The 114325-nt window shown below is 70.9% G+C and carries 103 protein-coding genes, 1 tRNA gene and 1 other RNA gene (1 of these 105 only partly in view); 44 read left to right on the top strand and 61 right to left on the bottom strand.

Features of this window, described 5'->3' with window-relative positions:
- Positions 1-417: the start of a 3' terminal RNA ribose 2'-O-methyltransferase Hen1 gene (locus ABGB12_RS14670; protein ID WP_347678046.1), read on the bottom strand. The gene continues 990 nt to the left of window position 1, outside the view; the window shows 417 of its 1407 coding nt (coding positions 1-417); it begins with the start codon at positions 415-417; its stop codon lies beyond the left edge, outside the window.
- A gap of 91 nt (positions 418-508) precedes the next feature.
- Here ABGB12_RS14670 and ABGB12_RS14665 point away from each other — a divergent pair, with 91 nt between their 5' ends.
- Together ABGB12_RS14665 and ABGB12_RS14660 are read left to right on the top strand one after the other, a co-directional pair.
- The gene (locus tag ABGB12_RS14665) at positions 509-2587 is read left to right on the top strand and encodes a glycoside hydrolase family 3 C-terminal domain-containing protein (protein WP_347678044.1); all 2079 of its coding nucleotides are present in this window, start codon (positions 509-511) and stop codon (positions 2585-2587) included.
- Between the two features lie 179 nt (positions 2588-2766).
- Positions 2767-3222 (top strand): lamin tail domain-containing protein, encoded by a 456-nt coding sequence (locus tag ABGB12_RS14660; protein ID WP_347678042.1) that lies wholly within the window; start codon positions 2767-2769, stop codon positions 3220-3222.
- A 34-nt stretch (positions 3223-3256) separates the two neighbouring features.
- Here the strand turns inward: ABGB12_RS14660 and ABGB12_RS14655 are convergent, their stop codons facing one another.
- Positions 3257-4648: a class I SAM-dependent RNA methyltransferase gene (locus ABGB12_RS14655; RefSeq protein WP_347678040.1), complete on the bottom strand. Its 1392-nt coding sequence runs from the start codon at positions 4646-4648 to the stop codon at positions 3257-3259.
- Between the two features lie 99 nt (positions 4649-4747).
- Positions 4748-6742 (bottom strand): APC family permease, encoded by a 1995-nt coding sequence (locus ABGB12_RS14650; RefSeq protein WP_347678038.1) that lies wholly within the window; start codon positions 6740-6742, stop codon positions 4748-4750.
- 174 nt (positions 6743-6916) lie between these two features.
- Here ABGB12_RS14650 and ABGB12_RS14645 point away from each other — a divergent pair, with 174 nt between their 5' ends.
- Both ABGB12_RS14645 and ABGB12_RS14640 read left to right on the top strand, forming a co-directional pair.
- Complete coding sequence (locus ABGB12_RS14645; protein ID WP_347678036.1) at positions 6917-7582, top strand: TrkA family potassium uptake protein; 666 nt, start codon at positions 6917-6919, stop codon at positions 7580-7582.
- Position 7583: 1 nt separating this feature from the next.
- Positions 7584-8243 carry a TrkA family potassium uptake protein gene (locus ABGB12_RS14640; RefSeq protein ID WP_347678034.1) on the top strand — a complete coding sequence of 220 codons (660 nt, stop codon included), beginning with the start codon at positions 7584-7586 and terminating at the stop codon, positions 8241-8243.
- Between the two features lie 100 nt (positions 8244-8343).
- Here the strand turns inward: ABGB12_RS14640 and ABGB12_RS14635 are convergent, their stop codons facing one another.
- Positions 8344-9126 (bottom strand): hypothetical protein, encoded by a 783-nt coding sequence (locus ABGB12_RS14635; RefSeq protein WP_347678032.1) that lies wholly within the window; start codon positions 9124-9126, stop codon positions 8344-8346.
- Positions 9127-9272: 146 nt separating this feature from the next.
- Between ABGB12_RS14635 and ABGB12_RS14630 the strand changes: the two genes are divergently transcribed.
- The 5 genes from ABGB12_RS14630 (at position 9273) to ABGB12_RS14610 (ending at position 14238) form a co-directional block, all read left to right on the top strand.
- Positions 9273-11561 (top strand): sensor histidine kinase, encoded by a 2289-nt coding sequence (locus ABGB12_RS14630; protein ID WP_347678030.1) that lies wholly within the window; start codon positions 9273-9275, stop codon positions 11559-11561.
- On the top strand, positions 11558-11956 hold the full coding sequence (locus ABGB12_RS14625) for a roadblock/LC7 domain-containing protein (RefSeq protein ID WP_347678028.1): 399 nt from the start codon (positions 11558-11560) through the stop codon (positions 11954-11956). Before ABGB12_RS14630 ends, ABGB12_RS14625 begins: the two co-directional genes overlap by 4 nt.
- Positions 11953-12324 (top strand): DUF742 domain-containing protein, encoded by a 372-nt coding sequence (locus ABGB12_RS14620; protein WP_347678026.1) that lies wholly within the window; start codon positions 11953-11955, stop codon positions 12322-12324. The genes ABGB12_RS14625 and ABGB12_RS14620 overlap by 4 nt, the downstream gene beginning before the upstream one ends.
- On the top strand, positions 12305-12874 hold the full coding sequence (locus ABGB12_RS14615) for an ATP/GTP-binding protein (protein WP_347678024.1): 570 nt from the start codon (positions 12305-12307) through the stop codon (positions 12872-12874). The genes ABGB12_RS14620 and ABGB12_RS14615 overlap by 20 nt, the downstream gene beginning before the upstream one ends.
- A gap of 98 nt (positions 12875-12972) precedes the next feature.
- On the top strand, positions 12973-14238 hold the full coding sequence (locus tag ABGB12_RS14610) for a hypothetical protein (RefSeq protein ID WP_347678022.1): 1266 nt from the start codon (positions 12973-12975) through the stop codon (positions 14236-14238).
- Between the two features lie 5 nt (positions 14239-14243).
- Here the strand turns inward: ABGB12_RS14610 and ABGB12_RS14605 are convergent, their stop codons facing one another.
- From ABGB12_RS14605 to ABGB12_RS14595, 3 genes are all read right to left on the bottom strand, one after another.
- Positions 14244-14948 (bottom strand): DUF3159 domain-containing protein, encoded by a 705-nt coding sequence (locus ABGB12_RS14605; protein WP_347678020.1) that lies wholly within the window; start codon positions 14946-14948, stop codon positions 14244-14246.
- Positions 14945-15325 carry an OB-fold nucleic acid binding domain-containing protein gene (locus ABGB12_RS14600; protein WP_347678018.1) on the bottom strand — a complete coding sequence of 127 codons (381 nt, stop codon included), beginning with the start codon at positions 15323-15325 and terminating at the stop codon, positions 14945-14947. The genes ABGB12_RS14605 and ABGB12_RS14600 overlap by 4 nt, the downstream gene beginning before the upstream one ends.
- A 64-nt stretch (positions 15326-15389) precedes the next feature.
- Positions 15390-16577, bottom strand: a complete 1188-nt coding sequence (locus ABGB12_RS14595; RefSeq protein WP_347678016.1) for an MFS transporter — start codon at positions 16575-16577, stop codon at positions 15390-15392.
- Positions 16578-16731: 154 nt separating this feature from the next.
- Between ABGB12_RS14595 and ABGB12_RS14590 the strand changes: the two genes are divergently transcribed.
- Positions 16732-17736: a LacI family DNA-binding transcriptional regulator gene (locus tag ABGB12_RS14590; RefSeq protein WP_347678014.1), complete on the top strand. Its 1005-nt coding sequence runs from the start codon at positions 16732-16734 to the stop codon at positions 17734-17736.
- A gap of 87 nt (positions 17737-17823) precedes the next feature.
- Here the strand turns inward: ABGB12_RS14590 and ABGB12_RS14585 are convergent, their stop codons facing one another.
- The 3 genes from ABGB12_RS14585 to ABGB12_RS14575 form a co-directional block, all read right to left on the bottom strand.
- Positions 17824-18618 carry a DUF3710 domain-containing protein gene (locus ABGB12_RS14585; RefSeq protein WP_347678012.1) on the bottom strand — a complete coding sequence of 265 codons (795 nt, stop codon included), beginning with the start codon at positions 18616-18618 and terminating at the stop codon, positions 17824-17826.
- Between the two features lie 16 nt (positions 18619-18634).
- Positions 18635-19099 carry a dUTP diphosphatase gene (gene dut, locus ABGB12_RS14580; protein WP_347678010.1) on the bottom strand — a complete coding sequence of 155 codons (465 nt, stop codon included), beginning with the start codon at positions 19097-19099 and terminating at the stop codon, positions 18635-18637.
- A 66-nt stretch (positions 19100-19165) separates the two neighbouring features.
- A complete protein-coding gene (locus ABGB12_RS14575) occupies positions 19166-19882 on the bottom strand; it encodes a PIG-L family deacetylase (RefSeq protein WP_347678008.1) in 717 nt (238 codons plus the stop codon).
- Positions 19883-19906: 24 nt separating this feature from the next.
- Between ABGB12_RS14575 and ABGB12_RS14570 the strand changes: the two genes are divergently transcribed.
- Both ABGB12_RS14570 and ABGB12_RS14565 read left to right on the top strand, forming a co-directional pair.
- The gene (locus ABGB12_RS14570) at positions 19907-20878 is read left to right on the top strand and encodes a hypothetical protein (RefSeq protein ID WP_347678006.1); all 972 of its coding nucleotides are present in this window, start codon (positions 19907-19909) and stop codon (positions 20876-20878) included.
- Between the two features lie 71 nt (positions 20879-20949).
- Complete coding sequence (locus tag ABGB12_RS14565; protein WP_347678004.1) at positions 20950-22224, top strand: cytochrome P450; 1275 nt, start codon at positions 20950-20952, stop codon at positions 22222-22224.
- Here ABGB12_RS14565 and valS read toward each other — a convergent pair.
- Entirely contained in the window at positions 22212-24746 is a 2535-nt protein-coding gene (gene valS / locus ABGB12_RS14560; protein WP_347678002.1) for a valine--tRNA ligase, read from the bottom strand. The two genes, ABGB12_RS14565 and valS, sit on opposite strands and share 13 nt — an antisense overlap.
- Before the next feature lie 128 nt (positions 24747-24874).
- Here valS and ABGB12_RS14555 point away from each other — a divergent pair, with 128 nt between their 5' ends.
- On the top strand, positions 24875-25183 hold the full coding sequence (locus ABGB12_RS14555; protein WP_347678000.1) for a DUF4235 domain-containing protein: 309 nt from the start codon (positions 24875-24877) through the stop codon (positions 25181-25183).
- A 12-nt stretch (positions 25184-25195) separates the two neighbouring features.
- Here the strand turns inward: ABGB12_RS14555 and ABGB12_RS14550 are convergent, their stop codons facing one another.
- Together ABGB12_RS14550 and ABGB12_RS14545 are read right to left on the bottom strand one after the other, a co-directional pair.
- Positions 25196-26023 carry a hypothetical protein gene (locus ABGB12_RS14550; protein WP_347677998.1) on the bottom strand — a complete coding sequence of 276 codons (828 nt, stop codon included), beginning with the start codon at positions 26021-26023 and terminating at the stop codon, positions 25196-25198.
- Between the two features lie 4 nt (positions 26024-26027).
- Positions 26028-26321, bottom strand: a complete 294-nt coding sequence (locus ABGB12_RS14545) for a DUF4193 domain-containing protein (RefSeq protein ID WP_347677996.1) — start codon at positions 26319-26321, stop codon at positions 26028-26030.
- Between the two features lie 534 nt (positions 26322-26855).
- On the opposite strand from ABGB12_RS14545, the gene ABGB12_RS14540 reads away from it, so the two are divergent.
- Both ABGB12_RS14540 and ABGB12_RS14535 read left to right on the top strand, forming a co-directional pair.
- Complete coding sequence (locus ABGB12_RS14540; RefSeq protein WP_347677994.1) at positions 26856-28730, top strand: serine/threonine-protein kinase; 1875 nt, start codon at positions 26856-26858, stop codon at positions 28728-28730.
- 96 nt (positions 28731-28826) lie between these two features.
- Complete coding sequence (locus ABGB12_RS14535; RefSeq protein ID WP_347677992.1) at positions 28827-29489, top strand: hypothetical protein; 663 nt, start codon at positions 28827-28829, stop codon at positions 29487-29489.
- Positions 29490-29569: 80 nt separating this feature from the next.
- Here ABGB12_RS14535 and ABGB12_RS14530 read toward each other — a convergent pair whose 3' ends face one another.
- Both ABGB12_RS14530 and ABGB12_RS14525 read right to left on the bottom strand, forming a co-directional pair.
- Complete coding sequence (locus ABGB12_RS14530; RefSeq protein ID WP_347677990.1) at positions 29570-30739, bottom strand: HAMP domain-containing sensor histidine kinase; 1170 nt, start codon at positions 30737-30739, stop codon at positions 29570-29572.
- On the bottom strand, positions 30736-31389 hold the full coding sequence (locus ABGB12_RS14525) for a response regulator transcription factor (RefSeq protein ID WP_347677988.1): 654 nt from the start codon (positions 31387-31389) through the stop codon (positions 30736-30738). The genes ABGB12_RS14530 and ABGB12_RS14525 overlap by 4 nt, the downstream gene beginning before the upstream one ends.
- A 156-nt stretch (positions 31390-31545) precedes the next feature.
- Between ABGB12_RS14525 and ABGB12_RS14520 the strand changes: the two genes are divergently transcribed.
- Positions 31546-31722, top strand: a complete 177-nt coding sequence (locus ABGB12_RS14520; RefSeq protein ID WP_347677986.1) for a hypothetical protein — start codon at positions 31546-31548, stop codon at positions 31720-31722.
- Here the strand turns inward: ABGB12_RS14520 and ABGB12_RS14515 are convergent.
- The 3 genes from ABGB12_RS14515 to ABGB12_RS14505 are packed head-to-tail and all read right to left on the bottom strand — an operon-like array spanning position 31719 to position 34482.
- Positions 31719-32522: an inositol monophosphatase family protein gene (locus tag ABGB12_RS14515; RefSeq protein WP_347677984.1), complete on the bottom strand. Its 804-nt coding sequence runs from the start codon at positions 32520-32522 to the stop codon at positions 31719-31721. The two genes, ABGB12_RS14520 and ABGB12_RS14515, sit on opposite strands and share 4 nt — an antisense overlap.
- A 1-nt stretch (position 32523) precedes the next feature.
- Entirely contained in the window at positions 32524-33396 is an 873-nt protein-coding gene (gene hemH, locus ABGB12_RS14510) for a ferrochelatase (RefSeq protein ID WP_347677982.1), read from the bottom strand.
- Between the two features lie 9 nt (positions 33397-33405).
- Entirely contained in the window at positions 33406-34482 is a 1077-nt protein-coding gene (locus ABGB12_RS14505) for a lytic transglycosylase domain-containing protein (protein WP_347677980.1), read from the bottom strand.
- A 147-nt stretch (positions 34483-34629) separates the two neighbouring features.
- Here ABGB12_RS14505 and ABGB12_RS14500 point away from each other — a divergent pair, with 147 nt between their 5' ends.
- Together ABGB12_RS14500 and sepH are read left to right on the top strand one after the other, a co-directional pair.
- Positions 34630-35943, top strand: coding sequence for a D-arabinono-1,4-lactone oxidase (locus tag ABGB12_RS14500; RefSeq protein ID WP_347677978.1), 1314 nt, complete (start codon positions 34630-34632; stop codon positions 35941-35943).
- Between the two features lie 462 nt (positions 35944-36405).
- Entirely contained in the window at positions 36406-38103 is a 1698-nt protein-coding gene (sepH, locus tag ABGB12_RS14495; protein WP_347677976.1) for a septation protein SepH, read from the top strand.
- A gap of 189 nt (positions 38104-38292) precedes the next feature.
- Here sepH and ABGB12_RS14490 read toward each other — a convergent pair whose 3' ends face one another.
- Positions 38293-39111 (bottom strand): ABC transporter permease, encoded by an 819-nt coding sequence (locus tag ABGB12_RS14490; RefSeq protein WP_347677974.1) that lies wholly within the window; start codon positions 39109-39111, stop codon positions 38293-38295.
- Complete coding sequence (locus ABGB12_RS14485) at positions 39108-40085, bottom strand: ATP-binding cassette domain-containing protein (RefSeq protein ID WP_347677972.1); 978 nt, start codon at positions 40083-40085, stop codon at positions 39108-39110. The genes ABGB12_RS14490 and ABGB12_RS14485 overlap by 4 nt, the downstream gene beginning before the upstream one ends.
- A 263-nt stretch (positions 40086-40348) precedes the next feature.
- Here ABGB12_RS14485 and ABGB12_RS14480 point away from each other — a divergent pair, with 263 nt between their 5' ends.
- On the top strand, positions 40349-40843 hold the full coding sequence (locus tag ABGB12_RS14480; protein WP_347677970.1) for a PH domain-containing protein: 495 nt from the start codon (positions 40349-40351) through the stop codon (positions 40841-40843).
- Positions 40840-42306 (top strand): PH domain-containing protein, encoded by a 1467-nt coding sequence (locus ABGB12_RS14475; protein ID WP_347677968.1) that lies wholly within the window; start codon positions 40840-40842, stop codon positions 42304-42306. Before ABGB12_RS14480 ends, ABGB12_RS14475 begins: the two co-directional genes overlap by 4 nt.
- A 137-nt stretch (positions 42307-42443) precedes the next feature.
- Here ABGB12_RS14475 and ABGB12_RS14470 read toward each other — a convergent pair whose 3' ends face one another.
- From ABGB12_RS14470 to ABGB12_RS14460, 3 genes are all read right to left on the bottom strand, one after another.
- Complete coding sequence (locus tag ABGB12_RS14470) at positions 42444-44708, bottom strand: SulP family inorganic anion transporter (protein ID WP_347677966.1); 2265 nt, start codon at positions 44706-44708, stop codon at positions 42444-42446.
- Positions 44709-44751: 43 nt separating this feature from the next.
- On the bottom strand, positions 44752-46506 hold the full coding sequence (locus tag ABGB12_RS14465; protein ID WP_347677964.1) for a hypothetical protein: 1755 nt from the start codon (positions 46504-46506) through the stop codon (positions 44752-44754).
- A gap of 219 nt (positions 46507-46725) precedes the next feature.
- On the bottom strand, positions 46726-47295 hold the full coding sequence (locus tag ABGB12_RS14460) for a YbhB/YbcL family Raf kinase inhibitor-like protein (RefSeq protein ID WP_347677962.1): 570 nt from the start codon (positions 47293-47295) through the stop codon (positions 46726-46728).
- Between the two features lie 321 nt (positions 47296-47616).
- On the opposite strand from ABGB12_RS14460, the gene ABGB12_RS14455 reads away from it, so the two are divergent.
- Both ABGB12_RS14455 and rnpB read left to right on the top strand, forming a co-directional pair.
- Positions 47617-48996 carry an NAD(P)/FAD-dependent oxidoreductase gene (locus ABGB12_RS14455; protein WP_347677960.1) on the top strand — a complete coding sequence of 460 codons (1380 nt, stop codon included), beginning with the start codon at positions 47617-47619 and terminating at the stop codon, positions 48994-48996.
- A gap of 98 nt (positions 48997-49094) precedes the next feature.
- An RNA gene (rnpB, locus tag ABGB12_RS14450) (RNase P RNA component class A) lies at positions 49095-49464 on the top strand.
- A gap of 98 nt (positions 49465-49562) precedes the next feature.
- Here rnpB and ABGB12_RS14445 read toward each other — a convergent pair.
- The 4 genes from ABGB12_RS14445 to ABGB12_RS14430 are packed head-to-tail and all read right to left on the bottom strand — an operon-like array spanning position 49563 to position 52750.
- On the bottom strand, positions 49563-50030 hold the full coding sequence (locus ABGB12_RS14445) for a hypothetical protein (RefSeq protein WP_347677958.1): 468 nt from the start codon (positions 50028-50030) through the stop codon (positions 49563-49565).
- Between the two features lie 52 nt (positions 50031-50082).
- Positions 50083-51210: a bifunctional RNase H/acid phosphatase gene (locus ABGB12_RS14440; RefSeq protein ID WP_347677956.1), complete on the bottom strand. Its 1128-nt coding sequence runs from the start codon at positions 51208-51210 to the stop codon at positions 50083-50085.
- Positions 51207-51950 (bottom strand): C4-type zinc ribbon domain-containing protein, encoded by a 744-nt coding sequence (locus ABGB12_RS14435; RefSeq protein WP_347677954.1) that lies wholly within the window; start codon positions 51948-51950, stop codon positions 51207-51209. Before ABGB12_RS14435 ends, ABGB12_RS14440 begins: the two co-directional genes overlap by 4 nt.
- Complete coding sequence (locus ABGB12_RS14430; RefSeq protein ID WP_347677952.1) at positions 51947-52750, bottom strand: Nif3-like dinuclear metal center hexameric protein; 804 nt, start codon at positions 52748-52750, stop codon at positions 51947-51949. Before ABGB12_RS14430 ends, ABGB12_RS14435 begins: the two co-directional genes overlap by 4 nt.
- Before the next feature lie 141 nt (positions 52751-52891).
- On the opposite strand from ABGB12_RS14430, the gene ABGB12_RS14425 reads away from it, so the two are divergent.
- A complete protein-coding gene (locus tag ABGB12_RS14425; protein WP_347677950.1) occupies positions 52892-53296 on the top strand; it encodes a DUF6191 domain-containing protein in 405 nt (134 codons plus the stop codon).
- Between the two features lie 2 nt (positions 53297-53298).
- Here the strand turns inward: ABGB12_RS14425 and ABGB12_RS14420 are convergent, their stop codons facing one another.
- Positions 53299-54324, bottom strand: coding sequence for an alpha/beta fold hydrolase (locus ABGB12_RS14420; protein ID WP_347677948.1), 1026 nt, complete (start codon positions 54322-54324; stop codon positions 53299-53301).
- 359 nt (positions 54325-54683) lie between these two features.
- Between ABGB12_RS14420 and ABGB12_RS14415 the strand changes: the two genes are divergently transcribed.
- A complete protein-coding gene (locus ABGB12_RS14415; RefSeq protein WP_347677946.1) occupies positions 54684-56270 on the top strand; it encodes an HD domain-containing protein in 1587 nt (528 codons plus the stop codon).
- Here the strand turns inward: ABGB12_RS14415 and ABGB12_RS14410 are convergent, their stop codons facing one another.
- From ABGB12_RS14410 to hrpA, 6 genes are all read right to left on the bottom strand, one after another.
- Positions 56271-58598, bottom strand: coding sequence for a GMC family oxidoreductase (locus tag ABGB12_RS14410; protein WP_347679171.1), 2328 nt, complete (start codon positions 58596-58598; stop codon positions 56271-56273).
- Between the two features lie 14 nt (positions 58599-58612).
- The gene (locus tag ABGB12_RS14405) at positions 58613-59527 is read right to left on the bottom strand and encodes an alpha/beta fold hydrolase (RefSeq protein WP_347677944.1); all 915 of its coding nucleotides are present in this window, start codon (positions 59525-59527) and stop codon (positions 58613-58615) included.
- A gap of 110 nt (positions 59528-59637) precedes the next feature.
- Complete coding sequence (locus ABGB12_RS14400; protein ID WP_347677942.1) at positions 59638-60726, bottom strand: alpha/beta hydrolase; 1089 nt, start codon at positions 60724-60726, stop codon at positions 59638-59640.
- A gap of 112 nt (positions 60727-60838) precedes the next feature.
- Positions 60839-63769: an AAA family ATPase gene (locus tag ABGB12_RS14395; RefSeq protein ID WP_347677940.1), complete on the bottom strand. Its 2931-nt coding sequence runs from the start codon at positions 63767-63769 to the stop codon at positions 60839-60841.
- Positions 63770-63896: 127 nt separating this feature from the next.
- Positions 63897-65471, bottom strand: a complete 1575-nt coding sequence (locus ABGB12_RS14390) for an ankyrin repeat domain-containing protein (RefSeq protein ID WP_347677938.1) — start codon at positions 65469-65471, stop codon at positions 63897-63899.
- Between the two features lie 7 nt (positions 65472-65478).
- The gene (gene hrpA / locus ABGB12_RS14385; protein ID WP_347677936.1) at positions 65479-69315 is read right to left on the bottom strand and encodes an ATP-dependent RNA helicase HrpA; all 3837 of its coding nucleotides are present in this window, start codon (positions 69313-69315) and stop codon (positions 65479-65481) included.
- Between the two features lie 127 nt (positions 69316-69442).
- Here hrpA and ABGB12_RS14380 point away from each other — a divergent pair, with 127 nt between their 5' ends.
- Both ABGB12_RS14380 and ABGB12_RS14375 read left to right on the top strand, forming a co-directional pair.
- Positions 69443-69940: a CAP domain-containing protein gene (locus tag ABGB12_RS14380; protein ID WP_347677935.1), complete on the top strand. Its 498-nt coding sequence runs from the start codon at positions 69443-69445 to the stop codon at positions 69938-69940.
- 205 nt (positions 69941-70145) lie between these two features.
- Positions 70146-71756 (top strand): carbohydrate-binding protein, encoded by a 1611-nt coding sequence (locus ABGB12_RS14375; protein WP_347677934.1) that lies wholly within the window; start codon positions 70146-70148, stop codon positions 71754-71756.
- Between the two features lie 125 nt (positions 71757-71881).
- Here ABGB12_RS14375 and ABGB12_RS14370 read toward each other — a convergent pair whose 3' ends face one another.
- The 4 genes from ABGB12_RS14370 to ABGB12_RS14355 all read right to left on the bottom strand — a co-directional run bounded on the left by ABGB12_RS14370 (position 71882) and on the right by ABGB12_RS14355 (position 74864).
- Positions 71882-72871 carry a DUF2637 domain-containing protein gene (locus ABGB12_RS14370; RefSeq protein ID WP_347677933.1) on the bottom strand — a complete coding sequence of 330 codons (990 nt, stop codon included), beginning with the start codon at positions 72869-72871 and terminating at the stop codon, positions 71882-71884.
- A gap of 337 nt (positions 72872-73208) precedes the next feature.
- Positions 73209-73613: a VOC family protein gene (locus ABGB12_RS14365; RefSeq protein ID WP_347677932.1), complete on the bottom strand. Its 405-nt coding sequence runs from the start codon at positions 73611-73613 to the stop codon at positions 73209-73211.
- 4 nt (positions 73614-73617) lie between these two features.
- A complete protein-coding gene (locus ABGB12_RS14360) occupies positions 73618-74409 on the bottom strand; it encodes a helix-turn-helix transcriptional regulator (RefSeq protein ID WP_347677931.1) in 792 nt (263 codons plus the stop codon).
- A gap of 128 nt (positions 74410-74537) precedes the next feature.
- Positions 74538-74864 (bottom strand): hypothetical protein, encoded by a 327-nt coding sequence (locus tag ABGB12_RS14355; RefSeq protein WP_347677929.1) that lies wholly within the window; start codon positions 74862-74864, stop codon positions 74538-74540.
- Between the two features lie 38 nt (positions 74865-74902).
- Here ABGB12_RS14355 and ABGB12_RS14350 point away from each other — a divergent pair, with 38 nt between their 5' ends.
- Complete coding sequence (locus tag ABGB12_RS14350; protein WP_347677927.1) at positions 74903-75652, top strand: SGNH/GDSL hydrolase family protein; 750 nt, start codon at positions 74903-74905, stop codon at positions 75650-75652.
- Positions 75653-75935: 283 nt separating this feature from the next.
- Here ABGB12_RS14350 and ABGB12_RS14345 read toward each other — a convergent pair.
- Together ABGB12_RS14345 and ABGB12_RS14340 are read right to left on the bottom strand one after the other, a co-directional pair.
- Positions 75936-76007 (bottom strand) — tRNA-Val (locus ABGB12_RS14345).
- A gap of 362 nt (positions 76008-76369) precedes the next feature.
- Positions 76370-77107, bottom strand: coding sequence for a hypothetical protein (locus ABGB12_RS14340; RefSeq protein ID WP_347677925.1), 738 nt, complete (start codon positions 77105-77107; stop codon positions 76370-76372).
- A 171-nt stretch (positions 77108-77278) separates the two neighbouring features.
- On the opposite strand from ABGB12_RS14340, the gene ABGB12_RS14335 reads away from it, so the two are divergent.
- Positions 77279-77710: a hypothetical protein gene (locus ABGB12_RS14335; protein WP_347677923.1), complete on the top strand. Its 432-nt coding sequence runs from the start codon at positions 77279-77281 to the stop codon at positions 77708-77710.
- Positions 77711-77782: 72 nt separating this feature from the next.
- Here ABGB12_RS14335 and ABGB12_RS14330 read toward each other — a convergent pair whose 3' ends face one another.
- The 3 genes from ABGB12_RS14330 to ABGB12_RS14320 form a co-directional block, all read right to left on the bottom strand.
- Positions 77783-78604: an alpha/beta hydrolase gene (locus ABGB12_RS14330; protein WP_347677921.1), complete on the bottom strand. Its 822-nt coding sequence runs from the start codon at positions 78602-78604 to the stop codon at positions 77783-77785.
- Between the two features lie 120 nt (positions 78605-78724).
- The gene (locus ABGB12_RS14325; RefSeq protein WP_347679169.1) at positions 78725-79624 is read right to left on the bottom strand and encodes a PAC2 family protein; all 900 of its coding nucleotides are present in this window, start codon (positions 79622-79624) and stop codon (positions 78725-78727) included.
- Between the two features lie 147 nt (positions 79625-79771).
- Entirely contained in the window at positions 79772-80719 is a 948-nt protein-coding gene (locus ABGB12_RS14320) for a phosphoribulokinase (RefSeq protein ID WP_347677919.1), read from the bottom strand.
- Positions 80720-80869: 150 nt separating this feature from the next.
- Here ABGB12_RS14320 and ABGB12_RS14315 point away from each other — a divergent pair, with 150 nt between their 5' ends.
- Together ABGB12_RS14315 and ABGB12_RS14310 are read left to right on the top strand one after the other, a co-directional pair.
- A complete protein-coding gene (locus ABGB12_RS14315; RefSeq protein WP_347677917.1) occupies positions 80870-81526 on the top strand; it encodes a response regulator transcription factor in 657 nt (218 codons plus the stop codon).
- Complete coding sequence (locus ABGB12_RS14310; protein WP_347677915.1) at positions 81523-82662, top strand: sensor histidine kinase; 1140 nt, start codon at positions 81523-81525, stop codon at positions 82660-82662. Before ABGB12_RS14315 ends, ABGB12_RS14310 begins: the two co-directional genes overlap by 4 nt.
- Here the strand turns inward: ABGB12_RS14310 and ABGB12_RS14305 are convergent.
- Positions 82659-83519 (bottom strand): LysR substrate-binding domain-containing protein, encoded by an 861-nt coding sequence (locus ABGB12_RS14305; protein ID WP_347677913.1) that lies wholly within the window; start codon positions 83517-83519, stop codon positions 82659-82661. The two genes, ABGB12_RS14310 and ABGB12_RS14305, sit on opposite strands and share 4 nt — an antisense overlap.
- 95 nt (positions 83520-83614) lie before the next feature.
- Here ABGB12_RS14305 and ABGB12_RS14300 point away from each other — a divergent pair, with 95 nt between their 5' ends.
- The 5 genes from ABGB12_RS14300 to ABGB12_RS14280 all read left to right on the top strand — a co-directional run bounded on the left by ABGB12_RS14300 (position 83615) and on the right by ABGB12_RS14280 (position 88449).
- The gene (locus ABGB12_RS14300) at positions 83615-85042 is read left to right on the top strand and encodes a form I ribulose bisphosphate carboxylase large subunit (protein ID WP_347677911.1); all 1428 of its coding nucleotides are present in this window, start codon (positions 83615-83617) and stop codon (positions 85040-85042) included.
- Entirely contained in the window at positions 85042-85458 is a 417-nt protein-coding gene (locus ABGB12_RS14295) for a ribulose bisphosphate carboxylase small subunit (RefSeq protein ID WP_347677909.1), read from the top strand. Before ABGB12_RS14300 ends, ABGB12_RS14295 begins: the two co-directional genes overlap by 1 nt.
- An 18-nt stretch (positions 85459-85476) precedes the next feature.
- A complete protein-coding gene (gene cbbX / locus ABGB12_RS14290) occupies positions 85477-86409 on the top strand; it encodes a CbbX protein (RefSeq protein WP_347677907.1) in 933 nt (310 codons plus the stop codon).
- 53 nt (positions 86410-86462) lie between these two features.
- Positions 86463-87767, top strand: a complete 1305-nt coding sequence (locus ABGB12_RS14285; protein ID WP_347677905.1) for an HD-GYP domain-containing protein — start codon at positions 86463-86465, stop codon at positions 87765-87767.
- 76 nt (positions 87768-87843) lie between these two features.
- Complete coding sequence (locus ABGB12_RS14280) at positions 87844-88449, top strand: transcriptional regulator (RefSeq protein ID WP_347677903.1); 606 nt, start codon at positions 87844-87846, stop codon at positions 88447-88449.
- Between the two features lie 48 nt (positions 88450-88497).
- Here ABGB12_RS14280 and ABGB12_RS14275 read toward each other — a convergent pair whose 3' ends face one another.
- The 11 genes from ABGB12_RS14275 to ABGB12_RS14225 form a co-directional block, all read right to left on the bottom strand.
- Complete coding sequence (locus ABGB12_RS14275) at positions 88498-89589, bottom strand: AAA family ATPase (protein WP_347677901.1); 1092 nt, start codon at positions 89587-89589, stop codon at positions 88498-88500.
- Positions 89586-90227: a nicotinamide riboside transporter PnuC gene (gene pnuC / locus ABGB12_RS14270; RefSeq protein ID WP_347677899.1), complete on the bottom strand. Its 642-nt coding sequence runs from the start codon at positions 90225-90227 to the stop codon at positions 89586-89588. Before pnuC ends, ABGB12_RS14275 begins: the two co-directional genes overlap by 4 nt.
- Positions 90228-90305: 78 nt before the next feature.
- Entirely contained in the window at positions 90306-90860 is a 555-nt protein-coding gene (locus tag ABGB12_RS14265) for a hypothetical protein (RefSeq protein ID WP_347677897.1), read from the bottom strand.
- Positions 90861-90973: 113 nt separating this feature from the next.
- The gene (locus ABGB12_RS14260) at positions 90974-91306 is read right to left on the bottom strand and encodes a hypothetical protein (protein ID WP_347677895.1); all 333 of its coding nucleotides are present in this window, start codon (positions 91304-91306) and stop codon (positions 90974-90976) included.
- On the bottom strand, positions 91306-91548 hold the full coding sequence (locus tag ABGB12_RS14255) for a hypothetical protein (protein WP_347677893.1): 243 nt from the start codon (positions 91546-91548) through the stop codon (positions 91306-91308). The genes ABGB12_RS14260 and ABGB12_RS14255 overlap by 1 nt, the downstream gene beginning before the upstream one ends.
- Before the next feature lie 170 nt (positions 91549-91718).
- The gene (locus ABGB12_RS14250) at positions 91719-93143 is read right to left on the bottom strand and encodes a carboxyl transferase domain-containing protein (RefSeq protein ID WP_347677891.1); all 1425 of its coding nucleotides are present in this window, start codon (positions 93141-93143) and stop codon (positions 91719-91721) included.
- Between the two features lie 8 nt (positions 93144-93151).
- Positions 93152-94423, bottom strand: coding sequence for a beta-ketoacyl-[acyl-carrier-protein] synthase family protein (locus ABGB12_RS14245; protein WP_347677889.1), 1272 nt, complete (start codon positions 94421-94423; stop codon positions 93152-93154).
- Between the two features lie 105 nt (positions 94424-94528).
- The gene (locus ABGB12_RS14240) at positions 94529-94786 is read right to left on the bottom strand and encodes an acyl carrier protein (protein ID WP_106401968.1); all 258 of its coding nucleotides are present in this window, start codon (positions 94784-94786) and stop codon (positions 94529-94531) included.
- Between the two features lie 43 nt (positions 94787-94829).
- Positions 94830-95795 (bottom strand): beta-ketoacyl-ACP synthase III, encoded by a 966-nt coding sequence (locus ABGB12_RS14235; RefSeq protein ID WP_347677886.1) that lies wholly within the window; start codon positions 95793-95795, stop codon positions 94830-94832.
- On the bottom strand, positions 95792-96685 hold the full coding sequence (locus ABGB12_RS14230) for an ACP S-malonyltransferase (RefSeq protein ID WP_347677883.1): 894 nt from the start codon (positions 96683-96685) through the stop codon (positions 95792-95794). Before ABGB12_RS14230 ends, ABGB12_RS14235 begins: the two co-directional genes overlap by 4 nt.
- A gap of 122 nt (positions 96686-96807) precedes the next feature.
- Positions 96808-97995, bottom strand: coding sequence for a helix-turn-helix domain-containing protein (locus ABGB12_RS14225; protein WP_347677881.1), 1188 nt, complete (start codon positions 97993-97995; stop codon positions 96808-96810).
- A 197-nt stretch (positions 97996-98192) separates the two neighbouring features.
- Between ABGB12_RS14225 and ABGB12_RS14220 the strand changes: the two genes are divergently transcribed.
- The gene (locus ABGB12_RS14220) at positions 98193-99194 is read left to right on the top strand and encodes a sulfotransferase (RefSeq protein WP_347677879.1); all 1002 of its coding nucleotides are present in this window, start codon (positions 98193-98195) and stop codon (positions 99192-99194) included.
- A 73-nt stretch (positions 99195-99267) separates the two neighbouring features.
- Here ABGB12_RS14220 and aceE read toward each other — a convergent pair whose 3' ends face one another.
- Positions 99268-102024 carry a pyruvate dehydrogenase (acetyl-transferring), homodimeric type gene (gene aceE / locus ABGB12_RS14215; RefSeq protein WP_347677877.1) on the bottom strand — a complete coding sequence of 919 codons (2757 nt, stop codon included), beginning with the start codon at positions 102022-102024 and terminating at the stop codon, positions 99268-99270.
- A gap of 239 nt (positions 102025-102263) precedes the next feature.
- Here aceE and ABGB12_RS14210 point away from each other — a divergent pair, with 239 nt between their 5' ends.
- The 4 genes from ABGB12_RS14210 (at position 102264) to ABGB12_RS14195 (ending at position 105488) form a co-directional block, all read left to right on the top strand.
- Positions 102264-102671, top strand: a complete 408-nt coding sequence (locus tag ABGB12_RS14210) for a YjbQ family protein (protein ID WP_347677875.1) — start codon at positions 102264-102266, stop codon at positions 102669-102671.
- 149 nt (positions 102672-102820) lie between these two features.
- The gene (locus ABGB12_RS14205) at positions 102821-103249 is read left to right on the top strand and encodes a DUF3052 domain-containing protein (RefSeq protein WP_347677873.1); all 429 of its coding nucleotides are present in this window, start codon (positions 102821-102823) and stop codon (positions 103247-103249) included.
- Between the two features lie 90 nt (positions 103250-103339).
- Entirely contained in the window at positions 103340-103801 is a 462-nt protein-coding gene (locus ABGB12_RS14200; RefSeq protein ID WP_347677871.1) for a peroxiredoxin, read from the top strand.
- 139 nt (positions 103802-103940) lie between these two features.
- A complete protein-coding gene (locus tag ABGB12_RS14195) occupies positions 103941-105488 on the top strand; it encodes a VWA domain-containing protein (protein ID WP_347677869.1) in 1548 nt (515 codons plus the stop codon).
- Between the two features lie 67 nt (positions 105489-105555).
- Here the strand turns inward: ABGB12_RS14195 and ABGB12_RS14190 are convergent, their stop codons facing one another.
- Together ABGB12_RS14190 and ABGB12_RS14185 are read right to left on the bottom strand one after the other, a co-directional pair.
- Entirely contained in the window at positions 105556-106050 is a 495-nt protein-coding gene (locus tag ABGB12_RS14190) for a DUF3145 domain-containing protein (RefSeq protein WP_347677867.1), read from the bottom strand.
- A 184-nt stretch (positions 106051-106234) separates the two neighbouring features.
- The gene (locus ABGB12_RS14185) at positions 106235-107263 is read right to left on the bottom strand and encodes an adenosine deaminase (RefSeq protein ID WP_347677865.1); all 1029 of its coding nucleotides are present in this window, start codon (positions 107261-107263) and stop codon (positions 106235-106237) included.
- Between the two features lie 86 nt (positions 107264-107349).
- On the opposite strand from ABGB12_RS14185, the gene ABGB12_RS14180 reads away from it, so the two are divergent.
- The 4 genes from ABGB12_RS14180 to ABGB12_RS14165 all read left to right on the top strand — a co-directional run bounded on the left by ABGB12_RS14180 (position 107350) and on the right by ABGB12_RS14165 (position 111710).
- Positions 107350-108438 (top strand): S8/S53 family peptidase, encoded by a 1089-nt coding sequence (locus ABGB12_RS14180; protein ID WP_347677863.1) that lies wholly within the window; start codon positions 107350-107352, stop codon positions 108436-108438.
- Positions 108439-108521: 83 nt separating this feature from the next.
- The gene (locus ABGB12_RS14175) at positions 108522-109061 is read left to right on the top strand and encodes a sigma-70 family RNA polymerase sigma factor (RefSeq protein WP_347677861.1); all 540 of its coding nucleotides are present in this window, start codon (positions 108522-108524) and stop codon (positions 109059-109061) included.
- A gap of 10 nt (positions 109062-109071) precedes the next feature.
- Positions 109072-109500 carry a hypothetical protein gene (locus ABGB12_RS14170; RefSeq protein ID WP_347677859.1) on the top strand — a complete coding sequence of 143 codons (429 nt, stop codon included), beginning with the start codon at positions 109072-109074 and terminating at the stop codon, positions 109498-109500.
- A complete protein-coding gene (locus ABGB12_RS14165; protein ID WP_347677857.1) occupies positions 109497-111710 on the top strand; it encodes a CHAT domain-containing protein in 2214 nt (737 codons plus the stop codon). The genes ABGB12_RS14170 and ABGB12_RS14165 overlap by 4 nt, the downstream gene beginning before the upstream one ends.
- A gap of 35 nt (positions 111711-111745) precedes the next feature.
- Here ABGB12_RS14165 and ABGB12_RS14160 read toward each other — a convergent pair whose 3' ends face one another.
- From ABGB12_RS14160 to ABGB12_RS14150, 3 genes are read right to left on the bottom strand one after another with little or no spacing between them, the layout of a single operon-like run.
- On the bottom strand, positions 111746-112573 hold the full coding sequence (locus tag ABGB12_RS14160; protein ID WP_347677855.1) for a sulfurtransferase: 828 nt from the start codon (positions 112571-112573) through the stop codon (positions 111746-111748).
- Positions 112574-112626: 53 nt separating this feature from the next.
- Positions 112627-113742, bottom strand: a complete 1116-nt coding sequence (locus tag ABGB12_RS14155; RefSeq protein WP_347677853.1) for a nucleotide pyrophosphatase/phosphodiesterase family protein — start codon at positions 113740-113742, stop codon at positions 112627-112629.
- Positions 113739-114323, bottom strand: coding sequence for a DUF5998 family protein (locus ABGB12_RS14150; protein WP_347677851.1), 585 nt, complete (start codon positions 114321-114323; stop codon positions 113739-113741). The genes ABGB12_RS14155 and ABGB12_RS14150 overlap by 4 nt, the downstream gene beginning before the upstream one ends.
- Between the last annotated feature and the right edge of the window lie 2 nt (positions 114324-114325).

The following is a 114325-nucleotide window of genomic DNA, read 5'->3' as shown; positions in this document are numbered from 1 at the left end:
CCGGCGCGCGAACTCCGGGCCGCCTTTGCACGGCAGCGCGGGCAGCGACAGCTCCAGCGGGACGGCCCCGTCCGCGACCTCCTGACGGGCAGGGCAGCGCCCGCGCATCGCGGTGCGGAAGACGGCGTTCATAGCGGAGGACAGCAGGGACGAGGCCGCGTACGGCCGGTCGTTCACGTACTGGCTCAGGGAGAAGTCCGGGCTGTTCTTCCCCCGGCTCCGCTGGAGGCCGATCGGGTCGACTTCCAGCAGCAGCGCGGCGGTGCAGCGCTCGGCGGAGGCCTCGGGATAGAAAACGTGCGCGGTCCCGAAGGCCTGCTCGAACGTCTGCGCCCGGTCAGGGTGTTTGTGGAGCAGGAACCCCAGGTCCGTCGCGGGAGCATCCTGGCCCGAGGTCATCGTGATCGTCAGCAGCACCGCCCCAGTCTCCCCCAGAGCCGAAGAATGCACGATTTGTTATTCGATGGTGGTTACTAGGGAGGAAAGTCGCCCAGAAGAATGAGCGCTTGTGATCTCCCGCAGCACAGCCCTGGCCCTCACCGCCGTCCTCGGCCTCCCCCTGCTCGCCGTCGCGGGCTCCTCGGCCGCCGCCCCCGGCCCCTGCGGAAGCGTGTCGGCCCGCCCGTGGTGCGACCGCGACCTGCCGCCCGACAGGCGGGCCGGGCTGCTGCTGAAGGCGATGACCCTGGACGAGAAGATCGGCCTGATGGCCGGGGACGACGCCCTCGGACCGCTGAACACCGACAAGGACCCCGGCGCGCACGAGGGAACCGTCGACGGGATCCCGCGGCTGGGCGTCCCGACCGTGCTCATGGCCGGAGGCGGGCCCGCCGGGATCCGGCAGGGCCCGGGCACCGCGCTGCCCGCGCCGATCGCCCTCGGCGCCGGATTCTCCGCCGCCGACGCCGCCCGCTACGGCAGGCTCGTCGGCGACGAGGGCAGGCGCAAGGGCAACGACATCGTCCTCGGCCCCGCCCTGGACATCCTGCGCATCCCCAACGCCGGGCGCGGCTACGAGTCCTACGGCGAGGACCCGTACCTGACCGGCCGCCTCGGTGCCTCCTGGATCAAGGCGGCGCAGAAGCAGGGCGTCCTGGCGATGGTCAAGCACTACCCGGCCAACAACCAGGAGACCGACCGCTACCAGGTGAACGCGATCGTCGACCCCCGGACGATGCAGGAGATCTACCTGCCGCCGTTCGAGGCCGCGGTCCGGAACGGCCGGGCCGCCGCCGTCATGTGCGGCTACAACAAGGTGAACGGCAAGCCGTCCTGCGCGAACGGCACGTTCCTCGGCACGGTCCTGCGCGGCTCGTGGGGCTTCCGGGGGTTCGTGGCGTCCGACTGGCTGGCCGGCGCGAAGAACACCGTGGCGTCCGTGCGCGGCGGGCTGGACGTCGAGATGCCCGTCGGCCTCATCTACGGCAAGGACCAGCTGAACCAGGCCCTGCGCGAGAAGAAGATCACGTCCCGGCAGATCGACAAGCGGGTCCGCGCGTACCTGCGGACTCTCTTCGCCCACGGCGTGTTCGACCGCGCCCGGTACCGCGACCGGCCGCAGACCATCAACGTCGCCGCCAACGACCGGACCGCGCAGGCCATCGCCGAGAACGGCATCACCCTGCTGAAGAACAAGGGCGTCCTGCCGCTCAAGCCCGGGGCGAGCGTCGCCGTCATCGGCTCGTCCGCCTCCGACTACATCAGCGGCGCGGGCTCCTCCCGGGTCACCCCGCGCAAGCCCGTGACCGCGCTGCAGGGCATCACCGCCCGCGCCACAGGCCCCGTCTCCTACTCCGACGGCTCCAGCCTCACCGCCGCCGCGGCGGCAGCCCGCCGTGCCGACGTGGCCGTCGTGGTGGTGTCGGACGCGCGGGAGGAGGCCGAGGACCTCAAGTGCATCTCCCTCAGGTGCGGCGCCCCCGACCGCGAGGACCAGGACGCCCTGATCCGCGGGGTCGCCGCCGCCAACCGCAACACCGTCGTGGTCCTGCAGACCGGCGGCCCCGTCCTGACCCCGTGGCGGAGCAGGGTCGCGGGCCTGGTGCAGGCCTGGTACCCCGGTGAGCGCGGCGGCACGGCCATAGCCCGAGTCCTGTACGGCGACGCCGAGCCCGGCGGACGGCTTCCCGTCACGTTCCCCGTCGCCAATGCGAAGGCGGCCAAGAGCGGCACCGTCCGCTACTCCGAGCGGCTCCAGGTCGGCTACCGCCGGTACAACGCCCGCAGGCTTCCGGTCGCCTACCCGTTCGGTCACGGGCTCTCGTACACGACGTTCGGATACAGCCGTCTGAAGGTGTCGGGCAACCGCGTCCAGGTGACCGTGACGAACACCGGACGCCGCGCGGGCTCGGCCGTCCCGCAGCTGTACCTCACCTTCCCCCGCTCGGCGGGGGAGCCGCCGCGCCAGTTGAAGGGCTTCACGAAGGTGATGTTGAAGCCCGGCCGGTCCAAGCGGGTCACCTTCGTGCTCGACAAGCGGTCCTTCTCCATCTGGAAGAACGGCTGGAAGGCCGTCGGGGGCTGCCACACCGTCGAGGTCGGCTCGTCCAGCAGGCATCTTCCCCTGTCGGGGAGGCTGTGCCGCTGATCTTCGTGATCCCGGAGGCCCGGGTGGCCCGTGGTGACGAACCGCCTTCATAAGACAACAGGTACAAAAGCCCAGTAGTCTGCTGAATCCTGTCAGTCCGGAAGGCGACCCCGGGCCCCCCGAGCCGGTGGTCGGCCGATCCTCGCTCGACCCACGGAAAGATCGGAGACGAACCGCTGATGCGCAAGCCCCTGATCGGCGCCCTCGCCCTCGGCGCCGCCCTGCCGCTGATCGCCGCGGCGCCCGCCGAGGCCGCCCCCGCCGTCCGCTTCTCCCTCGTGCAGTACGACGCCAAGGGCAAGGACACCGGCAAGAACGTCAACGGCGAGTACCTGGTCATCACCAACTACGGGAGCAAGGCGGTCAGCCTGGCGGGCTGGACCATCGGCCACACCCGGCAACTGAAGGACTCCAAGTACACCTTCTACTTCCCGGCGCGGAACTTCTCGGTCAAGCCCAAGGGCAAGATCGTCATGCGCATGGGCGAGGGCAGGAAGACCAAGACGACCGTCTACCAGGGCATGCGCCGCCACCTGTGGCCCAACGTCAAGGGTGCGGCCTACCTGTTCGACCGTTCGAACAAGCGCATCGACGCCTGCGCTTGGAACAGCCCCACGGGCTCCACCAGGTGCTGACGGACCGGGCCGGCGCGGAGCCGGCCCGGCCGCGTCACCCCCGCACGAGGGAGGCGACGCACTCGACGTGGCTGGTGTTGGGGAACAGGTCGAACGCCCTGAGCGTCTCCAGCACCCAGCCGCGCGCCGAGAAGTACTTCAGGTCGCGGGCCAGGGTCGCTGGATCGCAGGACACGTAGGCGATCTTCCGGTTGGTGCGGCGGGCGATCTCGTCCACCACCTTCTCCCCCGCGCCCGCCCGGGGCGGGTCCAGCACCGTGATGTCGGCCCCGCGCACCCGGGAGCCGCCCCGGTGCCCGGCCTCCTGCCCGCGCTTGACCTGGGTCCTGGCGGTACTGCGGCCCTGGCTCTGGCCGAACTCCAGCGCGGCCAGCACCTCCTCGACCTTGCCCTGCTCGATGTTCACCTGCGGCAGGTCCTTGAGGTTGAACTTGGCGTCGCGGACCGCCTGCCCGCCGGCCTCGACCCCGACCACCAGGCCGCGCGGGCCCACCCGCTCGCCCAGCACCCCGGCGAACAGGCCGACCCCGCAGTACAGGTCGAGGGCGATGTCCCCCGGCTTGGGCTGCAGCGCCTCCAGCACGGCGTCGGCCAGCTTGTCGGCCGCCCCCGGGTGCACCTGCCAGAAACCGCTGCCGGTGACCTGCCAGAGCCGCCCTGCGGCCTCCTCACGCACGAACGGGACGACCGGGCGGCGGCCCTCCCGCGGCCCCTGCCCGGGTCGCTCGGGCTTCACCAGCCGCACCGGCACGTCCAGCTGCGGCACCTGCGGCGGCCTGCCGCGCCTGCCCTTGGGCTCGGAGACCACCACCAGGCGGTCCCCGGTCGCGGCGGACGTGATGCCCTCCACCGCGGAGGCCCCGGGCCAGCGCTTGCGCTCGATCCCGATCATCTCGACGCCGGGGTGGGCGATCAGGCACTCGTCGACGTACTCCAGGTCGTGCGAGCGGTGCTTGCGCAGCCCCACGGCGCCCTCGGGGTCGACGGCGAACTGCACGCGCGTGCGCCAGCCGAAGCCGGGCGGGGCGGACAGCGGCTCGCCGTCCTCTGTGTAGACGGCCGGGACCGGCACCTCCTCCACATGCACCGGCCGGTCGATCCCGGCCAGCCGCCGCAGCTGCTCGGCCACCACGTCGGCCTTGAGCGCGCGCTGCGCCGCCGGGGTGGCGTGCTGCCAGTCGCAGCCGCCGCAGCGGCCCGGCCCGGCGAACATGCAGGGCGGCTCCACCCGGTCCGGCGACGACCTGAGGATCTCCACCGCGTCCGCGCGCAGATAGGTGCGGGTCTCCTCGGTCACCCTGGCCCGGACGAGTTCGCCCGGGAGGGCGTGCCGCACGAAGACGACCAGCCCCTCGTGCCGGGCCACGCAGAAGCCGCCATGCCCGACGGGGCCGACTTCGAGTTCAAGGAGATCCGAATCAGTCACGTTCCGCGAGTCTAGGGCCTGCTTCGAAGTCGAAGGAACGGTCCGGCGCCCGGCGGCGCCCCTCCGGCGGGATCCCCCGGGAGCACTTCCCGTGCGCTCTCACTGATCGCCCCGCCGGACCGAGCCGGGGGCCGGGCGTTCGGTCCGGCCCTTGAGCCTGGCGGAGGAGGCCAGCTGCCAGGGCACGCTGGTGACCATGACGCCGGGCTGGAAGAGCAGGCGGCCCTTCAGACGCAGGGCGCTCTGGTTGTGCAGGAGGTGCTCCCACCAGCGGCCCACCACGTACTCGGGGATGTAGACCGTCACCACGTCCCGGGGGGACTTGCGCCGGACGTTGCGCACGTAGTCCAGCACCGGGCGGGTGATCTCCCGGTAGGGCGAGTCGAGGACCTTGAGGGGGACCGGCAGGTCCAGCGCGTGCCACTCGTCCTGGAGTTGCGCCGCCTCCTCCGGGTCCACCCCGACCGTGACCGCCTCCAGGATGGAGGGCCGGGTGGCCCTGGCGTAGGCCACGGCGCGCAGCGTCGGCTTGTGGACCTTGGAGACCAGCACGATGGCGTGGTTGCGCGCGGGCAGCGCGTACTCCTCCTCGTCCGGCTCCAGTTCCACCGCGACCCGGTCGTAGTGGGTGCGGATCCCCCGCATCACCAGGAACAGCGCGGGCATCGCGATGCAGACGATCCACGCCCCATGGGTGAACTTCGTGATCAGGACGATCACCAGCACGGTGCCGGTGATCACCAGCCCGATGCTGTTGATCAGCCGGGAGGTCCGCATCTCCCTCCGCCGCTTGGCGTCCGACTCGGTGCGCAGCAGCCGGTTCCAGTGCCGGACCATGCCGGTCTGGCTGATGGTGAAGGACACGAAGACGCCGACGATGTAGAGCTGGATCAGCCTGGTCACGTCGGCCTTGAAGACGTACATCAGCACGATCGCGGCCCCGGCCAGCATGAGGATGCCGTTGCTGAAGGCCAGCCTGTCGCCCCGGGTGTGCAGCTGCCGGGGCAGGTAGCGGTTCTGCGCCAGGACCGAGGCCAGAACGGGGAAGCCGTTGTAGGCGGTGTTGGCGGCCAGGATCAGGATCAGCGCCGTCATGGCGGTCAGGAACACGTACATGGGCGTGAAGTTGCTGAAGACCGTCTCGGCGACCTGGGTGATCACCGTGTTCTGCCCCTTGGAGACGTCCTCGCCGGTCGCCGGGTCGATCAGGCGGCTGCCGTGCGTCGGGTCCGCCGCCTTGGCGTCGGTCAGGTAGGCCAGCGCGCTGACGCCGCCGAACATGGTGACCGCCACCAGGCCCAGCATCGCCAGGGTCTTGGCGGCGTTCTGCCCCTTGGGCTTCTTGAACGCCGGGACGCCGTTGCTGATCGCCTCGACGCCGGTGAGCGCCGCGCACCCGGACGCGAAGGCCCGCAGCAGCAGGAAGATCCCCGCCGCTCCGGCCACGCCGCTCGCGGTGCCCTGGACCTCCAGGCCGGCGGTCGAGGCCTTCAGGTCCGCGCCCGCCGCGAGCCGGATGAAACCCCAGATCATCATGGCGAACACCGCGAACATGAAGAGGTAGGTCGGGATCGCGAAGGCGATGCCCGACTCCTTCAGTCCGCGCAGGTTCAGCAGGGTCAGGAGGACGACGATGAGGATCGCGAAGCCGACCTTGTGCTCGTGGATGAGATCGGAGAAGGCCCCCAGGTTCTCCACCGCCGAGGAGATCGACACCGCGACGGTGAGCACGTAGTCGACCAGCAGGGCGCTGGCCACGACCAGCCCCCAGTTGCCGCCCAGGTTGGTGGTGGCGACCTCGAAGTCGCCGCCCCCGCTCTGGTAGGCCCGGACGTTCTGCCGGTAGGAGGCCACCACGACGAGCAGGATCAGGATGACGGCGGCCGCCACCCAGGGGGTGAAGGCGTACCCGGCCAGCCCCGCGATGCCCAGCGTGATGAGGATCTCCTGCGGAGCGTACGCGACCGACGACAGGGCGTCACTGGCGAACACCGGAAGCGCGATGCGCTTGGGAAGAAGCTGCTCGTGAGCCTGCGCGCTGCGCAGGGCCCGCCCGAGCAGCAGACGCTTGGCGACGTCGGGAACCTTCGACACGTAGAGAGACTCTAATCGTTGCCCTCACGGGCGTTTCTCCTCGGCACCCCCTGATACGAGAACGGACCCGGCCGACCGGTATCCGCGTTCTCCGCAGGGCGGAGCTTTGCCTGTTCGGGGGGATACTGTCGCGTACAGCCACCGACATCTTCACGATCGAGAACGGAACGGTTCGTGCATATCGTCATCATGGGATGCGGCAGGGTCGGCTCGACCCTCGCCCATATCCTGGAGGACAAGGGCCATTCGGTCGCCATCATCGACCAGAGCCCCGAGGCCTTCCGCAGGCTGCGCGGAACCTTCAAGGGCCGCCGGGTGGTGGGCATGGGCTTCGACAGGGACGTGCTGATCGAGGCCCAGATCGAGCGGGCCTCGGCCTTCGTCGCGGTCAGCAGCGGCGACAACTCCAACATCATCTCCGCCCGGGTGGCACGGGAGACCTTCGGGGTGGAGAACGTCGTCGCGCGGATCTACGACTCCCGGCGGGCCGAGGTCTACCAGCGGCTGGGCATCCCGACCGTGGCGACGGTCCGCTGGACCGCCGAGCAGATGCTGCGGCGGCTGCTGCCCGACGGCGCGATGCCGCTGTGGCGCGACCCCACCGGTGAGGTCAAGCTCGCCGAGGTGCAGACCGACACGGCCTGGATCGGCGCCAAGGTCGGCGAGCTGGAGAGCTCGGCGCGCACCCGCGTGGCCTTCCTCAGCCGGCTCGGCGAGGCCGTCATCCCCACCGGGGACACCGTCATCCAGGACGGCGACGTGGTCCATGTGATGGCGCGTTCCTCTGACATCGACCGGATCACCGAGGCGCTGGCCGAGCGCGTCCAGGAGAGTGAGTGACATGCGGGTGGCGATAGCCGGGGCCGGCGCGGTGGGCCGGTCCATCGCCCAGGAGCTGCTGGAGAACGGGCACGAGGTCCTGCTCATCGACAAGGACCCCAAGGCCATCAAGGTGGAGATGGTGCCGCGCGCCGAGTGGCTGCTGGCCGACGCCTGCGAGATCTCCTCGCTGGACGACGCGGCGCTGGAGCGCTGCCAGGTGGTGGTGGCCTCCAGCGGCGACGACAAGGTGAACCTGGTGGTCTCGCTGCTGGCCAAGACCGAGTACGGGGTGCCCCGGGTGGTGGCCCGGATCAACCATCCGAAGAACGAGTGGCTGTTCAACGAGTCCTGGGGCGTGGACGTCGCGGTCTCCACCCCCCGACTGCTCAGCGCGCTGGTGGAGGAGGCGGTCAGCGTCGGCGACCTGGTCCGGCTGATGACCTTCCGCCAGGGGGACGCCAACCTCGTCGAGCTGACCCTGCCCGACGACGCCCCGCTGAACGGCCAGCGGGTCGGCACCGTCCAGTGGCCCAGGGACACCGCCCTGGTGGCGATCCTGCGCGAGGGCAGGGTGCTCGTCCCGTCCAAGGACGACACCCTGGAGGCCGGGGACGAGCTGATGTTCGTGGCCAGCCAGGACGTCGAGGACGAGCTCGGCGAGCTGCTCAGCTCCCGCTGACCGCGGCCCGTCCCGAACGCCCTGAGAACGCGGAAGCCCCCGGAGCCCGTCGGCCCGGGGGCTTTTCCGTGTCTTCACCGCGCGGTTCCGCCCGGGGACGTCACCCTTCTTCGGACTGGTAGTAGGCGGCTTCCAGGGCCTCCACGTACCGCAGGACGGCCAGCTGCGCCACCGAGGGGTGCGCGCCCAGCGCCGCGGCGGGCTCGGCGCCCGCGTCGGCGGCGGCCTTGGCCAGTTCGGTCTCGTCCACCTCCAGCACGCAGGGGGAGAGCGCCGGACGGTGGGAGCCCATGCCGCGCAGCGCCTCGGTGGCGGCGGCGAGTTTCTGCGGGTCGCCGAGCGGCGCCGTCACCACGGGGACGGCCAGCCGTGAGGCCAGCAGCACCGCGGTCACCTCGGCGCTCTCGTCGACGGCGCGGGAGGCCAGGACGACGCCGTCCGCGGCGGTCACCATGCTCATCATGCGGATGCGGTCGGCCCGGGCCAGGCCCGCCTCGGCCAGCCTCAGATGCAGCGCCTCGGCCAGCAGCGGATGCGGGCCGAGCACGTCCGACACCAGGACGGGCAGCTCGGCGAGTCCCTCGCGGAGCGGCGTCTCGATCGCGGGATCGGGAGTCAGCAACAGCGGCACGACCACGGCGGCGGGGTCTCCTGCCAGCAGGCCCAGGTCTGCGTCGGCGCCGGCGTGCACCGGGATGCCGGGGTGGGCGACGGCGATGATCCTGGCCATCTCGCCCATGACCTCGGACGGCCCGCCGACGAGGACCACGGCGGGCGAGTCGGGCGGGAGTGAGAAGGAGCCGCCGCGGTGTCGGCCGCCGCGACGACCGGCACGGCGCCGGGTCGGCAGCGCGTCGGGAGTCACATCGGGGAGTTCGGTCACGGGGTAAAGGGTAGTCCCGTAACGTACTAACTTTGTGCGATATGCCCGGGGAAGCGCATCAGATCACCACCGTAGTAGGCTCCGCTCACGTCCCCGCCGTTTCACTGTGACCACTCGACGGAACCCCCCACGGAGGCCTGCCGGGCATGCGACGTTCGCGCAGCCAGCCGATCAGATCCGCGATCATCTCACTGCTGGCAGTCCCGCTCACCGCGCTCATCGTGCTGTGGGCGTTCACCGCGTCCGGCGCCCTGAACCAGGGGCTCGACCTGGCCCGGGCGCGCACTCTCGACACCGACCTGGTGCAGCCCGTCCAGGATCTGGCCATCGCGCTCCAGCGCGAACGCAAGCTCTCCATGCTCTCGATGAGCGCCCCCGCGGCGGTGCGCGCCGGCGAACTGCAGACCTACCGTGAGATCACCAACTCGGCGCGCGAGGTCTTCGACCGCAACGTCGCCGGCCGCAACCTGCGCGGCTCCGTCGACGAGGGCACCCGCGAACGGATGGACCGGTTCGGCCGCGACCTCGGCGGGCTGGCCCTCCTGCGCTCCCTGGTCGACGGCGGCGGGACCAAGAACCGCACCGAGGTCTACACCACCTTCCGGTCGCTGATCGACGGCGCCTTCGGCATCCGACGAGGCGTGCTCCCCGTGGACCCGAGGCTCGCCCGGGACGCCGCCCTGCTCACCTCGTTGAGCATGGCCAGGGAGCAGATCTCCCGCGCCGACGCGATCGTCGCCGGACGGCTGCCCGCCCCGCTGAACGCCTGGGAGCGCAGGGAGCTGGCCGCGGTGGCCGGAGCCCGCGACCTCCTCTACTCCGACGCCCTCCCGCAACTGCCGCCTGCCGACCGGGGCCGGTACAACGCCTTCTTCAACGGCACCGACTACCAGCGGTTCGGGCAGATGGAGGAGCGGCTCACCCGCAGCCAGGGCGGCGCGCAGACGGTGTCCCAGCAGGACTGGGACACCAGCGCGGGCAACCTGCTCGGCGAGCTGCAGGACCTGGAGGACGGCCCGCGCGAGGAGATCGCCGCGCAGGAGCGTTCGGCCTCCTTCGGGATCCTGCTGCGCATCTCCCTGCTCGGCGGCCTGGGCCTGCTCGCCGTGGTGCTCTCCCTCACCATCGCCTGGCGGGTGGCGCGCAGGCTGATCCGGGAGAGCCGGGCCCTGGCCGACACCGTCGGCGAGTTCACCCGCGACCAGCTGCCCGTGCTCGCCGAGATGGTCCGCGGCGGACACAAGATCACCGACCCGGGCGGCCCCGTCGGCGTGCAGTTCAGCGTCACCGAGATCGAACGCATCTTCCGTTCGTTCGCCGCCGCGCGCTCGGCCGTCCTGGAGGCGGCCCAGCACGAGGCCTCCACCACGAACGCCGTCCGCGACGTCTTCGTCAACCTGGCCTCCCGCAACCAGGCGCTGCTGCACCGGCAGCTGTCGCTGCTGGACCAGATGGAACGCGACGCCGACGACCCCGAAGAGCTGGCCCGCCTGTTCCAGCTCGACCACCTGGCCACCCGGATGCGGCGGCATGCCGAAGGCCTGGTCATCCTGGCGGGCAAGACCCCCGGGCGCGGCTGGCGCTCCCCCGTCCCGCTCATGGACGTGGTGCGCGGCGCGGCCTCGGAGGTGGAGGACTACACCCGGGTCCGGGTGCTTCCGATGCCCCGGGTCTCGGTGGTCGGCCCCGCCGTGGCCGACACCATCCACCTGCTGGCCGACCTCGTCGAGAACGCCGTCCAGTACTCCCCGCCGGACACCCCGATCGAGATCTCCGGCCAGGGCGTCGCCGCCGGCTACGTGCTGGAGATCGAGGACCGCGGCCTCGGCCTGCCCGCCGAGGTCCTGGAGGAGCTCAACGACCGGCTCTCGGCGCCGCCGGACTTCGCCCTCACCGACAGCGCGCGGCTCGGGTTGTTCGTGGTGGCCCGGCTGGCCCGGCGGCACGACATCAAGGTCTCCCTGCGCTCCTCCCCGTACGGGGGGACCACCGCGGTGGTCTTCCTGCCCAAGAAGATCCTCAACACGGATGTGCCCATGCCGGAACCCGACGAGCCCCAGGACCACGCCGTGGAGTCCCCCGTCCTGGCCCGTGCCGCGCTGGAGGCGGCGGAGCCCTCCGCCGAGCCGGCTCCGGCCGCGGCGCCCGCGCTCCGCCCGTCGCCCGTCCTGGTGGAGGATCCCCCCGCCGAGCCGGAGTTCCACCTCGGCCTGCCCCGGCGGCGGCGCAAGAACAGGTCCCTGACGGCCGCGCCCGCCGAGGCCGCGCCCGCCCCCGCGCCGCCGGAACCCCCGCCCGCCGCGGCCGGCGCCGAACGCTCCCCGGACGACCTGCGCCTGCGCATGTCGGCGATGCAGCGGGGCTGGGAGCGCGGCCGTTCCGAATCAGCTTCTCTGGCCGATGAACCTTCCCTTCCCTCCGAGGAGCGCCCATGACCGAACCCGGCGATCTCAACTGGCTGCTCGACAATCTGGTGTCCCGGGTGGCCCAGGTCAGGCAGGCGATCGTCCTGTCGAGCGACGGCCTGGTCATCGGCCAGTCCCAGGGACTGGCCCGAGACGACGCCGAGCACCTGGCCGCGCTGGCCTCCGGTTTCCAGAGCCTGGCCCGCAGCACCGGCGAGCAGTTCCAGGGCGGCGCGGTCCGCCAGACGATCGTGGAGATGGACGAGGCCTTCCTCTTCGTCACCTCCGCGGGGCAGGGCGCCAACCTCGCGGTCCTGGCCGACGCCAAGGCCGACGTCGGCGTCATCGCCTACGAGATGGCCATGCTGGTCACCAGGGTGGGTCTGCACCTGTCGGCGCGGCCCCGGACGGCGAGTCAGGCATGACCGGCCACGAGTGGCTCGACGAGGAGGCCGGGCCGATCGTCCGGCCCTTCACCCTCACCGGGGGCCGGACCTCGTCCGCGCACCCGTCTGATCTCGATCTGATGACACTCGTGGTATGCGTTTCCGAACCGGTGTACGGTTCGCTCCTCCTGACCCCGGAACACGAGGCGATCCTGAACCTCGCCCGCGATCCCCTGACGGTGGCCGAAGTGGCCTCCGAGCTCGATCTCGCGGTGGGCGTGGTGAAGGTCCTGCTCGGCGACCTGCTCGCGGACCGGCGTATCAAGGTACGCCGTCCCGCGCCGGTGGCACAGTTCCCCAATCCCAGAATCATCGAAGAGGTAATTCATGGACTCCAGGCCCTCTGAGGCCGAGCTCGCCGTCAAGATCCTGGTGGCGGGCGGGTTCGGCGCGGGGAAGACCACGCTGGTCGGCTCGGTCAGCGAGATGCGTCCCCTGCGCACCGAGGAACAGCTGACCGAGCGCAGTGTCGGCGTGGACGAGCTCACCGGGGTGGAGCAGAAGCGGACCACCACGGTCGCCATGGACTTCGGCCGGATCACCCTGCGGACCGGGCTGGTGCTCTACCTGTTCGGCACCCCCGGACAGGACCGTTTCTGGTTCATGTGGGACGAGCTGGCCGAGGGCGCGCTCGGCGCGGTCGTGCTCGTCGACACCCGGCGGCTGGCCGACTGCTTCGCCTCGATCGACTACTTCGAACGGCGCGGGCTGCCGTTCATCATCGGGGTGAACACCTTCGAGGGCGCCAAGCCCTACACCCCCGACGACATCAGGGTCGCGCTGGACCTCGACCCCGAGGTCCCCGTGATCAACTGCGACGCGCGCAGCCGCGAGTCCACCCGGCAGGTGCTCATCACCCTGATGGGCCACGTCATGACCGCGATGGCCCGGCGATAGCCTTTGCCCGATCTTGACCTCCGCCGCTCTGGGGGACGTTAGGAGATCGGCACCCTGCGGATTACAACGGTTACACCAATCTTCTCGGGAGACCGTTAATGATCCACAGCTTCAGGCTCAGCGCCCGCGCCATCACCGTCTTCTCGGCCCTGGCGATCACGGGGCTCGCTCCCGGGCTCCCCGCGCCCGCCCACGCGGCCGACGGACAGCCGGTCCCAGTACAGCCCCGGTGGAAGCCGGAGCACCGGCCCAAGGGGCTGGTGGGGCCGGCCAGGCCGGTGAAGGCCGAGAAGGCGCGCAAGAAGCGCAAGGTGAGGAGGCAGCCCGTCGAGGTCCGCCGGCCACGGGTCCGGCTGGACGTCGGCGGGCCCGAGGGGCCCCTGGTCCCCGGGCGCAGCTACGACTGGCCGTACTCCATCACCAACCTGGGCCCGCGGACGGCCGAGGGGGTCTTCTTCAGGACCCCGGTGCCCGGCGGCCTCGAATATGTCTCCGGCCAGGGGAACTGCTCGATGCAGGGCCCGTACGTGGTCTGCGCCGTGGGCTCCCTGCAGCAGCACCAGACCCACACCGGCGTGATCACCACCAGGGTGTCGGAGCACGCCACGCCCGCCTCCACGGTCCAGGGCAGCGTCGAGGTGAAGTGGACGGGCGGGACGACCACGGGTTCCTTCCCCGCCACGTCCATCTCCCAGGCCTCCGACCTGGTGGTGACCGCCAACGGGCCGGGGCAGGTCCAGGCGGGCCATCAGATCACCTACACGTTCACCGTCGAGAACCGCGGTCCCTCCGCGGCGACCGGGGTCACCGTGAACGCGCCCGGCACCTCCACGCAGACCCCGGTGACGGTGGTGGGCGGCCAGAACTGCGCCGCCCAGGGGGACCAGGGCGTCGTCTGCACGCTGGGCACCGTGGGGGCGCACACGAGCAAGACGTTCACCGTCGTCTTCAAGGCGACGCCGAAGGCCACTCCGGGCGCGATCTTCGTCAGGCGGTTCGAGGTGGTCTCCTCGACTCCCGACCTGCACCCGGACGACAACTACGCCACCGTCCGTCCCACGGTCATCAGGTACCTGCCGACACGGGACAGGGACGAGTTCGACGACGAGTTCCCCGACCGGCCCAGGCCCCGCCCGATGCCGCGCGCTCCGCGGGACGAGGCGCCGCGGGAAGAGGCGCCGGCCCCCGCTCCCGAGGCGCCGGCCCCGGCTCCGCGCACGGCCGTCGAGGCACTGCCCGAGACCGGGAGCGACACCCAGTCGCGGGTGGACCTGGCGCTGGCCCTGCTGGGCACGGGCCTCGTGCTGGTGGGGGTGGCCGCGCGCCGCAGGCGGGCCTCCTCAGGACGTACGGGCCGCCTCTGACGCGGTCACTCGCCGGGCGCCGGACGGGCGCCCGGCTCCCCGCCGTCCGCGGGGGCGGCGGACGGCTCGGCCAGCGGCGTCCTGCCCCGCGCCAGCACCCAGACCATGGCCGCGAACGAGGCGAGCTGCAGGGGCCAGCCCAGAGCGATCTTGGCGGTGCCCAGCCAGGCGACCTCGCCGGCCAGGTACAGCGGGTACTGCACCACCACGCGCAGCACGCACGGCAGCACCAGCAGCCAGGTCAGCCTGGAGCACAGACGCACCACCGCCGGGTCGTTCCGCCAGGCGGTCGGATCCCCGGTGACCGAGCCGATGATGAACCCGACCACCGGCCAGCGCACGATGATCGAGAAGATCATCGCCACCGAGTAGCCGGCGTTGTAGAGGATGCCGGGCAGGAACGCGTCCTCGGCCTTGCCGCTGCGCAGCGCGAAGAACGCGGCGATCCCGATGCCGAAGAGGCTGTTGAGCACGAACTGCGTGGTCGAGCGCTGAGCCAGCCGCACCACCAGCAGCAGCACCGCCGAGCCGACGCTCAGGACCACCGCCGTCTTCAGGTCGTGGACGATGAGCCAGGTGAGGGTGAAGGCGACGGTCGGCACCGCGCTCTCCGCCGTCCCCCGCAGCCCGCCGAGGGCCTTGCTCAGCTGAGTGCGGACCGCCGCCTCGACGGTCTGCCTGGCCTGCTCGTCGGCAGCGGCCTCTGTCACGTGGCTCCCCGGAGTTCGTAGCGCGGATTGAAGATGACCTTGCGGCCGTCCTGCAGGCTCACCAGGCCCTCGGCGCGCAGCCGGCGGCCCGGCTCTATTCCGGCGATACGGCGGCGGCCCAGCCACACCAGGCTGACCACGTCCGAACCGTCGTAGAGCTCGGCCTCCAAGGCGGGGGCTCCGCCCCGGGGCCGCAGGGTCACGGTACGTAGCGTACCCGCGACCTGCGCCCTGCGGCGCTCCCCGCACTGGGCGATCGGCGTCGCCCCTTCAGCGCCCGTGTCCTTCTGGAGCTCCTCCGCTTCGAGCTCGGCGTTGCTGGAGGTGAGGCGGCGCAGGAATCTCCGCAGGCCGCCCCTCTCAGGCGCTTCGTCCATGAAGCAGAGGCTACGGCATCAGGTCCCTTACACGGCAGTCCATACCCATCCGTTCCGCTCCGCATCAAACGGCCTCCAAGTCCCGACGCGCCCGCAACCAGGGGCCGCCCAGCACGCAGAGGGCCACCGCCGCCAGTCCGCCGAGCGCAGCGCCGGAGAAGGCCGCACGGTTGCCGACCTCCTCATGGAGCCAGCCGGCCAGTACGGAACCGGCCGAGGTGCCGACCGTCATGAACGCCACGATCCAGGCGAACGCCTCGGTCACGGTGCCGACGGGCGCCAGCCTCTCGACCAGTCCGAAGACGCAGCCCAGCGTGGGGGCGAGGAAGACCCCCGACAGGTAGCTCAGCAGCACCATCACCGGGATCGACGGGGTGAGCATGAGCAGGGCGTAGCCGACCGTGAGACCGGCCAGCAGCGGAGCGACGCGCCGTTCGGGCTCGCCGGGCCACACCCGGGATCCGTAGACCAGCCCGCCGGTGAGCGCTCCCAGCGCGTTGACCGCGACCAGCCAGCCGGCCGCGCCGGGCTCTCCCCGTACCTCGGCGTAGGCGGCCATCGCCACGGTGAACACGCCGAGGCTCAGCCCGATGAAGCCCAGGGAGGAGGCGAGGACGACCAGGCCGCGGGAGCGCAGCGCCCCGGCCCAGTGCGCGGCCCGGACCGCGCCCCGCCAGTCGCGGGACGGCCGGGACGTGATCACCACGAGTGTCCCGGCCAGGCCCAGGAGCGCGGCGGCGTACAGGGGCGCGGTGCCGGAGAGCAGCCCTGAGACGAAGACAAGGACCGGGCCGAGGGTGAAGATCAGTTCCTGTGTCGCCGCGTCCATGGCGTAGGCGGCCTGCACCTGGGCGGGCCGGTCGAGCACCTCGGGCCACAGCGCGCGCAGTCCCGGCTCCAGGGGCGGGGTGAAGAAACCGGCCAGCGCGACGGTGAAGACCGCGAGCGGGGTGGAGGAGATCCCGGTGAGGGCGAAGAGCACGAAGCCGAGACCGGCCAGCAGGGCGCTGGGAAGGAGGATCCGGGGCTGGCCGAGCCGGTCCATCAGCCTTCCCAGGACGGGCTGGCCGGCGCCGGCGGCCAGTGCGTGGACCGCGGACAGGACGCCGCCCAGGACGTAGTCCCCGCCGGCGGCGCGGGTGAACAGGACGATGGCGAGCACCCCCATCCCGTTGGGCAGGCGTCCCAGCAGCGTTCCGCCCAGGAGCCTCGCGGCCCACGGGGCGCGCAGAAGATCCAGATAGACGCGCATGTTTCTCCTCGCAGGTGGGGGGTTTGAGGGGGTGTACGATAGTCATACGTATGACTATCGTCGGCGGACACCCGGTCGGTGTCATTCATCACCCGGCGGTACGTAATACTTCGTGTTCCACTGAAGCTCAGCCTAATCTCAGCTAAGGGGCGTGATGCCTGCAGACACCCCGCCCGCCCCGCCCACGAGCAAGGACGTGGCCGCGGCCGCCGGCGTCTCCCAGTCCACCGTCTCGATGGTGCTCAGCGGCAAATGGCCCGGCCGGGTCTCGGCACGCACCGCCCAGAAGGTCCGGGACACCGCCGAACGCCTGGGCTACCGGCCCAACCCCGCCGCCCGCAACCTGCGGCTGGGCCGGACCCGGACGATCATGCTCGTCGTCCCGACGATCACCGCGCCGTTCTTCGCCTCCGTCTACATCGGCGCGGCCAGGGTCGCCGCCGAGCACGGGTTCAGCCTGGTGGTGTTCACCTGGCCGCTGGACCTCGACGGGCCCTTCGACGGGCCGCAGGAGGCCATCGACGGCATGCTCGCCTCCTCCATGGCCGAGGCGTCCCTGTCCGGGATGCGGCGGCCGGTCCCCCTCGTCATGCTGGACAGCGACCCGGACGGCGGCGCGCCCACGGTCAACTTCGACATCGAAGGCGCGATGCGCGACCTGACCGAGCACCTGTTCGCGCTGGGGCACCGCAGGATCGGGCACCTGGCCGCCGACATCGACGTGTGGACGTTCCAGTGCCGGGCGGCGGCGCTGGAGGCCCGGGTGCCCGACGTGGTCACCGAACGGGCGGCGATCAGCATCACCGACGGCTTCGAGGCGGCCGTGCGGCTGCTGTCCCGGCCCGACCGGCCCACCGCGCTGGTCTGCGACGACGACACCCTGGCCGTCGGCGCCCACAAGGCGGCGCAGGCGCTCGGCCTCGACGTGCCCGGCGACGTGGCCATCACCGGGTTCGACGACGTGATCCTGGCCGAGGCGCTGGAGCTCACCACGGTCCGGCTGCCGGCCGAGCAGCTCGGCGCCCAGGCCATGCTGGGGCTGCTGGACCTGCTGAACGGGCGGACCCCGCCCCGGCCCGTCCTTCCCGCCGAACTGGTCATCCGTCGCTCCACGTCGCCCTCGGCCGCGCTCACCACCGCCGCCGAGCCCGCGGACTGAGCACCGACTCCGAAAGGCGAAGGGTCCCCGCCGGTGTCACCGGCGGGGACCCTTCCTCGTCCTGGATGCTCTCGCGGCCGCCCGCGGTCAGCGGACCTCGCTGATCTCGGGGCCGCGCTCGAACGGGTCGAAACCGTCCTCGTCCTCCTCCTGCTGATCGAAGGCCTGCTGGGCCTCGGCCGGGAGGGTGAGCTCGAGCAGCTCGCGCGGCGGCATAGGCTGGTCGCCGCGGACCACGACCACCTGGCGGAACAGGTCCTCGAGGAACTGCCACTGCTCCTCGTCCTGGACCGCGGCGCCGGTGACGACCGCGCGAAGGAACCAGCGGGGGCCGTCCACGCCCACGAAGCGCAGCGGCTGCCAGGCGTAGCCCTGCTCGATGATCTCCTGCGGGATCTGCTCGCGCATCTCCTCGGGCATCTGCTCGAGGATCTCCGGGGTCAGCGGCGCCGGGATCATGGCGTGCAGCTCGGCACCGAACGGGCCGTCGGCCTCCTGGACCTCGCCCTGGGCGTTCTGGGTGACCTCCTCGGCGAGCTCCTGGCGCAGCTCGTCCCAGATGCCGGAGCGCTTGGGCGCGGCCAGCGCCTGCAGCTGCATGCTGCTCTCCCCGGCGATCACGGTGATCGCCACGATCCTGCCGTTGACCGGGTTGCCCTCGGCGTCGAACTCGCTGGGCTCGAGGTTGACCTGCACCTCGATGCCGGGGCCGATCGGCACCTGCAGGGCGCCGAAGTCCAGCCGCTCCAGCTCGGGCACCGTGTCCTCGGCGGCGTCCCAGGGGCCCCCGCCGGTGGCCTTGCCCGTCTCGGGAGCCTCCGCGGCGGTCTCGGCGGACTTCTCCGCGGGCTTCTCTTCCTGACGACGACGTCCGAAAGCCACTTTGACTACTCCTTCGTTATGAGTGCGCCCGCTGAGCGTATCCCCCTGTGGAACCGAAACCACCGTTTCCACGGGCCGATCCCGGGAGTTCCTCGACCTCGAGGAAGGCCGCCCGCTCCACTTTCTGGATCACCAGCTGCGCGATGCGGTCACCGCGGGCCAGCCGCACCGTCTCACGCGGATCGGTGTTGATCAGGGTGACCTTGATCTCGCCCCGGTACCCCGCGTCCACGGTTCCGGGCGCGTTGACGAGTGTCACTCCCAATCTAGCCGCCAGACCCGACCTCGGATGGACAAAAGCGGCAAAACCATCGGGCAACGCGATCGCCACCCCGGTGGGCACGACCTCCCGCTCCCCCGGCTCCAGCACCACGTCCCGCGCCGCGTGAAGATCGGCCCCCGCGTCCCCCGGATGCGCGTACGCGGGCACCGGCAACTCCGGATCAAGCCGCCTGATGAGCACTTCGACCCTGCTCTGCACGTCGCCCCCGTCTTCCCAGGCCTCCGGCCGCCCCTACCCGGCACGACCCCCGGGAACACTACCGTCTTAGATCACCTCGAAGGGCACGGCGTGCGGGACTCCCGCGGACGCGCCCGTCTCGGCCGTGATCGAACGGAGCATCTGCTCGACGCCGGTGATCGCGTCGGGGCCCTCGGCGTCGGTGCCGAGGGTGTCGAAGTAGACCTTGTGGGCGCGCAGGGCGTGCAGGCCCGTCTCGAGGTGGTCGGTGACCTCCACGTAGTGGGTGGCTTCGGGGGAGTTGGCGAACAGGGAGAAGCGCACGCCGCCCCAGGCGGGTTCGGTCAGGTCGCGGAAGACCCAGGGGTTGGCGGCGTCGCGGACGGCGTCCGCGACCGCCTCGCCGAGGACGCGGTGGTCGGCCATGTTGAACATGCCGCCGGGAAACCTTTCCCGGAAGTTCAGGGAGACGACCACCTCCGGACGGTGCCGGCGGACGGCGCGGGCCAGCTCTCTGCGCAGGGGGAGGCCGTATTCGAGCATGCCGTCGGGGAAGCCGAGGAACTCCACGGTCTCCACGCCCACCCGGCGGGCCGCCTCGATCTGCTCGGCCGCGCGCAGCGGCGCGACCTCCTCGGGGGCCATCGACTGGATGCCGGCCTCGCCGCGGGTCGCCAGGACCTCGACGATCTCCTTGCCCTGCGCGGTCCAGCGGGCTATCGCCATGGCCGCGCCGTACTCCAGGTCATCGGGGTGCGCCACGATCGCCAGGGCGCGCTGCCAGTCTTCGGCCACCGGTTCCATGAACACCACACTAATCTGTGCGGGGTGAACGTACGGATCGGTCGCGGTAGCCCGCGCGCGGCGTCCATCGCACGGCACGTCCCCCTGGCCGTCCTGCTGGCGGGAGCCGTGGCATGCGGGGGTGACGGCGGCGCCGCCGCCGTTCCCGTGACCGGCGAGCGGACGGCTCCGGCCTCCTCCCCGCCCGTCCCCGGGCCTGCCGCCATCGTCCCGGACACGGCCGAGCGCGCGCCCGCGGCGGTCAAGCCGAAGGTCGCGCCCGGGGTGTCGGCCCGCTGGGTCGTCTACGACCGGACCACGAAGAAGATCGTCACCCGGCGGGCGGCGCACAAGACCGTCCGGTCCGCCTCGGTGGTCAAGCTGTTCATAGCGCTGGACTACCTGGAGCGGCGGGGCGGGAAGGTGGCGCCCGCCGACGCCGCCAGGTTCCGGGCGATGCTGCGCTCCAGCGACGACAAGGCCGCCACCCACTTCTGGAACCTCGGCGGCAAGGGCGCGATCGTCAAGCGGATGCGCAAGCGGATCGGCCTGACCGACACCGCTGCGCCGCCCGCCTCCCAGCCGGGGTTCTGGGGGTACACCGCGATCAGCGCGATGGACGTCGCCAAGACCTACCGGTACCTGCTGGAGAAGGCCTCACCGCGCGCCGCCTCGGTGGTCATGGGGCATCTGCGCAAGGCCACCAGATGCGGCGCGGACGGGTTCGACCAGTCCTTCGGCATCCCTAGGGCGGTGAAGAAGGCCAAGGCCGTCAAGCAGGGCTGGTCCGGTTTCGGGACGGTCCCGCCCTATCCGTGCACGAACGGTGCCCGTTTCGTCCCCGCGGTGGCGCCCGACCTGGGGCTGGGCCGTCCGGTGCTGCACACCACCGGGACCGTCGGTGGGAACGACCGCTGGATCGTCGTCGTGCTGACCCTCAATCCCGCGGGGGCGTCCTACCGCACGTCCGTCGACCGGATCACCGCCCTCACGAAGTCCCTCACCCGGGGACTGTAGGCCCGGAGGGCTTGACCGGGGCGGCCGGATGGGGGTTGCATGAACCGAACCTGGTTCTAGTGGAGGTGGCCATGACGGTGCAGACACCCGAACTGACGGGGCTCGGCCTGTCCGACCCGATGTTCTGGACCCGGCCCCTGGCCCGGCGCGAGGCCGCCTTCGCCCATCTGCGCTCGCTGCCGGCCCCGGTGCGCTTCCCGGAGATCGAGGTCCCCTTCATCAAGGGCGGCGACGGCTACTGGGCCCTGGTCCGGCACGCCGACGTGGTGGAGGCCAGCCGCCGGCCCGACGTCTTCAGCAACGAGCCCACCAGCAACAGCATCAGCGACATGCCCGGCTATCTGGCGCGCTTCTTCGGCTCCATGATCAACATGGACGACCCCCGGCACGCCAAGATCCGGCGCATCGTCTCCCGCGCCTTCACCCCGCGCATGCTCTCCCGCCTGGACGAGCAGATCGAGGACACCGCCCGCGGCATCGTCGACGACGTCCTGCGCGGGAAGGGCACCGGCGACTTCGTCGAGGACGTGGCGGCCCGGCTCCCACTCAAGATCATCTGCGACATGATGGGCATCCCCGAGTCCGAGCGGCGGATGGTGCTCGAGCGCTCCAACACCATCCTCGGCATCGGCGACCCCGAGTACGGGGTCGGCTCGCAGATCAGCCGGGTCAGCGTCGGGCTGGCCCTCACCCGGCTGCTCGACGCCGGGATGGAACTGCAGCTGCTCATCCGCAGGCTCGGCCGGGAACGCCGCCGCAGGCCCGGCGACGACCTGGTCACCGCGCTCGTCCACGGCAACGTCGACGGGGAGCACCTCACCGACCAGGAGCTCGGCTCGTTCTTCATCCTGCTCGTCGTGGCGGGCAACGAGACCACCCGCAACGCCATCAGCCACGCCCTCAAGCTGCTGACCGTCAACGAGGACCAGCGCGCCCTCCTGCTGTCGGACCCCGAAACCCACCTGCCCGGCACTGTCGAGGAGGTGGTCCGGTACGCCACGCCCGTCATCCAGTTCCGGCGCACGCTCACCCGGGACACCCTCCTGAACGGGCATCCGCTGCGCGAGGGCGACAAGGTGCTGCTGTTCTACAACTCCGCCAACCGCGACGAGGCGGTCTTCACCGACCCCGACCGGTTCGACATCACCCGCTCGCCCAACCCGCACGTCGGGTTCGGCGGGCCCGGTCCGCACTTCTGCCTGGGCGCGAACCTGGCCCGCCGCGAGATCACCGTGATGCTGAGGGAGCTCTACACCCGGGTCCCCTCGATCCGCTCCACCGCGCCGCCGGACCGGCTGCTGTCCGGCTTCATCAACGGGATCAAGCACCTGCCCTACGCGGTCTGAGCCAGCGCGACGTCCACCTCGAACGGGCCGTCGCCCGGCTCGACGACCAGGTCCGCGACGACGCCCGCCGCGCGCAGGTCCGACTCCGCCACGGCGGCGAAGGGCGCCTCCGCTCCGCGCAGCACCACCCGGGCGACCTCCGCGCGCATCGACGTCCGGGCCGCCGACTTGGCCTTGCGGATCTCGCGCAGCGCGTCCGCCGTACCCGCCAGGATCCTCGGGTCGCCCGTCTCGGGGAGCTCCCCCGGGACCGGCCAGGAGGCCAGGTGCACCGAGCCGTCCCGCCACCAGGACCAGACCTCCTCGGTGGCGTAGGGCAGGAACGGCGCGAACAGCCGGAGCATCACGTCCAGCGCGGCGCGCAGCGCCGACCGGGCCGCGTCCGAACCGGGCCCCTGCCCGTAGGCGCGCTGCTTGACCAGCTCCAGGTAGTCGTCGCAGAACTGCCAGAAGAACCGTTCGACGCGCTCCAGCGCCCGCGTGTAGTCGTAGGCGTCGAACGCGGCGGTGGCCTCGGCGACGACCCCCCTCAGCTCGGCGAGCATCGCCAGGTCCAGCGGCTCCAGCGCCTGCTCCCGGGCCGGCCCGGACGCCCCCTCCAGCCCCAGCACGAACTTCGAGGCGTTGAGGATCTTGAGGGCGAGCCTGCGGCCGACCTTGATCTGGCCGGTGTCGAAGGCGGTGTCCGTGCCCGGCCGGCCGTTGGCGGCCCAGTAGCGGACGGCGTCGGAGCCGTACTCCTGGAGCAGGCCCAGCGGGGTCACGACGTTGCCGACGGACTTGGACATCTTCTTGCGGTCCGGGTCGAGGATCCAGCCCGACAGCGCGGCGTTCGTCCACGGGAGCGAGCCGCACTCCAGCTCCGCGCGGACGACAGTGGAGAACAGCCACGTGCGGATGATGTCGTGCGCCTGGGGTCGAAGGTCGTAGGGGAAGACCCGGCCGAACAGGTCGGGGTCGTGCTCCCAGCCGCCCGCGATCTGCGGGGTGAGCGAGGACGTCGCCCAGGTGTCGAAGACGTCGGGGTCGCCGGTGAACCCGCCCGGCCTGCCCCGCTGCTCCTCGGCGTACCCGGACGGGACGTCCGTGGACGGGTCGACGGGCAGCCTGTCCTCCTCCGGGACGAGTGGCCGGTCGTACCGCGGCAGGCCCTCGTCGTCCAGCGGATACCAGACGGGGATGGGGACGCCGAAGAACCGCTGCCGGGAGATCAGCCAGTCGCCGTTCAGGCCCTCGACCCAGTTCTCGTAGCGCGACCGCATGTACGGCGGATGCCAGGAGATCTCCCTTCCCCGCTCCAGGAAACGCGCCCGCAGCGCCTCGTCGCGCCCTCCGTTGCGCAGGTACCACTGCCGGGTCGTGACGATCTCCAGCGGCTTGTTGCCCTTCTCGTAGAAGGAGACGGGACGGACCACCGGGCGGGGCTCGCCTTCCAGCTCCCCCGACTCGCGCAGCAGCTCGACGATCCGCTCCCGCGCCGAGTGGACGGTCTTGCCGGCCAGCTCGTCGTACGGCCGGGCGGGGACGTCCGCGGGCGGCTCGGCGGCCAGCCGGCCGTCGCGCCCGACGACGGCGCGGATCGGCAGGTCGAGCTCCCGCCACCACACGACGTCGGTGGTGTCGCCGAAAGTGCAGACCATGACGACGCCCGACCCCTTCTCCGGGTCGGCCAGCCGGTGCGCCAGGACGGGGACCTCGACGCCGAAGAGCGGCGTCCGGACGCTCTGGCCGACCAGGCTCCGGTACCGCTCGTCGTCCGGGTGCGCGACGAGCGCGACGCACGCGGGCAGCAGTTCGGGCCGGGTCGTCTCGACGTGGACGGGACCGTCGGGGCCGTGGAAGGCGATCCGGTGGAAGGACCCCGGATGGTCGCGGTTCTCCAGTTCGGCCTGGGCGACGGCGGTGCGGAAGGTGACGTCCCACAGGGTGGGCGCCTCGGACAGGTAGGCCTCCCCCCGGGCCAGGTTGCGCAGGAACGCGCGCTGGGAGGCGGTCCTGGCCCTGGCCCCGATGGTGGAGTACAGGTGGTTCCAGTCGACGGACAGCCCGACGCGGCGCCACATCTCCTCGAACGCCTTCTCGTCGATCTCGGTGAGCAGTTCGCACAGCTCGATGAAGTTCCGGCGGCTGACCGGGATCTGGTTCTTGCCGGGCCTCGTAGGAGGCCGGAAGCCCGGGTCGTAAGGCAGCGACGGGTCGCAGCGGACCCCGTAGTGGTTCTGGACGCGCCGCTCGGTGGGCAGCCCGTTGTCGTCCCAGCCCATCGGGTAGAAGACGGCCTTGCCGCGCATCCGCTGGTAGCGGGCGACGGTGTCGGTGTGCGTGTAGGAGAAGACGTGCCCGACGTGCAGAGAGCCGCTGACCGTCGGCGGAGGGGTGTCGACGGAGTAGACCTCCGGGCGCTCCTTCGTCCGGTCGAAGGAGTAGGTCCCCCGCTCGGCCCACGCCACTACCCACTTGTCCTCCAGGCCGTCGAGGGAGACCTTCTCGGGGACCGCGGGAATGCGTGGTGTCTGCGTCATGCGCCAAGGATAGAGAGGGGTCGCAGCGGCGTCGTGCTTATTTCCCCGGCGCCGCGGGGATCAAGGCTGGACCGCGATAGCGTCTGAACATCGCGGAAAGTAGTGCCGGACGCTGAGGAGGAACGAGGATGCGGACGCGTCAGAAGCCGGACGTCGGTTGGAAGATCTTCGTCGGGGTCGCCGGGCTGGCGGGCGGTTTCGTGGCCCGCAAGGGCCTGGAGTACGTCTGGACGAAGGGCACCGGCAAGAAGCCACCGGTCAGCCCCGAATCGCCGGATGTCACGCTGGGCGAGGCGATCGGCTGGTCGGTGCTGATCGGTGTGGGGATGGAGGTCACCCGGGTGCTCATCAGCCGCGCGGCGGTGAAGCGCTGGGAGGCGAGCACCGGGTCGCTGCCGCTGCATCTCCTCAAGGAGAAGACACCGCTCGCCGACTGAGCGGCGAGCGGTTCAGTCGGCCGGCGGGGGGCCGGGCGGCGGCAGTACCGGGGGTTTCCGGGCACCGCGGTCCAGCCCCTTCACCCCGCCGTACCGGGCGAGATCGTCGCGCACCTTCTCCGCGAGCTTCCTGGTGGCCGTCCGGTTGAGCGCGCCGCCCGCCACGGCGCCGGTGAGGAACGGACCCAGCGTCGTCATGTGGCGGCCCAGCGTCCGCAGCAGCCGTTTGCGCAGCGCCGTCTTGGCCGCGCTGCCGAGCCCGACGCTGAGCGAGCCGGACTCCAGCGGGTTGACGCCCCGCTGCTTGGCCCACGCGGTGATGTGGATCATCGCCCGCTGGGCCGGACCGCCCTGGATCTGCACGCCGTAGACCTCGTGCAGCTCGGCGATCAGCTTGGTCTCGATCGCCGCCACCACCAGGGTCTCGGCGACGATCTGCGCGGGGGCGGTGAGCAGCAGCGGCGGGGCGGCGAACTCCACCGCCGCCAGCGCCCCGCCGGCCGCGCCCACCGCCGTGGTGGCGTTCACGGCGGTCCGCGTCAGCTCGTCGGCGAGGGCCTCGGAGGTGAGGCCCGGATGGTGCCGACGGAGCGTCTCGAGATCCCGCACCGGGATCCTGGGGGCGACTTCGGCGAACACCTCGCTGAGCCAGCGGCCGCCCCCCAGCCCCTTGACCCCGACCCGCTTCGCACTGGAGCTCAGCAGCCGGGCGAGTCTGGCGAGCATCCTGCCGCGGGTCGCCGTGTCCAGGTCCTCCGTACCGGACAGGCGACCGATCAGCTCACCCATCTCCTTCCGCTCGTCGTCCGGAGCGGGAAGGTGTTCGCCTTCGGTCGTCATGGTCTCACGCGCATTCAGTGCAGATCGGCTCGCCGTTCTTCTCCTTGGCGAGCTGGCTGCGGTGGTGCACCAGGAAACACCTGGTGCAGGTGAACTCGTCGGCCTGCTTGGGAACCACCTTGAAGGACAGTTCCTCGTTGGACAGATCCGCGCCCGGCAGCTCGGCTACCTCACCGGCGTCCAGGTCCTCGTCGATGATCCCGGCCGACTTGTCGGTGCGGCGGGCCTGCAGTTCCTGCAGGCTGTCCTCACCCAGGTCGTCGTCGGTCTTGCGTGGGCTGTCGTAATCGGTGGCCATCTCTCTCCATCCCCCTCACACCCTCGGGGCGCCGCCCTGAGGCTCCGTTCCTCTATATGCACCCCGTCGCGCGGATGTAACGCCCGAGAGGTCTAACTTGTGCCCGATCATGGGCGGGAAATCCTGTCACGAAATGTGACTCTCAACACACACGTCGCAATCATGATCTCCGATCACGGGGGTGCCCGAAGACGCCCCGCGGCCGGCCTTCCTGCCCGGAAGCGGGTCACGCGCCGTGGAGTGACCCATGTGGAGCGCTACCGCGGCGGGGATCATACCCCTTACCGGCGGCGGGAGGAGTCATGACATGACCACGTGCGACAAAAAACCACAAGACATTGACGCCTTTGTGGCGAACAACACCGCTTCGGCCACCGTCGCACCAGAGGAGACCGGACGAGAACGGGACACAGGTCCCTGGGTATCGGCCGGGGCAAAGCTCTAGAAAAGCACAGAACCACTGACAGCGCTCGTACGTCTGACCTAACGCGATATCGTCGCCGCCTGATGTTCCACTGACCTGGGAGGGGTCGCATGCCGAAGTACGCTCCGCTGGAGCAGGGTGACCCGACCTCACTCGGCTCCTACGAGGTGATCGGGCGCCTCGGAGCCGGCGGGCAGGGCGCCGTCTACCTGGGCAGGACGGCCAACGGCGAACACGTCGCCATCAAGCTCCTGCACGCGCAGATGAACGCCGACCCCCAGGCCAGGGCCCGGTTCGTCCGCGAGGTCGCCGCGGCCCAGAAGGTCGAGCCCTTCTGCACCGCCCGCATCATCGAGGCCCAGGTCGACGGCGAGCAGCCCTACGTGGTGAGCGAGTACATCGACGGCCCGTCCCTGCACGAACTCGTCGCCACCCAGGGCCCCCGTCCGGCCCAGGAGCTCAACCTCCTGGCCATCGGCATGCTGACCGCGCTGGCGGCCATCCACGAGGTCGGCATCGTCCACCGCGACTTCAAGCCCAACAACGTGCTCATCGCCTCCGACGGCCCGCGCGTCGTCGACTTCGGCATCGCCCGCACCGTCAACTCCCAGGAGAGCGCGGTCACCGCGACCGGCATGGTCGTGGGCACCCCCGGCTACCTGGCGCCCGAGCAGCTCACCGGCGCGCCGCTGCAGCCGGGCGTCGACATCTTCGCCTTCGGCGCCACCATGGTCTTCGCCGCGACCGGCCAGTCGCCGTTCGAGGCCGAGACCCTTCCGGTCATCATCAACCGCATCCTCAACGACAACCCCGACCTGTCGGGACTGCCGCAGGAGCTGCGCCCGCTGATCGGCCGCTGCCTGGCCAAGGACCCCGCCCAGCGCCCGTCGGCGCTGGAGGCGCTGCTGGCGCTGGTGCCGCAGTCCGGCGGGGCCGCGGCCACCCCCGGCCAGCGCGAGAACCTGCTCAACGAGGGCACCCGGATCGCCGCGCAACTGCCCGCGCCGCCTCCTCCTCCGCGCACACCCACCCCGGCGCCGTTCGCCCCGCCCGCCCAGCCCCCGCAGCAGCCCTACACGGCCTCCGCCGGCCCGGTCAGCCCGCAGCCGTTCCAGCAGCCGGGCCCGCCCCAGCCGGGGCAGTACGCCCAGCAGGCCCAGCACGGGCAGCCTCCGCAGCCCAACACCCCGCCGCCGTTCCAGCAGTCGGGGTTCCATCCCGGCCTGCAGCACGGCCAGCCGGGATTCCAGGCACCGCCTTTCCAGCAGACACCCCCGCCGTTCCACGCCGGCGGCCCCGGCGGCCCCGGTCAGGGCTTCCCGCCCGGACCCGGCACCCCCGGACCGTTCGCGCCGCCGCCCTCCGGCCAGCCCGCCCGCCGCTCCAACGGCCCGGCGATCGCCGCGATCGGCTGCGCGGTACTGCTCATCCTGGTCCTGCTGGTGGCGATCGTGGTCGTCTCCTCCGACGGCGAGGACGACGACGTGACCGTCGCTCCCACCAGCACCAGCGTCCCGCCCCAGCAGACGCAGCCCCAGCAGACGCAGCAGCCCCAGAGCCAGGCCGAGGACTGCGACCCGCAGCCTTCCGACACCACCTTCTGCTCGGACTACGCCGGCACCTGGACCGGCGTCATCACCCAGGTCAAGCCGAGCACCGGCCGATACTCGGTCCACCTGGTCATCCAGGAGGGCGCGTCCACGGCGCAGGTCACCTACTCCAACGCCCCCGGCGAGAGCACCACCTGGTCGTGCTCGGGCACCCTGACCTTCCTGCACCACACCCCGGGCGCCGTCTACAAGACGGTGGTCCGCGAGAACATCACCAACAAGAACAACGCCAAGTGCGACGACGTCTCATACAACGAGCTGTTCCCCAAGTCCTCCAAGAAGAACGAGATGTTCTTCACGAACTTCTTCACCCAGGAGGCCGCCGACGCCGGCGGTGACGAGTACGCCGCGATCGGCACTCTCACGAGGCAGTAAGAGCATTCCGGGCTCCGCGCCACCCCGCGGAGCCCGGTGGCACGCCCCCCCTTCCCCCGCCACCTGCACACAAGCTCATCGCAGATGGGATTCCCCGTGTACCAACCCCCCGGCCCTCCCGGCACCCCTCCCCCCTTCGGCGGCACCCCGCCGCCGTTCGCCCCCGCCCCGCCTCCGCGCAGGTCCAAGGGCCCCGCGCTCGCCCTCATCGGATGCGGCGCCCTGGTGGTCGTCATCGCCCTCGTCGTCGTTCTGGTGGCCGTCCTGGACGGCAACAAGAAGACGGTCATCGTCGCCCCGCCGCAAAGCGGAGCGCCGACGCAGAGCGCCCCGGCGAACGACACCCCGGTGACCGGCGGCTTCGGGCCCGGCTACGTCGGAACCTGGCAGGGCACCGTCATCCAGACCAAGCCCAGCACCAACAAGTACACCGTCACGGTCGTCATCCCGCAGAACTCCAGCACCGGGCAGATCACCTACGAGAACGACCCGAGCGACACCACGAACTGGTCGTGCTCCGGCACCGTCGAGTTCCTGCACACCACGCCCGGCGCGGACTACAAGTCCGTCGTCCGCGAGCACATCACCAACAAGAACAACGCCAAGTGCGACACGTACTCCTACAACGTGCTGTTCCCCAAGCCGGACAACACCGGCAATCTCTCCGACGGCATGTTCATCAAGAACTACTTCAGTGAGAGCGTGGCGGACGCCGACAACGACCACAACGCGATCGGCGACCTGCAGCGGCGGAACTGACGGCGGCACCACCGCCTCATGCCGAGGGGCCCCGGGACGACGCCGTCCCGGGGCCCCTTCTCGTGGGATTCCGCCGGCTACTACTGGAGCGGGAGTCGGACGGTGATGACGAGTCCTCCGCCCTGCCGGGGGCTGGCCACGACGGTGCCGCGGTGGGCGGTGACCACCGAGCGGACGATGGACAGTCCCAGGCCCGCCCCCTTGGCCGACTCGATCCGGTCGCTGTTGAGCCGCCGGAACGGTTCGAAGAGCCGGTCCACCTCGTAGGCGGGGATGGTCGGGCCGGTGTTCTCCACCTGGCACGCGGCGAACCCGTCCAGCTCGCCGGTCCGGACGTAGACCTCGCCGTTCTCCACGTTGTGCTTGAAGGCGTTCTCCACGAGGTTGGCCACCAGGTGCTCCAGCAGGACCGGGTCCCCGGTCGTCACCGCGGAGGTGAGCTCGGTGTGCAGGACGACCTCGAGCGGGTTGCCGTCGGCACGTTTGCGCATCGAGTCCAGGACGGTCTCGGTGACCTCCTTGAGGTCGACGACCGTGTGCGTGGTGAGCTCGCGCTCGCTGCGCGCCAGCAGCAGCAGGCCCTCGATGAGCCGCTCGTGCCGTGCGTTGTTGGCCAGCAGGGTCCTGCCCACCGTCAGCAGGTCCGGGGAGACCTCCGGGTCGGTGAGCGCCACCTCCAGCAGCGTCCGGTTGATCGCCAGCGGGGTGCGCAGCTCGTGCGAGGCGTTGCCGACGAACCGGCGCTGGGAGTCGAAGGCCTCGCTGAGCCGCTCCAGCATGGCGTCGAACGTGTCGGCCAGCTCCTTGATCTCGTCCTCGGGGCCTTCCAGCGCGATGCGCTCGTGCAGAGTGCTCTCGGACAGGCGGCGGGCCGCGGAGGTGATGTTCTGCAGCGGTGCCAGGGCCCGGTCGGCGACGACGTAGCCGAGGAACAGGGCCAGCACGCCGACCCCGCCGAGGGCGAAGAGCATACGTTTGACGAGCTGCGCCAGCATGGTCTCGCGGATGGCGTCGACCTTCACCGTCTCCGCGGTGAAGCCGTGCTTGGGGTCGAAGCCGCGATAGGTGAGGTCCTCGCCCGGGGGGAGCACCGCGCTGAAGGACTGGCCGACGAACACGTACGTGACCACCATCAGCAGGACGCCGGCGAAGAAGAAGAGCGAACCGTACAGCAGGGTCAGCCGCATGCGGACGCTGACCCTGCGTGGTAGCTGGCGCAGGTCCGAGATGAGGGTTCCGGGGGTCGTCACAGCCGGTACCCCACACCCGGGACCGTCTCGATGACGGGAGGGTCGCCGAGTTTCTTGCGCAGAGTCATCATGGTCACGCGCACCACGTTGGTGAACGGGTCGATGTGCTCGTCCCAGGCCTTCTCCAGCAGTTGCTCGGAGCTGACGACCACGCCCTCGGCCGCCAGCAGCACCTCCAGGACGGCGAACTCCTTGCGGGTCAGCTCCACCGGCCTGCCGTCCCTGGTGACGGTGAACCTGTTCGGGTCGAGCTCGATGCCCGCCCGGGACAGCACCGGCGGCAGCTGGGCCGCCGCACGGCGGCCCAGCGCCCGCACCCGGGCGATCAGCTCCTTGAAGGCGAACGGCTTGGCCAGGTAGTCGTCGGCCCCCAGGTTGAGGCCCGCCACCCGGTCCTCCAGGTCCCCGGAGGCGGTCAGCATGAGGATGCGCGCTCCGTAGCGTTCGGCGACGAGCCTGCGGCACACCTCGTCTCCGTGCACCTTGGGCAGGTCGCGGTCGAGCACGACCACGTCATAGGCGTTCACGGAGGTGCGTTCCAGCGCACTGGAGCCGTCATAGGCGATGTCGACGGCCATCGCCTCCCGCCGCAGCCCGGTGGCGATCGCGTCCGCCATCACCCGCTCGTCCTCGACGACCAGAACTCGCACTTCTTCTCCCCCTGTTCGTACAGCCGCATCCGTTATGTCACATACCGGGTAAGTGATCGGTAAGGAGCGCATGCGAGAATCTCACTTCACCCCCGGAATCTAAGGTTTAGACCATTCAGCCGGGGGTAAAGAGGGTCTGACCCGGAAGGACCACCCATGCGCGAGCTGAACGAGACCATCCAGCAGCGGCTGGCCGAGGCCTACGAGTCTCTGCACGCCGCCAAGAGAGAGGGGGACGTCTACCTGGTCGATCTTCGCCAGTCCGAGATCGACGAACTGCGGAGGATCGCCGCCAACCACGACCTTCCGCCGCACGCGAGCCAGACCGCCTAGTCCCGGAGCGGATCCAGCGGAGCCAGCAGATCGTGCAGCGGGCCGAACAGGTCGGCACCGGCGGCGATCGTGAACTCCGGACCGGGGGGCGCCCCCTCCAGTCCCCCGATCCTCCCGCCCGCCTCGGTCACGATCAGCCTGCCCGCGGCGATGTCCCAGAGCTGCACCCCCCGCTCGTAGTACCCGTCCACCTGGCCCGACGCCACCAGGCACAGGTCGATCGCACAGGCCCCGTTCCTGCGGATGTCGCGGACGTGCGGCAGCACCCCCGCCAGCACCTGTGCCTGGCTGGCGCGCCGCCGCGCCGCGTAGCCGAACCCCGTCGCGATCAGCGCGCTCTCCAGCGACACCCCGGCGCCGCAGCGCACCGGCTCGCCGTTGCGGAACGCCCCTCCGCCCTTGGTCGCGGTGAACGTCCAGCCCCGGCGCGGCACCTCGATCACCGCGGCGACCGTCTCGCCGTCCCGCTCCGCGGCGATGCTCACCGCCCAGTCCGGCAGGTCGTACAGGTAGTTGACGGTGCCGTCGATCGGGTCGATCACCCAGCGGATCCCGGAGGAGCCCTCGCTGGCCCCGCCCTCCTCGCCGAGGAAGGCGTCCCGCGGCCGGGCGCCGCCGATCCGCTCCCGGATCAGCCGCTCGGCGGCCTCGTCCATCTGGGTCACGACGTCGGTGGCGCTGGACTTGACGGCCACCACCTCCGGACCGGTGGCGGGCCTCTTGTCGATCAGCATCCGGCCCGTCTCGCGGGCGGTCTCCACGGCCAGGTCCAGCAGCGCCGCGTACTCGCTCGGGTTCATCTCAGGCCCTCTCGAACAGGTCGCGGGCGAGCGGCGCCAGCGCCACGCCGGGGGTCGAGGCGCGCACCAGGGCCATGCCCAGCTTGTCGGCGACCTGCCGGGCCTCGACGTCGAGGTCGAACTTGACCTCCATGTGGTCGGACACGAAGCCGATCGGCACCAGGACCACGCTGTCGACGCCCTCCTCGTGCAGCAGCTCCAGGTGGTCGCAGACGTCCGGCTCCAGCCACGGCTGGGACGGCGGCCCGCTGCGGCTCTGGTAGACGAGGTCGTAGGGCCGCTCCGAGCCGGAGGCATCGTGCACCCTGCGGGCCACCTCCTTCAGCTCCCGCACGTAGTCCTCCCAGCCCTGCTGAGACAGCGGCACGCTGTGGGCGGTGAAGACGAGCCGCGCCCCCGGCGCCTGAGCGAGGGCCGCCCTCGTGTTCTCGACGAACGGCTCGATGAACCCGGGCTCCAGGCAGTAGACCGGCAGTTTGGTGATCTCGGGCGCGTCCGGGACGGCGGCACGGGCGCGGGCGATGTCCTCCAGGTACTGCCCGCTGGAGGAGTACCCGCTGTAGGCGGAGGTGACGAACGCCGCGGCCGAGCGGACACCGTCCGCCTTCATCCGGGCGACGGTGTCCTCCAGGTAGGGGGGCCAGTTGCGGTTCCCCCAGTACACCGGGACGTCGACCAGCTTCTCGACGGCCTCCTTCAGCTCGCGGCAGAGCTCGTTGATCGGGCTGACGCCGCCGAAGAGGTAGTAGTGCTCGGCCACCTCCTCCAGCCTCTCCCTCGGCACGTTCCGGCCCCTGGTGACGTTCTCCAGGAAGGGCATGACGTCCTCGGGACCTTCCGGCCCCCCGAACGAGATCAGCAGCAGAGCGTCCATGCCCTCAGCCTATGAGAACCGCCGGGCGTAGGCGTCCGCCAGGGACAGCACCTTCTGGACGTACCAGTCGGCGTGGTTGTAGGCGTAGACGGCCTTGTAGAGGTCGCGCTGGGCACCTGCGGCGCACAGGTAGCGGGCTGCCGCCGGGATGGCGTCGAAGGGGTTCATGATGTCGGCCCGGCCGTCGCCGTCGCCGTCCACGCCGTAGGACTTCCAGGTGGCCGGCATGAACTGCATCGGGCCCAGGGCCCCGGCGCTGGACGGGCCGACGTCGCGCCCGTGGCCGCTCTCCACCTGACCGATCGCGGCGAGGACCGTCCAGGACAGGCCGGGGCAGGTCGTGGCCGCCTTCTTGTAGAGGTCGAAGTAGCTGCCGCCGGTCTGGGAGCCCGCGGCGTCCAGGTCCACCACCGTGGCCTTCTTCCCCAGGATGGCGCGGACCTTCCTCGCGACGTCCGCCGACTTCGCCCCCGGGGCGTTGACCATCAGCGCGACCGCCGGGATCAGCCCCAGCGCCGTCCCGGTGCGCCTGCTGACCAGCAGGTCCACCTGGGGGAGGCCCAGGGGCGCGATACCGCCCAGGACGACCTCGGGAGCGGAGCGGGCGACGATCCGGTACGTCCGGCCCGGCGTCAGCTTCCGTTCCCGGGCGGTGCCGGCGCTGGCCACGAACCTGTCCGCGGCCAGCGCCGCCCACAGATCCTGGTTCCTGGCGGTCGCCGGGGACGTCCAGGAGCGGAAGCGCGAGGGGTCGACGGCCAGGACGTTGACCCTGCCGCCTTCCAGAGCCACCGCGCCGCCGTCGACCACGATCACGTCCCGGACCTTCCCGATCCGGCGGATCCGCTCGACCTGGGCATCGCCCACCCCGGTGGGGACCACCGCCAGGACGTGCGGGGGGACGATCCGCTCCAGCGGCGCCACCTGCTCGGCGACCACCATGTCCGCCGTCACCCGGTTCTGCGGTGCCGAGGCCGCCGGCGGCCCGGCCTGCTCCCCCAGCCGGACGGCCAGCCAGCCCGCGGCGACCGTCAACGCCAGTACCAGTGGCACGGACAGGAGGGTGAGCAGCCGGTTTCTTCTCACCGCAGCAGGCTATCGGGCCGCGGGGGAGGCGGTCCCGGGCACCCTGGCGCAGTGATCTTGAGGGATCCGCGACCAGCACGGGTCACGATTCGATAACCATCAAGAACATGAATCTTCTTCATGAACACTGTCCACTACTCTCCTCCCATGCCTCCTGAAACACCCCCCGGAGTCTGGCGCAACTGGGCCGGAAACCAGCAGTCGGCCCCGGCACGGGTGGCCTTCCCCCGGACCGCCGAAGAGGTCGCGGCGGAGGTCCGTCGCGCGGCCGAGGACGGGCTGACCGTCCGCATGCCCGGAACCGGCCACTCCTTCACCGGAGCCGCGCTCACCGAGGGAGTCCAGCTCAGCCCCCGCGAGCTGACCGCCGTCCGCTCCGTCGACACCGCCACCGGACTGGTCACCGCCGAGGCCGGGCTGCCGCTGTGGCGGCTCAACCGGCTGCTGGACGAGCACGGCCTGGCCCTGGCCAACATGGGCGACATCCAGGAGCAGACGATCGCCGGCGCCTCGCAGACCGGCACCCACGGCACCGGGCGCGACCACGCCGGGCTCGCCTCCCAGATCGCCGGTCTGGAGCTGGTGCTGGCCGACGGCGAGACGGTCACCTGCTCGCGCACCGAACGACCCGAACTGTTCGACGCCGCCCGGGTCGGGCTGGGCGCGCTGGGCATCGTCACCGCCATCACCTGGCAGACCGTCCCCGCCTTCCTCCTGCGCGCGCAGGAGGAGCCGATGGCCTGGGACGAGGTGCTCTCCCGGCTGGACGAGCTGGAGGCGGAGAACGAGCACTTCGAGTTCTACTGGTTCCCGCACAGCGAGGGCTGCCTCACCAAGCGCAACAACCGGGTGGACGGGCCGCGCGAGCCGCTGCCGGGCTTCAGGGCGTGGATGGACGACGAATTCCTGTCCAACCAGGTGTTCGGCGTCGCCCAGCGGGTGACGAGGCGTTTCCCCGGGGCCATCCAGACCATCAACGGCGTCTCGGCCAAGCTGCTCGGCGCGCGGGCCTACACCGACACCTCCTACAAGGTGTTCACCAGCTCCCGCGACGTGCGCTTCAAGGAGCAGGAGTACGCCATCCCGCGCGAGCACCTGGTGCCCGCGCTGCGCGAGATCCGCGCCGCGTTCGACCGGCACGGGTGGAAGATCAGCTTCCCGATCGAGGTCCGGGTGCTCCCCGCCGAGGACGCCTGGCTGTCCATGGCCCACGGCCGCCGGACCGCGTTCATCGCGATCCACGTCTACCACCGGAACGAGCACGCCGCCTACTTCGAGAGCGTCGAGGAGATCCTCACCGCGCTCGGCGGGCGCCCGCACTGGGGCAAGATGCACACCCGGGACGCGTCGTACCTGGAGACCGTCTACCCGCGCTTCGGCGATTTCACCAAACTCCGGGACGAACTCGACCCCGATCGCCGGTTCCGCAACGACTATCTCCACCAGGTCTTCGGGGACTGACCGGACAGGACGCGAGCCGCCACAATGAAATTTCCGGCGTGCCCTAACAAGGTGAGCGTTTCGGCTCAACCATAATGAGGTAGAGAAACCTCAACCAACCACACGTTTTCCCTGTTCCAGTTCGGACGGGACGGCGGTCCCCGGGAAAAGGATGCATAAGAAAACGGCAGCCTGACCCCCGGAAGTGCCTCCGACCCGGCAAGCTGACCCAGGGAGAAGAACAGCTTTGTTCCTTACACCGGGTGACCGCACTCACATCGCACTAGCACACCGAACGAATCCAAGCGACGATGTTCGGACATGCCGGGTACGGTGCTGGCAGTGGGTGCGTCCTTGACGAGAGACTCCAAGGGCCCCTGCCCGAGGTTCGGGCCGGGGATCCGGGGGAAGGGACGCATGCGCCCGCTGTCACAAGGACGGTGCTTGGGATGAGGGCCGGGGACAAGGCTGGGAAGGACACGCATGCAGGAGCTGCGCCTCGTGGCGGTGAGCGAGGACGGTTCGTACCTCGTGCTGGCCACCGCCGGCCGGGGCACCCGGTTCACCCTGCCCGTGGACGACCGGCTGCGCGCCGCGATCCGCGGGCACTTCTCCCGTCTCGGTCAGTTCGAGATCGAAGTGGAGAGTCCGTTGCGCCCCAAGGAGATCCAGGCCCGCATCCGCGCTGGAGAGACGGCCGAGGAGATCGCCGACTCGGCCGGCATCCCGGTTGAACGCGTCCGCTGGTTCGAGGGGCCGGTCCTCCAGGAACGCGAGTACATGGCCCAGCAGGCCCAGCGCTGCGTCATGCGCACCCCCGGCGAGTCCACGCCCGGACCCCCGCTGGGCGAACTGGTCGAGGAACGCCTCGGCCACCGCGGCGCCGACCTCGAAGAGGTCACCTGGGACGCCTGGAAGTGCGAGGACAACAGCTGGCAGGTCCGGCTGTCCTTCTACGACGGCGGCCGTCCCCACGCCGCCGAGTGGAAGTTCGACCCGCGCCGCCGTGTCGTGCGCGCCCTCGACGACGAGGCCGTCCGGCTCAGCTCGCTGACCGCGGAGGAACCGCCGCCCCTCGCCGACACGGTCACCCCGCTGCGCCGCCCCGCCATGAAGATCGTCTCAGACCAGCGGCGCGACTACCCCGCGGGCCGCCCCTTCGCGCCGCTGTCCCAGCCCGTCCCGCCCGCCGCCACCCCGCTCAACCCCGAGCCGTTCACCCCCGAACGCTTCCAGCGCGAGGCCCGCGCCGCCGACTTTCCCGACCTGGAGGCGTTGAGCGCCCTGCTCGACGGCGAGCCCACCGTCCTGCCCCCGCCTCCCGGCCGCGACCCCGGCGAGGCCCCCTCCGCCCACCCCTCCGCCGTCTCCCTGACTCCGCCCGCCCCGCAGGAGCCCGCCCGGGCCCCTTCCGCCGAGAGGCCCGCCGACACGGGCGCCGCCGGCTCCGCGCCGCAGCACACGCCCGCGGCGGACGCCTCCGCCTCCGAGCGGCCCGCCGAGGACGAGCGGGAAACGCTCGATCCGCGGCCCGCCGTGTCTCCGGTGTCCGCTCCTTCGCCCGCCGCCGAGGCGGCGACCGCCGACTCCCGGCCGTCCGCCCCCGCCGCGCAGGCTCCCGCTGAGCCCTCCGGCGAGCCCGTTCCCGCGGCCTCCGCCGCTCCGAATGCCACCGCCGCCGAGACGGACCCTGCCCTCTCCGAGGACGCGCCCGCTCCCGCCACCTCCGTCGGCGAGTCCGCCGGGCCCGCCGCGGAGGCCGCCGCCGCGACCTCGGACCCCGTGTCCGAGCAACAGCCCGCCCGGTCCGCTCCCGAGAGGCCCGCCGACCGGCAGGAGAGCGCACCCGCCGCTCCCGAGCAGCCCGCCCGGGCCGCCGAGCCGCCGGCCGCGGCCCATCCCGTGCACCCCGACGTGGCTCCCAAGCCCGCCGCTCCCGTGGACCGGCCCGCGCCGCCTCCGGCAGAGCAGCCCGCCGTGGCCCAGCAGCCCACCGTCCCCGAGCCGCGCCGCGAACCGCCCAAGCCCAAGCCCGCCCCCAAGCCGGCCCCGGTCCCCGCCGCCGCGGCGGCCGCCCCGGCCAAGGCCGAGCCCCGGCCCCGCAAGCGCCCGGCCCGCAACCGCCGCGCCAGCGTCCCCTCCTGGGACGAGATCATGTTCGGCGCCCGTCGCCCCGACTGACCCCGACCCGTCGAAAGCCCCGGCCCTGGCCGGGGCTTTCCTCGTGTCCGGCGGGGTCGTGTCTCCCGCACCGGTTTCCGGCGGAACCGTCGTCTTCGCCGAACGCAACGAAGCCCCGGCGGATGCCGGGGCTTCGCCGGGGCGGCCTCCCGGAAGTCCGGAGGGCCGTGCGCCTTCGGGGCTCGAGGATCAGACCCTGCGGCGGAACGCGCGGAGACAGAGCGGGATGAAGACCGCGGCTATGGCGCCGCCCCAGGTCAGGGCGACCACGGCGTGCTCGAGGACGGGGCCGCCCACCAGGAGGCCGCGGAGGGCGCTGGTGAGCTGGGAGACGGGATTGATGTCGGTCATGAAGGTCTTCAGCCAGCCGGGGCTGCCCTCGGCGGGGAGCACGAAGGCGTTGCTGAGGAAGGTCAGCGGGAAGATCGCGGTGAAGCCGAAGACCTGGACCTTCTCCGGATCACTGGCGGTGAGGCCGACCAGCACCGTGATCCAGGCGAACATCAGGGTGAAGGCCAGGAGCAGGAGGAAGGCGCCGAGCACGCCCACCACTCCCGTCTCGACCCGGAAGCCGATGGCGATGCCGACCACCAGGACGATCAGCATCGACCAGGCCTGCTTCACCACGTCCGCGAGGATGCGGCCGAGCAGCGGTGCCGTCCGGGCGATCGGCAGGCTGCGGAACCTGTCGAAGACGCCCTTGGTCACATCGACGTTGAGCCCGAAACCCGTGCTCATCGAGGCGAACAACGCGTTCTGCGCAATGATGCCGGGGATGACGATCGGCAGGTAGGCGGCGACGCTGCCGGAGATCGACGGGCCGAACACGTAGGCGAACAGCAGCACGAACATGATGGGCTGGATGCTGAGGTCCACCAGTTCCATCGGATTGTGCTTGATCTGCACCAGCCCGCGCCAGGCCAGGGTCAGCACGTTGCGCAGGGCGGTGAGCGGCGTGACCTTCCTGGGGAGGAGGGCCGCCTGCGGGGCTGAGGTCACTGCGGTCATACGGCCGCTTCTTCCTTTCCTGAGTCGGAGGAGGCCTGGTCGTCCTCGGCCCGGTGGCCGGTGAGAGCGAAGAAGACCTCGTCGAGGCTGGCCTTGCGCAGCGACAGCTCGCCCACCAGCACCCCGGCGTCGTCCAGGGCTCGCACCACCGCGGGCATCGCCGCGGGATCCGCCAGCGGCACGGACAGCAGTCCCTGGTTCACCTCGGGGACGGCGCCGAGCAGCTCGGCGACGACCAGCGCGGCCTTGTCGACCTCCTGCCCGCGCACCGGCCGCAACTCCAGCACCTGCCCGCTCGTCTGTGCCTTGAGCTGGTCGGAGGTCCCCTCCGCGATCACCCTGCCGTGGTCGATGACCACGATCTCGTCGGCGAGCTGGTCGGCCTCCTCCAGGTACTGGGTGGTGAGCAGGACGGTGACGCCGTCGTCGGCGAGCCCGCGGACCATCTCCCACAGGCCGTTGCGGCTGCGCGGGTCCAGGCCGGTGGTCGGCTCGTCCAGGTAGAGGATGGAGGGGTGGCCCACCAGTGAGGCCGCGAGGTCCAGCCGCCGCCGCATCCCCCCGGAGAACGTCTTGGCGGCCCTGTCCCGGGAATCCCACAGCTCGAACCGCCGCAGCAGCTCCGCCGCGCGGGCCTTGGCCCCGGCCCGGCTCAGCCCGAGCAGCCGCCCGATGAGCACGAGGTTCTCGGTGCCGGTGAGCATCTCGTCGACGCCGGCGTACTGCCCGGTGAGCCCGATGAGCCGGCGGACCTGATGGCCCTCTTTGACCACGTCGTGGCCGCCCACCGTCGCGCGGCCCTCGTCCGGTCTGATCAGGGTGGCGAGCACCCTGACGGTCGTCGTCTTGCCCGCCCCGTTCGGCCCCAGCACCCCCAGGACCCGGCCCTGCGGTACCGCGAGGCTCACCCCGTCCAGGGCACGGGTCTCACCGAAGCGCTTCACCAGGCCCTCGGCCTGGATGGCGTAGGTCATCGAATGATCTCCTCGATCTGTGGTCTCGTGCGGCGGCGCACCGACCGGGTCACGGTAGGCGGACGCCTCCTCAGGGCGCCAACGGTTTTCCGGAAGGCGCCACCCGCACGCCGGCGGCGTGCTTCCAGCCGGCCGGCGGGCACCGGTACGGCCTCGTACTCGCGGATCCGCATGGCCGAAGAGATCCCGACCACAACACGAACGGTACGCAGAGGGTCTGACATTCCGGAGGACCGCGGCCCCGGCCGCATAGGGTGATCTGTGTGAACTCGCGGTTGAGGCCTCCCGCGCACCGGGTGTCGGCTCGCGCGATGGCCAAGTGGGCGGTGGAACTGCTGCTCGGCGGCGCGGTGCTGACCGGCTGCTCCTTCGCGCTGAGCGGCTGGGCCGCCAGGGCCGACTGGACCTGGCGGTTCGCCTGGCTGCCCTGGTTCGCCCTCGCCGCGACGGCCCTGTGCGTCCTGACCATCCCCTACTGGCGTTACCGGGTCCACCGGTGGGAGATCAGCTCAGACGTGGTCTACCTCCGGATCGGGGCGCTGCAGCGGCAGTGGCTGCTGGTGCCGGTCAGCCGCATCCAGACGGTCGACGCCCAGCAGAGCTGGCTGGAGCGCCTGCTCCGGCTGGCCACCCTGCGGATCAGCACCGCCTCGCACGAAGGCTCCTCTGAGCTCTCCGGCCTGCCACTGCCGACCGCCACCTCCCTCGCCGCCGAGCTCGCGCACCGCGCCCACGCCCTGCGCGACGACGCCACATGAGCGGCGGCTCCCGGCGGCGCCTCCCCGCGGACGCGCCGCGCCGGCTCAGCCCGCTCACCTGGATCGTCGGGGCGGTCCGCGAGACGCTCGCGCTGCTCGCGGTGGCGGTCACGGCCCTGCTCGTCAGCGAGGGCGGGGTGGGACTCTACTTCGCGGTGGCGGCCCTGGGCTTCGGCCTGATCCATCAGATCGTCCGCTGGTGGACGTTCACCTACACGGTCGCCGACGACCGCATCGAGCTGCGCCACCAGCTCATCGGAAGGTCGGTGAAGACGATCCCCATCGAGCGCGTCCGGGGCGTCGACATCACCGCCGGCTTCCTCCACCGGGTGCTGGGCCTGGCGGTCGTCCGCATCGACGCGGCGGCGGGCGGCGACGAGGGAGTCCTGAACGCGGTGTCCCGCCGGGAGGCGGCACGGCTGCGGGAACTGCTGCTGGGCCGGGGGGCGGAACCGTCACAGGAGCAGATCATCTCCCGCGCCGACCCCACCTGGTACCGGTACGCCCCGCTCAGCGGCGCCTACCTGCTGACGCCCTTCGCCCTGCTCGGAAGCCTCCTGGGCACCCTCTACAACCTCAACACCGAGCTCGGCATCGTCTCCCAGGGCACGCTCTCCCATCTGGGAGACAGGGTCGTGGGGCTGCCCCCGGTCCTGGGGATCGTCGCCCTTCTGCTGCTGGCACTGGCGATGCCCGTCGCGTCCATCCTGGTCTTCACCTGGTTCAACTGGGACTTCACGCTGCGCGCCGTGCCCGGAGAGGACGAGAAGGGCTCACTCGTCGCCGAACGCGGCCTGGTGACAAGGCGAAGCGTGACGCTCGAACGCCGCCGGATACGCGGTGTCGAACTACGCGACAACCCCTTGGAACGCCGTAAGAAGGTGGTCCGCCTGACGGCTCTCGTCACCGGTCTCGGCGACGCGGAACACCGTGGCCGGCTGCTGCCCACCGCCCCGCGGGAGGCCGCCTTGCATGTGACGGAAGAGGTCGTCGGCAGATTCAAGGAGCCGCTGACCCGCCATCCGAAGTCGGCTCTCAACCGCAGGCTCACCCGCGCGGTCCTGCCTCCCCTGGCGGTCTCCGTCCTGTCGGTCACCACCGGACCGCCGTGGCTCGCCGTCGCGGCGGCCGTCGCCGCCGTCGCCGCGGTCCCGCTGGCCCTGGACCGTTACGCCCAGCTCGGCCACGCCTCGGACGGCGGCCTCCTCTCGATGCGTTCGGGCTCCCTGGTCCGCAACCAGCAGATCATCGAGCACCGGGCCGTCGTCGGATGGCGTTTCCGCCAGTCCCTCTTCCAGCGCCGCAGCGGTCTGGCCACTCTGACCGTCGCGGTCGGCGCGGGCGAGGGCGCCTATGACGCGCTGGACCTCGCGGAGGAAGACGCGTTGCGCCTGGCCTCCTCCGTCAATCCCGCCTGGATCGCACCGTTCCTGCTGGACCCGCCCGAGCCTTCGCAGAACTGAGCTCGGTACGGTGCCACGCCTTCCGAGGCCGGGGCCGTCGGCGGCGCACACGGCCGGGGGCCGCCCGGCGTCGCCGGACGGCCCCCGCCGTCGTCTCCAGTGGCCCGCCCGCGGTACGGACGGGGGCCGTCCCGTCGTCAGGCGGGAGAGGCCGTCGTTCCCTGTGAGGTGCCCCTGGACCGGGCCGACCTGTCCGAGACCGAGTCGGGAACGGTGAGGAACTTGCCCTGCTCGGGGTCGAGGATGTGCACCTTGGCGGTCGCCAGGTCCAGGTACATGCCGACCAGCTCCAGCTCGCCCAGCTCCACCCTGCGCTTCAGCCACGGGTAGGTGAGCAGGTTGTCGAGCTGCTGCATGACGTTGACCTGGCAGAGCCGTGCCAGCGGCGTCTCCGTGCCCTCGGGGCCCGGCTGGTGCAGGAACCTGTCGAGGCTGTGGTTGGCGTGCTTGAGCCAGTTCGACAGCTGGGGCAGATGCTCGATCTCACTGCCCCCCGCCAGCACACCGGCCATGGCACCGCACATGGAATGGCCGCAGACAGTGATCGTCTTAACATTCAAGACGGATGTCGCGTATTCCACGGAGGCCATCACCGAGTCGTCGGGGACGCGGGCCCCGTAACGGGGAACGAGATTCCCGACGTTTCGTGTGATGAAAAGATCACCAGGCCCGCTGGCCGTGATGAGATTGGGCACTACACGTGAATCGACGCAAGTGATGAAAAGGTGGTCAGGAGTCTGGGCCATGGAGAGCTCGGCCATGATCGGCCGGACCAACCGGGCTGTACTCCCGTGGTACTCACGTACCCCTGCCAGCAGGATCTCTCGGGGAGAGGCCTCTTCGAGTGGCTCGATCTGGCCTCGATTACGGTTCGCCCACGGCGCCCACCAGCGGGAGGAACCCGCAGATTTACGCGGCGGGGAGGATTCTCCGGTCATCGCGCTCTCATACCAAGATTCATGGATCTCATCGATGTCGACTCTACCTCCAAGGCGTTCGTGTGAAACGCGCCAGGTATGGATAGCGTCAAAAGCCGCGTTGTCCATGAAGTCAACATCGAGGTCGAGATCCACGGGAACCCCCGGCGGAACCTCGGCGAGCGCGGCGGTGAGCCTCGGCACGCCCAGGAACGTCAACGAGCCCTCGACCACCACATGCCACCGGCCGTCCCGCTGCTCGGTGCGCACCGCGACCCGGGTGAGCCGCCTCAGCGCCAGGCACGCGGCCAGCCCGACCCCCACCAGCACCCCCTCGCCCAGGCCCAGGACGACCACGCCGCCCATCGTCACCCAGTAGATCAGGGTCTCCCGGTGCGGGCGCAGGCCGCGCAGATGCGAACGGTCGATCATCCGAAGGCCCAGCGCCACCAGCAGGGCCGCCAGCGCCGCCAGCGGGATCTGCTCCAGCACCGCCCCGCAGGACAGGGCCAGCACCAGCACCCAGACCCCGTGCAGCACCGTCGAGCCCCGGGTCAGCGCGCCGGCCCTCACGTTCGTGGTGCTGCGGACCACCACCCCGGCGACCGGCAGGCCGCCGAGGAGACCCGAGACGAAGTTGCCCGCGCCCTGGCCGACCAGTTCCCGGTCCAGGTCGCTGCGCGGCACCCCCACCGGGCGCATCCTGTCCACCGCGACGCTGCACAGCAGGGACTCCACCCCGGCGACCAGGGCCACCGCGACGACCGCGCCCACCAGGTCATGCAGCGGCGCCTGCGGGAGCGAGGGCGGCCCCCAGTGCACGAGCAGGCTCCCCGGCAGATCGACGCGCGGGACGTCGAACCCGCCGAACCAGGACACCGCCGTCGCCACGGCCACCGCCACCAGCGGCGCCGGCACCCGGCGCCACGGACCGCGCTCCCACAGCAGCAGCACCGCGATGGTCAGCACACCCAGGATCACCGCCAGCGAGTGCTGGGTCAGGATCTGCCGGGGCAGCTCCACCAGGTTGGCCAGGGCCGAGTGCTGCGGGCTGCCGCCCAGCACGATGTGCAGCTGCGACAGGACCAGCACCACGCCGACGCCCGCCAGCATGCCGTGCACCACCGCGGGGGACACCGCCAGCGCCGTCCGCGCCACCCGGCACGCGCCCAGCGCGATCTGCAGGAGGCCGGCGCACATGGTGATGACGCAGGTCGCCCGCCAGCCGTAGGTCTCGATCATCGAGGCGACGATCACGGTGAGGCCTGCGGCGGGGCCGCTGACCTGTAGCGGCGAGCCACCGAGCACGCCCACGACGACGCCGCCGACGATCGCGGCGATCAGTCCGGCCTCCACGGGGGCTCCCGAGGCGACCGCGATACCGAGCGACAAGGGCATCGCGACCAGGAACACCACGAACGAGGCGGGTATGTCCTGGCCGGGCGAGAGGAAACGTTTCACTGCGGCCTGTGCTTCGAAAGTCACACTCCGTATCGAACCACAAGCCGAGAGTCACTGAGGGTCAAACTCAGTGACGGTAATCGCGATAACTGTCCCATTCCTCGGTAGAGCGCGGGGCGGGCTGGTCGCCGTACTGGCCGCCGTAGGGCGGCTGCTCGGCCGGAGGGGCGCTGTAGGGAGTGTTCTGGTCCCCGGCGGAGCCCGGGAAGCTGGGGCCGCTGAAGTCGCTGTAGCGGCCGGCGTCGCCGGAGTCCTGACCCTGCTGGTACGCGCCGTAGGACGAGGAGGTCGGCTGGCTGCCGTATCCGCCCAGCGGATCGTCGTAGCGGGGAGCGGCCTCGCCGCCGTAGGCGGGTGCCGTCGGGTAGCCCTGCTCTGCGCCGTAGGGCGAGCCGCCGAGCGAGTCGTCGTACCGCGGCGGCGAGGACGACTGCCAGCTGGAGCCGTACTCCCCGTCCGACGGGTTCAACGGGTCGTTGAGCGGGTCGTTCAACGGGGCCGAGCCGCCGTAGGACGCGGACGAGTCGGGCTTGCGCCTGTCGGCCTGGATGCGCTGGAGCAGTTCGTCGACGGTCGGCAGGCGGTTGCCGTCGGTGTCCGTGGCCGGCTGCGGCTCCTGCTGGCCGCCGTAGGACGAGGGGGCTCCCCCCAGCGGCGGGGTCAGCGGAGACGGGCCGGTGCCCAGCGGCCCCGACGTCAGCGGGGAGGAGGACGAGCCCAGCGGACCACCGCCGAGGGGTCCCGTGTTCAGGGGGTTCGCGTTCTGCGGGCCGGTGCCGAGGGGGCCTCCGGCGAGCGGCCCCGCGTTCTGCGGGCCGGTGCCCAGCGGACCGGCGCTCTGCGGGCCGGTGCCCAGCGGGTTCTGGTTGAAGGGGGCGCCGCCCAGCGGGCCGCCCAGGGACGGGCCGCCGATCGAGTAGGCCTGGGTGGCCTCCGGGTCACGGCTCTCGGCGCGGGCCGCGGCGGGCCGGGCGAACGGGTCCGGCAGGCCCAGCGGATCGGCCTGCGGCGGAACGGGCGGACGCGGCGGGTCGTAGGCGGCGGGCTGGTCATAGACGGCCGGCTGGTCGTACGAAGGCTGCGGGTCGTAGGCGGCGGGCTGGTCATAGACCGCGGGCTGGTCGTACGAAGGCTGCGAGTCGTAAGGAGGATCGAAGTCCCGGACGGCGGGCTGGTCGAACCTGGTCATCGGCTCGTCGACCTGCCAGCCCCGCACGACGGGCTCCGGTTCGTAGCCGCCGGGCGCCTGCGGAGCCCCTTGGCCGGCGTAGTAGTCGTCGCCGTACTGGTCGTTGGCGTACTGGCCGTCGGCGTACTGCTCATTGCCGTACTGGCCGTCGGCGTACTGGCCGTCGGCGTACTGCTCATTGCCGTACTGGTCGTGGGCGTACTGGTCGTTGTAGCCGTCGGCGTATCCGTCCGGCCCTGCGGCGGCCTGCACCGGCTCGGGCTCGGCGGCTTCCAGGGGGTCGGCGACCGAAGGCTGCTCGGCGGCCTTGGCGCCCTCCTGCTGCCAGGGGAACTTGGGCTTGTCGAAGGTGATCGTCGCCCAGTAGTCGTCGTCGCCCATCTGCTCGGACTTCTTCTTGCCGCGGCGGGGCTCGGCGGGAGCTGCGTCGGTGGGCGCGGAGAGAGGACCCCCGGCGACCCTGCGGTCGGCGGCGGCGCCCTCGTCCTGGTCTCCGGAACGACGGCCGCGCGGCTGCGGGTCGTCGTTCATCCAGTCGTCGTCATCGTGTTCGCGACCCGCGCGCATCCCTAGCACGACGAGCACCACGATGAGGCCGACGAGCAGTACCAGACCGCCAACAACAAAGATCATCGATCCACCCCATGCCATGGCCCGGCGAGGAGGTCCGGCCTCGCTCCGAAAAGCCCTGTCCCGATTATCGTCCGGCGCGCGCCGGGTGTCCCGCTCCCCACCAATGTGCTCGACGAAACCCCCGAGGAGGCGAACCGGCCGTTATGGCCCGCGCCACACCCTTCGTGAGCCTCTACCATCACACGATCTCCGTTGTCTTGGCCACAGATACGCCGACTCTCACGAGTCGGCGTTCTGCCCCAGATAGCCGGTTATCCGTCCTCGCGCGACGGTCCGCTCGGCGATGGCGGGCAGGGAGTCCTCGAGCTTCGCCACCTGGTCGGCCGGCACCTTCTCCTTCAACGCGTAGACCGTGTACCGGTACCTGTGCCGCTCCCCCTTGGGGGGACAGGGCGCGGCATAGGACGCCTGGCCCGCTGAGTTGCGCCCCTGGACGGCGTGGTCCGGGAGTGAGGCCTCCACGAGGTCCGCGGTGGTTCCGTCCAGGTTTGCGAGCACCCAGTGAATATAGGTGCCCCTGTGAGCGTCCGGGTCGTCCACGACGATCGCGAAGGCCTTGGCCTCGGGCACGCCCGACCAGTGGAGCGGCAGCGTCTTGCCCTGGCCGCCGTAGGCCGCGCAGGCGTAACGGTCGGGAATGTCCTTGAGGTCGCTGAAGGCCGGGCTGCTGACGGTGAACTCCGCCAGTTCCCCTCCGTCGCCGGATCCGCTGCCGACGACGCCGCAGCCCGACAGCAGGGACATCAGGGTCACACCGAGGACGGTGACCCGTCCCGAGGTCATCTTCATTCGATCAGCACTCCCGGCCGACGATCGTACGCGAGGGCGCGGCAGGCGGCGTCCCCGCCGGACCACCCTACGGCCTCGGGCACGGCCGCGGATCAGCTTCCACAGGGCGTACGCTCCCGTACCGGACATGTGACCTTGGTCATGCGGAGGGGTCAGGTTCTTCGCCGAACAGAAACTTGTGTCGTAGTTCACGCTCCTAGATCGCTCCAAGTTTACGATTCAAGGAATTTCCTTGAATCTTCTGATGTTCTGGCTTGGACCAGGCAAGCTACGTCCGCTACATTGTGAATGTCTTCACAAAGTGACTCTAGGAGCTCTGAGATGGCCAGAAGGCCTGTCGCGAACCCCGATGCCCCGCACGTTCTCATCGTCGGCGGCGGCTACGTGGGCCTCTACACCGCGCTCCGCCTTCAGAAGAAGCTGAAGAGCGAGTTGAAGCGCGGCGAGGTCAAGGTCACGATCGTCGATCCGCAGTCGTACATGACCTACCAGCCGTTCCTTCCCGAGGCCGCGGCCGGCAACCTCTCGCCCCGGCACGTCGTCGTGCCGCTGCGCCGGGTCCTGCCGAAGATCGACATCGTGACCGCCCGGGTGACCGAGCTGTCCCACTCCGAGCGCTGGGCGATCATCCAGCCGGTCGAGGGCCCCCCGCAGCGCCTCACCTACGACTACCTGGTGATGGCCGCGGGCTCGGTCTCGCGCACCCTCCCGATTCCCGGCCTGGCCGAGAACGGCATCGGCTTCAAGACCATCGGCGAGGCCATCCACCTGCGCAACCACGTCCTGGGGCAGCTGGACATCGCCGGCTCCACCGACGACGAGGAACTGCGCAAGAAGGCGCTGACCTTCGTGGTGGTCGGCGGCGGGTTCGCCGGCATCGAGGCCCTGGCCGAGATGGAGGACATGGCCCGCGACGCGATCAAGATGTACCCGAACCTGCGCGCGGACGACATGCGCTGGGTGATGGTCGAGGCGTCCGACCGCATCCTGCCGGAGGTCGGCCCCGAGCTGGGCCGCTGGACCGCCGAGCAGCTGCGCGGCCGCGGCATCGAGGTCAAGCTGAAGACCTTCCTGACCTCGGCGGTCGACAAGCAGATCGAGCTGTCCGACGGCGAGAGCTTCCCGACCAACACCCTGGTGTGGACGGCCGGCGCCAAGGCCAACCCGCTCGCCAAGTCCACCGACCTGCCCGTCGACGAGCGCGGCCGGGTCAAGGGCAACGAGTTCCTCCAGATCGAGGGCACGGTCCGCGCCTTCACCGCCGGTGACAACGCGGCCATCCCCGACCTGACCAAGGAGGGCGAGTTCTGCGCCCCCAACGCCCAGCACGCGGTGCGCCAGGCCAAGGTCCTGGCGGAGAACCTCGTGGCGGCGCTGCGCGGCAAGTCCCTGAAGCCCTACCGCCACGCCTACGTCGGCTCGGTGGCGGGCCTCGGCCTCCACAAGGGCGTCGCCCACGTCTACGGCATCAAGCAGCGCGGCTTCGCCGCCTGGTTCATGCACCGGACCTACCACCTGTCCCGCGTCCCCACCTTCAACCGCAAGGTGCGCGTCGTGGCCGACTGGACCCTCGCCCTCTTCTTCAAGCGCGAGACGGTCTCCCTGGGCAGCATCGAGCAGCCCCGCCAGGAGTTCGTCCTCGCCGCCGCCGCGGACCGCCCCGCGGAGGAGCCCGGCATGGTGAAGAGCGCCTCCAAGTAAAAGACACGCCGCCTTCTCTGAGCTCCACCGGAGACGCACGCCCGAACGGGCGTGCGTCTCCGCTTTTCCCCGCCCACTAAGATGGGGGCTACGGCGGACGAGCCGGCCGGGCGGCCGCGTCGGGGGATTCGTCCCCCGCCGAGGAAAGTCCGGGCTCCACAGAGCAGGGTGGTCGGTAACACCGACCCGGGGCGACCCGCGGGACAGTGCCACAGAGAACAGACCGCCTCCCGCTCACGCGGGCGGTAAGGGTGAAACGGTGAGGTAAGAGCTCACCAGCGCACGGGGTGACCCGCGCGGCTAGGTAAACCCCACCCGGAGCAAGACCAGACAGCGGACGCCCGAGGGCTGCTCGCCCGAGTCCGCGGGTAGGTCGCTGGAGGACGTCGGCAACGACGCCCCGAGATGGATGGCCGCCACTCCCCCAGAGCGGGAGCACAGAACCCGGCTTACAGGCCGACTCGTCCGCCGCCTTCACCACAAAGCCCCAGGTCAGCGGCCCGGGATTTCTTGTTGGTCCGGGCTGCGTCGGATGACATCTTCTTGGCCGTGTGGGAGCGGGAGGGTCAGGGCCGGTGCATTCGGTACCACAGGGCGGTGATCCATCGGGTGATCTTCGCCAGTCGCGGGTGCCGGGGGGCGAAGTGGTCGACGTCGTCGAGGCCGCTGAGGGCGCGGGCGTCGACGTCGTCCCGGTTCTGGCGGTGACGCCCGGCCAATTCCTCGACCAGGGCTCTGGCCTCCTCGCTGACGCGTCCGAAGCGGCGGGTCGAGTGTCCGAGGCACAGCGCCGCCAAGCCCAGCATGTGATGCCCCGGTGGCAGTCCTCGGCCGAGGCGGACGCACCAGCCTTCGATGTACTCGTGGTCTTCGCAGCGCAGGGCGATGCCGATGAGCCACTGCACCGCCTCGCCCTCCAGGTCGCCCTCTTCCCGGGAACGGGGTGTCCGCGGATGCGCCTTCGCTTCGGCCAGGAGTCGGGTGAACGTCTGATCGGCTTCAGCGTGCCACGCCGCTTCCTCTTCGGAGATCACTCGTAATCCCCTGGAACCCGGCGTCATGGACCCTTGCCTTCTCACAGACGGGTCAGGGGAGGTAGTGGGTCTCGTTGAAGGAGCGGACCACTGCGGGGCCGTCGGCGTACCAGTCGACGGTGGAGAGGGACGCCGTGTCGAGGTGGAGGCGGTAGAGGGTGGCGGTGGGGGCCTCCAGGGCGTGCTGGACCATGATCTTGATGGGGGTCACGTGGGAGACGACGAGGACCGTCTTCTGGCGGTGGCGGACCAGGAGCTTGGCACGGGCCGTGGAGACGCGCTGGGCGACGGCGGCGAAGCTCTCGCCGCCGGGAGGGGCGTAGGACGGATCGGCCAGCCAGGCTGAGAGCTCCTCGGGCCAGCGGGACTTGACCTCGGGGAAGGACAGGCCCTCCCAGGCGCCGAAGTCGGTCTCGCGGAAGCCCTCCTCGGTGCGGATCTCGGCGCCGGTGACGTCCGCGACGGCTCGGGCGGTGTCCTGGGCGCGGCGCAGCGGCGAGGTCACGATCACGTCGATCCGGCGTTCGGCGAGGGCCTTGGCGGCGGCCGCGGCCTGGGCGTGGCCGTGGTCGGTCAGGGGGGTGTCCCCGACGCCGGCGAAACGCTTCTCGATCGACAGCGGCGTCTGGCCGTGGCGGAGCAGCAGGGTGCGGGTGGGGGTCGTGGACGGCGGGATCCAGGCCTTGGCGCCGCTCGCCTCCGGGGACGGCGCCTGGGTCTTGGGGGACATCTCCGCGACGTCCCCGGAGGGCGTCCACTCCTCGCCGCGGGCGGCCGCGTCCATGGCCTCGTTGGCCAGGCGGTCGGCGTGGGAGTTGCGGGCGCGCGGGATCCACTTGTAGGTGATCGACGCGAAGCCCGAGGCGATGTTCCGGGCCTCCAGTGCCAGGGGCTTCATGTCGGGGTGCTTGATCTGCCAGCGGCCCGACATCTGCTCCACGACGAGCTTGGAGTCCATCCGGGCCTCGACCCGGGCCTGCGGGTCGAGGTCGCGGGCGGCGCGCAGCGCGGCGATGAGGCCGCGGTACTCGGCGACGTTGTTGGTGGCCCTGCCGATGGCCTCGGCGGTCTCGGCCAGGACTTCGCCGGTGAGGGCGTCGCGGACGACGGCGCCGTAGCCGGCGGGGCCCGGGTTGCCCCGGGAGCCCCCGTCGGCCTCGACGACCAGTTTGCGGCTCACAGACCCGACTCTGGGGTGCGGACGAGGATGCGGCGGCACTCCTCGCAGCGGACGACGTCGTCGGGGGCCGCGGCCCGGATCCGGTTCAGGTCGGAGGTGTTCAGCGCCAGGCGGCAGCCCTGGCACTGGCCCCGGGTCAGGGGGGCCGCGCCCACCCCGCCGAACTGCTCGCGCAGCTTCTCGTACAGCGCCAGGAGGTCGGCGGGGATGTCCGCGGCGACCCCGGCGCGGGCGGAGCGGGTCAGCTCGGTCTGTCCGTCGATCTCCTGCTCGGCCTTGGCCTTGCGGCTCTTGGCCTCTTGGAGGCCGGCGTCGAGCCCGGCCTGTTCGGCGCGGAGTTCGGCGACCCGCCCCCCGGCCTCCTCCCGGCGCTCCATGACCTCCAGGACGACCTCTTCGAGGTCGCTCTGCCTGCGCTGCAGCGAGGCCAGCTCGGACTGCAGGCTCGCCAGGTCCTTGGCGGAGGTGACCATGCCGGAGTCCAGGCGCTTGGAGTCCCGGTCGGCCCGGACGCGGACCTGGTCGACGTCCTGCTCGGCCTTGGCCTGCTCCCGGTCGAGGTCGCTGACGTCGGTCTCGGCGGTGACCAGGCGGTCACGCAGCTCGGCGGCCTTCTCCTGCAGGGCCGCCAGTTCGGCGATCTCCGGCAGGGTGCGCCTGCGGTGGGCCAGACGGTCCAGGCTCGAGTCCAGTTCCTGCAGGTCGAGCAGACGCTGCTGGTCTTGTTGTGCGGCTTTCACTGAACTCCTTCAACGGCATGGGACCACGCGTCGGTGACCAGCGTGGAGATCCGGGTCTTCACATTCGGGCTGAGCAGGGCGGCCAGGTCGGCCAGCCAGGGCCACTCCGTGGCCCAGTGCGCGGCGTCGACCAGCGCCATCGGGCTCTTCTCCAGTGACTCCGAGGCCGGGTGGTGCCGCAGGTCCGCGGTGAGGTAGACGTCGGCGCCCGCGGCGCGGGCCGTCTCGATCAGGGAGTCGCCGGCGCCCCCGCACACCGCGACGGTCCGGACGGGGCGTTCGGGGTCTCCGGCGGCCCGGACGCCCCAGGCCGTCCGGGGCAGCCCGGCGGCGACCCGCGCGGTGAACTCCCTCAGCGGGATCGCGTGCTCGAGTTCGCCGATCCGGCCCAGCCCCCTGCGGGGGTCGTCGGCGGACGGGCCGAGCGGGCGCAGCGGCCCGTCCAGGCCCACGGCGCGGGCCAGCGCGTCCGACACTCCCGGGTCGGCGACGTCTGCGTTGGTGTGCGCGGTGTAGAGCGCGCATCCGCCGGTGATCAGCCGATGGACCGTCCGCCCCTTGGCGGTGGTGGCGGGCACCCCGTGGACCGGCCTCAGCAGCAGCGGATGGTGGGTGACCAGCAGTTGTGCGCCCTCGGCCAGGGCCTCGTCGATCACCGCGGCCACCGGGTCGACGGCGAGCAGCACCGAGGTGACCTCGGCGTCCGGATCACCGCAGACCAGTCCCACCGCATCCCAAGACTCCGCCCAGGAAGGGTCGAATCGGTTCTCGATCACCTGGATGAGTTCGGAGAGACGCACGTCCCGCAGGTTATCGTGGTTTGGCACCGGTCTTCCTGGATCCGGCTCCGGCGAAGGCGGCCCGCGGCTATCGTGCCCGGACCGGCGGAACCCGGCCGGGCCGGCGGGATCAAACACGAGCATGGAATCGTTGGAGAGTTCGTGAAGTCACCGTTCCGCCGCCGCAAGCGGTCGAAGAAGGCCGACGAGCAGGCCCAGAGGGCCAAGCTGGAGGCCAAGATGGCCGTACCCGAGTGGGCCCAGGAGGGCACAGGGGGCGGGGGCCTGATGAGCGCTCTGCGGGGCGACGGCGAGGCCGGGGCCGGCTTCGGCGCCGGGATCTTCGAGGATCTGCACGCCGCGTTCAGCGGCGCGAAGAAGATCCAGTTGCAGGAGCAGGAGGCCGAGAAGCTGCGCAGGGTGGACGACCACCAGCAGGCCGGCACCGGCGGCAACCGTCCCGACCTGGACTCCGGCCGCATCAGGATCCGTGCCGCCAAGCAGCCGGAGCGGCCCGCCGAGGAGCCGACAGGCCCCGGCGACGACGCCGCTCCGGCCGGGAGCTGAGCTCAGGACCGGGAGAGCTGCCTCTCCCGGGGCGCCCGCGCCGCCCGCAGGCCGTGCCTGACCGACCCTTCCGCGAGCCAGGCGTCCAGCCTGGCCCAGGTGGTGGTCCGGGCCTTCCTTCCGGTCAGGACGCCCAGGTGCCCGCCCGGCGCGGTGTGGAACCGCACGTCGGGTGAGCCCGGCAGCAGCCGGGTGAGCGGGTGCACCGACCGCCAGGGGGCCAGTTCGTCGTCACGTCCGGCGATCACCAGTACCGGCGCCCGCACCTGCGACAGGGCCACCCGGCGGTCGCCGACGCGGACGTCCCCGCGGGCGAGTTCGTTTTCCTGGAAGAGGGCGTCGTAAATCCGTGCGGCGGGCCGCCCGGGACGGGCGAGCATTTCTTCGGTGAACGCGTCGACGGCCTCGATCTGGGCGAGGAAGTCGGCGTCGTCGAGGTTGGCCAGCACCGTCATCGGACGCGTCAGATATCTGTCGATTCCCGGGATCAGGTGACCGTGCTCGGCCGACGCCCGCGGAATTCCCGAGAAAACCTCGAGCAGCGCGGTCTCGGCGCCTCCGGCGAGCCGGGTGAGGCCGCGCAGGGGCCCGCCGGGGCGGACGGCGTCGAAGTCGACCGGCGCGGCGATCGAGGTGACGGAGGCGATGGGCAGCCCGGGGTGGGCGGCGGCGGTGAGGACGGAGAAGATCCCGCCCAGGCACCAGCCGACCAGTTGCACCGGTTGGCCGTCCACGTCCTCGGCGACGCGGGCAACGGCTTCCGGCAGAACCTCGTCCACCCAGGTCTCCAGGCCCGGGTCATGGCCTTGGAGGCGGGTCTCCCCGTAGTCCAGGAGGTAGGTCCGGCGGCCGGTGGAGACCAGGTGCTCGGCCAGGCTGCAGCCGCGCCGCAGGTCGAAGGCGGCGGCCGCGGACGCCGCCGGTGGCGGCACCAGCAGCACCGGTGGGCCGGTGGGGATCACCTTTCCCGAGGGCCGGTAGCGGTAGAGCCGGCGTTCGGGCCCCTGGTCGATCAGTTCGGACGGCATGGGCCGCAGATCGGCCAGCCTGCCTCGAAGTATTTTCTGAGTCGCATTCGAAGCGGCGTCGCGGATGTTCCGGGGTGAGAGCAGCATCATCATTTCATTCATGCCCCATCACGAGACGATTGCAAGGGCCGAACCCGGTCATCTTGACATCTGTGATGAACCATACTCACATCCACGATTGTGCTTAATATCACCAAATCATGTCCAAAGCGTTAAATCGCCCCCACCTCACCCTGAGTAACCGATTTTTTCGGCTTCTGGCCCGAGGACCGGAGCATCCGACGCCACTACCGCGGACGCGGGCACTGGCGCATAATGGCGACTACAGAACGTAGCCACATGGATGTCAGGCGGTCACGATGGCGCTCACCGAGCCAGACGTCTCCTCGGGGCGGCCCGCCTCCGGCCGGCGGCCGTCCCGCCTGCGCCTTCCCGTCGGGCCGGTGTTCTCCCGCACGCCCCGTGAGCCCGTCCAGTCCGCCGCGGAACCGCTGATCGCCGCGTTCCGCGCCACCCACCCCCAGGCCGACGGCCCCGACATCGCCGAACTGCGGCGGGCCTACGCGGTGGCCGAGCGCATGCACCGAGGGCAGCTCCGCAAGTCCGGCAACCCCTACATCACCCACCCGCTGGCCGTCGCGCTGATCCTGGCCCAGCTCGGCCTGGACCGCACCTGCCTGGTCGCGGCCCTGCTGCACGACACCGTCGAGGACACCCCCTACACCCTCGAGGAGGTGCGGGCCGACTTCGGAGACGAGGTGGCGCTGCTCGTCGACGGAGTGACCAAGCTCGACGGCGAGCGCTGGAGCAAGGAGCAGGCCGAGGCCGAGACCTTCCGCAAGATCGTGCTGGCCGCCGCGGCCGACCTGCGGGTACTGGTCGTCAAGCTGGCCGACCGGCTGCACAACCTGCGCACCCTCGGCGCCCAGCCACCGCACAAACGCGAACGCATCGCCCGCGCCACCCTGGAACTGTTCGTCCCGTTCACCGAACGCCTCGGCATCCACGCCCTCAAACGCGACATGGACGACCTGGCGTTCGCCACCCTCGACCCCGACGCCCACACCGCCACCCGGCAGGCGGTCCACCGCGAACTGGCCAGAGCGGGCCCGGCCCTGGGCCCGGTCGCCTCGCTGCTGCGCACCGCTCTGGCCGAACACCGGGTCTGCGCCGAGGTCCAGATCCGGCCCCGCCACCTCCACAGCGTGCACAGGAGCCGGGAGGGAAACCTCAGAGGACTGCGCCCCAGCGACGCGACACGGCTGCTGGTCCTGGTCGAGGGCCCGCCCCAGAACTGCTACATCGCCCTGGGCGCGGTGCACTCCGCGCTGCACCCCGTCACCGGGCGGGTCAAGGACCACATCGCGATCCCCCGGTTCAACCTCTACCGTTCCCTGCACACCGTCGTCATCGGCCCGGAAGGCGACTTCCTGGACGTCATCATCCGCACCCGGGAGATGCACGAGGTCGCCGAATACGGGATCGTGGCCCACGTCCGGCAAGCCCGGAACGGCAGGGCCGCCGAGCCCGTCTCCGGGCGGCTGGACCTCGTCTGGCTCGCCCGGCTGCTGGCCTGGCAGTCCGGCGCCCCCTCCGCGGAATTCCTGGAAGGCCTCCGCACCGACCTCGCGGGCGGGAACATCGTCTGCTTCACCCCCCGAGGCGCGATCGTCTCACTGCCCCGGCGGGCCACCGCGCTCGACTACGCCTACGCGCTGGACCCCGAACTCGGAGCGCACAGCATCGGCGCTCTGATCAACGGACGACTCGTGCCCCTGTCGGCCGAAGTCAAGGTCGGCAACGTGGTGGAGATCCTCACCGACCCGGAAGCCGCGCCCAGCCCCGACTGGCTCGCATTCGTCCGCACCCCGCAGGCCCGCGTGCACATCCAGCGCCACCTGCACGGCCCGGCGGACGACGGGCCTCCCCCCGACCAAAACCCTTGATCAGGAGACGGTCCGGCACCCGTCCGGCCCGTACACCTCCCACAGCTCGCCGAGAAAGAACGTCCCGAACCGGTGCAGCGCCTTCAGCCCGCCGGGCCCCTCGGTACGGAAGGTGGTCAGCTGCTCGAGGAAGTCGGCCAGGCGGATGTGCAGGGTGCCCGCCCCCAGCGCCGTCCCGTCGTGCGGGTCGTCCTCATGGAGATGCCCCGCGTGGATCCGGTAGTACAGCGTCGCCGTGTCGGGCCAGACATGGGTGGGCGGCCCCTCGCAGAGATGCTTCCAGCCCGCGAGCGTGCGCGGCTCTCCCCGCACGTCGGTGAAGTGCAGCCGGTAGCGCATCTCCTTGCGGCCCGTGCCGTCGTCGTCCGGCACGAACAGGTGGAACCGGCCCCGTTCGACCCTGCGGCGCCCGCCCCCGCCGGGCCAGTCGATCCAGCCCTCGGTCCCGGCCCACCGACCCGGGTCCGCCAGGAACCGGTCGACGTCGTCGACCGTGATGGTGAGCCGGAACGCCAGCCGCTCCCCGCGCTCGTCCGTGAACGGATCGTGCGCCCCCGCGACGTACCGGCCCTTCATCTCCTCGGTGAACGACAGCGACGTGCTGTCCTGCACACGTCCGCCGCCGTCCACCGCCCCTTTCGTCGGGGCGGATCCTCCGACCGCCCCGGCCCCCGGGCCCAGATCCCCGTGGATCATCTGCCTGCACATCCTCTCGGAGAGCGCCGCGATGGTCAGCGCCGGGTTCGCGCCGACCGGACCGGGCAGCGCCGCGCCGTCGGCGACGTACAGACCGGGCAGCCCGAAGACCTCTCCGAACCCGTCGCAGACGCCCTCCTCCGCGTGCCTTCCCATGGGCGCTCCCCCGAGCGGGTGAACGCTGATGACGCGTTCGCGCAGCCACAGGGGGTTGTCCTCGTAGTCCGCGCCGAGGACGTCGCCGATGCGCTGCATGGTGGTGCGCAGCCGGTCGAAGTAGGCGCGGCTGGTCTCGACCGTCCAGTCCGCGGTGAGCCGGCCCTTCCCGTCCAGGGCAAGCACCCCGTCCGGGATGTCGCGGCCCATGCCCAGCAGCGGCAGCGCGCCGACCGCGCGGGAGCCTCCGGCGAGCTCCGCCAGCTCGGCCGACAGGTTGGTGTCGGGCGAACCGGAGAGGAACTGCATGACCCTCTCCCAGAGGAACTCCGCGGCCCGGGTGATCTGCCCCGGGACGTCCAGGCCCTGGAGCATCCAGTCGACGAACGCCGGATACCCGCCGTCCTCGATGTAGGCGCCGCGGCCCCACCCGCCGTCCAGCTCGTCGGGGAGGCGGATCCCACTGGTGATGACGGGGGCCCCGCCGGGGTCCAGCGGCCGCAGGCTGTCCCGGTCCTTGGTGTTGAACAGGAACGTCAGCAGGTCGCCGTTGCCGGAGAAGCGGGTGCCGAGCGCACGGCTCATGCCCGGCAGCCGTGAGCTCAGCAGGAGCCGGGTCGTCCCGTACGTCCCGGCGGCCATGATCAGCCTGGTGCAGCCGATCGTCCCCTCCTCCCTGCGGCCCGTCTCCCGGTCGTGCCGGACATGGTCGACCAGGTAGCCTCCGCCGTCCCGGAGCCTGATGCCCTTGACCTCCGTCAGCGTCCGCAGGTCCGCCCCCCGGTGGGCCGCGGCCGACAGGTACGTGTGGTCCAGGCTGTTCTTGGCCCCGTCGTTGCAGCCGATGTCGCACTCCCCGCACAGCCTGCACGTGGTGCGCAGCACCCCGTGCAGGTTGGGGTACGGCTGTTCCGCGAGCGGCTCACGCGGCCTCGGCACGGCCCCTGTATGCGTGCCGAAGCTGATGGCGAGCGGCGGACGGAACCATTCGAGCCCCAGCTGGGCCGCCGCGTCCTGCATCGCCTGCGTCTTGCCGGTCCGGGAGTACGGCTCGTGCTCGGTCGGGTAGCACTGGACGCCGATCATCCGCTCGGCGGCCTCGTAGTGCGGTTCGAGGTCCGTCCTGGTCACCGGCCAGTGCTCATATCCCCCCTCCGGCAGGGCCTGCTCGTGGACGAACCACTTCTCGTCCTTACGCAGCAGGACGTTGGCGTAGATGAGGGAGCCGCCCCCGAGCCCTGACGAGACGACCGAGTCGTAGCCCTTGAAACGCCAGACGTCGAACAGCCCGTACAGGTTCTCGGACGGATCCCAGAAGGCCTTCGCCATCTCCGCCGGCGAGCGGGGGAACTGTCCCGGCGCATAGGAACGTCCCCGTTCCAGCACGACCGTGGACAGTCCCGCGTCGGCGAGCCGGTAGGCGGCCACGGCGCCGCCGAACCCGGAACCGACGATCACCGCGTCCACGTTCTCCATGGTCTTCAAGGCCCTCAGACGGCTTTCTCGTTCAGGAAATCGACGATGTGCGGGAACACCTCCGCGTGGGCGTTCCGTCCGATGAACGGATCGGCGTGCCCGTATCCGGGGAGGATCCGCAGCCCGTGGCGTCCGGGCACAGCCTGTTCCAGCTCCCGGTAGGTGACGATGTTGGAGTCGGTGAACACCCTGTTCTCCGAGCCCGCGAGGAAGAGGATCGGCGTCCGCACGGCGGTGAGGCCGGTGAGTCCGTCCGGCAGCCGGGGGTCCTCCTCGTCCCACTTCACGACCCGTTCCGCGGAGGCCATCCGGCGAATGTGCCGCCCGTAGCCGCTCCCGCCCGTACCGCCGGCCCTCGCCGGATTCGGGGAGGACCCGGCCATGCCCATGATCTGCGGGGCGAGTCCGGGACTGAACCGCAGCCGGGCCAGGGCCCTGCGGGACAGCCGGGGATTCAGGGAGACGCTGTTGGACACCACCGTGGCCACCTGGTCCACCAGCCCGGCGAAGAGCGAGGTGAGGAAGGTGACCGAGCCGAGGCAGTGGGCGATCACGTGCACCCTGCGGTCGCCCACCGCCTCGCGCAGGCAGTCCAGCGCCGCCGGATGGTCGTAGGCCGCCACGTCGTCGAGGGTGAAGCGGTGGCCTTCGGTGTTGTAGGGCAGGCGGCTGCTCATCCGGTGGTCCAGCGTCCACACGTCGGTGAACCCGCTGTCCAGCAGATGGGACACCAGGTTGGTGTGGCCCGGCCTCGTGAACATCTCCCGGGAACCGGCGAGCCCGTGGACGAGCAGCACCACGTCGTCGCAGTCCGCCCGGTGGAAGCGGGTCAGGCTGAGGCCCAGGCCGTCGGCGGTGGCGAAGAGACGTTCCGAGACCACCACGTCGGCCACTCCTTCGAAGGCCGCGCGCCGGGTTCCCGTTGCCATGTGATCTCCTCCCCACGTCACTGGAACACTCCCTCATCCGCCCGGGCAGGGCATCGTGGTCAACACTGATTCCGACCCGTAGGTGCCGCGGGAGACCCGTAGAGGACGGGTCAGCTCGCGTTCCTGCGCAGGTGCCGCAGGATGTGCGGGAACACGTCCACGTGCACGTTCTTGCCGATGAACGGGTCCACATGCCCGTAGCCGGGCAGGATGACGAGCTCGTGCAGGCCGGGGGCGGCCTTGTCCAGCTCCCGGTGGCAGACGATGTTGGAGTCCTCGAAGACGCGGTTGTGGTCGCCGGTCAGGAACAGCATCGGCGTCGAGATCTTGGCGGCCGCCTCCAGGTAGTCCCGCGGCAGCTCGGGGTGCTCGTCGTCGTAGGTGACGGCGTGACCGGCCTCGACCATCCGGTGCATGTGCCGGTAGTAGTGCAGGCCGGTGGCTCCGAAGAGGTCGGCGACCCTGCGGTGGGTCTCCGGGTCGAGGTTCTCGTGCCGCCACAGCCCCGGCCTGCCCGAACCCCACATGAAACTGATCATGTGGCAGGCCCGCTCGCCGCACTCGGGGTGGAACAGCGACACCAGCCGGGAGAACGCGCCGCCCCTGGTCAGCGGGGAGGCCTCGCCGTAGCGGGAGTCCAGGACCGAAAGGCCCCAGGCGTACTCGGTGAGCCCCACGCCGAACCGCAGCTTGAACCGGGACCAGGCGGGCACCCTCGTCACCAGGGCGACGCTGTTGGAGGTGAAGCTGGCGATGTCTCCGGTGAGGCCGGCGGCCATGCTCATCGAGAACGACACCGCGCCCAGACATTGCGCCACGACGTGGACGCGCTTGCCCTCTCCCACCCGGCGGCGCAGTTCGGCGAGCCCCGCCGGATGGTCGTACAGCGCGATGTCGTCCAGCGTGTGCCGGTTGGTCTCGGTGCCGTAGGGCAGGCGGTTGCTCATCCGGAAGTCCAGCGACCACACGTCGGTGAACCCGCTGTCCAGCAGGTAGGACACCAGGTTGGTGTGCTCGGGCATGATGAACATGTCGGTGGAGGCCGGCAGCCCGTGCAGCAGCAGCACCACGTCGTCGCAGTCGGCCCGGTGGAACCGGGAGAGCTTGAGGCCCAGGCCGTCCCCGGTGGTCACCGGGTACTCGGTGACCTCGGCGTCGGGCACACCCTCGGTGGTGAACCTGGCGATACGTCCGCCCATGCGGCTGTCCCCTCCTCGTGGTCTCTTCCCGGAGTCCTGTCGCGCTCCGACTATCGGGGAGCCGCTCCGGCCCGGGCATCGGGGTGAACCCTGATCTTCAGACCGTCCTCTTCTAGGAGTCCGGAGACGTCCTTCCGGTTCCGTGCCCGTCCTCTTCGCCGTCCCGTATGCCGCCGAGCTCGTGGATCGCGGCCACGACGCCCACCCGGGAGGCGACGCCGAGCTTGGTGAAGATGTTGGACAGGTGCGTCTCCACGGTGCGGACGCTGATGACGAGGCGGTCGGCGATCTGCTGGTTGCCGAGGTCCTCGGCGACCAGCCGGGCCACCTCCAGCTCCCGGCGGGACAGCCGGGACGGGCCGCCGCCCCTGCCGCCCGGCGCGGGCACCCGCTCCCCGGCCCTGCGCTGCTCCCGCACGGTCTGCGCGAGCAGTCCCCGCGCGCCCGCCGCGGAGAGGATCTCGGCGGCCGCCGCGAGCTGCTCGCGTGCCCACATCCGGTCCCCGGCGTCCAGTGCCGCGCTTCCGGCCGCCAGTCTGGCCCTGCCCTCGTCCAGCCGCTGGCCCGCCCCGGCCAGCAGCGAGGCCGCCTCGGCCGCCAGCTTCGCCGCCGCGGCCGGATCGCCGATCTTCAGCAGGCGGGCGCGGGCCAGCGCGGCGAGCCCGAGGTTGCCGTCGAGCTGGGGGTGGGCCTGCTCCTCGGCGCGCTCGGCCCACAACTCCGCCTCCTCGGACCTGCCGCGCGCGGACTCCGCCGCCGCCATCGCCTCGGCGCACCGCAGCAGGCTGGCCTGGTCGAGCAGGGAGAACTCGCTGCCGTTCCACAGCTCCTGGGCGTCGCGGAGGGCCTCCTCCGTCCGTCCGCAGCCCAGCTGCGCCATCAGGTGGGCGAACCTGGCCTGCACCCGCGGCCATTCGCGCTCCACGCCGCCCGCGCTCCTGGCCTCGGCGGCCAGCCGGACGGCCTGCTCGCCCTCCCCCGCCCAGCAGGCGACCAGGCTCTGCTGGGCCAGCGCGACGACCTTGGCGTGCCCGGAGTGCAGCAGCCGGGCGATCTCGGCCGACTCCTCGGCGGCCAGCGCCGCCTCGCCGAGCCTGCCGCGCACCGCCAGGGTGCGGGCGAGCCCCGCCAGCAGGTTGGTGACGATGAAGCTCTGCCCGGTGGCGCGGGTGATGGCCACGGCCCGCTCGAACCTGTCCTGGGCGTGCTCGGGCCGGCCCAGCCACAACTCCGCCCAGCACAGCCAGGCCACGGTGTCCATCCACTCCACCAGGTCGGCGTCCGGCACCCCGTCCATCAGCTCGGTCGCCGCCTCCAGCAGGGACAGCGCCTCGTCGACCTCTCCGGCGATGTAGGCCGCCATGGGGCGCAGCGCCGCGATCCCCGTGGTCATGCCGGGGTTGTCGCGGCGGCGCTGCTCGGTGGTCTCCGGCATGAAGTCCAGGACGGCCCGGGAGGCCCTGCGGTCGCCGCGCATCAGGCTCTCGGCGACCAGCCTCATCCGCAGCGGCACCGCGGTGGCCGCCTGCGGGTCCGGCAGCTCCCGCAGCTCGGCCAGCAGCAGCGCCCTGCCCTGGGAGGAGCGGTCCAACAGCCGTTCGACGAGGGCGCAGAAGCGGGCGGCGAAGGCCCGCCTGGCGTAGTCGGTGCGCGGCAGCAGCCGCAGCACCTCCTGCGCGCTCTCCCTGCCCTCGACCAGGTGGCCGCTGACGGTCTGGGCGCGGGCCAGCTCCAGCAGCAGGTCGGCCCGGGACGCGCCGCCGGGCGCGGTGTCCCCGGGGATGAGCCGCAGCGCGGTGCCCAGCCACTGGGCGGCGGCCGCGGGGGCGCGCACCGCCTCGGTCCGCGCCGCCTCGATCAGGGTGGTGATCGCCGACTCGTCGCCGAGCCCCGCCGCCCGCTCCACGTGGTGGACGCGGACCGTGGCGGGCGCTCCCACCGCGCTCAGGTGGGCGGCGACCCTGGCGTGCGCGCCCAGCCGCCAGCCCGCCGCCGCCGAACCGTAGGCGGCGCTGCGCACCAGCGGATGGCGGAACCGGAACCTGCCGTGCGCCGAAGGGCGTACGACATCGCGCTGGACGAGCTCGTCCAGCGCCCGCAGCGCGGTGGGACTGTCCGTCCCGGCCGCGGCGGCGGCCAGCAGCGCGTCGAACTCGTCGGCGGCGACCGCCGCGCCCTGCGCCACCCGCCTGGCCTGGTCGCTCAGCCGGCCGAGCTCGGCCTGGAGCGCGGCGCCGACCAGCGGCGGCAGATCGTCGTGCGGGTACTCGCCGTCGGCGGGCAGCGTCTCCATCCGGGCCAGGGCGTCGAGGTAGAAGGGGTTGCCGCCGCTCATCTCGTGCAGCCGGACCCGCCGCTCGGGGTCGACCCGGTCGCCGAGGAACTCGGCGACCTCCTCGGCGGTGAAGGGCGTCACCTGCACCCGGCGCACCCCGGTGCCGGAGACCAGCGCGGACATCCGCGGCGAGAGCTGCGCCGGGCGGTAGGCCAGCGCGATGACGAACCGGGCCCGCGGCGGATGCCGGATGAGGTGGTCGAGCAGCTCGACCGAGGCGTCGTCGGCCCAGTGGACGTCGTCGACGACCAGGACCAGACCCGAGTCCCCGGCCAGCTCCCCCAGCAGCTGGCGGACCGCGCGGTAGAGCCGGTAGCGGGCGCTGGCGCCGCTGCCCAGGGCCGGGCCCTCGGCGACGACGTCCTCCAGCGCGGGGAACACCGAGGCCAGCTGCCGCAGGACGGGCTCGCCCAGCCGCGATGGCAGGTCGTCGCGGGTCTCCAGATGATCGTCCAGGGCGTCGATCATCGCCCCGAACGGCATGTCCTCCTCGAACTCCGCGGCCCGGCCGGTGAGCGTGAGGTAGCCGGCGTCCCGCGCCGCGTCCACCAGCTCCGCCAGCAGCCTCGTCTTGCCGGCTCCGGGTTCGCCGACCATGGCCACGCAGGCGAACCCGTCGTTGTCGAGGGACATCGAGATCTCGCGCAGGGCGTCGCGGCGGCCGATGAGGCGGGCAGCGTCACGCCGGTCGTCCGCGTGACCGCCCATGCCGCACCCTCGAAAGATCGATCGACTCCGAGAGCAAGATAGCGCGCTCCCACGCCTATATAACGGCATGTCCAGTAACAGCATATGTATGGCATGACACATTTCTCGGGACACGAATCTCCCGGTTTCACCCGCCTGATGTGGAATGCAGGGCCTGCTGCCACTCGGTGTGCAGCCCGTGGGACTCGGCGAGCGGGCGGCAGGCCAGGACGTCCCGGCGCAACGCCGGGTCGCCGAGCCGGACGACCGCCTCCAGCGCCACGTCCAGGGGGTAGTTCTCCAGCGTCGGGTCGGTGAGGAGGCGCCGGATGCCCGGGACCGCACGCCGGTCCCCCCGTTCGGCCAGTCCCCGCACCGCCTCGGCGATCACGACCGGGGACGGGTCGTCCATGCGGCCCGCCAGCGCGTCGCGCAGGTCCTCGGTGTCGGCGTCCATGAGGCCCAGCGACATCGTCGCCCAGTCCCGAACGTACTCGTGCTCGTCGCCGGTGAGCCTGATCAGCTCGCCGACGTCCATCGGATGCTCCGGCGGCAGCACCTTCACCAGCGCCCGCGCCACCGCGTTGCGGACCCGGTCGTCGGGATGGCGCGAGTGCCTGAGCAGCTCCGGCAGCGCGGCGGCGTCGCCGTGGTCGCTGAGCGCCCGCACCAGCGAGCGCAGCAGGATCGGGTCCTCCTCCTGGCGGGCCATGCGGCGCAGCCTGGGCAGGGTGCGAAAGTGCGGGCTCAGCCGGGCCAGGACGTCCACTCCCAGCGTGCGGTACAGCGGATCGGGGTGCTCGGTGAGGTCGATGACCTCCCGCACGCTGTCCTCGTCGTCCCGTTCCGCCAGCGTCCACACCGTCTCCTCCCAGGCGGGACGCTCGGTGACGTGGCGGCGGACGTCGGCCGCGGTGGGGCGCAGGTAGCGGAACTCCATGGCCCGCGCCACCAGCTCCTCTATGGGGGTGGGGATGCCCAGCGTCCGCTCCAGGAGGGTGGCGATCGCACCGTGCCCCGTCTGCAGCTCGCTCCCGGTGACGTCGAACTCGCCGCCCCGCCCGGCCAGCGCGGTGATCAGCTCGGTGCCGTCGTCCTCCTCCCGCCGGGTGACGACGACCTCGTAACCTGGCTCGGAGTAGACCTCCTTCTTCTGGGCGCGAAGTTCGGCCTCGATGTCCACCCCGGCCCAGCGCAGGGCCGCCTCCAGGGCGGTCTCGCCCTCCTCGGTGGCTCCCACGGGGTCGGCGCCGCGGCTCAGCAGCAGCCGGACGACGCCCACCGCGCCGCGGCTCGCGGCCAGGTAGAGCGGAGGGGTGCGGACCGCGAGGTTCGGGTCGGCGCCTGCCTCCAGCAGCCGGGCGACGGTGCCGGTGTGGCCCCCGGAGGCCGCCCACTTCAGCGCGGTCCAGCCCCTCGGCTCCGTCCTGTCGGCGTCGGCTCCGCCTTCCAGCAGCGCGGTGACCGTCTCCTCGTGCCCCCAGCAGGCCGCGCCGCACAGGGGCAGGCCGTCGCTGTCGCCGAGGCTGGGCCGGTCCGGGTCGGCTCCCGCTTCCAGCAGGGCCCTGACCACCTCGGTCTGGCCCGCCACCGACGCCGCGTACAGGGCGGTGGTGCCCCCCTCGTCGGGGCCGTCGACCTCGGCGCCCTCGGCGAGCAGGGTGTTCACCCGGTCGAGCTTGCCCGCCCGGGCCGCCTCGACCAGCGACAGCTCCCCCGACATGACTGACTCATATCCGGTGGGGAGCCTCGGTAATCGCTTTCCTGATCCGTTTGTCGGAAACGGGGTAACGCGTCCCCAGGGACTGGGCGAACAGGCTCACCCGGTACTCCTCGATCATCCAGCGGACCCCGGCGGGCCGGCCCGCCCGCTCCCACTCCTGGCGGACCGCGGCGACCTGCGCCATCAGCTGCCGGTCCCGGTTGGGGTTCTCGGGAAGCCGGTCCAGCCGGTGCTCGATGGCCCGCAGATAGCGCAGGACGTCCGGCAGCCGGGCGAAACCCGTCCCGGTCACGAAGCCGGGATGGACGAGCTCGTCCAGCTGGCCCCGGACGTCGGTGAGGGAGGGCACGAGCACCAGGCTGCCGGTGCTCTTCAGCTTGCGCTGGATCGCCTGGTAGGCGGCGAGGACGCGCTCGGTCCAGCCGAGGAGCTGCGCCGCGGTGTCGGCCAGGTCGGCCCGGACGGCGTCGTAGAGCCGCCGGTAGGCCTCCTGGTCCCACGTGGGGCCGCCGTGGTCGGCCATGAGCTTGTCGGCGGCGGCCTCGATGATGTCGGTGAACAGCTTCTGGACGCTGCCGTGCGGGCTGTGCGCGAGGGTGAGCTTGGCCTGGTTGCCCAGCCCGTTCTGCAGGGCTTTCATCGGCGACGGGGCGTTGAGGAGGATCATGCGACGGACGCCGAGCCACATCGCGTGGCGCTGCTCCTCCTCGGTGCCGAACGTCCGGATCGCCACGCTGTCGCCCTGGTCGACCAGGGCGGGGTAGGCCTTGAGCCTGCCCCGCTCGTGCAGCCTGGGCAGGCTGTCGAAGTCCCAGCCGGTCAGGCCCTGACGCTCGATGCCGGTGGACTCGGCCAGGGTGGCCCGCTGCTTGGGGGCGAGCCTGCGCTTGAGCTCAGCGAGGTCCTTGCCCTCGGCCAGCCGCTTGCGGCGTTTGTCGATGATCCGGAAGGTCATGCGCAGGTGGTCGGGGATCTGGCCGGGCTGCCAGGCCTCGCGCGGCACCGTGACGCCGGTGAGCGCCTTCAGCTCCTCCTCGACCCGGTCCAGCAGGGCCCCCTCATGGGGCTTGACGCGCTCCAGGACCCGGCGGGCGAAGTCGGGGGCCGGCACGAAGTTCACCCTCAGCTGCTTGGGCAGCGACCGGATCAGCGCGGTGACCAGCTCGTGGCGCAGTCCGGGGACCATCCAGTCGAAGCCCTCCTCGCTCACCTGGTTGAGGACGTGCAGCGGGATGTGGACGGTGACGCCGTCGGCGTCCGCTCCGGGCTCGAACTGGTAGGTGAGCTTGAAGACGAGCTCGTCCTGCCGCCAGGCGTCGGGATAGTCCTCCTCCGTCACCTCCTTGGCGGTCTCGTGGACCAGCATGGACTTCTCGAAGTTCAGCAGGTCCGGCTCGGTGCGCTGGGTCTTCTTCCACCAGGTGTCGAAGTGCGCGCCCGAGACGACGTCCTCGGGGAGCCGCTGGTCGTAGAAGTCGACGAGGGTCTCGTCGTCCACCACGATGTCGCGGCGGCGGGCCCGCTCCTCCAGCTCGCCGACCTCCTCCAGGAGCCTGCGGTTGGCGTGGAAGAACTTGTGGTGGGTCTGCCAGTCGCCCTCCACCAGGGCGTGCCGGATGAAGAGGTCGCGGCACAGCTCGGGGTCGATGCGGCCGTAGTTGACCTTGCGGTTGGTGACGATCGGGACGCCGTAGAGGGTGACCTTCTCCAGCGCCATGACCGCGGCCTGGTCCTTCTCCCAGTGCGGCTCGCTGTAGGTGCGCTTCACCAGGTGCTGGGCCAGCGGCTCCACCCAGTCCGGCTCGATCTTGGCGTTGACCCTGGCCCACAACCGGGACGTCTCCACCAGTTCGGCGGACATCACCCAGCGCGGGTTCTTCTTGAACAGGCCGGAGCCCGGGAAGATCGCGAACCTGGCGTTGCGGGCGCCGACGTATTCGCGTTTCTCGGCGTCGAACAGGCCGATGTGGGAGAGCAGGCCGCTCAGCAGCGAGACATGGATCTTGTACGGGTCGCCCTGCGCGGTGTTGACCGTGATGCCCAGGTCGCGGCAGACCTGCTTGAGCTGCCCGACGAGGTCCTGCCATTCGCGGATGCGCAGGTAGTGCAGGAACTCGTTCTTCATGGTGCGGCGGAACTGGCTGCCCGACAGCTCGCGCTGGCGCTCCCTGACATGGTTCCAGAGGTTGAGGAAGGCCATGAAGTCACTCGTGGGGTCCTTGAACCTGGCGTGCTTCTCGTCGCTGGCCTGCTGCTTGTCGGAAGGGCGTTCGCGCGGGTCCTGGATCGACAGCGCGGCCGCGATGACCATGACCTCGTTGACGCAGCCGTTCCTGTCCGCCTCGAGGATCATCCGGCCCATGCGCGGGTCCACGGGGAGCCGGGCCAGCTTGCGGCCGATCTCGGTGAGCCTGTGCTCCTTGTCCAGGGCGTTCAGCTCGTGCAGGAGGTCGACGCCGTCCTTGATGTTGCGGCGGTCCGGCGGGTCGATGAAGGGGAACTTCGCGACGTCGCCCAGGCCCAGGCTGGTCATCTGGAGGATGACGGACGCCAGGTTGGTCCGCAGGATCTCCGGGTCGGTGAACTCCGGACGGGACAGGAAGTCGTCCTCGTCGTAGAGGCGGATGCAGATGCCGTCGGACGTACGGCCGCAGCGGCCCTTGCGCTGGTTGGCGCTGGCCTGCGAGACCGGCTCGATCGGCAGGCGCTGGACCTTCAGGCGGCTGCTGTAGCGGGAGATGCGGGCGGTGCCCGGGTCGATGACGTACTTGATGCCGGGGACGGTCAGGGACGTCTCGGCGACGTTGGTGGCCAGGACGATCCGGCGTCCGCGGTGGGCCTGGAAGACCCTGTGCTGCTCGGCCGTGGAGAGCCTGGCGTACAGCGGGAGGACCTCGGTGTCGCGGTACTGCTTCTTGGCCAGGGCGTCGGCGGCGTCGCGGATCTCCCGCTCGCCCGAGAGGAAGACCAGGATGTCGCCGGGGGGCTCCAGACTGAGTTCGTCCACGGCGTCGCAGATCGCCCCGTAGAGGTCCGTCTGGTCGTCCGACTCCTCCTCGAGCGGGCGGTAGCGGACCTCCACCGGGTACGTGCGGCCGGAGACCTCGACGATCGGGGCGTCGCCGAAGTGCCGGGAGAAGCGCTCGGGATCGATGGTCGCCGAGGTGATGATCACCTTGAGGTCGGGGCGGCGCGGCAGGATCTGCCTGAGGTAGCCGAGCAGGAAGTCGATGTTGAGGCTGCGCTCGTGCGCCTCGTCGATGATCAGCGTGTCGTAGGCCTCCAGCAGGCGGTCGTGCTGGAGTTCGGCCAGCAGGATGCCGTCGGTCATCAGCCGGACGAGGGTGTCGTCGCTGGAGTGGTCGGTGAAGCGGACCTTGTAGCCGACGGTCGTGCCGAAGGGGGTGTCGAGCTCCTCGGCGATGCGCTCGGCGACGGTGCGGGCCGCCAGCCGGCGCGGCTGGGTGTGGCCGATCAGGCCCCTGACGCCCCGGCCCAGTTCCAGGCAGATCTTGGGCAGCTGGGTGGTCTTGCCCGAGCCGGTCTCGCCCGCGACGATCACGACCTGGTGGTCGCGGATCGCCTGGAGGATCTCGTCCTTCTTCTGGCTGACCGGGAGCTGCTCGGGATAGCCGATCTTCGGGACGGAGGCGGCGCGGCTCGCGAGCCTGAGCTCGGCCTGCTCCACCTGGCGGAGCAGGTCCTGCTGGACCTTCTTGCGGCGGGCGACGTCGCGGATCCTGCGCGTGCCCTCCCAGCGGCGGCGCAGGCGGGAGCCGTCGCGCGGCATCAGGCCGTCCAGGCGTTGGCGCAGGTCGGCGGGCTGGTCAGGAGGGGAACTCACAACCGCCAAGAATAAGCGGCGTGCCGGGGGGTGACGCAAAGCAATATCTACGAGGATTGCAACAAAGGTGGCGAACCATCGCATACGTCACACTAGTATGCGACCACTTCGTTACCTTGGAGATGGTATGACCCCTAAATCCCTCCTGCTCGTCCCCGCCTGCGCGTTCGCCCTGATCGCCGGGGTCGGCGTCGCCCCCGCCTCCGCCTCGACCGAGAGCGCCTCCTCCGCGCAGAGGGCCGCCGCGGTCCCGGCCATGACGACGGCCGAGAAGAAGGTGCTCGCCCTCACCAACGCCGCCCGCAAGAAGAACGGCTGCAAGCCGCTGAAGGGCAACAAGAGGCTCGCCCTCGCCGCCCGCCGCCACTCCAAGGACATGGCGGTGAAGAAGTACTTCTCGCACACCTCCAAGGACGGCTCCTCCCCTTGGGACCGGATCAGGCGGGCCGGTTACAAGAACCCCGCGGCCGAGAACATCGCCTACGGCTACCCCAGCGCCAACGCGGTCATGAAGGGCTGGATGAACAGCCCGGGCCACCGCGCGAACATCCTCAACTGCAAGATCAAGTCCCTGGGCGTCGGCAAGTACAAGAACTACTGGACCCAGGACTTCGGCTGGTCCTGAACCACCGCCCCGAGGACGGCCCCTGACTTCTGTCAGGGGCCGTCATGCTTCTGTTGATTTCGGATGGCACCGAATGGTGCGGAGTTGACTTCAGGGTGTTTTGTCCGCGTGTCGCCCCTGGGCGACCGGGCATGATGAGCGCGACCCACAAGAACTCCTGGTTCCTGTGCGACCCTCTGCCTACCAAGCCCCTGGAGAGCCGCCCGTGAAAGGAATCACCGCTTTCTTCGCCGACCGGGATCGTTACCACTACATGATCGCCCTCGGGCTGGTCTTCGGGCTGCTCGCCGGAGTGTTCGGCGTCTGGGGGGTCCTCTCCAGCGACGACGGCGTCCTCCGGCTGAAGTTCCGCACGGTCGCCGCACCCGACGACGGCTGGAAGGTCCTGTTCGAAGACGACTTCGACGGAGCCGAGAACACGGCCCCGGCCGACCACTGGCTGCCCGACCTCGGTCACCACACCGTCTCACCGCTCGGCGGGCAGGGCCCCATGAACTTCGGCACCACCGAGATCGCCCGGATGACCGACGAGCGCGCCAACCTCGCCCTCGACGGCGGAGGCAACCTCGCCATCACCCCGCGGCGCGGCGAGACCGGCGAGTGGACGTCCGCGCGGATCAACAGCGAGCAGGTCTTCAAAGCCGCCGACGGCGGTCAGGTCGCCTTCGAGGCCAAGATCCAGATGCCGCAGGTGACGGGTGAGAAGGCCCTCGGGTACTGGCCCGCGTTCTGGCTGCTCAACCAGGAGCAGCGGCTGCACCCCGAAGCCGAGAACTGGCCGTCCGGCGGCGAGATCGACATCGTCGAGACCGTCAACGGAATCAACCTCGCGCACACCACGCTGCACTGCGGCGTCAAGGGCGGCGGCGACCAGGGCGGCCCCTGCAACGAGCACAACGGCCGCGGCGTCTCCACCGAGTGCGCTCCGGTGTCCTGCCAGGGCGGCCCGCACGTCTACCGTCTGGAGTTCGACCGCCGCACCGACGCCGAGGAACTCCGCTGGTACCTCGACGGCAAACTCGTCCACAGACTCGGCCGTGACGAGGCACCCGACGGCGCCGACGGCGACCAGTGGCGCCAGGCCTGGGACAACCTGAACGGCGGCGAGGGCTTCTTCGTCATCCTCAACGTCGCGATGGGAGGTGATATGCCGCGCGGCAACGGCGGCGACGTCTCCCCCGCCACCGAACCCGGTCACCCCATGCTCGTCGACTACGTGAAGGTGATGGCCCGCGGCGCCGGCGCCCCCGACGAGGACGTCGCCACCGACGACGCCGACGAGGACGCGCCGACCACCTCCCCGTCCCCGTCGGCCTCTCCTTCCGAGAAGCCCGCGGACTCCCCCTCGGACAAGCCCTCGCACTCCCCCAAGCCCTCACCGTCCGCTTCGGACGGGTCCAAGGCGCCCTGGACGCCCGTCCTCGTCCAGGCCGAGAGCTACTCCGACCAGTCCGGCGTGCGCACCGATCTTTCTCAGGACATAGGGGGAACCGAGTACATCGGGTGGCTCGCCGACGGAGACTGGGTCCGCTACGACAAGGTCGACTTCGGTCCCGAAGGCCCCAAGAAGCTCATAGCCCGCGTCTCCTCCGGCGGCGGCGACAAGGCCGGGGGCCGGATCGAGATCCGTCTCGACTCCCCCGACGCCGCTCCCCTCGCCACCGTCCCCGTCTCCGACACCGGCGGCTGGGAGGACTGGGAGGACGTCACGGCCTCCCTCCCTTCCACCTCAGGCCTCCACACCGTCTACCTGAAGTTCGCCTCCCCCCAGCCGGAGGAGTTCCTGAACGTCAACTGGTTCATCCTGCTCCCCTGACCGCCCGAGGCGGTGCGGCACTTCAAGAGCCGCACCGCCTCGCACGCCCCATGGACGAGCACGACGAAGGCCGGGGGCTCCTGGAGGAGCCGCCCGGCCTTCGTCGTGCTTCTGAGAGGTGCGGGTCAGGCGCGCCAGTTGCGGACGAGGTCGCGCAGGGCGACCTTGTCGAACTCGACGCCGAGATCGGTCAGCTCCTGAGCGACGAGCTTGCCGTCGGGGCCGTGCTTGGCGACGAGGCGGTAGGCGAAGTAGGGGAACCAGTGGTTCTCGCGGATCTTGGCGACCTCGGACCTGTCGATGGCGTAGCCCTCGGAGGCCAGGTCCTCGCAGGCCTTGGCGATGTCACCGGTGTGCCGGTTGAGCGCGTCGGTGACGATGGTGCGCATGCTGGTCGGGTCGGGCTGCGGCTTGAGGTCGGGGGTGGACGCCCCCTTGTCCTCCTCGACGGCGGGCAGCAGGTCGACGAAGGTCTGCTCGGCGGGAGTCTCCGGCACGGCGGCGACGGGGACCTCCTCGGGGACGCGCTCCGCGGCCTTGGCGGCGTCGACGATCGGGTCTGCCAGCTTCCCGGCGGGCGCCTCGAGCTCGGCGACCCGGACGGCGCTCGCGGTGATCTGGCGCAGCTCGGCGGACGCCTCCAGCGCCTTCTCCTCCTCCTGCAGGCCCGGCATCTGCACGACGTAACGGTGCAGCGTCCGCAGCAGCACGAACAGACCGAGCATCGACACGATCGGCGGCACCGCCGCGGTCGCCTGGTAGGAGAACTCCTTGTTCAGCACGTGGCCGACGTTGAACACCAGCGACGCCGTCCAGCCGGCGAGCGCGATGAACAACGGAAGCATGAAGTCCATCCAGCTGAGCAGGCTCTTGCGGATGGCGTACGCGTCCAGCGCGAGCAGGAACAGGCCCAGCTCGCCGACGATGATGAACAGGTCCACCAGCAGCGGGAAGGACGCCGCCTTCCAGCCGCTGAGGCCGTGCTCCAGCGCCCACTCGTGCAGACCGGAGTAGGACTGTGCGAACCCTCCGCCCGTCGCGATGAGGACCGCGGCGGCCATCAGACCCACCGCAGCCCATCGAGTTACGGTTTTGGCCTTGAAGACGGCGCTCATCGGGTACTCCACTCAACTCTTGAAATGACCTTGGAGGAGAATATCCCTCCCCTTGGGGATCGGGAGTCAACTTCAACTTCTTTGTCCGACTCGTTGCTCAACCGACCCAACGGAGGGGGATGGAGGGCATCGAAGCACAACTCCCCGCTCCGCGGGGTCCCGTTACGCACACCGGTGCGGTTCCGCGTCCGGACTCGGCACCGCCGCCGTCCGGACGCTCCCGGTTCGAACCGCTCTGGTGTCGACTGTCCGGGTTCAGTCGAGGCTGACGCACCCGGCGGCCCACCTCGCCGGCCGACGTGAACCGGAGGCGACCGCTCACTAGCGGAGCCGTTCCTCAGCCCTTGCGCGGTTCCCCGCGATACGTCCCGAAAGACCAGAGGTTGCCCTCCGGATCGCGGACGATGAAGTCCCGTGAGCCGTAATCGGTGTCGCTCAGCTCCCGCACGACCGTCGCCCCCGCCTTGACCGCCCTCTCGTAGAGCGCGTCCGGCTCGTCGGTGACGACATAGGCCCCGAAACTCCCCGGGGCCAGAGGGAAGACGTCCCCCGGCTCGTCCCGTACCGAGCCGAGCATGACTCCCCCGCCCAGCGGCCAGTCGAGCTGCGCGTGGTGGACGATGTCGCCCTCCCCGTGCACGGCGGTCTCCTCGAACCCGAACGCCTCGACGAGGAAAGCGATCAGTCTGCGTGCGTCCCTGGCCCTGAGCGAGGGCCAGACCTGCGGTCGTGGTGTGGTCATGAACTCACCTTCTCCCCGGACTCGCCTCCCCGTCTTGAACGAAACGGAACCCCTCCCCGAACTCGTTCTCCAGGTACCGCACCGGTGAGAGCCCCGCCAGTTCACGGAACTCCCGGGTGAGATGCGCCTGGTCGGCGTACCCGCAACCGTGCGCAACCTCCGCCAGGCGCAGCTCCCGCCCGTTCCCTATCCGTCCCTGCAGTTCCATCCGCGCCCGATCGAACCGGATCACCCGCCCGGCGGCCTTGGGCGACAGCCCCACCTGCTCGCGGAACCGGCGCCGCAGGTATCTGGCGCTCCACCCCACTTCCCCGGCCAGTTCCTCGACGCGGGCCGCCCCGCCCGTCTGGTGCAGCCGCCGCAGCCCCCAGGCGACCTCACCGTCCACGCCCGGATCCGGCCGCTCCCGGCGCAGCAGGAACTCCTCGACGAGCCGGAACCGCTCGGCCCACCCCCGTGCGGCCGCCAGCCGCTCCCTCAGCTCGCCGGCTCCGGCGAGCAGGTCCTCGCCCGCGAGGACCTCCCCCGTCAACTCGCCCGCCGGAACCCCCAGCAGCGAGCGGGCGCCCAGCGGGCTGAGCCCGACCTGGATCCCCGTCTGGTACCCCTCGTGCGCGATCATCACCGGCTCGGTGTGCAGCCCGCCCAAGACCACCCCGAGCTCCCGGACGCCAGAGCCCTCCACCACCCGTATCGGATCTCCGAACGTCACGACCATCGTCAGCCAGGGCGATGGCACTCCCCGGTGCACTCGCGGCACCCCCACGCCCTGGCGGTACCCGTGAAGCCTCTCCACCCGGCCCCGGAGTCCTCTCCCGGGAACCCGGGACACCATCTCCATTCCTCCACGCTAAGCACCTCCACCGACAGTTCACGCACGCGGGCCGGCCGGGAAACGACCCGGCCGGTCTGCGCAGAGGAGGATCAACGCGTCCTTCTGCGCTCTCCCACACGCTCAAAGCCGAAGAGGACATTGTTGATCTGGAGCCCGTCGAACACGCCGCCGAAGGCGTTGTCGGTGCCTTTCTGGACGGCCACGCTGTGGCTGATCACCGCTCTCGGCATCCCACTGCCACAGTCCTCGCCGGCGCCCTCGAAGAGGGTGGAGATCTCGCCTCTGCCGAAACAAGACGTACCGGAATGCTTCCACGCAGACAGACCTTGCAGCGTCGTTCGCACCAAGCGACCAGCGTCCTCCAACGCATCCGGGCGGTCCCGCGACGTCCTCGTCCACTTGCGGGCTTCGTTCACAGAAGGAGATTGGTGAGGGCTTTGTTAGCATCTGCGGCATGGGTCAGGTTGCGGTTCACGCCAGTCGTCCTTTCGCCTTCGCGATGGCGCCGGTTCTGCTGACGCAAGGAGCTCGGGTCCGTCGCAGGACGCCGGTCCTGCCCGAGGCGGGCGGTGAACGTCACGGCGTCGAAGGCGCCGGGCGCGACGAACCTCTGGCTGTTCTCGTGTTCGGTGAGTCGACTGCCGCGGGCGTCGGCGTCCGCACCCAGACGGAGGGACTCGCGTCAGCGCTCGCGGCGGGTCTCGTCCAGCGCGGCGGGCGTTCGGTGGCCTGGCGGGTCGTGGCGCGAACGGGGACGACCGCACGGCAGGCGCTGGTCGATCTGGTACCGCAGATGCGGGACGCCTCCTTCGACGTCATCGTCGTCGCACTCGGTGTCAATGACGTGCTGCGCATGCGTTCGGGGCGGGCATGGCAGAACGACCTCACAGCGCTCATCGCCGCTCTGGAACACCACCTCCGCCCGGGCGGCGGCATCATCCTGGCAGGCGTCCCGGATCTCACCGGTTTCCCGTCCCTTCCCCAACCGATGCGCGCCCTCTTGGCGCTTCACGCCCGCCACCTCGACCGCCGTACGGCCCGCGCCGCCTCGAACACACAGTCGGCGGTGCACGTGAGTTCCCCGAGGATCGAAAGCCACGGACTTTTCGCCGAAGACGGCTTCCACCCGGGTGCTGAGGGCTACCGGCTGTGGGCGGACCACCTCATGGACGCGGTGATGTCCCTGACACACGGCCGCGGGTAGCCACCCGTTTCCGTTCCCGTTCCCTCACTCGACGACACACCCTCGTCTCGCTGCTGTCGGACTCCGGGGTGCCTCTGGAGAACGTCTCCCGCCCGATCGGCCACGAGGGAACCGCGGTGACCGAACTGGTCTACCGGCACCAGATCCGGCCGGTGATCCAGGACGGAACGACGGCCGTGAACGGATCTTCCCGCGCAAGATCGAAGAGGCGTCGTCAGGCAGACAGTCAGGCAGAACGGCGGAAGCCCAATCCGGAATGATCGGATTGGGCTTCCGTGCTGGGTGGGCGTAACTGGGTTCGAACCAGTGACCCCTCGCTTGTAAGGCGAGTGCTCTACCGCTGAGCTATACGCCCCCGTCCTTGGAGGGACCGAGAAAGTGTACCCCGGATAGGAGGAGATCGACGCCTGGCGAGGGTCGGGGGCGGGTTCGCCGGGCGGATCCGGCAGGGGATGCCCCCGACGCCTCCGCGGTTCGCCGGGCCCTTGCCTTGGGTCTTCTGGGAACCGGAAGGCGGCCGGGCGCGTCTCATTGGGCACCCGAAAGAGAGCAGAGCGGTCTGTTTATGAGCATCCTTGTGGTTTTTATTCTGATCGCCGGACTGCTGCTGGCCGGACTGCTGGTGGTCGGCCTGGTGGTGGCCGTGACAGCTTCCCGTAAGGGGCAGCCTTCGGCCCGCCCTCCGCGGCGGCGCTCATCCTGGTCGTCCGGGAGCGGCTACGACGGCTTCTTCGACGCCGGGTCCGGTTCCGACTCCGGTTCTTCCGGGTGCGGTGGAGGAGGGGGCGACTGACCCGGGCCGGGGCTGGTGACCGGCTGCCGCAGGCCTCCTCCGGCGGCACCCATTACCAGCCGGACCATTACGGCCCCGGTGACCGCGGCCATCGTCACCGCCATGGCCGACGCGCCCAGCATGCCGATCAGCGCGATGGTCATGAAGTCCTGTCCCGGCTGCCAGAAGGGGGTGGTGATCCCGGTGAAGACCGCGAGTCCCGCGAGCCATCCCGCCGCGGTGCCCGGTATCCACCTGCCCGCGTGCGGCAGGAGGTCGCGCAGCACCCGCCACTGGACGTAGCCGATCGACAGCAGGACCGCGATGCCCGCCGGGACCATCAGGGCGATCAGCGCGGCGGTCGGGACGGTGCCGCCCAGACTCGCCGGGATCATGGCCAGCAGCCAGGCGCACGCGGCGGCCAGCGCGGTCAGCCGAACCCACCGGCCCAGCGGCAGTTCCGGCAGCATCCCGCGCAGCACCCATCCCTGCGATACCCCGAGAAGCGTGCCTTCGACCGCTCCCGCCGCCACCAGCGAGACCAGCTGCACGAACTGCGAGGCGTCCGCCGTCGCCGCGCCCACGGCGGCCGGCACGAGGAAACCCGTCACCTCTCCGGCTGTCACCGCGAGGGTCCAGCGCGCCCACAACCTTCTGGAGGGCCGTCCGCCCGGCTCGCTCATGTGCACTCCCGCCGTCCGTGGTAAGAGGAACGCCCCCAATGTCGTCGACGGGTGCGCGACCCGTCAGAGTCCTTCGTCCCGGAAACGGCGGGACACCGGGGCAGAACCGGACGGGCCGGGCCCGCATCTCAAAACAGAGAAGCCCCGGCAGCGAGAGAACGGCGGGCGGCCATGAACGACCTCGATTTCCTCTTCTTCCTGATCCCCGGGCTGGTGCTCTCGATCGGCGCGGTCACCCTGTGGCTGACGTTGCGCGCCCACCGTCGTTTCCGCCGTGAGATGTTCGGCGAGGAGAACGTCCCGCTGCTCGCGGCCTTCTTCCCCACCTCGAGCGCCGGGCTTCGGCACCACTCGAGCGGCCACGAAGGCAGAGGCCACTGGGACGGCGGCCACATCGACCACGGCGGGACCCACCACTCCAGCGGCTCCCCGCACACCGATGACCACTCCTCACACACCGAATACTCCGGGCACGGGCCGTCGTACTCCGGGCACGGCCCCAGCCACGACCACGGCAGCTCGTCCTACGACAGCAGCAGCAGTAGCAGCGACTGGGGCTCGAGCAGCTCGTCAAGCTCCGACTCCGGTTCCAGCAGCTGGTGAACACCCGGGAGTCTCCTTGCCGGCCTCGGCGGCGGCCTCGCGCAGGGCGCCGCCGGGATCGCCGGGCCGGGGCTACCCCTGGAGAAAGGCCAGCAGATCCTTTTCGAAGGCGGACCTGTACTCGCCGGTGAGGCCGTGAGGCGCCCCCGGGTAGATCTTGAGTGTGGCCCTTTCGAGCAGCTCGGCGGTCTTCGGGGCGGCGGCCTCGATCGGGACGATCCGGTCGTCGTCTCCGTGGGCGACCAGGACCGGGATGTCGATCTTCTTGAGGTCCTCGGTGAAGTCGGTCTCGGAGAACTGGGCGACGCAGTCCAGGGCGGGTTTGAGACCCGCCTGCATGCTCATCAGCCAGAAGGCGTCGCGGATGCCCTGGGAGACGTCCGAGCCCGGGCGGCCGGCGCCGTAGAAGACGGCGCTGAGGTCCCGGTAGAACTGGGAGCGGTCCTCGCGCAGCCCTTGGCGGATCCCGTCGAACACCTCGATGGACTGCCCCTCGGGGTTGGCCTCGGTCCGCAGCATCAGCGGCGGGACCGCGCCGACCAGCACCGCCTTGGCCGCCCGGGACGTCCCGTGCCTGGCCAGGTACCGGACGACCTCGCCTCCGCCCGTCGAGTGCCCGACGTGGACGGCGTCCCGCAGGTCGAGCTCCTCGACGAGCCGGGCCAGGTCGTCGGCGTAGGTGTCCATGTCGTTGCCGTTCCACGTCTGGGCGGAGCGGCCGTGCCCTCGGCGGTCGTGGGCGACGGCCCGGAAGCCGTGCTCCGCGACGAGGCACATCTGCTCGTCCCACGCGTCGGAGTTGAGCGGCCATCCGTGGCTGAACACCACGGGCTGCCCGCTTCCCCAGTCCTTGTAGTAGATCCGCGCACCATCGGCGACCGTTACATAACTCATGGTGACGAATCTAGATCATGCTCGTCGCGGGCCTTGAGCAGGGTGTGGAAACTCTCCGAGGCCCAGGCGCGAAAGACCCTGCCTACGGCTGCGACGGCGGGACCTGAGGCGCCCCGGTGCTCAGGAGTCTCCGTCCTGCTCGGCGAGGAACTGCTCGAACTGGGCGGCCAGCTCTTCCGCGGTCGGCATCGAGACGTCCTCGGCCAGCAGGGACTCCCGCTCGGCGGAGCCGGCGAAGGCGTCGTACTGCTGTTCCAGCGCACGGACGACCTTCTGCACCTCGTCGGAGCCCTCGACCTGAGCCGCGATCTCCTTGTCGGTCTCCGCGGCGGCCTCGCGCAAAGCGTCACCGGGGATCGCAAGGCCGGTCGCGTTGATCATCGTCTCCAGTGCGGTGACGGCGGCGGCCGGGTAGGCCGACTGCGCCAGGTAGTGCGGCACGTGGATGGCGAAGCCGAGCGCGTCGTGGCCGGACTCGCCCAGCCGCAGCTCCAGCAGAGCCGAGGCGCTGCCGGGCACCTGGACCTTGCCGAACGGCGACTTGGGCCAGCTCAGCAGCTCGGGCCGGGTGCCGTGCGCGGTCAGCCCGAGCGGGCGGGTGTGCGGCACGCCCATCGGGATGCCGTGCGCGGTCACGCTCAGCCGGACGTCGAGCCGCTCGATCAGCGACTGCACGGACGCGGTGAACCTGTCCCAGGCGCGGTCGGGCTCGGGCCCGTCCAGCAGCAGGAACGGCTGTCCCACGGAGTCGTGGACGAGGTGCAGCAGCAGTTCCGGCTTCTCGTAGGACTCCCAGTGGTCCCCGTCGAATTCCATCATCGGTCGGCGTGCCCGGTAGTCGATCAGGTCGTCCAGCTCGAAGGTCGCGACCACCCGGTGCTCGAGTGTCTCCAGGATGTGATCGCGTACCAGCCTGCCCGCGGATCCGGCGTCCATGAAGCCTTCCAGGCGATGCAGCAGTACCGGGCGGTCGAGCTCGGGCAGCTCGTCCTCAAGCCGGTACAGATCCTCGGGGCGCAGCGGACCCACCTCCCAGTCGGCGTATGTTCGGTGCCTTTCAGGGACCAACATAGTGCAGGGAGCGTTTCATCCCGTGTGACGAATACTCCTCCCGTGGACGGCCCCGCGCGACGGGGGGCTCGCGCGGGGCCGTGCCTGCGGGGAGGGTCAGGACGCCAGCCGGACCCGGTCGGCGTTGATCAGGTGGTACAGCAGCAGGAGCTGGGTGATCGCCACCGGGTCGCTGCGGTTGCCGTCGGTGAGCCGGCCGAGCCCTTCGGGGAAGGGCGTGTCCACGTCGAGCCGCTCCCAGACGGCCTTCTTGACGATCTCGGCCTCCTCCGGCGAGACGTCCCCGTGGACGTGCAGGGAGTCCACCGGGCGTCCGTCCGTGTCGCGCAGCAGCCGCAGGTGGAGCGCGTCCGCGCCCCGGACGACCTCGTCCAGCTCCGGGTGGTCGATGGTCGGCCGCAGCAGCACTTCGGCCGACAGCGGCGCGCCGGGCGGATCGTCCCGTCCGGCGAGCGGCCCGAACCGCACGACGATGTCGGCGTGCCTGCGCTGCGGGCGGATGAACGCGGCGCTCTCCAGTTCGCGGCGCCGCAGCTCTTCCAGCACCTGTTCGGGGGTGTAGCCCCGTTTGGTGGTGTCGCGCTGGATCTTCCAGGCGTGCCGCTGCTCCTCGGGCGGGTCGAGGTAGACGGTGATGTCGAAGCAGGCGCGCGCCATCTTGCTGTAGAGCGGCAGCAGCCCTTCGACGATGACGAAGTCCCTCGGCTCGACCAGTTCCGGCCGCACCAGCTTCCCGCTGCCGTGGTCGTAGACGGGCTTGAGGATGGGCTCGCCCATGGCCAGCAGTTGCAGGTGCTGCTCCATCACCTCGATGTGGTTGCAGTCGGGGTGTAGCGCGGTGAACGGTTTGTTCTTGCGTTCCTCCCGGTCGTAGCGGTGGTAGTCGTCGACGCAGACGGCGGTCATGCGGTCCTCGCCGAGACACTCGACCAGTCCCCTGGTCAGGGTCGTCTTGCCGGCCGCGCTGTCCCCCGCTATCGCCAGCATGACCGGACGGCGTCCGGTGCCACGGGCACGCAGCATGTGCACGATCCGATGGGGCACGCTGTCTCCTCGTCTCCGCCTCGGCAGCAGGTCTCACCGTGAAGGTAGGCCGAGGGTGAGGAGTGTTCGTCACCCGAGCGTGGGAAGCGGGGGGTGAAGGAATCCCCCCTCTTACTACTCGCCGGTAGCCAACCTTGTTATGTTGCGGGGATGGCCGCCCCCGTAAGGGTCGTGCTCGTCGACGACCATGAAATGATCCTGGCCGGGCTGCAGGCGATGCTCTCCGGCTTCACCGGCAGAGTGCGCGTCGTCGGCCAGGCCGCCGAACCCTCCGAGGCCACCCGGCTGGTCACGACGCTGCGTCCGGACATCGTCCTGCTGGACGTCCGGCTCGGTCCGCACAGCGGACTCGACCTGTGCCGCGCCCTGTCGGCGACGGCGCCCGACTCCCGGATCGTCTTCCTGTCGGTCTACGACGACGAGCAGTACGTCTTCGAGGCACTGCGCGCCGGGGCCGCCGGTTACCTGCTCAAACGGGTCGACGGGCTGGAGCTGGTGCGCCGCCTGGAGGAGGTCGCCGGCGGCGAGACGGTCGTCGACCCCACCCTGGCCGGGCGGATGGCCGCCAGCGTCGCGCGGCTCAACCGCGGGGAGTTCTGGCCGGGCGCCAACCGGGGCCTGACCCAGCGGGAGAGCGAGGTGCTGTCCCTGCTGGTCGGCGGGTTGTCCAACCGGGCGATCGCGGCCCGGCTGCACCTGTCGGAGGAGACCGTGAAAAGCCATCTGCGCACGCTCTACCGCAAACTCGAGGTGACCGACCGCTCCGCCGCCATCGCCGTCGCGCTGCGCGAGGGGCTCTTTCGTTGAGCGGGCGGGCCCGCGCGCTGGCCCTGTTGGCCGAGCAGGACGTGGCGCTGCTGACCCGTGTCGTCGGCGCGGCCTGCGCGGACCGCGAGCTGAACGGACTGGCCACCGACCTGGCGGCGCTCGTGCTCTCGGCCACTCGGTTCGCCTCGTGCGAGCTGTACGTCCTGGACGACGAGGGCCGGACCCTGGAGTGGACGGGCGGCGCGCCCCGTCCGGACGAGGTCCCGGTCTCCGTGCTGCTCGGCGAGGGACTCATCGGCTGGTGCGCCGCGCACGGGATGTTCCGCGCGCACGAGAACGGCATGGTCTTCCCCGTCCGCGACGAGGCGTCCCGCTCCCTCGCGGTCATCCACGTGCGCGCGCCGGACGGCGAGCGCTGCTCCGAGCACGACGTCGCCCTGGTCAGGGCGCTGGCCGCGTTGTTCGCCCCGGTCGTGTGCTCGGCGAGGAGGCTTCGTATGGCGAGGGAACGCGAGCACTCCGCCGAGGAGTTCGCCGAACGCGCGGTGGAGGCGCAGGAGGCCGAACGCGGAAGGCTGGCCCGTGAGATCCACGACGGCATCGCCCAGCGGCTGGCCAGTCTGGGATTCCACCTGTCCGCCGCGCTGCGCGGCCTGCCCGCCGCCGATTCTTCCGTCGAGGAGGCGCGGCGCCAGATCCTCATCGCCCGGAATCTGTGCGACCTGGCCTCGGCCGAGACCCGGGCCGCGATAGGCGGCCTGCGCCCGCCCGTCCTGGACGACCTGGGCCTGTCGGCGGCGCTGGCGGGTCTGGCTCGTGAGGCCGACGCCCGCCAGCCTTCTCTGGACGTGACCGTCACCGTGACGGGTGAGCTGGACGCGCCGCTGCCCGACCATCTGCAGACGGCGCTGTACCGCATCGCGCAGGAGGCCGTCGGGAACATCCTGCGCCACGCCCAGGCGATGTCGGCCGACATCCTGCTCGAATACGAGCGTGACAGGGTGCGGCTCAGCGTCAGCGACGACGGCCGCGGCTTCCACCCGCACCGGCTCGTCCCCGGTTCGTACGGGCTGCGCGGCATGGCCGAACGCGCCGAACTCCTGGGCGGCCGGATGAGCCTGCAGTCCCTTCCGGGAGAGGGGACCACGGTCCGCGCCGTCCTTCCCCTGCGTTAGGCGCCGGGCGTCCAACCCGAATCGACCAGGTGACGGACGAACAGCTTGGTCGTGGCGGTGGGGGTGGGTCCGGCCACGGCGTGCCAGGGGCGCAGCAGCGGGGTGCCGGGGGCGTCCACCACGCGCAGCCGTCCGTAGGACAGGTCCCGGCGGACGGCGTCGTGGTGGACGAGTGCGACGCCCAGGCCCGCGGCGGCGCCGGCGACCACCGCCCCGTTCGAGCCCAGGACGAGGGTCGGCGGGGCGGCCTCGTGCTCGGCGAGGTAGGCCTCGGCGGCGACGCGGGTGCCCGAGCCCGGCTCCCGCATCACCCAAGGGGTGGTGTGCAGGTCGAATTCCACTCCGGGGGCGGACACGACGACCAGTTCGCTGTCGCAGGTGGCCAGGACCGTCACCCGGGTGCCCGCCGGAGGCCTCCCTCCCAGGACCAGGTCGGCCTCGTGGGCCTCCAGAGCCGCCCAGATCCGGCGGCTGGGCCCCACCTCCAGTGCCAGCTCCACGCGGGGCCAGGCGCGCCGGAAGGCGGCGAGCGACTCGGGCAGGACCTGGTCGGCCGCCGTCGTGACGGCGGCCAGCCTCAGCCGTCCCGCCCCCGGCTCGTGCTCGCCGCGCGCGGCGGCGCGGGCCTCCTCGTGCAGGCCGAGCAGCTTCCTGGCGTAGACGGCGTAGACCCGTCCGGCGGGGGTCAGCACGATGCCGCGTCCCGCCCGTTCCACCAGCGGGACGCCCAGGTCGCGGGCGAGCGCGGCGACGGAGGCGGAGACCGCGGACTCGGTCACGTAGAGCCGTTCGGCGGCGGCGCGGACCGAGCCGGTGTCGGCGAGCACGGCGAACGTCCGCAGTCTGGATTCAGTCATCGCTTGATATTCACCCCGAAACAGTTGATGGACATCAAAAGTGTCGAACCCACATGCTTGCCTCGTCAATGCTCGTCAAAGAGTGGAGCAACCAGATGGGCAGATGGTCCGCGGGCGTGATCCCCTACGCGGAGATGGGCTACTGGCGGCCCGACTACGTGCCGAAGGACAGCGACATCCTGGCCGCCTTCCGCATCACCCCCCAGCCGGGAGTGCCGCCGGAGGAGGCGGGCGCGGCGGTGGCCGGCGAGTCCTCCACCGCGACGTGGACGGTCGTGTGGACCGACCGGCTCACCTCGTACGAGAACTACCAGGCCAAGTGCTACAAGGTGGACCCCGTCCCGGGCACCGACGACCAGTTCATCGCCTACATCGCCTACGACCTGGACCTGTTCGAGGAAGGCTCCATCGCCAACCTCACCTCGTCCATCATCGGCAACGTCTTCGGATTCAAGGCCCTCAAGGCGCTTCGCCTGGAGGACATGCGCATCCCCACGCACTACGTGAAGACGTTCCAGGGCCCCGCACACGGCATCGTCATGGAGCGCGAATACCTGGCGAAGTTCGGCCGCCCCCTGCTCGGCGCGACCGTCAAGCCCAAGCTGGGGCTCAGCGCCCGCAACTACGGACGCGTCGTCTACGAAGCGCTCCGAGGCGGGCTGGACTTCACCAAGGACGACGAGAACATCAACTCCCAGCCGTTCATGCGCTGGCGCGACCGCTTCCTGTACTGCATGGAAGGCGTCACCAAGGCGCAGGCCGCCTCGGGCGAGATCAAGGGCCATTACCTGAACGTGACGGCCGGGACGATGGAGGACATGTACGAGCGGGCGGACTTCGCCAAGCAGCTCGGCAGCGTCGTCGTCATGATCGACCTGACCATCGGCTACACGGCCATCCAATCGATGGCCAAATGGGCGCGCGCCAACGGCGTCCTGCTGCACCTGCACCGCGCCGGCCACTCGACGTACACGAGGCAGAAGAACCACGGCGTGAGCTTCCGCGTCATCTCCAAGTGGATGCGCCTCGCCGGAGTCGACCACATCCACGCCGGGACGGTCGTCGGCAAGCTCGAAGGCGACCCGTACAGCGTCGCCGGGTTCTACGACACCCTCCGCAAGGACAAGATCGAGGCCGACCCCCGCAAGGGCCTGTACTTCGACCAGGAGTGGGCGTCCATGCCGGGAGTCATGCCGGTCGCGTCCGGAGGCATCCACGCCGGGCAGATGCACCAGCTCCTGCACTACCTCGACGAGGACGTCATCCTCCAGTTCGGCGGCGGCACCATCGGCCACCCCATGGGCATCGCGGCCGGCGCGACGGCCAACCGCGTCGCCCTGGAAGCGATGATCAAAGCCCGCAACGAGGGCCGCGACTTCCTCCAGGAGGGCCCCGACATCCTGCGCGCCGCCGCCAAGCACAGCCGCGAACTCGACGTGGCCCTCGCCACCTGGGGCGACATCACCTTCACGTACGCGTCGACCGACACCCCTGACGTCCTGGAAACCCCGGTGGTGAGCTGATGAGGATCACGCAAGGCACCTTCTCCTACCTCCCCGACCTCACGGACGAGGAGGTCACGCTGCAGATCGCGTACGCGCTGGACAACGGCTGGCCGTGCTCGATCGAGTACACCGACGACCCGCACCCCCGCAACAGCTACTGGGAGATGTGGGGCCTGCCGATGTTCGACCTGAAGGACCCCGCCGGGGTGCTGATGGAGCTGAACGAGTGCCGCCGCACCTTCCCGAACCACTACGTGCGGCTCAACGCCTACGACGCCCGTTACGGACGCCAGACGACGGCCCTCCAGTTCATCGTCCAGCGCCCCGCGAACGAGCCCGGTTTCCGCCTCACCCGCGAGGAGACCGCCGACCGCCAGGTCCGCTACACCATGCACGCCTACGCCGCCGACCGCCCCGAGGGCGAGCGGTACTAAAGACGAGGAGTTCCGGCAGTGACAGCCTTCGGTATGCGCCCTCCCGCCCTCGAGGAAGAGTCGCCGCCGGAACTCCTCCCCCGCGACGCGGTGGTGGACCTGGCGCAGGAGCGGGCCGAATCGAAGATCGACGAGGTCCTGGACGCTCTGGACACCGAACTCGTCGGCCTCACCCCGGTCAAGACCCGCATCCGGGAGATCGCCGCGCTGCTGCTCGTCGACCGCGTCCGGGCCCGTTTCGGCCTGGAGGCGGCGCGGCCCAGCCTGCACATGTGCTTCACCGGCAGTCCCGGCACCGGCAAGACGACGGTGGCCGTCCGGCTGGCCGAACTGCTGCACCGCCTCGGCTACCTGCGCAAGGGGCACCTGGTCAGCGTCACCCGCGACGACCTCGTCGGCCAGTACGTCGGGCACACCGCGCCCAAGACCAAGGAGGTCCTCAAACGGGCGATGGGCGGCGTCCTGTTCATCGACGAGGCCTACTACCTGTACCGGGCCGAGAACGAGCGGGACTACGGCCAGGAGGCCATCGAGATCCTGCTGCAGGTGATGGAGAACCAGCGCGACGACGTGGTGGTCGTCCTGGCCGGCTACGCCGACCGCATGGACTCCTTCTTCTCCTCCAACCCCGGCATGAGCTCCCGGATAGCCCACCACATCGACTTCCCCGACTACTCCTCCGAGGAGCTGGAGGAGATCGGCCTGCTCATGCTGGCCCGCGAGGGCTACGGGCTGGCCGCCGAGGCCGGGCCGGTGTTCCGCTCCTACATCGAGCTCCGACGCGCCCAGCCGCGGTTCGCCAACGCCCGTTCCATCCGCAACGCCATCGAACGGGCCAGGCTGCGGCATGCCAGCCGGCTCATGGCCACCGCCCCCAAGGTGGACCTCACCGCGCTGACGACGCTCCTGCCCGAGGACTTCCAGGCCTCCCGCGTCTTCTCCGGGCAGTGACCGGTTCGGTGACTTTCCCTCTATCACCGAGTGAATACGGTTAGCCTCCGCTCATGCGAGAGCTTCCGGTGGCGGCGCGGACCTACGTGATCGCGGTGATCGTGTGCGCGGCACTGCTCCTGGGCGCGACGCGCGAAGTCGACTGGTCCGCCTACGCCGTACTGGCCACCCTGTTCCTGATCTGCGACGCGATGTCCGCGCGGCTGTGGGTGAAGAGCGCCAGGGTCTCGATGAGCTACGCGGCGACGCTCGCCGCGGTGGTCCTGCTCGGCCCCGACGGCGCCGCGCTGATCGGGCTGTGCGCGCTGGCCAGCCCGCAGCGGACCTCCCTGGTCAAACGCGTCTTCAACGCCGCGCAGTTCGCGCTCTGCGGCTGGATCGCCGGGGTCGTCTTCCAGACCCTGGTCTCCTCCTACCGCGCGTCGCGGTTCGAGGAGCTGATCCTTCCGTTCGCGGTGGCCCTCGTGGTCTTCGTGGCGATCAACCTGCTGCTCATCGCCGGGGTGCTGCTGCTGGCCGAGCACACCACCGTGCGAGAGCTGCTGCGCGACGCCGGGACGCTTTCCGCGGGGTGCCTGGGGTTCGGCTGGTTCGGCCTGCTCATCGCGGGCGGCTGGGACACCCTCCACATCGCCGCGCCCGTCCTGGTGCTGCTGCCCCTGTTCGTGGCGACGTGGGCGCTGTCCCAGGCCGCGGAGAAGAAGGCGGCGCAGGAGGCCACGCTGGCGGTCCTGTGCCAGGCCGTGGAGACCAAGGACCTCTACACCCGCGGCCACAGCGAACGGGTCTCCCGCGGCTCGGTGATGATCGCCGAGGAGCTCGGCATCGCCGGCGCCCGCCTGGAGGCGATCCGCTTCGCCGGGATGCTGCACGACGTCGGCAAGCTCGGCGTCTCCACCCGCGTCCTGCAGAAGGACGGCAGACCCACCGACCTGGAGTTCGCCGAGATCCAGCTCCACCCGCTGCGCGGCCTGGAGATCGTCGGCCACATCGGCTTCCTCGAGGAGGCCCTGGGCGGCATCATGCACCACCACGAGAAGCTCGACGGGCGCGGCTACCCCCTGGGCCTCGTCGGCTCCGAGATCCCCGAGTTCGCCCGCATCATCGGAGTCGCCGACGCCTTCGACGCCATGACCTCCACCCGCTCCTACCGCCGCGCCCGCTCCATAGAGGAGGGCGTGAACGAGCTCAAACGCTGCTCCGGCACCGAGTTCGACCCCCGCATGGTCGACGCCTTCCTCCGTGCTCTGGACGTCAAGGGCTGGCAGCCCCCCGCCGACCCCCCGCCCCCTCCCGTCACCCCGTCCGTCCCGGTCCCCCGCGACCACGACGACCTCGAGGAGCCCCCCGATCCCTGACGCGTTCCCGGCCGGACACCCAGCTCGCCACCATTGCGGATATATGACCCATTCCACCCCGTGGCAGGATGACGGGATGGGCATCGCACAAGAGTTGGAAGAACTCGGCCGGGAACTGCTCAAGGCGCAGCTGGAACACCCGACGGTCCGCGGCATCGCGGAGGGCACCCTGGACGAGCGGGTCTTCCGGTCGTGGCTGGAGCAGGACTACCTCTACCTGCTCGACTACGTCCGCGTCTTCTCCCGGCTGGCGTGGCAGGCTCCCGCCGCCCACCTCGGCGACCTGGTCGACCTGGCCCACTCGACGTTCCACGAGGAGCTGAGCCTGCACCGGAGCCTGGCCGCCGAGTTCGGCGCCGACCTGGACGGCGCCGTCATGGGCGCCCCCTGCGCCGCCTACACGTCCTTCCTCCTGGAAGCCGCCGCCGACTACTCCGACGGCCTCGCCGCCCTCTACCCCTGCATGTGGGGCTACTCCGAGATCGGCCGCGCCCTGGCCGTCGACCCCCCGGCCGACCCGCGCTACAAGCGCTGGGTCGACTCCTACGCCGACCCCGCCTTCGCCGCCCTCGCCCGCCGCTGCGCCGTCATGCTCGACGAGTCCGCACCCGACCCCGCCCGAGCCCGCGCCTTCTTCACCGAGGCCATGCGCCACGAACTGGCCTTCTGGGACGTCCCCTGACCACGGGTCCCCATATCTCTCCACCGCGTTCCCGGCCGCCGGGCTCGCCTACAGGTCCGCAGCGGTAAGGGGATCGCTGAAAGCCCAGCCCCGGGCGAGGAGTTCATCGACGGCGCTGACGGCCTGCGCGAGCCTCTCGGCGGGCGTCCCCTGAACGAGCAGATGGGACAGGCCCCGGGCGGCCAGTTCCGCGGCGAACCGATCGTGCATCGCATGCCGGATCTTCTCTCCGTCACGCCAGCCGTCCTGCTCGAAGGGCACGTCGCGGACGTCGGTGAGGATCCACAGGTCGTGGCGGGCCCGCACGGGAACAGGCGGGACGCCGCCGAGGTAGCGCTCGTGCCACAACGTGGTGGCGAACGCGTCGGTGTCGCACACCAGCAGCGGTGAGGAGACCCGTGCGGCGGCGTCCTCCCAGCCGAGCTGCCGGTCGATGATCAGCGTGAACTCCTCCGAGCTCCACTCCAGGTCCTCCAGCCGGGCGGACGGATCTTCCTGCCGGGCCGCCGCGAGTTTCTCCTCGCAGTACGTGCGCCCGTACTCCGGCACCCAGCGGGTGTCAGCCCAGACGCCGCCGCGCGCCGCGAAGGCGGCGGCGAGATCCCGCGCGAGCGTGGTGGTGCCCGACGACTCCGCGCCCACCACGACGACCCGCTTCGCCAGTGCCGCCCGCACCGCCGGGGACAGGAAGCCCCAGTGGCCGACGGGATCGCCCCGGACGGCCGTGCCGCTCACGGGCAGTCGCTCACGCCCCGGATCGACCGCGACGGCCACCGCCCCGAACCTGCGGGCCAGCTCCTCCCCGTAGCCCTCGGAGCTGAAGACGGCGTCGATCTCCACCTCGTCGCCCCAGTACTGCCGCAAGCCGTGCCGGAACACCTCCACGTGCCGCGTCCACACCTCGTCCGACCCGTAATCGATCTCGACATCGTCGACGACCGGCGCGAAGTTCACCCGCGCCTGCGGGTGCGCCTCCCGCAACCACGCCGTCCGGTCGGCGAGCGGAACGCTCTCCACGCTGGCCGCCGCGACGACGACCGTCACCCGCTCGCACGCCTCGGCCGCCGTGTCGATGAGGTGGTGGTGCCCCGCGTGCGGCGGATAGAACTTCCCGATCACCAGTCCGTGCCCGTACCTCATGCCGCCGCCGGCACGCCCGTACGCCCCGCCAGATCCCGCCGCCAGGCTCGCAGCCCCACGACGCACAACCCGAGAAAAATCACATACAGGGCCCCCGTCAGGTACAGCCCCTTGTAAGCGTAGAGCGGCACATAAATGAGATCGACGGTTATCCACAGCACCCACGACTCGATGAGTTTCCTGCACTGCCCGTAGGTCGCCGCCAGCGACAGAGCCGTCGTCAGCGCGTCCCAGAACGGCACGGTCGACTCCGTGAAGGACACGAGCACCCAGGTCATCAGCGCGGTGGCCGCGACGATCCCCACCGCGATGCCCGCCCACTCCCCGCGAGAGGTCGACTGCACCAGCCGCTCGGTCCGGTTCTCACCCCCGTACAGCCACACCCACCACCCGTACAACCCGAGCACCACATAGACGATCTGCAGCGACGCGTCCGCGTAGAGCCCGCTGTCCAGGAAGATCAGCCCCAGGATCACCACGTTGACGATCCCGACTCCCCAGTTGGCGATGTGCTGCCGCACCACCAGCCAGACCGTCACCACCCCGGTGACGAACCCCAGCACCTCTCCCCAGGAGGTGGGTGTCTCCCCCAGCGTGAACGCCGGCTCCAGCAGCGGCCCGACCAGCTCGTGCAGCATTCACCCTCCAGAAATCGGAGAAGTGACGATAACAGCACCCAAGGCGCCCAGTCTGCCCCCGCTACGACGCTTTCCCTCTTACTCGGCCAAAGCCCGCTCCAGCCCCGCCAGTCGCGCTTCCTCCCGGATGAACCTGATCCAGGCGTAGGCGCCCAGGATGACGAACCAAAGAATCAGCAGCACGAACCAGGGGCTGATGAGCCACGTGTTCACCGCGCCCAACAGCAGCATGGCTCCGTAGGCGACCGGCGCGGCACGACGGTTTTTCCGCGCCTGGCAAAGGCTGTACGCGACCACGCGCCGCAACGCGGGATGGAAGGACGGATCAGCAGGCGGATGCCCCGTGCGCAACGCCCGGCTGACCACGAGTCGAGCGTGGTGGTCCAACTCGGCGAGTCCCGTCTTCTTCCGTATCCAGTGCTGCAGCCAAGTCATGCCCGCCCCGAAGAAAAGACCGAAGAGCACCCCCAGAAGGACCGCGACGAGCGGCTCGCGCATCTCCCGATCAGGACCGGTCACCCGCGTCCACAGCGCGAACAGCCCTCCGCTCAGAACCGCGGTGTAAAGGAACGTGAACCACAACGGCTGGGCGGCCCACCTGTCGCTCAACGAGAAAGAAGTCTGGTTCGTCATTCCGCCATCAAAACAACATCCACCGCAGCAACACAGCCCGAAGACCCTCGTACTCGACAACGCGGGAAAGGCGTCGGCGCCCCCACCTTCTCCGTATTCGATCGGGCTTCGATTCAGCCCGCCCTGAGGTAGTCCTCGAATGCTTCCCGCGCCAGGGCCGAGACCGTCTTTCCTTCTTTCTCAGCCCTCTGCTGGGCCAGTTCGCGCAGGGAGTCCGGCACCCGGAAGGAGACCCGCGGTGAGCTTCCGGCCTCGCCGGTCAACGAAGGACGGCCTGCGGTCTTCCTCCTGGCATCGGCGACGGCTCTCCGCACGTAGTCCTCGTCGACCCTGTTGCCGAAGGAGTCCAGGACCTCTTCCGCCTCGAGGTCCACCTCCTCCACCACATACTCGAGATCTTCCGGCCGGTAGGGCTCGCCGTAGTGTTCTTCGTACGGAACTCCCATCATCTCCTCCTCAAAGCGGTCGGCATGACGTGGATGACCAGAAGCATCTGAGGCAGCAGAAGAGCGATCACCTCAAGCTCGACCCCGCGTTCGTCCGCCCCGACCCAGACCCACCGATCATCGAGTTCGCCTCCTGTCGGCGGAACCACCACCGGCGGCCCCGAACGCATCACGTGGAGAGCATGCGCTTTTCCGATGCGGTGCTTGCGCGCCGATCGAGCGAAGACGAGCTTACGAGCCATGAAACAATTCTGTCCGACAGAAGTCTATCCCCGCCGAGGCTCGAACAAACATCCCAATTATTCGATACCTCCGATCGGCGAGAAATGGGCCCTTCCTGCTGATCGCGTTGCCCGGAGACGAGTCCGGCCGGGCCGTCGGTGGACGGGCCCGGCCGGGTGGGAGTGCGAGGCTAAAGCGGGATGTTGTTGTGGCTGCCTCGGGCCGGGATGGCCTCGGCGATGGCGCGGGCCAGGGCGGCACGGGTGCCGGTGGGCGAGACGACCTCGTCGACGACGCCGAGGTCCATGGCGCGCGGGAGGCCGCCGGCGATCTCGGCGTGCTCGTCGGCGAGCCGCTGCTCGAGGGCGGGGCGCTCCTCCTCGGGGACGGCGGCGAGCTTCTTGCGGTGCAGGACGCGGACGGCGGCCAGCGCGCCCATGACGGCGATCTCGGCCGTCGGCCAGGCGAAGACCTTCGTGGCGCCCAGGGAACGGGAGTTCATGGCGATGTAGGCGCCGCCGTAGGCCTTGCGGGTGACCAGGGTGACGCGGGGGACCGTGGCCTCGGCGAAGGCGTGCAGGAGCTTGGCGCCGCGGCGGACGACACCGCCGTGCTCCTGGCCGACGCCCGGGAGGTAGCCGGGGACGTCCACCAGGACGATCAGCGGCACCCCGAAGGCGTCGCACAGGCGGACGAAGCGGGAGCACTTCTCGGCCGACGGGCTGTCGAGGCAGCCGCCGAGCCGCAGCGGGTTGTTGGCGATGATGCCGACCGTGCGGCCGCCGAGCCGCCCGAACGCGGTGACGATGTTGGGCGCCCACTTGGCCTGCAGTTCAATGACCTCGTCGTCGGCGATGCCCTTGACCAGCGGCAGCACGCTGTAGGCGCGGCGCACGTTCTCCGGGAGGATGTCGGAGAAGTCGCGCTCCTCGACCTCGTCGGGCCGGATCCGGCCCTGGTGGCCGAGCAGGACGGCGAGTTTGCGCGCGGTCGCGATCGCGGACGTGTCGTCCGGGGTGGTGATGTGCGCGACGCCCGACTTCTTGCCGTGCGCCACCGCGCCGCCGAGGCCGACCATGTCGATCTCCTCGCCGGTGACCGACTTGACGACGTCCGGGCCGGTCACGAAGATCCGGCCGTTCTCCGAGAGGATGACGATGTCGGTCAGCGCCGGGCCGTAGGCCGCGCCGCCGGCCGCCGGGCCGAGCACCACCGAGATCTGCGGGATGACGCCCGAGGCCCGGGTCTGCTGGGCGAAGATCTGGCCGACGGCGTGGAGCGACTCCACGCCCTCGGCCAGCCGCGCGCCGCCGGAGTGCCACAGCCCGATGATCGGCAGCCGTTCGCGCATCGCCAGGTCGTAGGCGGCCACGACGGCCTGACAGCCCTCCATGCCCATCGCGCCGCCCATGGCGCGCGGGTCGCTGGCGAAGGCCACCACCGGCAGCCCTTCGATCCGTCCTTGACCGGCGAGTTTGCCGCTTCCCTCGCCGCCGAAGAGGGGGCGGAAGCTCCCCTCGTCGAAGAGTGCCTCGAGCCGGACCCGCGGGTCGCGCGGGTCGGCTGCCGCCACATCCTCGGAAACGGCCTTGCTGGAAGTGTCAAGGACGGTCACGTGGGCTCCTAAGGCTCGAGTGCCCGTTCGAATGCCAGGGTCACGTTGTGACCGCCGAAGCCGAACGAGTTGTTGAGAGCGGCGGCCGGGCCGTCAGGCAGCTTGCGCGGCTCGCCTATGACGATGTCGAGGTCGACCTGGTCATCCAGGTTCTCCAGGTTCGCGACGGCGGGCACCAGGCCTTCCCGCAGCGACAGAACGGTGAACAGCGACTCCAGCGCGCCGGCGCCGCCGAGCAGGTGGCCGGTCATCGACTTGGTGGCGGTGATGTTGACGTTGCGGGCGTGCTCGCCGAGCGCTCCCTTGATGCCGTTGAGCTCGGCCACGTCGCCCTGCGGGGTGGACGTGCCGTGCGCGTTGATGTGGACGATCTGCTCCGGCTCCAGGCCGGCGTCCTTCAGGCAGCGCAGCATCGCCTTGGTGGCGCCGCGGCCGTCCTCGGGCGGCTGCACCATGTCGTGGCCGTCGGCCGAGTAGCCGACGCCGGAGGCGTAAGCGTGGATCCGGGCGCCGCGCGCACGCGCGTACTCCTCGGACTCCAGGATCAGGACCGCGGAGCCCTCGCCGAGCACGAAGCCGTCACGCGCCTTGTCGTACGGGCGGGAGGCGAGCTCGGGGGCGTCGTTGCGGGTGGACATGGCGCGCATCGCGCCGAAGGAGGCCATCTGCAGCGGGTGGATGCACGCTTCGGTGCCGCCCGCGATGACCACGTCCGCGCGGCCGTTGCGGATCATGTCGATGGCGTAGCCGATGGCCTCGGCGCTGGAGGAGCAGGCGGAGACCAGCGCGTGGATGCCGGCGGTGGCGTTGAACTCCAGGCCCACGTGCGCGGCCGAGCCGTTGGGCATCAGCATCGGCACGGTGAACGGGGAGACGCGGCGCCAGCCCTTCTCGCGGAAGACGTCGTAGCTGTCGAGGGCGGAGTGAAGGCCGCCGATGCCCGAGGAGAGGACGACGCCGAGGCGGTCGGGGTCCACGGTCTCGCCGGGGGTGTCCTTGTGCGCGTAGCCGGCGTGCTTCATCGCCTCGACGGCGGCGATGATGGCGAACTGCTGGCACCGGTCCATCCGGCGCAGCTGGGGCTTGGTCAGGAGGCCCGTGTCGGCGGGCTCGACCGCGGCCAGGGCTGCGAACTTGACCGGGAGCTCGTCGACGTTGTCCCAGGGAAGCGGACGCATGCCTGATTTACCGGCCAGCAGAGCGTCCCACGTCGATGCGACGTCACCCCCCAGCGGGGTGGACGCTCCCAAACCGGTCACGACAACACGAGTCTTGCCCATTGCACTTGCTCCTCTTACCTGGGGGGTTTTCCACGACGCGCGGGCCTCTGCAGCGGCCCGCGCGTCGCAAGGGCTCCGGTTCCGGATCCCGGAGCCCAGGAAAGGTCAGGCCTTGGCGGCCAGGCCCTGGACGTAGTCCACGACGTCCTGAACGGTGCGCAGGTTCTTCAGCTCGTCGTCGGGGATCTCGACGCCGAACTTGTCCTGGGCGGCGACGGCGATCTCGACCATCGACAGGGAGTCGATGTCCAGGTCGTCGATGAAGTTCTTCTCGGGGGTGACGTCGGCGGCCGGGATGCCGACGATCTCCTCGACGATCTCGCCAAGGCCGTCGAGGATCGTCTGGGTGCTGACTTCAGCCATGCTCGGTTACTCCTGTATCGATTTCGAATGTTGTGCCCAGACCCTAGGGGATCTGGATGACCTGGGCAGCGTAGGTCAGACCTGCGCCGAACCCGATGATGAGGGCCGGTTCACCCGAGGGTATGTCGCCGCGCTCGATCATGCGGGACAGTGCCATCGGGATGGAAGCGGCCGAGGTGTTCCCGGCATTGACGATGTCCTCGGCGATCACCGCGTTGGGTGCGTTCAGCTTCTTCGCTATGCCGCGGATGATCCGGAGATTCGCCTGGTGTGGCACGAAGGCGGCGAGCTCCGACGGGGCGACTCCGGCCCGTCGGCAAGCCTCCAGTGCCACCGGGTGCAGCGCGGTGGTCGCCCACCGGAAGACGGCCTGGCCGTCTTGGTGGAGGAAGGAGTTGCGGTCCTCCACCTTGATCTTGTCGGCGTTCTCGCCGTCACTCCCCCACACCACCGGACCGATCTCCGGGACGTCGGAGCCGGTCACCACCGCGGCGCCCGCGCCGTCGGCGAAGATGATGCAGGTGGTGCGGTCGGTCCAGTCGATCCAGGGGGAGAACTTCTCCGACCCGACCACCAGCACGTTGCGCGCCGAGCCGGCCCGGATCGCGTCGCTGGCGGCCGAGAGCGCGTAGGCGAAGCCCGCGCAGGCGGCGTTCACGTCGAACGCGCCCGGGGCCTTGATGCCCAGCCGGAACGCCACCGTCGCCGAGGCGTTCGGCACCTGGGTCTCGGCGGTGCAGGTCGCCACGATCACCAGGTCGATGTCGTCGGCGGACAGGCCGCTGGCCGCCAGGGCCTTGCCTCCCGCGGCGACCGCGAGGTCCTCCATGGACTCGTCGGCCGAGGCGAGCCGCCGCTCGGCGATGCCCACCCGGGAGCGGATCCACTCGTCGTTGGTCTCCACCCCCCGGGCCGCCAGGTCGGCGTTGGTGACGACGTTGTCGGGCTGGTAGTGGCCGAAGGCCAGGATGCGTGCGCCGGGACGTCCGGCCGCGAGCTGGATGCTCATGCCAGTTCCCTCGCCTTCTCGATGTCCTCGGGAGTCTTCAGGCCGAGCAGCTGCACGCCCTTGAGCTCCCGGCGGGCCAGACCCACCAGGGTGCCGGACGGAGCCAGCTCGATCATCGCGGTGACACCCAGTTCGGCGAAGGCGCCCATGCACAGGTCCCAGCGGACCGGGGCGCTCACCTGGCCGACCAGCCGGCGTACGAACTCCGCTCCGGAGTCGACCACCGCGCCGTCCTTGTTGGACACCAGCTTGATCTGCGGGTCCTTCGGCTCGACCGACGCGGCGGCGGCGTCCAGGGCCGCGACGGCCGGGGCCATGTGCTCGGTGTGGAAGGCTCCCGCGACGGCCAGTGGCCGCAGCCGGGCCTTGGCCGGGGGCTCCTCGGCGAACTTCGCGAGCTGCTCCAGCGTGCCGGCGGCGACGATCTGGCCCGCGCCGTTGATGTTGGCGGGGGTGAGCCCGTGCTTGTCGATCGCGGCGAGCACCTCGTCGAGGTCCCCGCCCAGGACCGCGGTCATGCCGGTCTCGGTGACCGCGGCGGCCTCGGCCATGCCCCGGCCGCGGACCGCGACCAGGCGCATCGCGTCCTCGGGTGTGAGCACGCCCGCCATCGCGGCGGCACCGAGCTCGCCGACGCTGTGGCCGGCGACCGCTCCGGGGGTGACCCCGAGCGCCTCGAACGTCACCAGCGCGGCGGCGACCAGCAGCGGCTGGGCGACGGCGGTGTCCTTGATCTCGTCGGCGTCCGCGGTGGTCCCGTACCGGATCAGGTCCAGGCCGGCGATGTCTGACCAGGCGGTGAGCCGGTCGCGCACGCCGGGGACCTCGAGCCACGGGGCGAGGAATCCGGGAGTCTGGGCGCCTTGGCCGGGAGCTGTGATGAGAAGCACGGTCTAACCATGCCGTCCGCACCCCCGCCCGAGTCATGCCGACAGGGACGAAGTTTGATCGCTTCCCTTTGTAGGACTCTTACAACAGTGAAGTGCATCGCTTAGCCCCATCCCCTCCGTCTTCACCCGGAATGGGGGCGTTCAGCGAACCTTCCCAGCACCAGGGCTATACGCAGCGTGAAAGCCCCTCTGCCGTCCGTGGGCATCAGGCCGGTCAGCTCCGCCACCCTCCGCAGCCGGTAGCGCACCGTGTTGGGGTGGACGTACAGCAGCCGGGCCGTCGCCTCCAGTGAGGAGCCCTGCTCGAGGTAGGTGGTGAGGGTGTCCAGCAGCGGCGCGCCGGCCGTCTGGATCGGCCCGTAGACCTCGCCCGCCAGGTACTCGCGGGCGGCGGCGTCACCGTCCAGCGCGCGCTCGGGAAGCAGTTCGGAGGCGAGGACGGGGCGGGGCGCGTCCGGCCAGCCCACCGCCGCGCGCAGCCCGGCCAGCGCGGCCCTGGCCGAGGCGGTGGCGCCGTACAGGTCGGGCGCCTCGGGCCCGACGACCACCGGGCCCGGCCCGAACTTGGCGGACAGCAGCTGGGACGCGGCCAGCGGGTCGTCCGCCCCGCCGACGATGACGATCAGCCGGTGCCCCTGCACCCCCGACAGGACGTCCACGCGCAGCCGCCGCGCCGACAGCCGGATCTGGTCGGCGATCGCCTCGGGATCCTCCTCGGGGGCGTGCCCGGCCAGCACGTAGACCGGCTTGGTGGTCCAGCCGAGCGCCGCGGCCCACGAGTGCAGACCGTCGTCGCCGTCGCCGCGCAGCAGCGAGTCGACGACCAGCGCCTCCAGCCGGGCGTCCCAGGCGCCCCTGGTCTCGGCGGCCCGCGCGTAGACCTGGGCCGCGCTGAAGGCCACCTCCCGGGTGTAGCGCAGGATCGCCTCGCGCAGCTGGGCCTCGCCGCCGGGAGCCGCCAGGTCGTGCAGCCTGGTCTCCACCACCTCGCTGATCACCCGGACCATGTCCACGGTGTGCTGCAGCCGGATGGTGCGCATCATCTCGCGCGGCGCGGTGGCGAAGACCTCGCCGCCGAGCGCCACCCGTGTCTTCTCCCCGTTGCGGAACCAGTCGACGAACGCCGCGATGGAGGTCTGGGCGACCAGTCCGATCCAGGAGCGCTGCTCGGCGGGCATGCGCCGGAACCACGGCAGACGCTCCTCCATCCGGGCGAGCGCGGCGTTGCCGAAGGTGCTCAGCGCGGTCTCCAGACGCCGGGTCGTCTGCTCGCGCAGCTCCCGGTTCCCGCCCACGGCGTCGTTGTTCACGGAACAAGAGTGCCATCCCCCGCCCATGCCCTGAACACTCTCGGCGGCCCTCTCTCCGGTGGCGCCTGCTCAGGCGGCTCCCCCACCACCCCGTTCGGTCAAGGGCGGGTCAATTCTCGCCCAGGCCATGTCACGTAAACACCACCGGGCGATGACGCTCCGTCATCTTGGGGAAGCGCGCATCAGAAGGGAACGGAATGGAACGGCCGATCTTCGTCGTCGGGTGCCCTCGCTCGGGCACCACCCTCCTGCAGCTCATGCTGCACGCCCATCCCAGGATCGCCATACCCCCCGAGACACGTTTCCTGCTGCCCGCCTACTACCGGCGCGCCGAGTTCGGCGACCTGCGGGTGCGGGCCAACCGCCGCGCGCTGGGCGAGTGGATCACCGGTACCCGCGGCCACAAGTTCCCCGACCTGGGCCTGGACCCGGCCGAGACGGTGCGGCGGATCGAGGAGGCCCCGCCGACGCTGGGGTCGGCGCTGGGCACCGTCCTGCGGGAGTACGCGCGCCGCCACGGCAAACCCCGCTGGGGGGACAAGCGGCCCGCCTACATCCAGTACCTTCCCGAACTCTTCCGCCTCTTCCCCGACGCCCAGGTCGTCCACCTGATCAGAGACGGCAGGGACTGCGTCGGCTCGCTGAAGGGCATGAAGTGGTGGGAGCACGACAGCTTCCACTCCGTGGTCACCTGGGCCGCCGCCATCGACGCCGGGCACGAGGCGGCCCAGCACTGCCCGGAGGGCTCCTACTACGCGCTGCAGTACGAGCACCTGGTCGCCGATCCGGCCCCTCAGCTCTCCGCCCTGTGCGAGTTCCTGGGCGAACGGTACGACCCGGCCATGCTCCACCCGGAGGCGGTGGCCTCGGTGAACCCCAAGCGCAAGAAGCACCACGCCAGGACGCACAAGGACATCGACTCGACGGCGGTGCGGGCCTGGGAGGAGCGGCTGGAGCCGTGGGAGATCCAGCTGTGCGAGCACGTGCTGGGCGAGCGGCTGCGGGCTTATGGCTACGAACTGTCGGGGCTGGGACGTCCGCCGGCCTCGGTCCTGATCCGGTATGCCCGCACCCGGGCCTGGCGCAGGCAGGCGGCGCTGCGCCGCGGATTCAAGGACGGCTGGCGCCGGCTGCTGTCCGATGACGACCTGGCCTGCCGGTCGGGCGGCAACGACCAGAACCTGCTGACCGCCACCTGAGCGGGGAGCGGACGAAGGAGGCCGGTGACCACGATGGTCACCGGCCCCCTTCGCCGTTCATGCCGCGGGGCCTCTAGGCGGCTCCGCCGGACTCCTCCGGGGCGTTCGCGCCGGAGACGGCGGCCACGCCCTGGTCGAGGCCGTAGCGGGTGACGGCCTGCTGCAGCACCTCGTGCTTCAGGTCTCCCCGCTTCACCAGGCGGGTGAGGACCGCCAGCACGATGGACTGGGTGTCCACATGGAAGAAGCGGCGGGCCGCGGCGCGGGTGTCGGAGAAGCCGAACCCGTCGGTGCCCAGCGAGGTGTAGTCACCCGGCACCCACGGCGCGATCTGGTCCTGCACCGCGCGCATGAAGTCGCTGACCGCCACGATCGGCCCCTGGACGTCGGCGAGACGGCGCGTCACGTACGGGACCGTCTGCTCCTTCTCCGGGTTGAGCATGTTGAAGGTGTCGCAGTTCATGGCCTCCCGGCGCAGCTCCGTCCAGGAGGTCGCCGACCAGACGTCGGCCGACACGCCCCACTCCTCGGCCAGGATCCGCTGGGCCTCCAGCGCCCAGCGGCCGGCCACGCCGGAGGCGAGGATCTGGGCGCGCGGGGCGTCCTCCTCCAGGACGGGCCCGTCGGCGAACTTGTAGAGCCCCTTCAGCAGGCCCTTGACGTCCAGGTCCGCCGGCTCGGCGGGCTGGAGATAGGGCTCGTTGTAGACGGTCAGGTAGTAGAAGACGTCCTCGGAGTCGGGCCCGTACATCCGGCGCAGGGCGTCCTTGACGATGTGCGAGAGCTCGAAGGCCCACGACGCGTCGTAGGCCACGCACGCCGGGTTGGTGGAGGCCAGCAGCAGGGAGTGGCCGTCGGCGTGCTGCAGGCCCTCACCGGTGAGGGTGGTGCGGCCCGCGGTGGCCCCGAGCAGGAAGCCCCGGCCCATCTGGTCGCCCATCGCCCACATCTGGTCGCCGGTCCGCTGGAACCCGAACATCGAGTAGAAGATGTAGATCGGGATCATGTGCTCGCCGTGCGTGGCGTACGCGGTGCCCGCGGCGAGCGCCGAGGCCATGGAGCCGGCCTCGGTGATGCCCTCGTGCAGGATCTGACCCTGCTCGGACTCGTTGTAGCTGAGCATGAGCTTGCGGTCGGCCGACTCGTACGTCTGCCCGTGCGGCGAGTAGATCTTCGCCGTCGGGAACATGGCGTCCATGCCGAAGGTGCGGGCCTCGTCGGGGACGATCGGCACGAAGCGCTGGCCGATCTCCTTGTCCTTCATCAGGTCCTTGAGCAGCCGCACGAAGGCCATGGTGGTGGCGACCTTCTGCTTGCCCGAGCCCTTCTGGAGCTCCTTGTAGACCTCGTCTCCGGGCAGCTTGAGCGCCTTGGCCCGGGTGACGCGCCTGGGCAGGAAGCCGCCGAGGGCGGCCCTGCGCTCCCGCATGTACTGGATCTCCTCGGAGTCCTCGCCCGGGTGGTAGTAGGGCGGGAGGTCGGCCTCCAGGGCCGAGTCGGGGATCTCCAGGAAGAGCCGGTCGCGGAACTCCTTGAGCTCGTTCTTGGTGAGCTTCTTCATCTGGTGGCTGGACATGCGGGCCTCGAAGTCCGGCCCGAGCGTCCAGCCCTTGATGGTGTGGGCCAGGATCACGGTCGGCTGGCCGGTGTGCTCGCGGGCCGCCTTGAAGGCCGCGTACAGCTTGCGGTAGTCGTGGCCGCCGCGGGAGAGCTTGGTGAGGTCGTCGTCGCCGAGGTGCTCGACGATCTTGCGCAGCCGGGGGTCGTCGCCGAAGAAGTTCTCGCGGATGTAGGAGCCCGGCTCGACGGAGAAGGTCTGCATCTGGCCGTCGGGCATGGTGTTCATCTTGTTGACCAGCACGCCGTCGACGTCCTTGGCCAGCAGCGGGTCCCAGTCGCGGCCCCAGATCACCTTGATCACGTTCCAGCCGGCGCCGCGGAAGAACGACTCCAGCTCCTGGATGATCTTTCCGTTGCCGCGTACCGGGCCGTCGAGCCGCTGCAGGTTGCAGTTGATCACGAAGGTGAGGTTGTCGAGTTCCTCGCGCGCGGCCAGGCCGATCGCGCCGAGCGACTCGGGCTCGTCCATCTCGCCGTCGCCCAGGAACGCCCACACGTGGGAGCGCGAGGTGTCCTTGATCTCACGGGACAGCAGATAGCGGTTGAACCGTGCCTGGTAGATCGAGTCGATGGCCGCCAGGCCCATCGAAACGGTGGGGAACTCCCAGAAGTCCGGCATGAGCCGGGGGTGGGGGTAGGACGACAGGCCGCCGCCGGGGTGGGAGACCTCCTGGCGGAAGCCGTTCAGCTGCGCCTCGGACAGCCGGCCCTCCAGGAAGGCGCGGGCGTAGATGCCGGGGGCGGCGTGGCCCTGGATGAAGACCTGGTCGCCGGACTCCCCGTGGTCCTTGCCGCGGAAGAAGTGGTTGAAGCCCACCTCGTACAGCGACGCGGCCGAGGCGTAGGTGGCGAGGTGGCCGCCGACGCTGAGCTCCGGACGGTTGGCGCGGGAGACCATGATCGCCGCGTTCCACCGGATGTAGGCGCGGATGCGGCGCTCGATGTGCTCGTCGCCGGGGAACCAGGGCTCCCTCTCCGGCGGGATCGTGTTGATGTAGTCGGTGCTTCGCAGGCCGGGTACTCCGACCTGCTGCTCGCGGGCTCGTTCCAGCAGGCGGAGCATCACGTAGCGGGCCCTGGTACGGCCCTCGGTCTTGATGACCGTGTCCAGTGATTCGAGCCATTCCCGGGTTTCGTCGGGGTTGATGTCCGGGAGCTGGCTCGGCAGGCCGTCGCTAATGATCGAGAAGCGTTGGCGTCCGGAAGGCACTGGGGTCCCCTTGTCACGCGCGGATTTCATCGACTGTTTGTCGATGCTCGTTCTCCATCCTGCTCCCTGCCGGGCCCACTCGCATCTCTACTGCTGAGTAACAAACCGCAGGTCACAGCGGTGTTGTGCGTGGTTGACAACACCCTCGGGCATCGGCAAATTCCCGCCCAGCGGGCCTCAAGGAACTCCAGGCCCGACCCGGCGGCGGCCCGGTGGTCCAGACCTGTGATGATCGTCTCATGAAGAGCACGGTGATCCCCGTCTCCACGGGCCGCGAGGAGACCATTGTCGATCTCACCCCGCGCTGCGCCGACTTCGTCGCCGGGGAGGGCGACGGACTGCTGCACGTCTTCGTCCCCCACGCCACCGCGGGAGTGGCGATCATCGAACTCGGCGCGGGCAGCGACCGGGACCTCCTGAACGCGCTGCGCGACCTGCTCCCGGCCGACGACCGCTGGGCCCACGCGCACGGATCACGCGGACACGGGCGCTCCCACGTGCTTCCGGCGTTCATCCCGCCCTATGCTTCGGTGCCCGTCCTGGAAGGGCGGCTCGCCCTCGGCACCTGGCAGTCGATCGCCTTGGTGGACCTGAACCTCGACAATCCCGACAGACAGGTGCGGTTGTCCTTCCTGCGGGGAACGTGAACAGCAGATGAGGCATCCGCGGACCATGCGGATGGGGCATGGCACTTGCGCAGGGGGCCGTCCTTTGTGTGGACTGTCCCGCAATACCTTGGGGTACGCCGGAAAGACAGTACGGTGCATTCCATGAAGACGACACAGGGAGGACGTCAGTGAGCGCGACCGCGGGTCAGGCGCAGACGGAGCGCGGCCTGGCCGAACGGCTCGGTTTCAAAGCGGGCCAGGTGGTGCAGGAGCTCGGCTGGGACGAGGACGTGGCCGAAGAGCTGCGGGTCTCGATCGAGACGGTCACCGGCAACGAGCTGGTCGACGAGGACTACGACGAAGTCGTGGACGTCGTGCTGCTGTGGTGGCGGGAGGATGACGGGGACCTGGTCGACGGCCTGGTCGACGCCCTCACCTCGCTGGCCGGCGGCGGGCACATCTGGCTGCTGACCCCCAAGGCCGGCCGCGAGGGGCATGTGGAGCCGAGTGACATCGGCGAGGCCGCTCCGACCGCGGGGCTCTCCCAGACGAGCAGCGTCAGCGCGGCGCCCGAGTGGTCGGGCACCAGGCTGGTCGCTCCCAAGGGCCGCAAATAACCGGGGGCGGGCGGCACGCCGGACCGTGCCCCGCCGGGTGGCAGACTGGGACGTCCGAGGTTTCCAGGCTCCTCCGAAAGGGAATGAGACATGGCCGTTGAGGTCGGCGACAAGGCCCCTGACTTCGAACTGAAGGACCAGCACGGCACGCCCGTCAAGCTGTCGGACTTCGCGGGGAAGAAGGACGTCGTCCTGGTCTTCTACCCGCTGGCCTTCAGCGGGATCTGCACCGGGGAGCTGTGCGCGATCCGTGACGAACTCCCCACCCTCGGTGGGGACGACGTCCAGGTCCTGGCGGTCTCGGTCGACTCCGTCTTCGCCCTGCGGGCGTGGACGGACCAGGAGAAGTACCAGTTCCCGCTGCTCTCGGACTTCTGGCCGCACGGCGGCGTCGCCCAGTCCTACGGGGTCTTCGACGCCGACAAGGGCCTGGCCCGGCGCGGCACCTTCATCATCGACAAGGCGGGCGTCGTCCGCTGGAAGGTCGACAACGCCATTCCCGAGGCGCGCGACCTCGACGCCTACCGCAAGGCGCTCTCCGAGCTGTCCTGAAACCCTTGCAGGCCGGGCCCTCCGGGGCCCGGCCTCTTCTTTTTCCGGCTATCTTCTCGTCATCCGGCGTTTCCCACCCTTCACCGGAAGATCACCGTTTGTTCTCCTCCTCCGGGAGGATCCGGGGCGTCTGACGGGCATGAGAAGAGTGCTCACCACAGCCCTGGCCGCCCTCCTGCTGGCCGGCGGCTGTTCCCTCACCGGGGACTCGGACGGAACCGGGCTGCGGGTCCTGGCAGGCAGCGAACTGGCGGATCTCGCGCCGATCCTGAAGGAGGCGCGCGAGGAGACCGGCGTGTCCGTCGACATCGACTACGCGGGCACCCTGGACGGAGTCGAGCGGGTGGCCTCCGGCGACGCGGCCGCGTCCCACGACGCGGTCTGGTTCTCCTCCAACCGGTACCTGGAACTGCACCCGAGCGTGAAGATCGGCACCGCCACGCCGATCATGTCCTCACCGGTGGTGCTGGGCGTGCGGCCCGAAGCCGCCCGGCGGCTCGGCTGGGACTCGACCCGCCCGACCTGGAAGCAGATCGCCGAGGCCGCCGCCCGGCGCGACTTCACCTACGGCATGTCCGACCCGGCCTCGTCCAACTCGGGCTTCTCCGCGCTGGTCGGGGTGGCGATCGCGCTCAACGGCGGCAGCGACCTCGACCCCGCCGGGATCGAGGCGATCTCCGGGGACCTCCGGAAGTTCTTCTCCACCCAGCTGCTCACCGCCGGCTCCTCCGGCTGGCTGTCGGAGGCCTTCGCCCGCAACGGCGCCGAGGTCGACGGGCTGGTGAACTACGAGTCGGTGCTGAGGTCGCTCAACACCTCCGGGCAGCTCGCCGAGCCGCTCACCCTCGTCTACCCCTCCGACGGGGTGGCGACCGCCGACTACCCGCTCACCCTGCTGGGGACCGCCTCCCCGAAGGCGCGGGAGAGCCACGGCAAGCTCACCGCATACCTGCTGAAGCCCGAGGTCCAGCGGCGGATCGCCGAGCTCACCCACCGCCGCCCGGTGGCCTCCGGAGTCGGCGGCGACGGACCCTCCGACCTGAAGGAACTGCCTTTCCCCGGCTCGCTGGACACGGTCGACCGGCTCGTCGCGGCGTTCTTCGACCGGCTGCGCCGGCCGTCCCGCACGGTCTACGTGCTGGACGTGTCGGGCTCCATGCGCGGCAACCGCCTGGAGGACCTGAAGGGCGCGCTGGTCGCGCTGACCGGCGCCGACGAGAGCCTCCAGCGCTTCCACAACCGCGAGGAGGTCACGCTTCTGCCGTTCAGCACCAAGCCGCAGGACCCTCGGCGGTTCACGGTGCCCGACGACGAGCCCAAGCCCGTCCTGCAGCAGATCCAGCAGTTCTCCGAGGGGCTGAGGGCGGGCGGCGGCACCGCGATCTACGACAGCCTCGCCAAGGCCTACGACGTGATGAAGCAGCAGACGGCGGACGACCCCGACCGGTTCACCTCGATCGTCCTGATGACGGACGGGGAGAACACCCAGGGACTGGACTACTCCGGCTTCGAGGCGCGCTACCGGAAGGGGCCGGCCGTCCCCGGCGTGCCGGTCTTCCCCGTTCTGTTCGGCGAGGCCGAGGAGAAGGAGATGAAAGACCTCGCCTCGCTCACCGGAGGCCGTGCGTTCGACGCGCGCAAGCAGTCCCTGGAGGCGGTCTTCAAGGAGATTCGCGGATACCAATAGCCGGTACGACGGCACTTCGCCCTCCGGGTCCTCCCCGGAGGGCGAAGTGCCGTTCGGACGGCTCCGCTCACACCGCCGCGTGCAGCCAGCGCACCGGCGCGCCGTCACCGGCCCGCCGGAAGGGCTCGAGCTCGTGGTCCCAGGGCGTGCCCAGCAACCTGTCGAGCTCGTGCTCCAAGGTGGTCTTGCCCGAGGCCGCGTTGGCCATCACGTGCCGCAGCCTGTCCTCGGGGATCATGATGTCGCCGTTGGCGCCGATCGTGGCGGAGAACACACCCAGGGACGGGGTGAAGCAGTAGCGGATGCCGTCCGCGCCGGGCGAGGCCTCCTCGGTGACCTCGAACCTCGCCAGTTTCCAGGCACGCAAAGAAGAGGTGATGGCAGCGGCGATGCCGGGCTTGCCCTCCCAGCACAATTCAGCCCGCTGGCTGCCGGGAGCAGCGGGCTGATCGGTCCACACCAGCTTGACGGGTACGCCAAGCACACCCGCGGCCGCCCACTCGATATGCGGGCACAGCGCAGGTGGCGCGGAGTGGACGTAGAACACACCACGTACGGTCACTCGGTCCTCCTGGTAGTGCTGGTCGAGGCGCGTCTTCCCCTACGGCCTCGTTAGCCCCTCAGTCGGCCCGTGCGTCCCTCATTGTGCCCGATGGGCACCGGCCACACCAGCGTGATTGACGAACAGAAACGTCCTGGCAACAATGCGCGACCTGTCCGTCTCTTCGTCGACTCCACGGTCGTGCTCATGAAACGAAAGCATTCCCCCCGAGGTATCCGTCTATCTCCGCGGCCAGGCGGCCTTTACCCGCGTCGTCCATGAATGATGCACGAACGGCGTTCTTCGCAAGTTCCCCGATCCCCTTCTCATCCAGACCGAGCAGCCGCGCGGCGACGAGATATTCGCGGTTGAGGTCGGTGCCGAACATCGGCGGATCGTCACTGTTGACGGTGACCGGAACCCCGGCCTCGACCAGACGCGGGAGCGGGTGCTCCGCCAGAGCGGCGACCGCGCGGGTCGCGAGATTGGAGGTCGGGCAGACCTCCAGCGTGATCCCGTGCTCGGCGAGGTACTCCATCAGCCGAGGGTCCCGCACGGACTGAATGCCGTGCCCGATGCGCTCGGCGCCCAGTTCGCGGATCGCGTCCCAGACCGTCTGCGGGCCCGTCGTCTCGCCCGCGTGCGGCACACTGTGCAGCCCTGCGGCGCGCGCCTCGTCGAAGAACGGTTTGAACATCGGACGCGGCCAGCCGACCTCGGGCCCGCCGAGCCCGAAGCTCACCAGCCCGTCGGGCGCCTGGTCGACGGCGATCCGCACCGTCCGCTCCCCCGCCGGCAGCCCGGCCTCGCTCGGGATGTCGAAACACCAGCGCAGCACGACGCCCAGATCGCGTTCGGCGCTGTGGCGCGCGTCCTCCAGCGCCTCGACGAACGCCTCGTCGGGGACGCCCTTGAGCAGCGTGAAGTAGGGCGTGACCGTCAGCTCGGCGTACCGGATGTTCTGCCGCGCCATGTCCTCGGCGATGCCGTAGGTGAGCATCCGCACGTCCTCGGCGTCGCGGACCAGGTCGACGACCGAGACGTAGACCTCGATGAAGTGTGCGAAGTCACGGAAGTCGAAGTACTCGGCGAGCAGCGCGGGATCCGCGGGGACCGCGGTGCTGCCCTCGTGCCGCGCCGCGAGCTCGGCCACGACCCTCGGGGAGGCCGAGCCCACATGGTGGACGTGCAGTTCGGCCTTCGGCATTCCGGCGATGAAATCCTCAAGCGACACCCTGTTCCCCCTTGGTCATGGCCAAGATCTTATGTGTTCGGCGCGACCCGCGATCGGGCCTGTGGACGGACCCGCACACTGGGCCCATGTTCGATCGAGGTGCCCGGCTGCAGAGGCTGATGGCACGCCACCGGGACGCCCTGCTCGTCGAGCCGGGGACGCTGCTCAGGCGCGACCAGCTGCTGGTCGCCGACCAGGACCTGCCGCACGTCGAGGAACTGCTGCGGCACTGGTGGCGTTCCCGGGAGGCCGGACCCGGCGTGACGAGGCTGAGGCTGGCCCCGTCCGCGGACGTCGACGTGTGCGAGGCGAGCCTGCTGGCGCGCGCCCGCGGGCTGAGCGTCGGCCCCAACCACCTGGTGTACGGGCAGCCGATGTGGTGGGCGGGGCCCGCCGACCGGCCCCGGCCCGCCCGGCCCGTCCCGCTGCCGAGGTCCGGGCCCGTGCGGCGGGAGGTGACGGTCGCGGTCCTGGACACGGGGCTCGACCCGCACCCCTGGTACGCCGCCGCCGACTGGTTCGCCGACCAGCGCGGCGGCGTCGGGGAGATGCTGGACGCCGACCTCGACCACGCGCTCGACGCGCAGGCCGGACACGGGACGTTCGTCGCAGGGGTGGTGCTGCGGTACGCGCCGTCCGCCCGGATCCTGGCGCGGCGGGTCATCGGCGGGGACGGCGTCGGGGACGAACTCACCCTCATCCGCGCGCTGCGAGGTCTGGGCCGGGTGGATCTGGTGAACCTCTCTCTCGGCTGCCACACCTTCGACGACCGTCCTTCCCCGCTGGTGGAGCAGGCCGTCGACGCGCTCGGCCCGGACACTGTCGTGGTGGCCTGCGCGGGCAACACCGCCGCGGACCGTCCGTTCTGGCCCGCGGCGCTACCGCGCGTCATCGCGGTGGCGGCGCTGGACGGGGACAGACGCGCCTGGTTCAGCAACCACGGGCCGTGGGTGGACGCCTGTGCCCCGGGGGTCGCGGTCCACAGCAGTTTCGTGCGGTTCGGCGAGTTCGACGGCTACGCCCTGTGGTCGGGCACCTCGTTCGCCGCTCCCGCCGTCACGGGGGCGATCGCGGCGCGCGCCGCGGCGGGAGAGACGAACACCGAGGCCGCCTCGACGGTGCTGGCGTCGGGTCCGGCCCGTCCCGGACTGGGAACGATCATCGCGATCGGATAACTCTGAGCGATTCAACCCTTACTTTACGTGAGCGATCCTCTAGCGTCTCCGCGAGCGGCACGCGGGCACGGGAGGGGCGCGAAGTGAGAAGTGAGGTCGATGTCACCGCCGGGGAACTGGTGGTGCGTGCCAGGGAAGGAGACGCCTCGGCCTGGAACACGCTCGTCGCGCGGTACACGCCGATGCTCTGGTCCATCGCGCGTTCCCGCGGCCTGGACGGGCCCACGGCGGAGGACGCCGTCCAGGCGACCTGGCTGCGGCTGGTCCAGCGGATCGACACCCTCTGGGAGCCCGAGAGCGTGGGCGGCTGGCTGGCCACCGTCTGCCGCAACGAGTGCCATGCCCTCTTCGGCACGTCCTTCGCCGCTCCGCGGCCACGCCGGCCCCAGGACGACGTCGACCCCGCCCCCGGCCCCGAGTCCCGGTCGATCGACCGGGACCGGCTGGAGCGGTTGGCCGCGGCCCTGCGGGCGATGCCCGAACGGTGCCGCACGATGCTGCGGATGCTCGCCGTGTCCGCCACCTACACCGAGGTCTCGGCCGCGCTGGACCTGCCCGTGGGCAGCGTCGGCCCGATCCGGGCCCGATGTCTGAGACGTTTGCGGGGTTCCCTCGATGAATGAGGCGAATGAAGTGGATGAACTGCTGCATGAACTGCGGCGTGCGTTCGAGCTGCTCGATCCGCCGCCACCGGCGTTGTTCGAGGCCGCGCGGGCCGCGTTCGCCTTCCGTGACCCGGACGCCTCCCTGGCCGAGCTGACCCGCGAGGCCACCCCCGCCGGAGCGGGGCTGCGCGGCTCGTCCCGGCTGCTCACCTTCACCGGCGACGACGTCACGGTGGAGCTCCAGGTCTCCCCCGCCGGGCCCGTCCGGGTGCTCACCGGACGGCTGTTCCCGGCACGGCCCGCCACCCTGCGCGTCCGCCACAGCCGGGGCGAGACCCGCATCCGCGTGGACGACAGCGGGCACTTCGTCGCCGGGGACATCCCCTCCGGGCAGGTGATGCTGCACTTCACCCTGCCCGACGCCACCACCGTCGTCACCAGCTGGAGCCGTCTGTGATCGACACCCTGCTCGCCGCCGCGCTGGCCGACAAGGAGGCCGGCGAGCTGGCCCGCGGCCTGGCATCCCTGGACCGGGCGCTCGAACTGAGCCGGGACGACGCGCACGGCACGGCCCGGGTCCGGGCCACCATGATCCCCCTGCTCACCGCCCAGGGCCGGACGGGGCAGGCGCTGCGGCTGGCCGCCCTGGCCGAACCCCACCTGGACGGCCCCGACCTGGAACGACTGCGAATCAACCGCAGTTACGCCCAGGCCAGCCGGGGATCGCTGGAGAAGCCCGCGCCGCCCCGGCGAGGGGATCCGGCGGCCCGCGTCGGACGGCTGATCGCCAACGGACTCACCCACGCCTACGCCGGACGGTTCGAGGCCGCCGACAGCGCCCTGCACGCGGCGGCCGCCCTCGCGGCCCGGTGCGGTCCGCGCGTTCTGGAGTTGATGGTCCGCAACAATCAGGCGTTCCTGGCCGCCCGCCGGGGCGACCTTCCATGGGCGCTGGGCCTCTTCGCCGAGATCGAGCCGGAGCTGGCCGGGGAGCGGATCACCCAGTGCCGGCTGGACCGGGCCGAGGCCCTGCTCTCCGCCGGGCTTCCCGGGGAGGCCAGGGAGCTGCTGGAGGCGGCGGTCCCGGCCGCCGTGGCCTCCGGTTTCGCCGCGGACGCCGCCAACGCGGTCTATCTGCGCTCCCTGGCGGAGCTGGCCTGCGGTGACACCCGTGCCGCCGCCGAGTCGGCCCGCCGCGCCCGGCTGGACTTCGCCGCGCAGGACCGTCCGGGCTGGGTGCTCAAGGCCGAGCACGCCCTGGTGCGCGCCCGCGCGGCGGGCGGCGACCGCTCGCCCTCGCTGCTGTCCTCGGCGCGCCGTACGGCCGAGGAGCTGGAGCGGCTCGGCTGGCCCGAACCCGCCGCCCGCACCCGGCTCGCCGCCGCCCTGGCCTTCCCCGACCAGGCGCGGGAGCTGCTGCCGCGCCCGTCGGCCCGCACCCCCGCCTCCCTGCGCCTGGCCCTGGACCTGGCCACCGCCCAGGTCCGCGCCGTCCAGGGCGAGCGGTCCGCCGCCCTGCGTTCGGTCCGCGCCGCGCTGCACACGGCCGACCGGCTCACCCGAGACCATCTGTCCCTGGAACTGCGCGCCCACACCGCCCGTGCCTGCCGGGAGCTGATGGCCCTGGCCGCCGATCTGACGCGCGCTCCCCGCGAACTGCTGGCCTTCGAGGAGCTGCGCCGCCGGATCCTGAGTCCCCCGCCCCCCGCGCGGACGCCCGCGGGGGCTCTCGAGGGCGAGCGGGAGCGGCGCGAACTGGCCAGAACGGCGTCCCTGTCCGAGCCCCGGGCGCACATCACGATGCCCGACCTGCTGTCGGCCCTGGACGAGACGGTGCTCGTGGAACTCGTCCGGGCGGGCGACGACCTCATCGCGATCATCGCCCGGGACGGCCGCTGCCGACGGCTCGAGCTGGGGTCTTATACGGAGGCGGTCAGGGAGGCGCGGATCCTGCGCTTCTCCCTGACCCGGGCGATGCTGGACGGAAGCCCGCCCGCGCCGGAGCCGGCGCGCGCCCGTTTCGCCGAGGTCCTGGCCCTGGCGTCGGACCGGGAACTGGTCCTCGCCCCGGCCGGGGACCTCTACGGGATGCCGTGGGCGGCCCTCACCGACGTCCCGTTCACCGTCGTGCCCTCGGCGACGGCCTGGCTGACGGCCCAGCGGCGCCGCCCGGTCCACGGCCACGCCGCCCTGATCCACGGGCCCGGCCTCGCCCACGCCCGCCAGGAGATCGACGCCCTGGCCGAGCTGTACCCCGACGCCAGGACGGGGACGTCGGCCGGGCTCCTGGCCGGTGCGCGGACGGCACACCTCGCCGCCCACGGGACCTTCAGGGAGGACGACCCGCTGCTGTCCGCGATCACCCTGGAGGCCGGGCCTCTGTCGGGCTACGACCTCGGCACGCTGGCCCCGCCGCCCGAACTGGTCGTCCTGTCCGCCTGCGACACGGGCCAGGGGCACGATCTGCTGGGGCTGCCGGGCGTCCTGCTCTCGCTGGGCGTGCGCACGGTGATCGCCTCGGTCACCCCGCTGCCGGACGCGCCCGCGCCCGACCTCATGCTGGAACTGCACCGCCTGCTGGCCGATGGCGTGGCGCCCGCCACCGCCGTGGCGGCGCTTCCCCGGGACGCCACGACCCTCGGCCTGCAGTGCTTCGGCGCGGGCTGAGCGCCCGCGGGCGGGGAACGGGACCGGTGGCGGGCTCAGAACCCGGTGGCCACCGGGTTCATCGAATCGGCGACCCAGTTCGACCAGGAACCGACGTACAGGGCCGCCGGGACACCCGCCAGGGTCAGGGCCAGGACCTCGTGGGCCGCCGTGACGCCCGAGCCGCAGTACACGCCCACCTCGGCGGCGTCGGTGGCTCCCAGGGCCGCGAACCGCTCGCGGAGTACCCCGCCGGGTAGAAAACGCCCGTCCACCCCGACGTTCCCCCAGGTGGGGGCGTTCACCGCGCCCGGGATGTGGCCCGCCACCGGATCCATGGGCTCCACCTCGCCCCGGTACCGTTCGGGGGCCCGGGCGTCCAGCAGGACACCGGACTTGGCCAGGGCCGCGGCGCCCTCGGCGTCCAGGACGGGCAGTCCTCCGGGTCTGGCCGTGAAGTCGCCGGGCGCCGCGCTCGGCTCCTCGTCGGTGAGGGGCAGGCCCGCGGCCGTCCAGGCGCGCAGGCCGCCGTCCAGGACCCGGACCCGCTCGTGGCCGAAGTAGCGCAGGCACCACCAGGCGCGGCCCGCGGCGGTGGCGTCGGCGTCGTCGTACACCACGACCATGGAGTCGGAGCGCACGCCGGCCCCGCGCATCGCCTCCTCGAACGCCTCAGGTGAGGGCAGCGGATGGCGTCCCGACGGGCCGGGCTCGCCGGCCAGCTCCCGGTCGAGGTCGACGAACACCGCGCCGGGCAGGTGCCCGGCCCGGTAGGACTCGATCCCGGGAGGACCGGTGAGCCGCCAGCGCACGTCGAGGATCACGAGGTCGTCGGTCTCGCGGGCGGTGCGGGCCAGGGTCGGCGCGTCGATGAGAGGATGCACCCCGCCAGTCTGACCGCCGGGGTTCCCTGCGGGGAGGGGCTGGTGTCCCGGATTCACCGTGTCATCTCCAGCAGCGGCACCAGTTGCTCCTCGGGCACCAACGACCCGTGCATGCCCACCATGAGCGCCTCGATCGGGTGCTCCCGGCTCGCGATCACCGCCAGGTCGCCGTACGGGACCGCGATCACGTCGCCGATGCGGGGCAGCAGCGCCGGGTCGACCCCGCCGAAGCAGCCCTCCTCGATCGCCTGCTCCCTGGTCATGATCCACGCCTTGCCGTCCAGGACCTCGCTCCAGCAGGCGAGCACGTCCCCGGCGGCGCCGGGCTCGGTGTAGACGTGCCGGGCCCTGGGCTCGCCGCCGAGCAGGGCGACGCCCTCGCGCAGCTCGGTGCGGGTGTCGGCGTCGACCTTGTCGGCCGGGTTGCTCATGCCGTGGTCGGCCGTGACGTACAGGGCCGTCCCGGGCGGGAGGATCTCGGCGATGCGCTCGGCCAGCAGGTCGACGAACCGCAGCTGGTACCGCCAGGCCTTGGAGCCCGACCCGAACATGTGGCCGGTCGTGTCGAGGTCGGAGTGGTAGACGGTCACATGGGCGCGCTCGCCCTCCCTGAGCGCCTCCTCGGCGCGGGCCACGAGCTGCCCCATGCTGTCGGCCGGGACGTACCGGGCGCCCCGGGTGATCGCCTGGTTGAACCCGGTGCCCATGTAGGCGCCGGAGGCCAGGTAGCTGGAGGCCACTCCCGCGGCCTCGGCACGGGAGTAGACCGTCTCCCGGGACTGGAAGGCCTGCGGGTCGGTGCGCCCGTCGTCCCAGCGCAGGCAGTTGAGCAGGCGGCCCTCGCCGGGGACCGAGACCAGGGTGCCGAGCATGCCGTGGGCACCCGGCGGCAGCCCCGTCGCCAGCGAGCTGAGGCTGGTGACGGTGGTGGCCGGGAAGCCCGCGGTGAGCGGCCGGCCCGCCAGCGAGCTGAGGAACGGGGCGTCCCCCGGGTGCTCGCGCAGCAGTTCCCAGCCCATGCCGTCGATCAGCAGGACGCAGGCCCGGGGCAGCTCGGGCAGCCCCAGGACGTTGGCCCCGCCGGGCACGCCCAGCGAGGCCAGGACGGAGGCCGACAGATCGGCGAGGGCCGCCTCGCCGTACCGCGGCGCGGGGACCACGCCGCTCATGCCGTGGTCATCGCCGAGAGCGCGCGGGCGAAGGCCAGGACCTGGGTGACGGCCTCGCCCCCGTCCGCGGCCTCGCTGACCCGCAGCGACAGGTCGTCGGCGGTGACCGCCCCGGTGTACCCGTGGTCGGCGTCGCAGTTCTCGTCGCCGCAGCCCGCGGGCTCCAGGTCGATCCGGGAGTTCACGCCCCAGGCCAGGGTCAGCACGACCTCGGTGGGCGGATTGCCTGACACGTACTTCTCCGGCCGGGGCACCACCCGGGTGACCGCGACCGAGCTGATCCGGTCCAGCCGGACCGCCTCCGTGGTGGTGGAGCAGTGCGGCTGGGGCACCAGATCGCTCGGTGGGTGTTCGTCGGTGTGGCAGAACAACAACCGGGTGGGTGACAGGACCAGGACGGTCACATGCCGCCGCACCTCCATGCCCGGATCGAACGCCGCTTCGTGGTGGACGACGTAGGCCAGCACCTCCTCCGCGCCGAGCGCGGACTCGACGGCGTCGGCGACCAGTTCCGGGTAGTAGCCGCTGCGTTCGATGGCCGTACGCAGCGCCTGGTCGCTCTTCGCTCGGGTTTCCCTCATTC

It is taken from the genome of Actinocorallia sp. B10E7 (assembly GCF_039871655.1).
Classification (GTDB): Bacteria; Actinomycetota; Actinomycetes; order Streptosporangiales; family Streptosporangiaceae; genus Actinocorallia.
Note: the sequence above shows the minus strand (reverse complement) of the source record. Positions and strands in the feature narration are given on the sequence as shown.

Bases quoted from the DNA above. Each gene is read 5' to 3' on its own strand.
- ABGB12_RS14245 (WP_347677889.1), bottom strand. From the start codon at position 94,423: ATGGGCAAGACTCGTGTTGTCGTGACCGGTTTGGGAGCGTCCACCCCG.
- ABGB12_RS14155 (WP_347677853.1), bottom strand. From the start codon at position 113,742: ATGAGCGGCGTGGTCCCCGCGCCGCGGTACGGCGAGGCGGCCCTCGCC.
- valS (WP_347678002.1), bottom strand. From the start codon at position 24,746: ATGACGCAGACACCACGCATTCCCGCGGTCCCCGAGAAGGTCTCCCTC.
- ABGB12_RS14285 (WP_347677905.1), top strand. From the start codon at position 86,463: ATGCGAGAGCTTCCGGTGGCGGCGCGGACCTACGTGATCGCGGTGATC.
- ABGB12_RS14305 (WP_347677913.1), bottom strand. From the start codon at position 83,519: ATGACTGAATCCAGACTGCGGACGTTCGCCGTGCTCGCCGACACCGGC.
- ABGB12_RS14515 (WP_347677984.1), bottom strand. From the start codon at position 32,522: ATGAACCCGAGCGAGTACGCGGCGCTGCTGGACCTGGCCGTGGAGACC.
- ABGB12_RS14520 (WP_347677986.1), top strand. From the start codon at position 31,546: ATGCGCGAGCTGAACGAGACCATCCAGCAGCGGCTGGCCGAGGCCTAC.
- ABGB12_RS14195 (WP_347677869.1), top strand. From the start codon at position 103,941: ATGAGAAGAGTGCTCACCACAGCCCTGGCCGCCCTCCTGCTGGCCGGC.
- ABGB12_RS14255 (WP_347677893.1), bottom strand. From the start codon at position 91,548: ATGGCTCGTAAGCTCGTCTTCGCTCGATCGGCGCGCAAGCACCGCATC.
- ABGB12_RS14420 (WP_347677948.1), bottom strand. From the start codon at position 54,324: ATGCCGTCCGAACTGATCGACCAGGGGCCCGAACGCCGGCTCTACCGC.
- ABGB12_RS14545 (WP_347677996.1), bottom strand. From the start codon at position 26,321: ATGGCCACCGATTACGACAGCCCACGCAAGACCGACGACGACCTGGGT.
- ABGB12_RS14295 (WP_347677909.1), top strand. From the start codon at position 85,042: ATGAGGATCACGCAAGGCACCTTCTCCTACCTCCCCGACCTCACGGAC.
- ABGB12_RS14620 (WP_347678026.1), top strand. From the start codon at position 11,953: ATGACCGGCCACGAGTGGCTCGACGAGGAGGCCGGGCCGATCGTCCGG.
- ABGB12_RS14200 (WP_347677871.1), top strand. From the start codon at position 103,340: ATGGCCGTTGAGGTCGGCGACAAGGCCCCTGACTTCGAACTGAAGGAC.
- ABGB12_RS14555 (WP_347678000.1), top strand. From the start codon at position 24,875: ATGCGGACGCGTCAGAAGCCGGACGTCGGTTGGAAGATCTTCGTCGGG.
- ABGB12_RS14220 (WP_347677879.1), top strand. From the start codon at position 98,193: ATGGAACGGCCGATCTTCGTCGTCGGGTGCCCTCGCTCGGGCACCACC.
- ABGB12_RS14390 (WP_347677938.1), bottom strand. From the start codon at position 65,471: ATGTCGGGGGAGCTGTCGCTGGTCGAGGCGGCCCGGGCGGGCAAGCTC.
- ABGB12_RS14410 (WP_347679171.1), bottom strand. From the start codon at position 58,598: ATGGAGAACGTGGACGCGGTGATCGTCGGTTCCGGGTTCGGCGGCGCC.
- ABGB12_RS14260 (WP_347677895.1), bottom strand. From the start codon at position 91,306: ATGGGAGTTCCGTACGAAGAACACTACGGCGAGCCCTACCGGCCGGAA.
- ABGB12_RS14235 (WP_347677886.1), bottom strand. From the start codon at position 95,795: ATGAGCATCCAGCTCGCGGCCGGACGTCCCGGCGCACGCATCCTGGCC.
- ABGB12_RS14630 (WP_347678030.1), top strand. From the start codon at position 9,273: ATGCGACGTTCGCGCAGCCAGCCGATCAGATCCGCGATCATCTCACTG.
- ABGB12_RS14340 (WP_347677925.1), bottom strand. From the start codon at position 77,107: ATGAGCGAGCCGGGCGGACGGCCCTCCAGAAGGTTGTGGGCGCGCTGG.
- sepH (WP_347677976.1), top strand. From the start codon at position 36,406: ATGCAGGAGCTGCGCCTCGTGGCGGTGAGCGAGGACGGTTCGTACCTC.
- ABGB12_RS14300 (WP_347677911.1), top strand. From the start codon at position 83,615: ATGGGCAGATGGTCCGCGGGCGTGATCCCCTACGCGGAGATGGGCTAC.
- ABGB12_RS14180 (WP_347677863.1), top strand. From the start codon at position 107,350: ATGTTCGATCGAGGTGCCCGGCTGCAGAGGCTGATGGCACGCCACCGG.
- ABGB12_RS14335 (WP_347677923.1), top strand. From the start codon at position 77,279: ATGAACGACCTCGATTTCCTCTTCTTCCTGATCCCCGGGCTGGTGCTC.
- ABGB12_RS14405 (WP_347677944.1), bottom strand. From the start codon at position 59,527: ATGGCAACGGGAACCCGGCGCGCGGCCTTCGAAGGAGTGGCCGACGTG.
- ABGB12_RS14590 (WP_347678014.1), top strand. From the start codon at position 16,732: ATGCCTGCAGACACCCCGCCCGCCCCGCCCACGAGCAAGGACGTGGCC.
- ABGB12_RS14150 (WP_347677851.1), bottom strand. From the start codon at position 114,323: ATGAGGGAAACCCGAGCGAAGAGCGACCAGGCGCTGCGTACGGCCATC.
- ABGB12_RS14550 (WP_347677998.1), bottom strand. From the start codon at position 26,023: ATGACGACCGAAGGCGAACACCTTCCCGCTCCGGACGACGAGCGGAAG.
- ABGB12_RS14400 (WP_347677942.1), bottom strand. From the start codon at position 60,726: ATGGGCGGACGTATCGCCAGGTTCACCACCGAGGGTGTGCCCGACGCC.
- ABGB12_RS14330 (WP_347677921.1), bottom strand. From the start codon at position 78,604: ATGAGTTATGTAACGGTCGCCGATGGTGCGCGGATCTACTACAAGGAC.
- hemH (WP_347677982.1), bottom strand. From the start codon at position 33,396: ATGGACGCTCTGCTGCTGATCTCGTTCGGGGGGCCGGAAGGTCCCGAG.
- ABGB12_RS14625 (WP_347678028.1), top strand. From the start codon at position 11,558: ATGACCGAACCCGGCGATCTCAACTGGCTGCTCGACAATCTGGTGTCC.
- ABGB12_RS14640 (WP_347678034.1), top strand. From the start codon at position 7,584: ATGCGGGTGGCGATAGCCGGGGCCGGCGCGGTGGGCCGGTCCATCGCC.
- ABGB12_RS14380 (WP_347677935.1), top strand. From the start codon at position 69,443: ATGACCCCTAAATCCCTCCTGCTCGTCCCCGCCTGCGCGTTCGCCCTG.
- ABGB12_RS14610 (WP_347678022.1), top strand. From the start codon at position 12,973: ATGATCCACAGCTTCAGGCTCAGCGCCCGCGCCATCACCGTCTTCTCG.
- ABGB12_RS14350 (WP_347677927.1), top strand. From the start codon at position 74,903: ATGGGTCAGGTTGCGGTTCACGCCAGTCGTCCTTTCGCCTTCGCGATG.
- pnuC (WP_347677899.1), bottom strand. From the start codon at position 90,227: ATGCTGCACGAGCTGGTCGGGCCGCTGCTGGAGCCGGCGTTCACGCTG.
- ABGB12_RS14280 (WP_347677903.1), top strand. From the start codon at position 87,844: ATGGGCATCGCACAAGAGTTGGAAGAACTCGGCCGGGAACTGCTCAAG.
- ABGB12_RS14540 (WP_347677994.1), top strand. From the start codon at position 26,856: ATGCCGAAGTACGCTCCGCTGGAGCAGGGTGACCCGACCTCACTCGGC.
- ABGB12_RS14485 (WP_347677972.1), bottom strand. From the start codon at position 40,085: ATGACCTACGCCATCCAGGCCGAGGGCCTGGTGAAGCGCTTCGGTGAG.
- ABGB12_RS14210 (WP_347677875.1), top strand. From the start codon at position 102,264: ATGAAGAGCACGGTGATCCCCGTCTCCACGGGCCGCGAGGAGACCATT.
- ABGB12_RS14240 (WP_106401968.1), bottom strand. From the start codon at position 94,786: ATGGCTGAAGTCAGCACCCAGACGATCCTCGACGGCCTTGGCGAGATC.
- ABGB12_RS14315 (WP_347677917.1), top strand. From the start codon at position 80,870: ATGGCCGCCCCCGTAAGGGTCGTGCTCGTCGACGACCATGAAATGATC.
- ABGB12_RS14475 (WP_347677968.1), top strand. From the start codon at position 40,840: ATGAGCGGCGGCTCCCGGCGGCGCCTCCCCGCGGACGCGCCGCGCCGG.
- ABGB12_RS14490 (WP_347677974.1), bottom strand. From the start codon at position 39,111: ATGACCGCAGTGACCTCAGCCCCGCAGGCGGCCCTCCTCCCCAGGAAG.
- ABGB12_RS14365 (WP_347677932.1), bottom strand. From the start codon at position 73,613: ATGACCACACCACGACCGCAGGTCTGGCCCTCGCTCAGGGCCAGGGAC.
- ABGB12_RS14500 (WP_347677978.1), top strand. From the start codon at position 34,630: ATGCCTCCTGAAACACCCCCCGGAGTCTGGCGCAACTGGGCCGGAAAC.
- ABGB12_RS14575 (WP_347678008.1), bottom strand. From the start codon at position 19,882: ATGGAACCGGTGGCCGAAGACTGGCAGCGCGCCCTGGCGATCGTGGCG.
- ABGB12_RS14465 (WP_347677964.1), bottom strand. From the start codon at position 46,506: ATGATCTTTGTTGTTGGCGGTCTGGTACTGCTCGTCGGCCTCATCGTG.
- ABGB12_RS14415 (WP_347677946.1), top strand. From the start codon at position 54,684: ATGGCGCTCACCGAGCCAGACGTCTCCTCGGGGCGGCCCGCCTCCGGC.
- ABGB12_RS14615 (WP_347678024.1), top strand. From the start codon at position 12,305: ATGGACTCCAGGCCCTCTGAGGCCGAGCTCGCCGTCAAGATCCTGGTG.
- ABGB12_RS14265 (WP_347677897.1), bottom strand. From the start codon at position 90,860: ATGACGAACCAGACTTCTTTCTCGTTGAGCGACAGGTGGGCCGCCCAG.
- ABGB12_RS14600 (WP_347678018.1), bottom strand. From the start codon at position 15,325: ATGGACGAAGCGCCTGAGAGGGGCGGCCTGCGGAGATTCCTGCGCCGC.
- ABGB12_RS14460 (WP_347677962.1), bottom strand. From the start codon at position 47,295: ATGAAGATGACCTCGGGACGGGTCACCGTCCTCGGTGTGACCCTGATG.
- ABGB12_RS14565 (WP_347678004.1), top strand. From the start codon at position 20,950: ATGACGGTGCAGACACCCGAACTGACGGGGCTCGGCCTGTCCGACCCG.
- ABGB12_RS14370 (WP_347677933.1), bottom strand. From the start codon at position 72,871: ATGAGCGCCGTCTTCAAGGCCAAAACCGTAACTCGATGGGCTGCGGTG.
- ABGB12_RS14595 (WP_347678016.1), bottom strand. From the start codon at position 16,577: ATGCGCGTCTATCTGGATCTTCTGCGCGCCCCGTGGGCCGCGAGGCTC.
- ABGB12_RS14275 (WP_347677901.1), bottom strand. From the start codon at position 89,589: ATGAGGTACGGGCACGGACTGGTGATCGGGAAGTTCTATCCGCCGCAC.
- ABGB12_RS14395 (WP_347677940.1), bottom strand. From the start codon at position 63,769: ATGGGCGGTCACGCGGACGACCGGCGTGACGCTGCCCGCCTCATCGGC.
- ABGB12_RS14455 (WP_347677960.1), top strand. From the start codon at position 47,617: ATGGCCAGAAGGCCTGTCGCGAACCCCGATGCCCCGCACGTTCTCATC.
- ABGB12_RS14660 (WP_347678042.1), top strand. From the start codon at position 2,767: ATGCGCAAGCCCCTGATCGGCGCCCTCGCCCTCGGCGCCGCCCTGCCG.